Source organism: Acidovorax sp. HDW3 (assembly GCF_011303755.1).
In the GTDB taxonomy this organism is placed as follows: domain Bacteria; phylum Pseudomonadota; class Gammaproteobacteria; order Burkholderiales; family Burkholderiaceae_C; genus Paenacidovorax.
Map to the genome: position 1 here is coordinate 150001 of NZ_CP049885.1, position 112098 is coordinate 262098.

General features: G+C 67.0%; 97 protein-coding genes, 2 rRNA genes and 1 pseudogene (1 of these 100 only partly in view). 59 read left to right on the forward strand and 41 right to left on the reverse strand.

What is annotated here, in order from left to right; translation table 11 throughout:
• From G7045_RS00650 to G7045_RS00680, 7 genes are all read left to right on the forward strand, one after another.
• Positions 1-1512 (forward strand): 23S ribosomal RNA (locus G7045_RS00650) (it extends 1364 nt beyond the left edge of the window).
• Between the two features lie 112 nt (positions 1513-1624).
• Positions 1625-1737: ribosomal RNA gene (rrf, locus tag G7045_RS00655) — 5S ribosomal RNA — on the forward strand.
• 115 nt (positions 1738-1852) lie between these two features.
• Positions 1853-2245: a MerR family DNA-binding transcriptional regulator gene (locus G7045_RS00660; RefSeq protein WP_166155874.1), complete on the forward strand. Its 393-nt coding sequence runs from the start codon at positions 1853-1855 to the stop codon at positions 2243-2245.
• 73 nt (positions 2246-2318) lie between these two features.
• Positions 2319-3506, forward strand: coding sequence for an isovaleryl-CoA dehydrogenase (locus G7045_RS00665; protein ID WP_166155876.1), 1188 nt, complete (start codon positions 2319-2321; stop codon positions 3504-3506).
• 29 nt (positions 3507-3535) lie between these two features.
• Positions 3536-4198 (forward strand): carbonate dehydratase, encoded by a 663-nt coding sequence (gene can, locus G7045_RS00670; protein ID WP_166155879.1) that lies wholly within the window; start codon positions 3536-3538, stop codon positions 4196-4198.
• A gap of 16 nt (positions 4199-4214) precedes the next feature.
• On the forward strand, positions 4215-6017 hold the full coding sequence (gene aceK, locus G7045_RS00675) for a bifunctional isocitrate dehydrogenase kinase/phosphatase (RefSeq protein WP_166155882.1): 1803 nt from the start codon (positions 4215-4217) through the stop codon (positions 6015-6017).
• Positions 6018-6029: 12 nt separating this feature from the next.
• Positions 6030-7220, forward strand: coding sequence for an acetyl-CoA C-acyltransferase (locus tag G7045_RS00680; RefSeq protein ID WP_166155885.1), 1191 nt, complete (start codon positions 6030-6032; stop codon positions 7218-7220).
• A gap of 47 nt (positions 7221-7267) precedes the next feature.
• On the opposite strand, the gene G7045_RS00685 is transcribed toward G7045_RS00680, so the two are convergent.
• The 4 genes from G7045_RS00685 to G7045_RS00700 form a co-directional block, all read right to left on the reverse strand.
• A complete protein-coding gene (locus G7045_RS00685) occupies positions 7268-9178 on the reverse strand; it encodes a methyl-accepting chemotaxis protein (protein ID WP_166155888.1) in 1911 nt (636 codons plus the stop codon).
• 283 nt (positions 9179-9461) lie between these two features.
• The gene (locus tag G7045_RS00690) at positions 9462-10505 is read right to left on the reverse strand and encodes a hypothetical protein (RefSeq protein ID WP_166155891.1); all 1044 of its coding nucleotides are present in this window, start codon (positions 10503-10505) and stop codon (positions 9462-9464) included.
• Entirely contained in the window at positions 10502-12373 is a 1872-nt protein-coding gene (locus tag G7045_RS00695; RefSeq protein ID WP_166155894.1) for an SLC13 family permease, read from the reverse strand. The genes G7045_RS00690 and G7045_RS00695 overlap by 4 nt, the downstream gene beginning before the upstream one ends.
• Positions 12374-12422: 49 nt before the next feature.
• Positions 12423-12947 carry an ImmA/IrrE family metallo-endopeptidase gene (locus tag G7045_RS00700; protein ID WP_166155897.1) on the reverse strand — a complete coding sequence of 175 codons (525 nt, stop codon included), beginning with the start codon at positions 12945-12947 and terminating at the stop codon, positions 12423-12425.
• A gap of 102 nt (positions 12948-13049) precedes the next feature.
• On the opposite strand from G7045_RS00700, the gene ppk2 reads away from it, so the two are divergent.
• The 3 genes from ppk2 to G7045_RS00715 are packed head-to-tail and all read left to right on the forward strand — an operon-like array spanning position 13050 to position 15303.
• Positions 13050-14177: a polyphosphate kinase 2 gene (gene ppk2 / locus G7045_RS00705; protein WP_166155900.1), complete on the forward strand. Its 1128-nt coding sequence runs from the start codon at positions 13050-13052 to the stop codon at positions 14175-14177.
• Between the two features lie 17 nt (positions 14178-14194).
• The gene (locus G7045_RS00710; RefSeq protein WP_166155903.1) at positions 14195-14902 is read left to right on the forward strand and encodes a DUF4197 domain-containing protein; all 708 of its coding nucleotides are present in this window, start codon (positions 14195-14197) and stop codon (positions 14900-14902) included.
• Positions 14899-15303 (forward strand): YchJ family protein, encoded by a 405-nt coding sequence (locus G7045_RS00715; RefSeq protein ID WP_166155906.1) that lies wholly within the window; start codon positions 14899-14901, stop codon positions 15301-15303. The genes G7045_RS00710 and G7045_RS00715 overlap by 4 nt, the downstream gene beginning before the upstream one ends.
• Before the next feature lie 59 nt (positions 15304-15362).
• Here the strand turns inward: G7045_RS00715 and G7045_RS00720 are convergent, their stop codons facing one another.
• Entirely contained in the window at positions 15363-16880 is a 1518-nt protein-coding gene (locus G7045_RS00720; RefSeq protein ID WP_166155909.1) for an ABC transporter substrate-binding protein, read from the reverse strand.
• Between the two features lie 84 nt (positions 16881-16964).
• Between G7045_RS00720 and G7045_RS00725 the strand changes: the two genes are divergently transcribed.
• Genes G7045_RS00725 through G7045_RS00735 form a run of 3 tightly spaced genes read left to right on the forward strand, consistent with a single transcriptional unit; the run spans position 16965 to position 21086 of the window.
• Positions 16965-19010 (forward strand): diguanylate cyclase, encoded by a 2046-nt coding sequence (locus G7045_RS00725; protein WP_166155912.1) that lies wholly within the window; start codon positions 16965-16967, stop codon positions 19008-19010.
• Complete coding sequence (locus G7045_RS00730; RefSeq protein WP_166155915.1) at positions 19000-19680, forward strand: HAD family phosphatase; 681 nt, start codon at positions 19000-19002, stop codon at positions 19678-19680. The genes G7045_RS00725 and G7045_RS00730 overlap by 11 nt, the downstream gene beginning before the upstream one ends.
• Positions 19668-21086, forward strand: a complete 1419-nt coding sequence (locus G7045_RS00735; protein ID WP_166155918.1) for a patatin-like phospholipase family protein — start codon at positions 19668-19670, stop codon at positions 21084-21086. Before G7045_RS00730 ends, G7045_RS00735 begins: the two co-directional genes overlap by 13 nt.
• A gap of 13 nt (positions 21087-21099) precedes the next feature.
• Here G7045_RS00735 and G7045_RS00740 read toward each other — a convergent pair whose 3' ends face one another.
• Complete coding sequence (locus tag G7045_RS00740; protein ID WP_240919245.1) at positions 21100-22161, reverse strand: AraC family transcriptional regulator; 1062 nt, start codon at positions 22159-22161, stop codon at positions 21100-21102.
• 84 nt (positions 22162-22245) lie between these two features.
• Between G7045_RS00740 and G7045_RS00745 the strand changes: the two genes are divergently transcribed.
• From G7045_RS00745 to G7045_RS00790, 10 genes are all read left to right on the forward strand, one after another.
• Entirely contained in the window at positions 22246-23850 is a 1605-nt protein-coding gene (locus tag G7045_RS00745) for a carboxyl transferase domain-containing protein (protein WP_166155921.1), read from the forward strand.
• Positions 23851-23860: 10 nt separating this feature from the next.
• Positions 23861-24640 (forward strand): enoyl-CoA hydratase/isomerase family protein, encoded by a 780-nt coding sequence (locus G7045_RS00750; protein ID WP_166155924.1) that lies wholly within the window; start codon positions 23861-23863, stop codon positions 24638-24640.
• Between the two features lie 11 nt (positions 24641-24651).
• Positions 24652-25371, forward strand: a complete 720-nt coding sequence (locus G7045_RS00755) for a DUF4126 domain-containing protein (RefSeq protein ID WP_166155927.1) — start codon at positions 24652-24654, stop codon at positions 25369-25371.
• A complete protein-coding gene (locus G7045_RS00760; RefSeq protein WP_166155930.1) occupies positions 25372-27390 on the forward strand; it encodes an acetyl/propionyl/methylcrotonyl-CoA carboxylase subunit alpha in 2019 nt (672 codons plus the stop codon).
• Between the two features lie 537 nt (positions 27391-27927).
• Positions 27928-29514 carry a sulfatase-like hydrolase/transferase gene (locus G7045_RS00765; protein WP_166155933.1) on the forward strand — a complete coding sequence of 529 codons (1587 nt, stop codon included), beginning with the start codon at positions 27928-27930 and terminating at the stop codon, positions 29512-29514.
• Positions 29515-29516: 2 nt separating this feature from the next.
• A complete protein-coding gene (locus G7045_RS00770) occupies positions 29517-30425 on the forward strand; it encodes a hydroxymethylglutaryl-CoA lyase (protein ID WP_166155936.1) in 909 nt (302 codons plus the stop codon).
• A gap of 5 nt (positions 30426-30430) precedes the next feature.
• The gene (locus G7045_RS00775; RefSeq protein WP_166155939.1) at positions 30431-30691 is read left to right on the forward strand and encodes a DUF1289 domain-containing protein; all 261 of its coding nucleotides are present in this window, start codon (positions 30431-30433) and stop codon (positions 30689-30691) included.
• Positions 30688-31308, forward strand: a complete 621-nt coding sequence (locus tag G7045_RS00780; RefSeq protein WP_166155943.1) for a 2-hydroxychromene-2-carboxylate isomerase — start codon at positions 30688-30690, stop codon at positions 31306-31308. The genes G7045_RS00775 and G7045_RS00780 overlap by 4 nt, the downstream gene beginning before the upstream one ends.
• A gap of 10 nt (positions 31309-31318) precedes the next feature.
• On the forward strand, positions 31319-33142 hold the full coding sequence (locus tag G7045_RS00785) for a DUF294 nucleotidyltransferase-like domain-containing protein (RefSeq protein ID WP_166155946.1): 1824 nt from the start codon (positions 31319-31321) through the stop codon (positions 33140-33142).
• Complete coding sequence (locus G7045_RS00790) at positions 33139-33810, forward strand: 3'-5' exonuclease (RefSeq protein WP_166155949.1); 672 nt, start codon at positions 33139-33141, stop codon at positions 33808-33810. The genes G7045_RS00785 and G7045_RS00790 overlap by 4 nt, the downstream gene beginning before the upstream one ends.
• Here G7045_RS00790 and G7045_RS14815 read toward each other — a convergent pair.
• Positions 33789-35468: a methyl-accepting chemotaxis protein gene (locus G7045_RS14815; RefSeq protein WP_304503235.1), complete on the reverse strand. Its 1680-nt coding sequence runs from the start codon at positions 35466-35468 to the stop codon at positions 33789-33791. The genes G7045_RS00790 and G7045_RS14815 overlap by 22 nt on opposite strands.
• A 416-nt stretch (positions 35469-35884) precedes the next feature.
• Here G7045_RS14815 and G7045_RS00800 point away from each other — a divergent pair, with 416 nt between their 5' ends.
• On the forward strand, positions 35885-38674 hold the full coding sequence (locus G7045_RS00800) for an EAL domain-containing protein (RefSeq protein WP_166155952.1): 2790 nt from the start codon (positions 35885-35887) through the stop codon (positions 38672-38674).
• Here G7045_RS00800 and G7045_RS00805 read toward each other — a convergent pair.
• The 8 genes from G7045_RS00805 to G7045_RS00840 form a co-directional block, all read right to left on the reverse strand.
• Entirely contained in the window at positions 38665-39912 is a 1248-nt protein-coding gene (locus tag G7045_RS00805) for a phenylacetate--CoA ligase family protein (RefSeq protein WP_166155955.1), read from the reverse strand. The genes G7045_RS00800 and G7045_RS00805 overlap by 10 nt on opposite strands.
• 85 nt (positions 39913-39997) lie before the next feature.
• The gene (locus G7045_RS00810; RefSeq protein ID WP_166155958.1) at positions 39998-40807 is read right to left on the reverse strand and encodes an ABC transporter ATP-binding protein; all 810 of its coding nucleotides are present in this window, start codon (positions 40805-40807) and stop codon (positions 39998-40000) included.
• A gap of 79 nt (positions 40808-40886) precedes the next feature.
• Entirely contained in the window at positions 40887-42212 is a 1326-nt protein-coding gene (locus tag G7045_RS00815; RefSeq protein WP_166155961.1) for an ABC transporter substrate-binding protein, read from the reverse strand.
• A 41-nt stretch (positions 42213-42253) separates the two neighbouring features.
• A complete protein-coding gene (locus G7045_RS00820; RefSeq protein ID WP_166155964.1) occupies positions 42254-43330 on the reverse strand; it encodes a branched-chain amino acid ABC transporter permease in 1077 nt (358 codons plus the stop codon).
• 14 nt (positions 43331-43344) lie between these two features.
• Positions 43345-44274 carry a branched-chain amino acid ABC transporter permease gene (locus G7045_RS00825; protein WP_166155967.1) on the reverse strand — a complete coding sequence of 310 codons (930 nt, stop codon included), beginning with the start codon at positions 44272-44274 and terminating at the stop codon, positions 43345-43347.
• 12 nt (positions 44275-44286) lie between these two features.
• Positions 44287-45072 carry an ABC transporter ATP-binding protein gene (locus G7045_RS00830; protein WP_166155970.1) on the reverse strand — a complete coding sequence of 262 codons (786 nt, stop codon included), beginning with the start codon at positions 45070-45072 and terminating at the stop codon, positions 44287-44289.
• A gap of 14 nt (positions 45073-45086) precedes the next feature.
• Positions 45087-47012 (reverse strand): long-chain fatty acid--CoA ligase, encoded by a 1926-nt coding sequence (locus tag G7045_RS00835; protein WP_166155973.1) that lies wholly within the window; start codon positions 47010-47012, stop codon positions 45087-45089.
• 190 nt (positions 47013-47202) lie between these two features.
• Positions 47203-48357: an ABC transporter substrate-binding protein gene (locus G7045_RS00840; RefSeq protein WP_166155975.1), complete on the reverse strand. Its 1155-nt coding sequence runs from the start codon at positions 48355-48357 to the stop codon at positions 47203-47205.
• Between the two features lie 174 nt (positions 48358-48531).
• Between G7045_RS00840 and G7045_RS00845 the strand changes: the two genes are divergently transcribed.
• Positions 48532-49248: a Crp/Fnr family transcriptional regulator gene (locus G7045_RS00845; RefSeq protein WP_166155977.1), complete on the forward strand. Its 717-nt coding sequence runs from the start codon at positions 48532-48534 to the stop codon at positions 49246-49248.
• 5 nt (positions 49249-49253) lie between these two features.
• Here the strand turns inward: G7045_RS00845 and G7045_RS00850 are convergent, their stop codons facing one another.
• Together G7045_RS00850 and rsmI are read right to left on the reverse strand one after the other, a co-directional pair.
• Positions 49254-50789 carry a YifB family Mg chelatase-like AAA ATPase gene (locus tag G7045_RS00850; RefSeq protein ID WP_166155979.1) on the reverse strand — a complete coding sequence of 512 codons (1536 nt, stop codon included), beginning with the start codon at positions 50787-50789 and terminating at the stop codon, positions 49254-49256.
• 18 nt (positions 50790-50807) lie between these two features.
• A complete protein-coding gene (gene rsmI / locus G7045_RS00855; RefSeq protein WP_166155981.1) occupies positions 50808-51740 on the reverse strand; it encodes a 16S rRNA (cytidine(1402)-2'-O)-methyltransferase in 933 nt (310 codons plus the stop codon).
• On the opposite strand from rsmI, the gene G7045_RS00860 reads away from it, so the two are divergent.
• Genes G7045_RS00860 through G7045_RS00870 form a run of 3 tightly spaced genes read left to right on the forward strand, consistent with a single transcriptional unit; the run spans position 51740 to position 53496 of the window.
• On the forward strand, positions 51740-52135 hold the full coding sequence (locus G7045_RS00860; protein ID WP_166155983.1) for a YraN family protein: 396 nt from the start codon (positions 51740-51742) through the stop codon (positions 52133-52135). The two genes, rsmI and G7045_RS00860, sit on opposite strands and share 1 nt — an antisense overlap.
• Before the next feature lie 51 nt (positions 52136-52186).
• A complete protein-coding gene (locus tag G7045_RS00865; RefSeq protein ID WP_166155985.1) occupies positions 52187-52783 on the forward strand; it encodes an SIS domain-containing protein in 597 nt (198 codons plus the stop codon).
• Positions 52783-53496: a BON domain-containing protein gene (locus G7045_RS00870; RefSeq protein ID WP_166155987.1), complete on the forward strand. Its 714-nt coding sequence runs from the start codon at positions 52783-52785 to the stop codon at positions 53494-53496. Before G7045_RS00865 ends, G7045_RS00870 begins: the two co-directional genes overlap by 1 nt.
• Positions 53497-53520: 24 nt before the next feature.
• On the opposite strand, the gene G7045_RS00875 is transcribed toward G7045_RS00870, so the two are convergent.
• The 4 genes from G7045_RS00875 to G7045_RS00890 are packed head-to-tail and all read right to left on the reverse strand — an operon-like array spanning position 53521 to position 57316.
• Positions 53521-54429 (reverse strand): NAD(P)-dependent oxidoreductase, encoded by a 909-nt coding sequence (locus G7045_RS00875; protein ID WP_166155989.1) that lies wholly within the window; start codon positions 54427-54429, stop codon positions 53521-53523.
• A gap of 2 nt (positions 54430-54431) precedes the next feature.
• Positions 54432-55568 (reverse strand): PilT/PilU family type 4a pilus ATPase, encoded by a 1137-nt coding sequence (locus tag G7045_RS00880; RefSeq protein WP_166155991.1) that lies wholly within the window; start codon positions 55566-55568, stop codon positions 54432-54434.
• Positions 55569-55613: 45 nt separating this feature from the next.
• Positions 55614-56252, reverse strand: coding sequence for a cyclic nucleotide-binding domain-containing protein (locus tag G7045_RS00885; protein WP_166155993.1), 639 nt, complete (start codon positions 56250-56252; stop codon positions 55614-55616).
• A 20-nt stretch (positions 56253-56272) separates the two neighbouring features.
• Entirely contained in the window at positions 56273-57316 is a 1044-nt protein-coding gene (locus G7045_RS00890) for a type IV pilus twitching motility protein PilT (protein WP_166155995.1), read from the reverse strand.
• A gap of 94 nt (positions 57317-57410) precedes the next feature.
• On the opposite strand from G7045_RS00890, the gene G7045_RS00895 reads away from it, so the two are divergent.
• From G7045_RS00895 to G7045_RS00910, 5 genes and pseudogenes are all read left to right on the forward strand, one after another.
• Entirely contained in the window at positions 57411-58136 is a 726-nt protein-coding gene (locus tag G7045_RS00895) for a YggS family pyridoxal phosphate-dependent enzyme (RefSeq protein WP_166155997.1), read from the forward strand.
• Positions 58137-58282: 146 nt separating this feature from the next.
• A pseudogene (locus tag G7045_RS14865) lies at positions 58283-58345 on the forward strand (zinc-ribbon domain-containing protein); the annotation flags it as partial.
• 189 nt (positions 58346-58534) lie between these two features.
• The gene (locus tag G7045_RS00900) at positions 58535-58966 is read left to right on the forward strand and encodes a hypothetical protein (protein WP_166155999.1); all 432 of its coding nucleotides are present in this window, start codon (positions 58535-58537) and stop codon (positions 58964-58966) included.
• A 45-nt stretch (positions 58967-59011) separates the two neighbouring features.
• Positions 59012-59782, forward strand: coding sequence for a zinc ribbon domain-containing protein (locus G7045_RS00905; protein ID WP_166156001.1), 771 nt, complete (start codon positions 59012-59014; stop codon positions 59780-59782).
• 76 nt (positions 59783-59858) lie between these two features.
• Positions 59859-60992, forward strand: a complete 1134-nt coding sequence (locus G7045_RS00910) for an aminotransferase class V-fold PLP-dependent enzyme (RefSeq protein ID WP_166156003.1) — start codon at positions 59859-59861, stop codon at positions 60990-60992.
• Between the two features lie 24 nt (positions 60993-61016).
• Here the strand turns inward: G7045_RS00910 and G7045_RS00915 are convergent, their stop codons facing one another.
• The gene (locus G7045_RS00915) at positions 61017-61442 is read right to left on the reverse strand and encodes an XRE family transcriptional regulator (RefSeq protein WP_166156005.1); all 426 of its coding nucleotides are present in this window, start codon (positions 61440-61442) and stop codon (positions 61017-61019) included.
• Between the two features lie 218 nt (positions 61443-61660).
• Here G7045_RS00915 and G7045_RS00920 point away from each other — a divergent pair, with 218 nt between their 5' ends.
• Positions 61661-61807 (forward strand): hypothetical protein, encoded by a 147-nt coding sequence (locus tag G7045_RS00920; RefSeq protein ID WP_166156007.1) that lies wholly within the window; start codon positions 61661-61663, stop codon positions 61805-61807.
• 16 nt (positions 61808-61823) lie between these two features.
• On the opposite strand, the gene G7045_RS00925 is transcribed toward G7045_RS00920, so the two are convergent.
• Positions 61824-63311, reverse strand: a complete 1488-nt coding sequence (locus G7045_RS00925; RefSeq protein WP_166156009.1) for an FAD-linked oxidase C-terminal domain-containing protein — start codon at positions 63309-63311, stop codon at positions 61824-61826.
• A gap of 10 nt (positions 63312-63321) precedes the next feature.
• Positions 63322-64170: a formyltetrahydrofolate deformylase gene (gene purU / locus G7045_RS00930; RefSeq protein ID WP_166156011.1), complete on the reverse strand. Its 849-nt coding sequence runs from the start codon at positions 64168-64170 to the stop codon at positions 63322-63324.
• On the opposite strand from purU, the gene G7045_RS00935 reads away from it, so the two are divergent.
• Positions 64169-66913, forward strand: a complete 2745-nt coding sequence (locus G7045_RS00935) for an EAL domain-containing protein (protein ID WP_370521678.1) — start codon at positions 64169-64171, stop codon at positions 66911-66913. The two genes, purU and G7045_RS00935, sit on opposite strands and share 2 nt — an antisense overlap.
• Here G7045_RS00935 and G7045_RS00940 read toward each other — a convergent pair.
• Positions 66879-67766, reverse strand: coding sequence for a ChaN family lipoprotein (locus G7045_RS00940; protein ID WP_166156013.1), 888 nt, complete (start codon positions 67764-67766; stop codon positions 66879-66881). The two genes, G7045_RS00935 and G7045_RS00940, sit on opposite strands and share 35 nt — an antisense overlap.
• A 38-nt stretch (positions 67767-67804) precedes the next feature.
• Between G7045_RS00940 and G7045_RS00945 the strand changes: the two genes are divergently transcribed.
• From G7045_RS00945 to G7045_RS00955, 3 genes are all read left to right on the forward strand, one after another.
• Positions 67805-69688, forward strand: a complete 1884-nt coding sequence (locus G7045_RS00945; protein WP_166156015.1) for a type IV pili methyl-accepting chemotaxis transducer N-terminal domain-containing protein — start codon at positions 67805-67807, stop codon at positions 69686-69688.
• On the forward strand, positions 69685-70377 hold the full coding sequence (locus G7045_RS00950; RefSeq protein WP_166156017.1) for a response regulator: 693 nt from the start codon (positions 69685-69687) through the stop codon (positions 70375-70377). Before G7045_RS00945 ends, G7045_RS00950 begins: the two co-directional genes overlap by 4 nt.
• Before the next feature lie 104 nt (positions 70378-70481).
• The gene (locus G7045_RS00955) at positions 70482-71360 is read left to right on the forward strand and encodes a delta-class carbonic anhydrase (RefSeq protein WP_166156019.1); all 879 of its coding nucleotides are present in this window, start codon (positions 70482-70484) and stop codon (positions 71358-71360) included.
• A 16-nt stretch (positions 71361-71376) separates the two neighbouring features.
• Here the strand turns inward: G7045_RS00955 and G7045_RS00960 are convergent, their stop codons facing one another.
• Positions 71377-72582: an alpha/beta hydrolase gene (locus tag G7045_RS00960; RefSeq protein WP_166156021.1), complete on the reverse strand. Its 1206-nt coding sequence runs from the start codon at positions 72580-72582 to the stop codon at positions 71377-71379.
• Positions 72583-72827: 245 nt separating this feature from the next.
• On the opposite strand from G7045_RS00960, the gene G7045_RS00965 reads away from it, so the two are divergent.
• The 12 genes from G7045_RS00965 to G7045_RS01020 all read left to right on the forward strand — a co-directional run bounded on the left by G7045_RS00965 (position 72828) and on the right by G7045_RS01020 (position 88455).
• Positions 72828-74114, forward strand: coding sequence for a nitrate/nitrite transporter (locus G7045_RS00965; protein ID WP_166156023.1), 1287 nt, complete (start codon positions 72828-72830; stop codon positions 74112-74114).
• Between the two features lie 31 nt (positions 74115-74145).
• A complete protein-coding gene (locus tag G7045_RS00970; protein WP_166156026.1) occupies positions 74146-75591 on the forward strand; it encodes an MFS transporter in 1446 nt (481 codons plus the stop codon).
• Between the two features lie 42 nt (positions 75592-75633).
• Positions 75634-79428 (forward strand): nitrate reductase subunit alpha, encoded by a 3795-nt coding sequence (locus G7045_RS00975; RefSeq protein ID WP_166156029.1) that lies wholly within the window; start codon positions 75634-75636, stop codon positions 79426-79428.
• Positions 79429-79446: 18 nt separating this feature from the next.
• Entirely contained in the window at positions 79447-80970 is a 1524-nt protein-coding gene (gene narH, locus G7045_RS00980; protein WP_166156032.1) for a nitrate reductase subunit beta, read from the forward strand.
• 18 nt (positions 80971-80988) lie between these two features.
• Positions 80989-81690, forward strand: a complete 702-nt coding sequence (narJ, locus tag G7045_RS00985) for a nitrate reductase molybdenum cofactor assembly chaperone (protein WP_166156035.1) — start codon at positions 80989-80991, stop codon at positions 81688-81690.
• Positions 81687-82415 carry a respiratory nitrate reductase subunit gamma gene (gene narI / locus G7045_RS00990; RefSeq protein ID WP_166156038.1) on the forward strand — a complete coding sequence of 243 codons (729 nt, stop codon included), beginning with the start codon at positions 81687-81689 and terminating at the stop codon, positions 82413-82415. Before narJ ends, narI begins: the two co-directional genes overlap by 4 nt.
• 98 nt (positions 82416-82513) lie before the next feature.
• On the forward strand, positions 82514-83329 hold the full coding sequence (locus G7045_RS00995; protein ID WP_166156041.1) for a peptidylprolyl isomerase: 816 nt from the start codon (positions 82514-82516) through the stop codon (positions 83327-83329).
• A gap of 27 nt (positions 83330-83356) precedes the next feature.
• A complete protein-coding gene (locus G7045_RS01000) occupies positions 83357-84040 on the forward strand; it encodes a carbonic anhydrase (protein ID WP_166156044.1) in 684 nt (227 codons plus the stop codon).
• A 323-nt stretch (positions 84041-84363) separates the two neighbouring features.
• The gene (locus tag G7045_RS01005) at positions 84364-86820 is read left to right on the forward strand and encodes an adenosylcobalamin-dependent ribonucleoside-diphosphate reductase (RefSeq protein ID WP_166156047.1); all 2457 of its coding nucleotides are present in this window, start codon (positions 84364-84366) and stop codon (positions 86818-86820) included.
• Positions 86821-86876: 56 nt separating this feature from the next.
• Positions 86877-87488: a nitroreductase family protein gene (locus G7045_RS01010; RefSeq protein ID WP_166156050.1), complete on the forward strand. Its 612-nt coding sequence runs from the start codon at positions 86877-86879 to the stop codon at positions 87486-87488.
• A 2-nt stretch (positions 87489-87490) separates the two neighbouring features.
• The gene (locus G7045_RS01015; protein WP_166156052.1) at positions 87491-87904 is read left to right on the forward strand and encodes a ribonucleotide reductase subunit alpha; all 414 of its coding nucleotides are present in this window, start codon (positions 87491-87493) and stop codon (positions 87902-87904) included.
• 5 nt (positions 87905-87909) lie between these two features.
• On the forward strand, positions 87910-88455 hold the full coding sequence (locus tag G7045_RS01020; RefSeq protein ID WP_166156055.1) for a hemerythrin domain-containing protein: 546 nt from the start codon (positions 87910-87912) through the stop codon (positions 88453-88455).
• Between the two features lie 178 nt (positions 88456-88633).
• On the opposite strand, the gene G7045_RS01025 is transcribed toward G7045_RS01020, so the two are convergent.
• The gene (locus G7045_RS01025) at positions 88634-88930 is read right to left on the reverse strand and encodes a DUF3567 domain-containing protein (RefSeq protein ID WP_166156058.1); all 297 of its coding nucleotides are present in this window, start codon (positions 88928-88930) and stop codon (positions 88634-88636) included.
• A gap of 116 nt (positions 88931-89046) precedes the next feature.
• On the reverse strand, positions 89047-90225 hold the full coding sequence (locus tag G7045_RS01030; protein WP_166156061.1) for a DUF3108 domain-containing protein: 1179 nt from the start codon (positions 90223-90225) through the stop codon (positions 89047-89049).
• Between the two features lie 89 nt (positions 90226-90314).
• On the opposite strand from G7045_RS01030, the gene G7045_RS01035 reads away from it, so the two are divergent.
• Entirely contained in the window at positions 90315-91310 is a 996-nt protein-coding gene (locus tag G7045_RS01035) for a fumarylacetoacetate hydrolase family protein (RefSeq protein ID WP_166156064.1), read from the forward strand.
• Between the two features lie 45 nt (positions 91311-91355).
• On the forward strand, positions 91356-92522 hold the full coding sequence (locus G7045_RS01040) for an iron-containing alcohol dehydrogenase (protein ID WP_166156067.1): 1167 nt from the start codon (positions 91356-91358) through the stop codon (positions 92520-92522).
• 3 nt (positions 92523-92525) lie between these two features.
• On the opposite strand, the gene G7045_RS01045 is transcribed toward G7045_RS01040, so the two are convergent.
• The 5 genes from G7045_RS01045 to G7045_RS01065 form a co-directional block, all read right to left on the reverse strand.
• On the reverse strand, positions 92526-93167 hold the full coding sequence (locus tag G7045_RS01045) for a cytochrome b/b6 domain-containing protein (protein WP_166156070.1): 642 nt from the start codon (positions 93165-93167) through the stop codon (positions 92526-92528).
• Positions 93167-93619: a cytochrome c gene (locus tag G7045_RS01050; RefSeq protein WP_166156073.1), complete on the reverse strand. Its 453-nt coding sequence runs from the start codon at positions 93617-93619 to the stop codon at positions 93167-93169. Before G7045_RS01050 ends, G7045_RS01045 begins: the two co-directional genes overlap by 1 nt.
• A gap of 35 nt (positions 93620-93654) precedes the next feature.
• Positions 93655-94827 (reverse strand): ferredoxin--NADP reductase, encoded by a 1173-nt coding sequence (locus tag G7045_RS01055; RefSeq protein ID WP_166156076.1) that lies wholly within the window; start codon positions 94825-94827, stop codon positions 93655-93657.
• 73 nt (positions 94828-94900) lie between these two features.
• Positions 94901-95353, reverse strand: coding sequence for a MarR family winged helix-turn-helix transcriptional regulator (locus tag G7045_RS01060; RefSeq protein ID WP_166156079.1), 453 nt, complete (start codon positions 95351-95353; stop codon positions 94901-94903).
• A gap of 298 nt (positions 95354-95651) precedes the next feature.
• Positions 95652-97739, reverse strand: coding sequence for a molybdopterin-dependent oxidoreductase (locus G7045_RS01065; RefSeq protein WP_205737197.1), 2088 nt, complete (start codon positions 97737-97739; stop codon positions 95652-95654).
• 112 nt (positions 97740-97851) lie between these two features.
• Here G7045_RS01065 and G7045_RS01070 point away from each other — a divergent pair, with 112 nt between their 5' ends.
• Positions 97852-99006: an ABC transporter substrate-binding protein gene (locus G7045_RS01070; protein ID WP_166156085.1), complete on the forward strand. Its 1155-nt coding sequence runs from the start codon at positions 97852-97854 to the stop codon at positions 99004-99006.
• A gap of 13 nt (positions 99007-99019) precedes the next feature.
• Positions 99020-100216: a M20 aminoacylase family protein gene (locus G7045_RS01075; RefSeq protein WP_166156088.1), complete on the forward strand. Its 1197-nt coding sequence runs from the start codon at positions 99020-99022 to the stop codon at positions 100214-100216.
• Positions 100217-100259: 43 nt separating this feature from the next.
• On the opposite strand, the gene G7045_RS01080 is transcribed toward G7045_RS01075, so the two are convergent.
• Positions 100260-101735 (reverse strand): wax ester/triacylglycerol synthase family O-acyltransferase, encoded by a 1476-nt coding sequence (locus G7045_RS01080; RefSeq protein ID WP_370521750.1) that lies wholly within the window; start codon positions 101733-101735, stop codon positions 100260-100262.
• A gap of 285 nt (positions 101736-102020) precedes the next feature.
• Here G7045_RS01080 and G7045_RS01085 point away from each other — a divergent pair, with 285 nt between their 5' ends.
• Positions 102021-102275, forward strand: coding sequence for an acyl-CoA-binding protein (locus G7045_RS01085; protein WP_166156094.1), 255 nt, complete (start codon positions 102021-102023; stop codon positions 102273-102275).
• A 57-nt stretch (positions 102276-102332) separates the two neighbouring features.
• Here G7045_RS01085 and G7045_RS01090 read toward each other — a convergent pair whose 3' ends face one another.
• Positions 102333-102623 (reverse strand): polyhydroxyalkanoic acid system family protein, encoded by a 291-nt coding sequence (locus G7045_RS01090; RefSeq protein ID WP_166156097.1) that lies wholly within the window; start codon positions 102621-102623, stop codon positions 102333-102335.
• Positions 102624-102742: 119 nt separating this feature from the next.
• Here G7045_RS01090 and G7045_RS01095 point away from each other — a divergent pair, with 119 nt between their 5' ends.
• Together G7045_RS01095 and G7045_RS01100 are read left to right on the forward strand one after the other, a co-directional pair.
• Positions 102743-103357, forward strand: a complete 615-nt coding sequence (locus tag G7045_RS01095) for a hypothetical protein (RefSeq protein WP_166156100.1) — start codon at positions 102743-102745, stop codon at positions 103355-103357.
• Positions 103358-103373: 16 nt separating this feature from the next.
• Positions 103374-103688, forward strand: coding sequence for a DUF1840 domain-containing protein (locus tag G7045_RS01100; RefSeq protein WP_166156103.1), 315 nt, complete (start codon positions 103374-103376; stop codon positions 103686-103688).
• A 25-nt stretch (positions 103689-103713) separates the two neighbouring features.
• Here the strand turns inward: G7045_RS01100 and G7045_RS01105 are convergent, their stop codons facing one another.
• The 3 genes from G7045_RS01105 to G7045_RS01115 all read right to left on the reverse strand — a co-directional run bounded on the left by G7045_RS01105 (position 103714) and on the right by G7045_RS01115 (position 107165).
• Positions 103714-104643, reverse strand: a complete 930-nt coding sequence (locus G7045_RS01105; RefSeq protein ID WP_166156106.1) for an MBL fold metallo-hydrolase — start codon at positions 104641-104643, stop codon at positions 103714-103716.
• Between the two features lie 21 nt (positions 104644-104664).
• A complete protein-coding gene (locus G7045_RS01110; RefSeq protein WP_166156109.1) occupies positions 104665-106350 on the reverse strand; it encodes an AMP-binding protein in 1686 nt (561 codons plus the stop codon).
• Between the two features lie 80 nt (positions 106351-106430).
• Entirely contained in the window at positions 106431-107165 is a 735-nt protein-coding gene (locus G7045_RS01115; protein ID WP_166156112.1) for a hypothetical protein, read from the reverse strand.
• 41 nt (positions 107166-107206) lie between these two features.
• Here G7045_RS01115 and G7045_RS01120 point away from each other — a divergent pair, with 41 nt between their 5' ends.
• Positions 107207-108097 (forward strand): triacylglycerol lipase, encoded by an 891-nt coding sequence (locus tag G7045_RS01120; RefSeq protein ID WP_166156115.1) that lies wholly within the window; start codon positions 107207-107209, stop codon positions 108095-108097.
• On the opposite strand, the gene phhA is transcribed toward G7045_RS01120, so the two are convergent.
• The 3 genes from phhA to G7045_RS01135 all read right to left on the reverse strand — a co-directional run bounded on the left by phhA (position 108098) and on the right by G7045_RS01135 (position 111143).
• Positions 108098-108931, reverse strand: a complete 834-nt coding sequence (gene phhA / locus G7045_RS01125) for a phenylalanine 4-monooxygenase (protein ID WP_166156118.1) — start codon at positions 108929-108931, stop codon at positions 108098-108100. It lies immediately after the preceding gene.
• Between the two features lie 16 nt (positions 108932-108947).
• Entirely contained in the window at positions 108948-110075 is a 1128-nt protein-coding gene (gene hppD, locus G7045_RS01130; protein ID WP_166156121.1) for a 4-hydroxyphenylpyruvate dioxygenase, read from the reverse strand.
• 132 nt (positions 110076-110207) lie between these two features.
• Positions 110208-111143: a triacylglycerol lipase gene (locus G7045_RS01135; RefSeq protein WP_166156124.1), complete on the reverse strand. Its 936-nt coding sequence runs from the start codon at positions 111141-111143 to the stop codon at positions 110208-110210.
• Between the two features lie 219 nt (positions 111144-111362).
• Here G7045_RS01135 and G7045_RS01140 point away from each other — a divergent pair, with 219 nt between their 5' ends.
• Positions 111363-112094, forward strand: coding sequence for a GNAT family N-acetyltransferase (locus tag G7045_RS01140; protein ID WP_166160309.1), 732 nt, complete (start codon positions 111363-111365; stop codon positions 112092-112094).
• Positions 112095-112098: the final 4 nt, after the last annotated feature.

Below are 112098 nucleotides of genomic sequence, written 5' to 3' on the forward strand. Positions count from 1 at the left end.
ATGGGAAACAGGTCAATATTCCTGTACCGATCAATAGTGCGATGTGGGGACGGAGAAGGTTAGCTCAGCCAACTGTTGGAATAGTTGGTTCAAGCCTGTAGTCGTGCCTGGTAGGCAAATCCGCCGGGCTTAGATGAGGGGTGATAACGAGTCTGCTTGCAGACGAAGTGAGTGATACCCTGCTTCCAGGAAAAGCCACTAAGCTTCAGCTATTGACGACCGTACCGCAAACCGACACTGGTGCGCGAGATGAGTATTCTAAGGCGCTTGAGAGAACTGCGGAGAAGGAACTCGGCAAATTGATACCGTAACTTCGGGAGAAGGTATGCCCTAAGTAAGTGAAGTTGAACAAACGGAGCTGAACAGGGTTGCAAAAAATCGGTGGCTGCGACTGTTTAATAAAAACACAGCACTCTGCAAACACGAAAGTGGACGTATAGGGTGTGACGCCTGCCCGGTGCTGGAAGATTAATTGATGGGGTGCAAGCTCTTGATCGAAGTCCCAGTAAACGGCGGCCGTAACTATAACGGTCCTAAGGTAGCGAAATTCCTTGTCGGGTAAGTTCCGACCTGCACGAATGGCGTAACGATGGCCACACTGTCTCCTCCGCAGACTCAGCGAAGTTGAAATGTTTGTGATGATGCAATCTCCCCGCGGAAAGACGGAAAGACCCCATGAACCTTTACTGTAGCTTTGTATTGGACTTTGAACGGATCTGTGTAGGATAGGTGGGAGGCTTTGAAGAGTGGATGCTAGTTCACTTGGAGCCGACGTTGAAATACCACCCTGGTGCGTTTGAGGTTCTAACCCAGGTCCATTAGCTGGATCGGGGACAGTGCATGGTAGGCAGTTTGACTGGGGCGGTCTCCTCCCAAAGCGTAACGGAGGAGTTCGAAGGTACGCTAGTTACGGTCGGACATCGTGACGATAGTGCAATGGCATAAGCGTGCTTAACTGCGAGACTGACAAGTCGAGCAGATGCGAAAGCAGGACATAGTGATCCGGTGGTTCTGTATGGAAGGGCCATCGCTCAACGGATAAAAGGTACTCTGGGGATAACAGGCTGATACCGCCCAAGAGTTCATATCGACGGCGGTGTTTGGCACCTCGATGTCGGCTCATCTCATCCTGGGGCTGTAGTCGGTCCCAAGGGTATGGCTGTTCGCCATTTAAAGAGGTACGTGAGCTGGGTTTAAAACGTCGTGAGACAGTTTTGTCCCTATCTTCCGTGGGCGCTGCAGATTTGAGGAAGCCTGCTCCTAGTACGAGAGGACCGGAGTGGACACACCTCTGGTGTACCTGTTGTCACGCCAGTGGCATCGCAGGGTAGCTAAGTGTGGAAGAGATAACCGCTGAAAGCATCTAAGCGGGAAACTCGTTTCAAGATGAGATCTGCCGGGGCCCCGAGCCCCCTAAAGAGTCGTTCTAGACCAGGACGTTGATAGGCTGGGTGTGGAAGCGCAGTAATGCGTTAAGCTAACCAGTACTAATTGCTCGTGCGGCTTGACCCTATAACTTTGACGTCCATGTCAAGGTTGTTATGCCAAGTGACGCAATCAAATACCGATTCGATTCTATGAATTCGCTGTCTTGATAAACTATCAAGATGGCTCAAAGTTTAAGCCTGATGACCATAGCAAGTTGGAACCACTCCTTCCCATCCCGAACAGGACAGTGAAACGACTTCGCGCCGATGATAGTGCGGATTCCCGTGTGAAAGTAGGTCATCGTCAGGCTATTAATAGCAAACTAACCCCTTCATTCGAAAGAATGAAGGGGTTTTGTTTTTTGGGGCCATCACCACACTTTGTGATGCGCTAGGATTGACGTTCACGTCAACGTCGTCTCGATATGGCCATTACCTACAGCATCAGCGATCTCGCCAAAGAGTTCGACCTCACCACCCGCGCCATGCGGTTCTATGAAGACATGGGCCTGCTGCAGCCCGAGCGTAGCGGCCCAGGCGGGCGCAACCGCGTCTACAGTGCCCGCGACCGCACCCGTTTGCGCCTGACCTTGCGTGCCAAGCGGCTGGGCCTGTCGCTGTCCGAGGCCAAGGAAATCATCGACCTGTACGACAGCCCGCGTGATACTGGCGTGCAGCTGCAAAAATTTCTCCAGGTGCTGGCGCAGCACCGCAAGCAGCTCGAAGAACAAATGGCCGATTTGCAGGCCAATCTGGACGAAGTTCGCGAGCATGAGCAAGAGGCCCGTAGCCTGCTCGCAAAAATCGCGCATAATTGACGTTTACGTAAACGTAATAAGCGGCCTGCCGACAGAGCAGCACCCGAGTCGCCGACCTTCCAGGAGACTTTCCATGAGCCTTGCCCCCCTGCCCGGCCTGAACTTCCAACTGGGCGACGACATTGACGCGCTGCGCGATGCCGTGCGCGACTTTGCCCAGGCCGAGATCGCGCCGCGTGCCGCTGAAATCGACCGCAGTGACCAATTCCCCATGGATGTCTGGCGCAAGCTTGGCGACCTGGGCGTGCTCGGCATCACCGTGCCGGAGGAATACGGCGGCGCCGCCATGGGCTACCTGGCGCACATGGTGGCGATGGAGGAAATCTCGCGCGCCAGCGCCTCGGTCGGCCTGTCCTACGGTGCGCACTCCAACCTGTGCGTGAACCAGATCAACCGCAACGGCACGGTGGCGCAAAAGGCCAAATACCTGCCCAAGCTGATCAGCGGTGAGCATGTGGGCGCGCTGGCCATGAGCGAGCCGGGCGCCGGCTCCGACGTCATCAGCATGAAGCTCAAGGCCGAGGACAAGGGCGGCTACTACCTGCTCAACGGCAACAAGATGTGGATCACCAACGGCCCGGATGCCGACACCCTGGTGGTTTACGCCAAGAGCGAGCCCGAGCTGGGCGCGCGCGGTGTCACGGCGTTCCTGATCGAGAAGGGAATGCCTGGTTTTTCGATTGCGCAAAAGCTCGACAAACTCGGGATGCGCGGCAGCCACACCGGCGAGCTGGTGTTCCAGAACGTGGAAGTACCGGCAGAGAACGTGCTGGGCCAGGTCAACGGTGGCGCCAAGGTGCTGATGAGCGGGCTCGACTACGAGCGCGCGGTGCTCACCGGCGGGCCGCTCGGGATCATGCAGGCGGTGATGGACAATGTCGTGCCCTACATCCACGACCGGCGGCAGTTCGGGCAAAGCATCGGCGAATTCCAGCTCATTCAGGGCAAGGTCGCCGACATGTACACCGTGCTGCAGGCCGGGCGCAGTTTTGCCTACACCGTGGCCAAGAACCTCGACATGCTCGGCAGCGAGCATGTGCGCCAGGTGCGCAAAGATTGCGCCAGCGTGATTCTGTGGTGCGCCGAGAAAGCGACGTGGATGGCGGGCGAAGGTGTGCAGATTTTTGGTGGCAACGGCTACATCAACGAATACCCGCTGGGGCGTTTGTGGCGCGACGCCAAGCTGTACGAAATCGGCGCGGGCACGAGCGAGATCCGCCGTATGTTGATTGGTCGCGAGCTGTTTGCCGAAACCTGTTGACCCCGCACCCCGCAAAGCAAAGGAAAGCCATGACGACCAGTTCCATCACCGATCTTTTTGAGCACAACCGCCAGTGGGCGGCGCAGATGGAGCGGGAAAAGCCAGGGTTTTTCACCGGCCTGATGGCGCAGCAAAAGCCGCGCTACATGTGGATTGGTTGCTCCGACAGCCGCGTGCCGGCCAACCAGATCACGGGGCTGGAGCCGGGCGAGGTGTTCGTGCACCGCAACATCGCCAACGTGGTCGTGCCGACCGACCTCAACTGCCTGTCCACCATCCAGTACGCAGTCGATCAGCTCAAGGTCGAACACCTCATGGTTGTCGGCCACTACGGCTGCGGCGGCGTGCTGGCGGCGCTGCAGGATGCACGCATTGGCCTGGCCGACAACTGGATCCGCCATGTGAAGGACGTGCGCGACAAGCACGCCGCCCTGCTCGCCGCCGTGCCCCTGCCCAAGCGCCACGATGCGCTGTGCGAGTTGAACGCCATCGAACAGGTGATGAACATCGCCCACTCCACCGTCATGCAAGACGCCTGGGCACGCGGCCAGAAGGTGCAGCTGCACGGCTGGTGCTACAGCCTGCAAAACGGCCTCATCACCAACCTGCAAATGAGCGTGCCCGACGTTGCGGGGCTGGCCGAGGTGCACCGCCAGGCCGTGGCCCAGGTGGCCGAGCGCGCCCAGGCCTGAGCAGCAGAGGGCGGCCATGGACGCAGCCCCGCACCTGGATGCGCCGCAGGCGCTGGCCATTGCCCGTGCCATGCTCGATGGCTTCAACCGCCACTACCGCCTGTTTCGCAGCGAATCGGCGCGCGCCAAGCACCGCTTTGAGACGGCCGACTGGCATGGCCAGCAGCGCGCGCAGCGCGAGCGCATCGAGTTCTACGACCTGCGCGTGCGCGAATGCGTGCGTCGGCTGGACAAAGAGTTTGCCGCCGGGGCGCAAAGCATGGCCCTGTGGCAGCAGGTCAAGCTGCACTACATCGGCCTGCTGGTCAACCACAGCCAGCCCGAGCTGGCCGAGACGTTCTTCAACTCGGTGACGACCAAAATCCTGCACCGCACGCATTTTCACAACGACTTCATCTTTGTGCGCCCGGCCGTCAGTACCGATTACATCGAGGGCTGCGAGCCGCGCCCGAGCTACCGCGCCTACTACCCAGCGCCTGGCAGCCTGGCGCACACCCTGGGCACGCTGCTGCGCGACTTTGACCTGCAGCGCCCCTTTCAAAACCTTGAGCGTGACGTGGGCTATGTGCTCGCCGCATTGCAGCCGCGCATTGCCCAGCTCACGCTGCGCGCCAACTTTCAAATCCAGGTGCTCACGGGCCTGTTCTACCGCAACAAAGGCGCGTACGTGGTGGGCCGGGTCATCAACGGCTTTTCCTCCATGCCGTTTGCCCTGCCCATTCTGCACGGCGACGATGGGCAGCTGTACATCGACGCGGCCTTGTTTGGTGAAGACGACCTGCTGGCCCTGTTCAGCTTTGCGCGGGCGTACTTCATGGTGGACATGGAAGTGCCCAGCGCCTACGTGCAGTTCCTCGCCAACCTCATGCCGCGCAAACCCCTGGCCGAGATTTACAGTGCCCTGGGCCTGGCCAAGCAGGGCAAGACCTTGTTTTACCGTGAATTTTTGTGGCATCTGCGGCATTCGAGCGACCGCCTGCGCATCGCCCCCGGCATCAAAGGCATGGTCATGCTGGTGTTTGACCTGCCGAGTTTTCCTTACGTCTTCAAACTCATACGCGACGCGTTTGCGCCACCCAAAGACACCACGCGCGCCCAGGTCGAGGCCAAGTACCAGCTCGTCAAACACCACGACCGCGTCGGGCGCATGGCCGACACGCTCGAATACAGCCTGGTGGCGCTGCCCCTGGCGCGCTTTGAGCCTGAGCTGCTCGCTGAGCTGCAGCAGCACTGCGCCAGCCAGGTGGAGATCAGCGACCGCGACGGCGACGGCCAGCAAGAGGTCATCATCAGCCACCTCTACATCGAGCGGCGCATGGTGCCGCTGAACATGTACCTGCAAGAAGCCTTTGACACCGGCCTCGATGACCCGCAGGCACGCGCGCGCCTGGAGCGCAGCGTCATCGACTACGGCAACGCCATCAAAGACCTGGTGGCCGCCAACATCTTCCCGGGCGACATGCTGTGGAAGAACTTTGGCGTCACGCGCGGCGGCAAGGTGGTGTTCTACGACTACGACGAGATCGAATACCTCACCGATTGCCACTTTCGCGCCGTGCCGCCGCCGCGCTGCGAGGAAGACGAACTCTCGGGCGAAGTCTGGTGGCCGGTGGGCCCGCACGACGTCTTTCCCGAAACCTTTGGCCCCTTTTTGCTCGGCCACCCCGTGGTGCGCGAAATTTTCATGCGCCACCACGCCGACCTGCTCACCCCCGCCTACTGGCAGGCGCACCAGGAGCGCATCCGCGCCGGCCATGTGTACGACGTCTTCCCCTACCCGGGGCAGCGGCGTTTTCCCCCTTCCCACCCACCCGCTTGAAGGAGTTTTGCCATGACCCATCCCCTTGACCCCATCGTCATCGTCGGCGCCGCGCGCACGCCCATGGGCGCGCTTCAGGGCTGCTTTGCCGACCTCGCGGCGCACGACCTGGGCGGCGCGGCCATCCGCGCGGCCGTGGCACGCGCCGGCGTAGCGCCGGAAAAGGTCGATGAAGTGCTCTTTGGCAACTGCCTCATGGCCGGCCAGGGCCAGGCGCCGGCGCGCCAGGCGGCGCACAAAGGCGGCCTGCCGCGCAGCACCGGCGCCGTGACCCTGTCCAAAATGTGCGGCGCCGGCATGGAGGCCACCTTGCTCGCGCACGACCAGCTCGTCGCCGGCAGCCGCGACGTCATGGTCGCCGGCGGCATGGAGAGCATGACCGGTGCCCCCTACCTGCTCAAAAAAGGCCGGGGCGGCTACCGCATGGGCCACGACAAAATTTTTGACCACATGATGCTCGACGGCCTCGAAGACGCCTACGAGGCCGGGCGCTCCATGGGCACCTTTGGCGAAGACTGCGCGGCCAAATACCAATTCACCCGCGCGCAACAAGACCAATTCGCCATGGCCAGCGTCCAGCGTGCGCAAGAAGCTATCAATTCAGGAGCATTCGAGGCTGAAATCACCCCCGTGACCTTCAGCACCCGCAAGGGCGAGGTGACGGTGACGCAAGACGAAGGCCCGCCCAAAATCAACGTGGACAAAATCCCCGGCCTCAAGCCCGCGTTCAAAAAGGACGGCACCATCACCGCCGCTGCCAGCTCCAGCATCAACGACGGCGCCGCCGCCCTGGTGCTGATGCGCCAATCGACCGCGCAGCAGCTCGGCTGCACGCCGCTGGCCAAAATCGTCGCCCACGCCACGCACGCGCAAGAGCCCGACTGGTTCACCACCGCCCCTATCGGCGCGACCGAAAAGGCGCTGAAAAAAGCTGGCTGGACGGTCAGTGACGTCGATCTGTGGGAAATCAACGAAGCCTTCGCCGTCGTCCCCATGGCGCTGATGCACGACCTGAAAGTGCCGCACGACAAGGTCAACGTGCACGGTGGCGCCTGCGCCCTGGGCCACCCCATCGGCGCCAGCGGCGCGCGCATCCTCGTCACCTTGCTCTACGCGCTGCAGACCAAGGGGCTGAAAAAAGGCCTGGCCACGCTGTGCATCGGCGGCGGCGAAGCCACGGCCATGGCGATCGAGGTGCTGTAAAGCAAAAAGGGCGCCGCTGCCGGCGCCCTGCACGGGGGAGCGGTGGCTCAGAGACGGAAGCTCTTGACCACGCCTTCGAGCTGCTGCACCTGGCTCTCCATCGACTGGGCGGCAGCGGCCACCTCCTCGACCAGCGCGGCGTTTTGCTGCGTGGTGATGTCGATCTGGCCGATGGCCGTGTTGGCCGCTTCGATGCCGGTAATTTGCTCGCGGCTGGCGGTCATGATCTCGCCCATCAGCGTGGTGACGTTGGCGATGCCTTGCGCCAGCTCGTCCATGGTGCTGCCCGCCTGGCGCACCAGCGCGCTGCCCTCGTGGGCGTGGGTGATGGAGTCCTCGATCAGGCCCTTGATCTCGCGTGCCGAGTTGGCCGAGCGCTGCGCCAGGTTGCGCACCTCAGAGGCCACCACGGCAAAGCCGCGCCCTTGCTCGCCGGCGCGGGCCGCTTCCACGGCGGCGTTGAGCGCCAGGATGTTGGTCTGAAAAGCAATGCCGTCGATGATGGCGATGATGCTTTGCATCTTGCTCGCCGAATCGTTGATCTGCCCCATGGTCTGCACCACCTGCTGCACCACCTGCGTGCCCTGCTGCGCCACGGTGCTGGCCTGGCCGGCGAGCTCGCTGGCGCGCCCGGCGTTGTCGGCGTTTTGGCGCACGGTGCTGGTCATCTCCTCCATCGAGGCCGCCGTCTGCACGATGGAAGACGACTGCTGCTCGGTGCGCGAAGCCAGGTCCATATTGCCGCTGGCGATTTCGCGCGAGGCGTTGCCGATGGACTCCGTGCTCTGCCCCACCTGCTGCATCAGCTCGTGCAAATGGGCGATGAAGCGGTTAAAGCTCTCGGCCACGGCGTTGAACTCGGGCGTGGTGCTCGCGGGCAGGCGCTGCGTCAAATCAGCGCCGCTGCCCGAGAGCTTGTCTATGCTCTGGCGCAAGCCCTGCAGGCTGACCATGATGCGGCGCACCAGCAGCAGCACCACGGCCAGCAGCAGCGCGGCCAGGGGAATTTGCACCAGGGCCAGGCGCGTGAGAATGGCGTCGGACTGGCGCGAGAGCAGGGCGCTGGGCACGTCGCTGGCCACCAGCCAGGGGCTGCCGGCAATGGGCTGCAGGAACAGGGTGTGCGCGCCATCGGCGCCCTGGTACTGGGATTGCGTTTTTTTCTTGCCGTCACCCGCTTGTGCGAGCAAGGCGCTCAGCGGTGCGGCCATGGGTGTTTGCAGGTCTTTGAGGTACTGCAGCTTGGGGCTGGCGCCGACCAGGGCGGCGTTGCCCACCACCTTGCCGTCGGCCTCGACGATCAGTACCTGGCCCTCCACGGCCTGCCCCATGCGCTGCGCCAGCTGGTTGAAAAAGCCCAGCGTGACGTCGATGGTGGCCACGCCCCAGGCTTTGCCGTTGCGGTAAATGCCCATGGCGCAGTTGGTGCGCGGCTCGGGGCTGGCCTCGTCCTGGTAGGCCTTGGCCCAGATGCATTGGCCCTTGGGGGCGGACATGCCATCCTTGTGCCAGGGTTGCTCCCAGTAGTTGGCCTGCTGCGGCTGGTTCCAGACGGTGTTGACCTCCAGCTCCCCCTGCGCATTGCGGGCAAAGAAGGTGCTGAACTTGTCGCGCCCCGCTTCGCGCTGGCCTGGCAGCGGCCAGATGCCGCCGCCGAACACGTTGCGGTCGCCGTATTGGTTGACCCAGTGCGGCACCAGCGCGTCGATTTGCGCGCTCGGCAGCGCCGCCGTCAGCTCTGTGATGCTGCGCTGCTGCGCCTGCACGCGGTTCATCTGCGCCGTAATCTCTTGTGCCTGCAGGTCGATGGCGTTGCGCAGCAGCTCGGATTCGTTTTGCACCAGCTCGGGCGTGATGAACCACTGGATGACGGCCACCGTAATGCCCAGCACCAGAATGAAAAAAGCCAGCAGCAGGGCCGTAAAACGGGCCTGGGTGGACTGCAACCAGGAAGGCATAGCACAACACTCCAGAAAAACCGAGAAAACTGAGAAAAACCGTTGTTCATGCTAAAGGGGTTTGCGGCACGCCGGGGGGCTCTGGCCATGGGGGAAATCACCCATGAGTACTATCAAAAACGTAGCTGCTTGCGCTTGCTACATAAGGTTTTGAATGTGTTTTATGTGTGATGTTGGCGCCCATAAAGCGTGAGCAGCTATATTTTTTAGAGCGTCAGCGGTGGCCCGTGAGATAAAACGCGGCCCAGTAAAACGGGTGGGGCTGGCTTTGGTGCCGATGATTTCAGGGTTTATCCGCAGGCGTGGTGTACAGCTGCTGCGCCGCCCTGGCGGCCTGGGTGTAGATGGCGGGCAGGTGCAGGCCGCGTGCGGCCAGGGCGTCGGGGCGCAGGGCCATGATGAAGTCCTGGCTGTCCTGCGGCGCGGGCAAGGCGGTGCCGGGCCCGGCGAGCGCCTGCAGGGCCAGGGTGGCGGCCTGCTCGCCCAGGCCGTCGGGGGCGGGGGCCAGGGCGATGGCGCCGCCGTCGGCCACAAAGCCCTCGCGCAGCCCGACCACCAGGGGCTGGGCCTGCGCCTGGGTCCACTGCGCCAGGGCGCGGGTGTCGGCCACGGCGGCCTGGCCGCTCTGGCGGGGCAGGCCCGCCAGGCTCAGGATCAGCAGCACGTCGGTGTCGGCGGCGGCGCTTTGCACGGTCTGCTGCCAGTGGGGCAGGTCGTTGGCCAAGGTGGTGCCCTGCCAGTGGTGGGGGCCCCAGTCAAAGGCTTGCAGCTGCGCGGCTTCGGCGTGCCCGGTGGCGTCGGCCACGCCCAGGGCGCGCAGGCGCAGCGGGCCCGGGCGCAGCTGCGCCAGCAGCTCGGTCAGGGGCTGCAGGGGCAGGCGCTCGCGCACGCCGCTGACGTTGGCGGCGCCGGGGTAGCCAAAGCGCTCTGGCTCCTCGCCGCTGGCGTAGATGATGCGCGGCCGGGGGGCGCCGGCGTAGTGCCGGGCGACGAAGTCTTGCGCTTCTTCGCCCACGGCCAGCACCACCTCGGGTTGCCAGCGGTCGATGACGCTGCGCGCGCGCTGGCCGCTGGCGGCCCATTCGGCGGCGTTGGGGTGGTCGTCGTCGGCAAAGGTCATGTAGTGCCAGCGCAGTGCCAGGGGGTGGCGGTTGTGCGCCAGGGCGCGCTGCACGCCCCGGTTGAACTGGCCTTCCCAGCGCCCGCTTTCGGCGTAGCTGTGCAGCACCAGCAGGCGCGGCTTTTGGTGGTTGAAGGCGACCAGGGCGGTGAGCAGCAGCAGGCAGAAGGCGCAGGCGAGCAGCCAGCGCAGGCGGGTGGCGTTCATGCGTCCAACCCCAGCCATTGCCAATAGGGAATGCTGGCGTAGGCCAGCAGCACGCGCACGGCGTTGAGCCCCCATTGGTAGCGCATGAACAGGGCCAAATCGCCACGCTGGCGCAGGCCGGCGCCGAGCGCTTGTTGGTAGGTGGAGTTCTGGTGCGGCAGAAACCAGATGTCGGAAAACAGCGAGGTCAGGAAGACCACGATCCAGGGGTGGATGCCCAGCTCTATGCCCAGCGGCAGCAGCAGCGTGGCCGCCAGCACCATGCCGGCGGTCAGGGGCAGCACCAGGCGCAGCAGCACCGTGACCAGCAGCGCCAGCGCGGTGAACCAGCCCAGGCTGCCATCCATCCACTGCAGGCCGGTGCCCAGCTGTGCCAGCAGCAGCTTGTCCAGGCCGAGGTAGCCCAGCGCCTGCGTCAGGCCGTCGAGCGAGAGCAAAAAGAAAATCATGGGCCAGTCGATCTTGCTCTGAAACGCCGGCTTGTCGAGCAGGCCCAGCACCAGCAAAGCGCCCAGCAGCAGCCCGACGAGCCAGGCGGCCTGTGACTGGTGCCACTGCGGCCACAGCGAGCCCAGCACGAACAGGGTAAAGCCCAGCGCCGCCGCCCATTCCCCCCGGCGCAGCGGCCCCAGGGTGTGCAGCTGCGCCTGCAGGCGGGCCTGCGGCAGGGGGGCGGGCACGGCGGGCAGCCAGGCGCGGCGCATGGTGCCCAGGTGCCACAGCAGCAGGCCCAGGGCGACCACTGCCGCGCCGACGAGCCAGGCGGCGCCTTCAAATTCCCGGCGCACCTGGGGCGGCAGCATGGAAAAGGCGGCCAGGTTGGAGGACTTGGCTGTGAGCAAGAGGGGCGCAAACAAGGTGGCGCCGGTGAAGGTGGCCACCATCAGGGCCGTGGCCTCGGGGCTGCGGGCGGGGGCGTTCAGGCTGGCGTCCATTTCTTGGTACAGCGGCAGCAGCAGCGACATGCGCGCATTCGACGACGGCATGACGATGGAGAGCACAAAGCCAAACGCCGTCAGGGCAAAGCGGTGCCAGGCGGGCCGGTCGGGCAGGCGCAGCAGCACCCACAGCATGAGGCGGTAGGCCAGGCCGGAGCTGACCATGAGCGCCGACAGCCCGTACACCCCCAGCAGCAGCAAAAACGCCCGCGAGTAAAAGCCGTGCAGCGCCACCTGCGCCGGCACCAGCTCGATGAACAGCATGGCGGCGACGGCGATCAGGGGCGGGATGAACTCATCGACCAGGTTGAACAGCCACAGCAGCGCCGTCATGCAAAACAGCCCGAGATAGACCGCGCTGTGCGCCGGCAGCGCCGCGCGGCTGGCCAGCCACCAGGCCAGCAGCGGCAGCACCAGGGTGGCGCCCCAGCCCAGCCAGGTGCGGCGCGGCAAGCCCAGCGGTGGGAGGGGGTGGGGGGCCGGTGTCTGCGCCTGCGCCGGGGGCGCTGTCGCCAGGGCGCCCAGGCGCTGCGCCAGCGCCAGCAGGGCCTGGCTGCGCAGCGGCGCGTGGCCTGCCAGCAGGGTTTGCAAGGCGGCGCGTTCGATGTGCAGGGCGCTCACGGCGCTGTCGGCGCGCAGGTCGGCCAGGTAGCGCACCTGGGCCGGGGGGCCGTCGGCCAAAGCCTCGTGGCCAAAGGCGGCGCCGCTGCACAGGGGCTGGGGCGTGGGCGTGCACAGCGTGGCCTGGCCTTGCACGATCCAGCCGTAATGCGTGGCCTGGGCGCCCGCCTGGGTCAGCAGCTCGCCCGCCGGCACGTGGCGCACCTGGGTGCCGGCGAGCAGGCGCGCGCGCTCCAGGGCGCTGCAACCGGCAAACAGCGGGTGGGCGGCCAGGGCGGCGCTCAAGTCGGTGGCGGAGGGGGCTTCCATTACTCTGTTTTTTATAGCTGCTAGCGCTTGTTGGGTAAGGGCTGGATGCCTATTCTTCCCAAATATTGGGGTCGGCGCCCTGGCGCGCCAGGGGCTGCGGCAGGCGCAGGCCTAAGTCGGCCAGGCGCTGCTTGATGAGGATGGGCGGTACCTCAAACAGGTGCGCCAATTCTTCCACGTTGCCGGCGTGGCCGTCTTGGAGGGTGAACTGCAGCACCTCGGTGGGCACGAGCAGGCGCAGGGCGAAGTCGTTGGCCTCGCTGTCCATGCGCTGGTGGTAGTCCACGTGGTAGCTGTCGCTGACCACGATCTCGCGCCGCATTCCCGGGCGCAGGTGGTGCAGCGCCAGGTGCCCCAGGGCGTGGGCCACGCCGTAGCGCTGGTGCATGAAGGGGTGGCTGGCGTCGATGGTGATGCGCGCCTTGTTCTCGCGCGAAATCTCCAGCAGCGCGCAGGCCGCGCCGGTGCTGCCCAGCGCCATGGCCACGCCCATGCCCCGGGCGATGTGCGCCAGGTTCACGGGCACGGACTGGTCCCAGTGGGTTTTCAAAATGCCTTCGGCGAGCAAACTCATACGGGAATTATCGGCAGGCCGTGGCGTGGGGTTGACAGGCCGGTGCTGGGGCAAAACCCTGGTGCCACAATGGCATCGTCCCTTGGCTTGCATCTTGTCACCATGACCGACTCCACCACCTCTGCGCCCCTGCCCACCCCGGCCCCCGTGGCCGCCCCGCGCCGTCGCCCCCGGGCGCGCGCTGCCAGCGCGGGCGATACCCTGCCCGTCCTGACGCCCAAGGCCGTGCCGCGCCAGGCGGCGGCCAAGTCCCTGCGTGCTGCCCAAGGCCGCAAACTCGCTGCGGTGCACGACCTGCTCGAACGCACGCCCCAGCCTGATGCCGAGCGTGCAGCGGCGCTGCGCGCGCTCATCGACGGCGCCAGCGAGGACGACCGCGCCATGCTGCGCGCGGCCCTGCTCGACCAGGGCAGCCCGGTGCTGCAAGGTGGCCACCCCGACGACGAGCTGGCCGACGACTGGCGCGAAGGCGGCTACCCCTACAAGCACCTCATGCGCCGCGCCACCTACGAGGCGCAGAAGTACCAGCTGCAGGTGGAGCTGCTCAAGCTGCAGGCTTGGGTCAAAGAGACGGGCCAGCGCGTCGTCATCCTGTTCGAGGGCCGCGACGCTGCTGGCAAGGGCGGCACCATCAAGCGCTTCATGGAGCATCTGAACCCGCGCGGCGCGCGCGTCGTGGCGCTGGAAAAGCCCAGCGAGGTCGAGCGCGGCCAGTGGTACTTTCAGCGCTACATCCAGCACCTGCCGACGGCCGGCGAGATCGTGCTCTTTGACCGCAGCTGGTACAACCGCGCCGGCGTCGAGCGCGTGATGGGTTTTTGCTCCGAGCAGGAGTACCACGAGTTCATGCACCAGGCGCCCGAGTTCGAGCGCCACCTGGTGCGCAGCGGCATCCACGTCGTCAAGTTCTGGTTTTCCGTCACCCGCGCCGAGCAGCGCCGGCGCTTCAAGGAGCGCGAGGTGCACCCGCTCAAGCAGTGGAAGCTCAGCCCCGTGGACCTGGCCTCGCTCGACAAATGGGACGACTACACCCGCGCCAAAGAAGCCATGTTTTTTGACACCGACACCGCCGATTCGCCCTGGACGGTGGTCAAGAGCGACTGCAAAAAGCGCGCGCGCCTGAACGCCATGCGCTACGTGCTGCACAAGCTGCCCTACGCCAACAAATCGCTCAAAGCCATCGGCAAGATCGACACCCTGATCGTTGGTCGGACCCAGAGCGGTTATTGAAGTAAAGGAATATGACCATGACGCTTTCCCGCCGCCTGCTCCTGGCCCACGGTGTGGGCACCCTGGCGCTGCTGTGCGCCGCGCAGCAGCGCGCCCTGGCGCTGTCGCTCGACCAGCTGAGCAACGCCGACGCCGCCAGCGGCGTCAAGGCCGCGCTCACCAAGGGGGCCGAGGTGGCCGTCGATCTGCTCGGGCGCCCCGACGGCTTTCTGGGCAACCCGCAGGTACGCATCGGCCTGCCCGGCCAGCTCGAAGAGGCCGCCGGGCTGCTGCGCCGCTTTGGCCAGGGCGCGCGCATCGACGAGCTCATCACCAACATCAACCGCGCCGCCGAGGCCGCCGTGCCCATGGGGCGCGATCTGCTCATCGGTGCGGTGCAGAAAATGACCGTCACCGACGCCAAAAACATCCTCAGCGGCGGCGACACGGCGGTGACGCAGTTCTTTGCCGACAAAACCCGCGCCCCGCTGGGCCAGCGCTTCCTGCCCGTGGTCAGCCAGGCGACGGAAAAAGTCGGCCTGACCCAGCAGTACAACGCCATCGCCGGCAAGGCCGCCAGCTTTGGCCTGGTCAAGGCCGAGGACGCCAACTTGCAGCAGTACGTCACCGGCAAGACGCTCGACGGCCTGTACTTCATGATTGGCGAGCAAGAGCGCAAGATCCGCAGCAACCCCGCCGAAGCCGGCAGCGCCCTGCTGCAAAAAGTCTTCGGCGCCAGCCGGTGAAGCGCCGCCCTGCCGCCCCCGCGCCCTGCCCCTGCGGCAGCGGAGGCGCCCTGGCCGATTGCTGCGCGCGCTACCTCGATCACTGGTCCGATGGCCCCGCCCCCAGCGCCGAGGCCCTGATGCGCTCGCGCTACAGCGCCTTCGTGCTGCAGCGCCCCGACTACCTGCAGGCCACCTGGCACGCCAGCACGCGCCCGGCCACGCTCGACTGCGACCCGGGCCAGCGCTGGCTTGGCCTGCAGGTGCGCGCCGCGCGCAGCACCGGCGCCGACCAGGCCGAGGTCGAATTCATCGCCCGCTGGCGCGAGGCCGGGGGCCGCGCGCAGCGCCTGCACGAGCGCAGCCGCTTCGTGCGCGAGGGCGGGCGCTGGTACTACGTGGACGGCGATTTTTTGGATTAAATCGGCCTCTAGCGCGCTCTGGATAAGCGCGAGCAGCTATCAAAACAGGAGTGAATGCCTCACTCCCACCACATCGCGGCAATGTCGTGGGCGTACACCGGGTAATGCAGCCACACCCCGCGCAGGCCCTTGCGCAGCACCGAGCTGAGCTGCGGTGCAAACAGCCAGGCGTTGACCGCATCCTCGGCCAGGTGGCGCTGCAGCTGCGCCCACAGCTGCTGGCGCTGGCGCGGCTGCACGCTGGCGTGGTACTGCGCCACGCGTTGGCGAAACGCCGGGCTGTCGTAGCCGAAGTAGTACTGAGGGTCGGTGTAGATCGGGTAGTCCAGCGGCTCGACGTGGTTGATCAGCGTCATGTCGAAATCGCCCTTGAACGGCCCGGCCAGCCACTGCGGCCAGCTCAGCAGCTGCGGCTGCAGCGTGATGCCCACGCGCGCCAGGTCGGCGGTGATGAGTGGCGCGCCGCTGCGTGCGTACATCAAGGGCGGCAGCGCCAGCCCCAGGCGCAGGCCCGGCGCCACGCCCGCCTCGCGCAGCAGGGCGCGGGCGCGCTCGGGGTCGTAAGGGTACTGGTGCGCGAGGTTGACGTAGCCCGGATCGACGGGCGAAAAATGGCTGCCGATGGCGCTGCCGCGCCCGTCGAGCACCTGGCGGATGAAGGCCTCGCGGTCAATCGCGTGCGTGATGGCGCGGCGCACGCGCACGTCGCCCAGTGGCGTGCGGCGGTGGTTGAGCGCCAGCAGGCCCTTGCCGCTGGAGTTGCCAAACAGCACCTGGTAGCGGTCGTCGGTCAGCAGCGTCTGCAGGGTGTTGACGGCGTAGTGAAAGTACAGGTCGATCTCGCCGCGCGCGAGCACCTCGGGTTTTTGGTCCAGATCGGTGACGAACAGCAGCCGGGCGCTGTCCATGCGCACCTGCGCCGGCGGGTGCCAGCTGGGCGCGCGCACCAGGTCGATGGGCTGACCCCGGCGCCACGGCCCGGCCAGCCGGTACGGGCCGGTGCCCACCGGGGCGCTGGCCGCCTGCGCGGCACTCGCCGGGTGCAGGATCACGGCCGGGCTCTCGCCCAGGCGAAACAGCAGCTGCGCGTCGGGGTGTTGCAGCTGCAGCACCACGGTCAGCGGGTCGGGCGTCTCGACGCTGGCCAGGTTGTCAAACAGCGCCTTGCGCGCCTTGTTCGTCGAGCCCGGCGCCACGGCGCGCGCAAAGCTAAAGCGCACGCAATCGGCATTGAACGCCTGGCCATCGTGAAAGCGCACCCCCGGGCGCAGGCGCAGGGTGTAGCGGCGCTGGCTGGCATCGACCTGCCAGGACTGCGCCAGCAGCGGGCTGACGCGCCCGTCCTCGCCGATGCGCGTCAGGCCCTCAAAAATATTCAGGTGCACCACCTCGCCAACGGCAGCGGCAGCGGCCATGGTGGGGTCCAGGCTGTCGGGTTCGAGCGTGAGGTTGAGCGTGACGTGGCGCCGCCCGCTGGGCGCTGCCGCCAGCGCCGGCGCAGCGGCCAGGGCCAGCGACTGCGCCAGACAGGCGCGGCGTGTCAGTGGGGGCAGAAGGGGCGGGAAGGCGCGGGGCATAAGACGGGCGCAATAGAGCGAAATTGCAGCAAAGTGTGACATAGTTACCCGATATTCCTACTTGCAGGTCATTTGGGTCGGCCCATGTCTGGTGCGCTTCTCGCTTTTGTTTCGCCGCTGGCCCGCCGCTGGGCGTGGCCGGTGCTGGGCCTGCTGGCGCTGGGCGCTGTGCTCGTCGCCGGCTGGGGCGCGCAGCGGCTGTACCAGCAGCGTGAGGCGCAGTTTCGGCACCAGGCCGAGGCGACGGTGCAAACCATCAACCAGCTGCAGGCGCGCAACCTGGCCGTTTGGCGCCGGCGCCAGCTGGCCGACGCGGCCCAGCTCAGCGAAGACCCGCTGCTGGCGCAGGCCGCGCAGCAGTGGCTGGCGCACCCGGCGGCGCGCAAGGCGCAGCCGCTGCAGGAGCGCCTGCGCAGCCTGCTCGAACGCGGTGGCTACAGCAGCGCGGTGCTGCTGGACCTGCAGGGGCAGCAGCGCCTGACGGCGCAGGGGCCGCAGGCGCAGCCCTTGCCGCCGCAGGTGCAGCAGTCCCTGGCGCAATCTCTGGCGCAGGCCGAGCCGGTGTGCGTCGAGCTGCACCAGCCCAGCCCGGATGCGGCCCCGGTCATGGGGCTGATCGCGCCGCTGTTCGACGGCCTCGCTCCGGTGGCCGCGCTGTGGCTGCAGATCGATGTGCGCGCCAACCTCTACCCGCAGCTGCGCAGCTGGCCCATCACCAGCCCCTCGGCCGAATCGCTGCTGCTGCAGGGCACGCCGCCACAGCAGTACCTGAGCCCGTTGCGCCTGGGGCCGACAGAGCGGGCGCTGCAGCCGGCGCAGGGGGGTGACCAGGTCGCCCAGCGGGCTTTGCAGGGCCAGCAGGGCAGCTACTACGGCCAGGACTACCGGGGCCAGGCGGTGCTGGCCGCTGCCAGCAGCGTGCCGGGCACGCCGTGGGTGTTGCTGTCGAAGATGGATGAGAGGGACGCGCTCGCCAGCACGCAGCGCAACCAGTGGCTGCTGTGGGCGCTGCTGTGCAGCCTGGGGTTGCTGCTCGCTGGCGTGGTGGCGGCGCTGTGGCAGTGGCGTGCCCGCCAGCGCGTGGCCGAACTGCAGCGCGAGTTGCAGCGCTCCATGCGTTGGCTGGAGACGGCGCAAAAGGCCGCCAGCATGGGCTACTTCTCCTACGACATGCTGCAGCAACAGTTTTTCATGTCGAGCATGGCCAACAGCATCTTCGGCCTGGCGCCGCAAGACCACATGACGCTGCGCCAATGGAGCGCCATGCTGCTGCCCGAGGAGCGTAAACATGTGCTGCAGGTGCACGCCCAGGCCATGCAGGCGCGCGGCGCCTTGCGCCTGCAGTACCGCATTCGCCGCGCCAGCGACGGCCAGCAGCGCTGGGTGCAGGTGTGGGGCGAATACGGCACCAACGAAGAAGCTCAGCTGCAGCGCATGAGCGGCACGGTGCAGGACATCACCGAGCGCAAGCAGGCCGAGGAGCAGCTCGACCACTACCGCCTGAGCCTGGAGGAGCAGGTGCGCCTCGATGCCCTGACCCAGCTCGCCAACCGCCTGGCGCTCGACGAGGCCGTGCGCCAGGAATGGGAGCGCGCGCAGCTGCGCGGTATGCCGCTGACGGTGCTGATGATCGACGTCGATCACTTCAAAGCCTACAACGACCGCTACGGCCACGTCGCCGGCGACCTGTGCCTGCAGCGCGTGGCGCGCGCCCTGGCCGGGGCGGCGCAGCGCGCGGGCGAGCTGGTGGCGCGCTATGGCGGCGAGGAGTTTGCCGTGCTGCTGCCCGATTGCGACGAGCTGCAGGCCCTGGCCGTGGCGCAGCGCCTGTGCACGGCGGTGCGCGAGCTCGGCCTGGAGCACCTGGGCAGCGCGGTGGCGTCGGTGGTCACCGTCAGCATCGGCCTGGCCTGCCTGCGCGGGGGCGAGGCGGCGCTCGCCGGAGCGCAGGGCGTGCGCCAGCTGTTCGAGCGCGCCGACGCCGCGCTCTACCAGGCCAAGCAGGCCGGGCGCGACCGGGTGGCGCTCGCCGGTGCACAATCGCTCGCTCCGCTGCCCGCGCTGGGCAGCCTGCCCCCGCCAGCACCGCCCGCAGCGGCGCCTGCACCCCCTGCGATTTATGACATTTGATGCCCTTTTGTTCGACTGCGACGGCGTGCTGGTGGACAGCGAAGCCATCACCAACGGCGTGCTCTGCACCATGCTCAACGAGGCCGGCTGGGCGCTGACGTCGGCCGACTGCCTGCAGCTGTTCATCGGCAAGACCGTGCGCAGCGAGGCTGCGCGCATCGAGGCGCACACCGGCCAGCCACTGACCGACGCCTGGATGGCCGCGTTCTACGCCCGGCGCGACGCCCGCCTGCGGGCCGAGCTCCAGCCCATCGACGGCGCGCTGCAGACGGTGCGCGCCGTGCACCAGCGCCTGCAGGGGCGCATTGCCTGCGCCTCGGGCGCGGACCGGAAAAAAGTCGAAATGCAGCTGCAGATGACGGGCCTGGCGCCGTACTTTGCCGGCCGCGTCTTCAGCGGCCACGAAATGCCGCGCAGCAAACCCGCGCCCGATGTCTATCTGGCGGCGGCGCAGGCACTGGGCGTGGCGCCGGCGTGCTGCCTGGTGCTCGAAGACACCGTCACCGGCGTGCAGGCCGGCTGCGCCGCCGGCGCCACGGTGCTGGGCTTTTGCCCGCCCGGCATAGGCCACGCCAGCGCCGAGGATTTACGCGCCGCCGGTGCCGTACAGGTGCTGCAGGCGCTGCACGAATTGCCCGCGTGGCTGGAGGGTGCACCATGCCGCTGCTGAATCTGACGGCCGCCTGGCTGCGCCGTGCGGCGGCGCTGACGGCGCTGCTGCTGCTGTCGGCCTGCTCCTCGCTCAAACCCTGGATCAACGAACCACTGACGGGCGATGGCCCACCCGCCATGCGCCTGGATGCGCAGCGCGACCCGAGCTTGCTCATGGCCGTCACGCTCTCGGGCGGTGGCGCGCGCGCGGCCGCCTTTGGCTACGGCGTGCTCAGTGAGCTGCGCGATACGCCCATCGTCTGGGCGGGGCAGCGCCAGAGTCTGCTTGACGCCACCGACGTCATCAGCGGTGTCTCGGGCGGCAGCATCATTGCCACTTATTACGCCGCCTACGGCGCAGAAGGGTTGGCGAGCTTTGAGGACAATTTTTTGCGCGTGGATTTTCAGCAAAGCCTGATCGACATGGCGCTGCTGCCGGCGAACATGATCGAGCTGTCCTCGCCCTGGTTTGGCCGCACCCATTTGCTGGCGCGGCGCCTGGAGGGGTTGTACGGCGGCATGACCTTTGGTGATTTGGCCAAGCGTCCGCATCACCCGCAGCTCATCGTCACCGCCACCGACCTCTCGCGCGGCGGCGGCTTTGAGTTCACCTGGGACCAGTTCACGCAGATTTGCTCGGACCTGCGCAGCGTGCCGCTGTCGTTTGCCGTCGCCGCCTCGTCGGCTGTGCCGCTGCTGCTCAGCCCCGTCACGCTCAACAACTACGCTGCGCAATGCCCGCCGCGTGCGCTGGCGGCACCACCCGTTGAGGCCCAGGCGGCGATGGACCCCTACACCAGCTACCGCGCCCGTATGTTCCGCGCCCATGCGCGCAGCTACAAGGATGCCGACAAGCGCCCTTTCATCCACCTGGTCGATGGTGGCCTGTCGGACAACCTGGGGGTGCAGCGCCTGCTTGACCGCACCCTGGCCGACGGCGGCCTGCGTGCGAGTATGCAGGAGCTGGGATTGGCGTCCGGTACGGTGCGCAAGATGGTGCTCATCGTCGTCAACTCCGAGCGCGACCCCGAGGAGGACATCGACCACCAGGACACCGTGCCCACCACCTGGCAGGTGGTCGATCAGCTGCTCTTTGGCGCCGGCGCCCGCGCCACGCTGGAGACGCAGGAGTTCCTCAAGGACGTGACGCGCCAGTGGCGCAGCGAACTCGCGCGCGCCGGCCACGGCGGCGGCGATGCGTTTGCGCCCGATGCCGAGATCCACGTCATTCAGGTGAATTTGCGTGACGTACCAGACCATGGCCTGCGCCGCCAGCTGCTGCGCGTGCCCACGGCCTTCACCATCGCCCCCGGCGACGTCTCGGACTTGACCGCTGCCGGACGCCAGGTGCTGCGCCAGTCGCCGGACTACCAGGCGTTGCTGCGCTCGCTCGGGGCGCAGCTGCCTGCGCTGCCGCAGCGCTGATCAGGGGCGGTGCTCAGGCAGTAGAGCGCGCCGCGCGCCGAAACTGCGCCGGCGCGCTGCCCGTCCAGCTGCGAAAGGCGCGGCTGAAGCTTTTCTCGCTGGCAAAGCCGCAGGACTGGGCAATCTGCTTGAGCGGGCGCTCGGTGCGCTGCAGCAGCTCGGTGGCGCGCGCCAGGCGCGCCTCGTCCTTGAGCGCTTGCAGCGAGCTGCCTTCTTGCTGCAGCTGGCGGTGCAGGCTGCGCGGTGACAGGTGCAGGCGCGTTGCCAGCAGCTGCGCATCTTGCAGCTGCGCCAGCTCGTGCGCCAGCAACTGGCGCACGCGCGCTGCCAGGCGCTGCTCGCGCCGGTAGGGGCGCACCTGCAGCGGCAAGGCGCGCTGCAGCATGTGCGACAGCGCCGCCTCGTCGCGCACCAGGGGCAGGGCCAGCACCTGGGCGTCGAACACCAGCTGCGACTGCGGCGCCGCAAACTGCACCGGGCCCGGAAAGAGCAGCGCATAAACGCTGGCGTGCGCCGGCGCCGCAAAGGCAAACTGCGCCTGCTGCAGCGGCAGCCGCGCATCGACCCACCAGCAGGCCAGGCCCAGCACATTGCGCAGCACCGACACATGGCAGAACTCGCGCAGCCGGCCATCGCCGCCGGGCGGGCGCAGCTCTTGCAGCGTGATGCGCGCCTGCGCGCCGTCGTGCTGGCAATGCAAGGCGATGCTCTCGGTCAGCAGGCCGTGCTGGCGGCACCAGCGCGCCAGCGCCAGGCCCAGGGTGGGGGCGCCGCTGCTGGCACGCGCCAGCAGGCCGTAGCTGCCCCAGGGCAGGCGGCGCTCGAACCAGCCCAGGGCCTCGTCGTCGAGCTCGCGCATGGCGCTGTGGCACAGCAGCTCCATTTGCGCGGCGGTGATGCGCTGGCTGGGGTCGGTGATCGCATCTGGCGCAATTTGTGCCTTTTGCAAGGCGCTGGCAGCACTCAGGCCGCGTGCAGCGTAGGCGGCTACCACGGCTTGCACGAAAGCCATGGGGGTTTCGGCACGCGGCGCGCGCCGGTCAGTGCTCAGGGTGGGCAGGGCGGGGGTGTACATGGCTGGCAATTATTGCAACCTTGCTGGCGCCCTGTGCCGCCGCTGCCCGCGTATGCTGGCGCTTGCTGTTCGTTCGGAGCGACCATGATTTTGCAAACCCAGCTCAACCCCCGTGCCGCCGACTTCCAGGCCAACGCCGCCGCCATGCGGGCGCTGGTCGAGGACTTGCGCGCCCAGGCGGACAAAGTGGCCCAAGGCGGCGGTGAGGCCGCGCGCGCCAAGCATGTGGCACGCGGCAAGCTGCTGCCGCGCGAGCGCGTGGCGCAGCTGCTCGACCCGGGCACGCCGTTTCTTGAAATTGCACCGCTGGCGGCGCTGCACATGTATGGCGACGCCGCCCCCGGCGCGGGCGTGATCGCCGGCATTGGCCGCGTCAGCGGGGTCGATTGCATGGTGGTGTGCAACGACGCCACCGTGAAGGGCGGCACCTACTACCCGATGACGGTGAAGAAGCACCTGCGCGCGCAGGAGATTGCGCAGCAAAACCGCCTGCCTTGCATCTACCTGGTCGATTCCGGCGGCGCCAACCTGCCGAACCAGGACGAGGTCTTTCCCGACCGCGAGCACTTTGGCCGCATCTTCTTCAACCAGGCGAACATGAGCGCGCAGGGCATTGCGCAGATCGCCGTCGTCATGGGCAGCTGCACGGCGGGCGGCGCCTACGTGCCGGCGATGAGCGACGAATCCATCATCGTCAAGAACCAGGGCACGATCTTTCTGGGCGGCCCGCCGCTGGTCAAGGCCGCCACCGGCGAGGAGGTGAGCGCCGAAGACCTGGGCGGCGGCGACGTGCACACGCGCCTCTCGGGCGTGGTCGATCATCTGGCCATCAACGACCCCCACGCCCTGGCCCTGGCGCGCCAGGCCGTTGCCAATTTGAATAAAAACAAGGCTCCAGGGCAGGCAGATCAAGCGTCAGTAGCTCCTCTTTTTGTAGCGGATGAGCTGTATGGCGTGATCCCCACCGACGCGCGCAAGCCGTTTGACGTGCGCGAGATCATTGCCCGCATCGTCGATGGCAGCGTGTTTGACGAGTTCAAGGCGCGCTTTGGCGCCACCTTGGTGTGCGGCTTTGCGCGCATCGAGGGCATGGCCGTGGGCCTCATCGCCAACAACGGCATTTTGTTCAGCGAATCGGCGCAAAAGGGCGCGCACTTCATCGAGCTGTGCTGCCAGCGCAAGATACCGCTGGTGTTTTTGCAGAACATCACCGGCTTCATGGTCGGGCGCAAGTACGAGAACGAGGGCATCGCGCGCCACGGCGCCAAGCTGGTGACGGCGGTGGCGACGGCCAGTGTGCCCAAGTTCACCGTCATCATCGGCGGCAGCTTTGGCGCCGGCAACTACGGCATGTGCGGGCGCGCCTTCAACCCGCGCTTTCTGTGGATGTGGCCGAACGCGCGCATTTCCGTGATGGGCGGTGAGCAGGCCGCCTCGGTGCTGGCCACCGTCAAGCGCGACGGCATCGCGGCCAAGGGTGGGCAGTGGAGCGCGCAGGAGGAGGAAGCCTTCAAGGCCCCCATCCGCCAGCAATACGAGCACCAGGGCCACCCCTACTACGCCACGGCGCGCCTGTGGGACGACGGCATCATCGACCCCGCCGACACGCGCCGCGTGCTGGCGCTGGGCCTGTCGGCCACGCGCAACGCGCCCATCGAGGACACGCGCTTTGGCGTGTTCCGCATGTGAGGGCTGCTGCATGAACGCTCTGAACATTCGCTACGAGGGCGCACGCGCCACCATCACCCTCACCCAGCCCGAGGTGCGCAACGCCTTCAGCGACGCCGTCATCGCCGAGATCACCGCCGCCTTCACCGAGGTCGGCGCGCGCCCCGACGTGCGCGCCGTGGTGCTCGCTGCTGAAGGCCCGGCTTTTTGCGCCGGCGCCAACCTGAACTGGATGCGCCGCATGGCCGACTACACGCGCAGCGAGAACCTGGCAGACGCCGCCAAGCTCGCCCAGATGCTGCGCGTGATCCACGAATGCCCCCAGCCCACCATCGCCCGCGTGCAGGGCGATGTGTACGCCGGCGGCATGGGCCTGGTGGCCGCCTGCGACATGGCCGTCTGCGTGGATACGGCGGGTTTTTGCCTGAGTGAGGTCAAGCTCGGGCTCATCCCCGCCACCATCAGCCCCTACGTCATTCGCGCCATGGGCGCGCGCGCGGCGCAGCGCTATTTTTTAACGGCGGAGCGCTTTGACGCCTTTGAAGCACTGCGCATCGGCTTTGTGCATGAAGTGGTGGCCGCCGACCAGCTCGACGCGCGGGTCGATGTGCTGCTCAAGGCCTTGACAGCCGCCAGCCCCCACGCCGTGCGCGCCTGCAAAAAGCTGGTGCACGACGTGGCCGAGCGCGAGATCGACGCCGGCCTGATCGCCGCCACCGTCGAGGCCATTGCCGACATCCGCGCCAGCGACGAAGGGCGCGAGGGCGTGCAGTCCTTCCTGCAAAAACGCAAGCCCGCCTGGCTGGGATGAACGGCAGCGCCATGGACGCCCTTTGGCTGCAATGCGTGCAATGGCTCCACCGCCTGGGCCTGCACCTGGACGCCGATACGGCCCAATCCGTGGCCGAGGGCGCGGCGCGTGCCACGCAGCAGCTCGACATGCCCAGCCTGCTGGCGCTGGCCGCCGCCCTGGGCTGGGCCAGCGGCGTGCGGCTGTACGCCGTGGTGTTCCTGGTCGGCGCCATGGGGGCGCTGGGCTGGCTGCCGCTGCCAGCGGGCCTGGCCGTGCTGCAGCACCCGGCGGTGCTGCTGGCCAGCGGCTTCATGCTGTGCGTGGAGTTTTTTGCCGACAAGCTGCCCTGGCTCGATTCGCTGTGGGATGGCCTGCACGCCTTCATCCGCGTGCCCGCCGGTGTGGCATTGGCAGCGGGCGTGTTCAGCGCCGACCACGCCAGCATGGCCGTGGTCGCGGGCCTCTTGGGCGGCACGCTCTCGGCCACGGCGCTGGCCACCAAGATGACGGCACGCGCAGCGGCCAACACCTCGCCCGAGCCGTTTTCCAACTGGGGCCTGTCCTTGCTGGAAGACGGCCTGGTGCTCGGCGCCGTCTGGCTGGCCACGCAGCACCCTCTGCTGTTTGGCGTGGCGCTGGTGCTCACGCTGGCGCTGTCGGTGCTGCTCTTGATCGTGCTTTTCAAGTTTCTGCGCGCCGTGCTGCGGCGCGTCGCTTCTGTGTTTTCCGCTTCTGCCAAGGTGGTTTGAATGTTTACCAAAATCCTGATTGCTAACAGGGGCGAGATCGCCTGCCGCGTCGCTGCCACCGCGCGCCGCCTGGGCGTGAAGACCGTCGCCGTGTATTCCGACGCCGACGCCCAGGCCAAGCATGTGGCAGCTTGCGACGAGGCCATCCACATTGGCGGCAGCGCGCCCAAGGACAGCTATCTGCGCTGGGAGCGCATCATCGAAGCGGCCAAGCAGACGGGCGCCCAGGCCATCCACCCCGGTTATGGTTTTTTGAGTGAAAACGAGGACTTTGCCCAGGCCTGCGCTGCGGCTGGGTTGGTGTTCATCGGCCCGCCGGCCAGTGCCATCCAGGCCATGGGCCTCAAGGCCGAGTCCAAGCGCCTGATGGCCAAGGCCGGCGTGCCGCTGGTGCCCGGCTACCAGGGCGAGGACCAGGACCCCGCCCTGCTGCAGCGCGAGGCCGACGCCATTGGCTACCCCGTGCTCATCAAGGCCAGCGCGGGCGGCGGTGGCAAGGGGATGCGGCGGGTGGAGAGAAGCGAAGACTTTGCCGCCGCGCTCGCATCCTGCCAGCGCGAGGCCATCAACAGCTTCGGCAACGACGCCGTGCTGGTCGAAAAATACGTGCTGCGCCCGCGCCACATTGAAATTCAGGTGTTTGGCGACAGCCTAGGCCACTGCGTGTACCTGTTCGAGCGCGACTGCTCCGTGCAGCGGCGCCACCAGAAGGTGCTGGAAGAAGCCCCCGCCCCCGGCATGACCGAAGCCCTGCGCCAAAGAATGGGCGAGGCGGCAGTGGCGGCGGCACAGGCCGTGGGCTATGTCGGCGCGGGCACGGTGGAGTTCATCGTCGAGCAGCCGGGCGGCTACGAGGCGCCCGAGCAGATGAAGTTCTACTTTATGGAGATGAACACGCGCTTGCAGGTGGAGCACCCCGTCACCGAGGCCATCACCGGCCAAGACCTGGTGGAGTGGCAGCTGCGCGTGGCCAGCGGCGAGCCGCTTCCGAAGCGCCAGGACGAACTCCAAATCATCGGCCACGCCATCGAGGCGCGCATCTGCGCCGAGAACCCGGACAACCAGTTTCTGCCCGCCACCGGCCGCCTGGCCGTCTACCGCAAGCCTGCCTGCACCAGCTTTGAACGCGGCGCGGTGCGCTTTGACGACGGCGTGCGCGAGGGCGACGCCATCAGCCCCTTCTACGACAGCATGATCGCCAAGCTCATCGTGCATGGCGAAGACCGTGCGCAGGCGCTGGCGCGGCTCGATGCGGCGCTGGCGCAGACGCACATCGTCGGCCTGGCCAACAACGTGCAGTTTCTGCGCCATGTGGTGCAAAGCCCCTCGTTTGGTAAGGCGCAGCTCGATACGGCGCTGATCGAGCGCGAGCGCGCCGTGCTGTTTGACCAGGACAGGCTGGGCCTGGCGCTGACGGCGGCAGCGGCCATTGCGCAGCAGCTGCAGGCCGAGCGGGCGCAAGAGGGGGCCGACCCCTTCAGCCGCCGCGACGGCTGGCAGTCGCACGGCCTGATGCAGCGGCGCTTTGCCCTGGACTGGGGCGGGCAGCCTTGGCAGGCGCAGCTGCAGTACGGGCGTGCCGGGGCGCTGCAGCTGGCGCTGGCGGACGCCGCAGGTGCGCCCGTGGCCGGTGGGCTGCTCACGGTGCAGGCGCAGGGCGCTGCGCTGCTGCTGACCTTTGCCGGCCAGCGCTGCCTGGTGCAGGTGGACGTGGAGGGCGAGCGCCGCCATGTGTTCACGCCCCAGGGGGCGGGCAGCATAGGGTTGCGCGATCCGCTGGCGCACGCGGGCGAGGCCACCGCCGCCGCCGGCGGCCTGAACGCGCCCATGCCGGGCAAGCTGCTGTCTTTTGCCGTCGAAGTGGGCCAGCATGTGCGCCCCGGCCAGGTGCTGGCGGTGATGGAGGCCATGAAAATGGAGCACAGCATTTGCGCGCCGCAAGAGGGCGTGGTCGCCGAGCTGCTCTACGCCCCGGGCGAGCAGGTGACCGAGGGCGCGCCGCTGCTGCGGCTGGAGTGACCCTCAATCCGGCAGTTGATCGCTTGCAACCTTCAATAACACCTTATGCGCTTTGACATTTTTGGCTCCGGCAGGCTTCACCTATCGGGTGCTTATGTATGCACACATCTTTTGATGGCTCCCATCCGCCTGGTCAAAGGGCGGTTTTTGCTCCCCTCCCCCCTCGCGGGGGAGGGGCTGGGGGAGAGGGGGCGCTGGCAGCACCTTGCCTATTCACCCCTCTCCCCAACCCTCTCCCGCAAGGGGAGAGGGAGTGCAAACCAGCGCCAAACAAGCGTTGTGCGCTATCAAAAAAAGATGTGTGCATACACAAGCCTATCGGGTGAGAGCGCTATGCACCCGCCAGCACCGTGCTGGCCGCGCCATGCTGCGTTGCTCGTCCTTGCGCACAGGAGTGCGCGGCGTCCTCTCGTCTTGCCTGGCACACCCATCACCGCACTGACGGGTGCATCCAACTGCCGGATTTAGGGTGACCGGCCCGCGCACACGCGCTGCGCTGCGGGCGGCACAATCGCTGCTCTTGCGAAAGTCTGTGTGATGTCCCTGTCTTTTCTTCGTCCCCGGCAGGGGGCGGTGCCGCTGTGGCAGCTGGCGCTGGTCTGGTGGTTTTTGTGCAGCCCCGTGCTGTGGATGTGGCCTGGCGGGCGCAGCTTGCTCGATACCGTGGTCTCGGCCCTGCTGCTGGCGCCGGTGTTTTTGTGGCGCCGCGCCGTGCCTTGGGTGGCGGCGCTGCTGGTGCTCATCGGCGCGGCCTACCTGGGGTATTTTTTTGCCGTGCGCAGCGCGCCGGACGAATTTTTCTGGTTCACCTTGCTGGGCTCGAACCCGCAGGAAGCGCTGGAATACGCTGGCTCCTACCGCTGGCAGGCGCTCCTGCAGCTGCTGGCCTGGGCCCTGCCGGCGCTGTGGCTGGTGGGCTGGCTCGCGCGGCGCACGCCCGCGCTGCAGCGGCGCTGGGCGCGGGCGCTGCTCATGGTGCTGGCGCTGCTGTGGCCGCTGTGGGCCGCGGTGGCCGTGACCAAGGGCTACAGCGTGGAGGAGGCGCTGCGCAAGGCCAACCGCATCTATCCCCTGGCCCTGTTTGAAACCCTGGCGCGCCAGCAGACGGCAGCGGCCCAGGTCTTCAAGGTGCCGCCCGTGGCGCCGCCCACGGCGCCGGCGCGCGCCGACCTGATCGTGCTCGTGATTGGCGAGAGCGCCAGCGCCCAGCGCTGGTCGCTGCTGGGCTACGGCGGGCATGACACCAACGCCGCGCTGCGCCCGCTGCCCGGGCTGCAGGTGCTGCCGGTGCTCAGCAATGGCAACAACACCGCGCAAACCGTGCCCCTGCTGCTCAGCGGCCAGGCGCTGGCGCAGCTGCCGGCGCAGGGCCTGGTGACCTACCTCGACTGGGCGCGGGCGGCGGGCTTTCACACCGTCACCCTGAGCAACCAAACCACCTCGGGCACGGCCGAGACGTTCTTCCACGCCGCCTACCGCCAGCGCTCCGCGCAGTACCTGGCGCTGCCTGCCGGCTCTTTTGACGAGGCGCTGACGGCGCCGCTGGCGCAGGCGCTGGCGCAGCACGCGCAGGCGCCGCTGCTGGTCACCGTGCACACCTACGGCAGCCACCCGCGCGTGGCCGGGCGCACGCCGCCAGCGCGCGCGCACTGGGACGACCCCTACGACAACAGCCAGGCCTACACCAGCGAGCTGCTGGCCGAGTGGATCGGCCTGCTGCAGCAGCAGGCGCCAGGGCGGCGATCGCTGCTGCTGTACATCTCCGACCACGGCCTGAACCTGACCGACTGCGGCGGCCAGTACACCCACGGCAGCGCCCCCAGCGCCTACGAAGTGCCGCTGCTGCTGTGGGCCAACCCGGCGTTTGCGCAGGCGCAGCCAGAGTGGATGGCGGCGCTGGCCGCGCACGCCCAGGCCAGCGCCGACGGCCTGCCGCGCTACGACAACCGCGTCTTTCCCGCCACCGTGGCCGATCTGCTGGGCTACCACCTGCCCTACCCGTCGCTGGGGGCGGGGCAACAACCGCCCGAGCCGCAGTTTGCCGGCCAGCCCTACCGCCAGCTGCGCCAGCAGCCCAGCTGCGATCTCTCTATCGTTCCTACTGTTTCTACCGTGAGGCCCTAGCCATGAACCTTCCTGCGCGTGTTCGCATCATTGACGTTGGTCCGCGTGACGGCCTGCAAAACGAAAAACAGCCCGTGCCGACCGAGGTCAAGATCGGCCTGGTGCAGCGCCTGCAAGACGCGGGCCTGGCCGAGATCGAGGCCACCAGCTACGTCAGCCCCAAGTGGGTGCCGCAGATGGCCGACAACCATGCCGTCATGGCCGGCATCGTGCGCCAGCCGGGCGTGCGCTACAGCGTGCTCACGCCCAACCTCCAGGGCTGGGAGGCGGCGGTGCAGGACCGGCCCGACGAGATCGTGGTGTTTGGCGCCGCCAGCGAGGCTTTCAGCCAGAAGAACATCAACTGCAGCATTGCCGAGAGCATCGAGCGCTTTGCCCCCGTGGTGGCGGCGGCGCGCGCCGCTGGCGTGGCCGTGCGCGGCGCCATGAGCTGCACCGTGGGCTGCCCCTACGAGGGCGACATTGCCCCGCAGCAGGTGGCCTACCTGGCGGGCTTGATGAAGGGCATTGGCGTTGAGCGCGTGGACGTGGCCGACACCATCGGCGTGGGCACGCCGCGCAAGGTGCAGCGCGCCCTGGAGGCGGCACTCACGCACTACGGCATCGACCAGGTCAGCGGCCATTTCCACGACACCTACGGCCAGGCCCTGACCAACACCCTGGCGGCGCTGCAGCTGGGGGTGTGGAACTTTCAGGCCAGCGTCGCCGGCCTGGGCGGCTGCCCCTACGCCAAGGGCGCGACGGGCAACGTGGCGACCGAGGACGTGGTCTTCATGCTGCACGGCATGGGCATAGACACCGGCATCTCTCTCGACCGGCTGGTGGACGCGGGGGCGTACATCAGCGACTTCCTGGGCCGCCCGGTGCAGTCGCGCGCGGGCCTGGCGCTGCTGCGCAAACGGGCGGGGTGAGCGCCATGGACGCTATTGAAATGCTAGCTGCTCGCGCTTGCCAGATAAGCGCTGCAGGCCAATTTGACCCCAAAGACGGCAGCGCTGTGCCCTCGCCCTGCATTGATATTTGTCGCCTGGCCCCGGACCGCAGCCACTGCGAGGGCTGCCTGCGCAGCCTCGACGACATCCGCGCCTGGGGCCAGGCCGACGCCGAGCAGCGCCGCGCCATCTGGCGCCGGCTGCTGCAGCGCGCCGGCATCGCCACGCCGCAGGGGCTGGCATGAAAACCATCACCTGCTACCTCGACTTCGTCTCGCCCTACGCCTGGCTGGCGTTTGCGCAGCTGCCCGAGCAGCTCGCTGGCCTGAGCTACCGCGTGCAGTACCGCCCGGTGCTGCTGGGCGCGCTGCTGAACGCGCACGCCAACCCCGGCCCCGCCGGCATCGCCCCCAAGCGCGACTGGACGTACCGCCACGTGCGCTGGCTCGGCCAGTACCTGGGCTGCGGCCTGGAGATGCCGGCTGCGCACCCCTTCGACCCGCTGCCGCTGTTGCGCCTGGCGCTCGAATGCAGCGCAGACGGCAGCATCAACCGCTTCACCGCCGACGCTGTGCTGCGCCACGTCTGGCACGGCGGCGCCGACGCCCTGGCGCCCGAGCGCCTGGCGCAGCTGCGCCAGCAGCTGCAGGCGCAGCTGCGCAGCGATGCGGCGCAGGCCAAGGTGCTGCTGCGCAGCAACACCGAGGCGGCGCAGCAGCGCGGCGTTTTTGGCGTGCCCACCTTCGAGGTCGATGGGCAATTGTTCTGGGGCCTGGACAGCCTGCCCATGCTGCGCGCCTATCTCGTTGGCGACAGCCCGGCGCCATCGCCTGCAAGCGTGGCGCAAGCCGCGCCGGGTTGAATGCCCGCCCATGCCCAACGCCTTTAATTTCTCTGCCTCGCCCTTCGATTGCCTGGACGCCGAGGAGCAGGCGCTGGTGCGCGCCAGCGTTGACATTGCCTACTACCCCGAGGGCGCGGTGGTGCTCGACGTGGGCGACGCGCCGGCGCACCTGTTCGTCATCATCAAGGGCTACGTCACGCAGACCGAGGGCGAGGACATGCTCGCCACCTACGGCCCGGACGATTGTTTTGATGGCCGGGGGCTGGTCGCCGGGCGCGTGAGCAGCCGCTTTACGGTGGCCGAGGAGCTGGTGACCTACCAGCTCGCGCGCGCCACGGTGCAGGAGCTGATCGCGCGCAACCGCAACTTTGGCGCGCTGCTGTTTGCCGACCTGGGGCACAAGCTCAGCACCCTGGCGCAGCGCGCCGAGCAGCACGAGATGCAGTCGCTTTTGATGGCGCGCGTCGATCAGGCCTACCTGCGCCCGGCGCACCGCGTGCACGCGGCGGCCGACATCGTCTCGGTGGCGCGGCTGTTTCAGCAAGAGCGCACTACCAGCGTGCTGGTCGAGGGCCTGCCTGGCGCCGAGGGTGGGCTGGGGATTTTTACCGCCACCTCGTTGCAGCGCGCCATCCTCGATGGGCGTTCGCTCTCGACCCTGGCCGTGGGCGAGCTCGCCAGCCACCCGGTCGTCACCGTGCGCGCCAGCGCCACCATGGGCGATGCCATGGCGCTGCTCTTGCGCGCGCGCGTGCACCGCCTGGTGGTGCTGGACGACGCCGGGCGCGTGCTCGGGCTGCTGCGCGCGCTCGACCTGTTCAGCTTCGTTGCCAACCAGTCGCATTTGATCTCGGTGCAGATCGAGCAGGCGCGCGACCTGGACATGCTGGCGCAGGCGGCGGCGCAGGTCACGCGCCTGGTGGGTGTGCTGCACCGGGGCGGCACGCGCATTGCCCTCATGGCGCAGCTGGTGCAGCAGCTCAACGCGCGCCTGTTCGAGCGCGCCTGGCAGATGATCGCGCCGCCCGAGCTGCAGGCGCACAGTTGCCTGTTCGTCATGGGCAGCGAGGGGCGCGGCGAGCAGCTTTTGAAAACCGACCAGGACAACGGCCTGCTGCTGCGCGACGGCTACACCCCGCCGTCTGACCTGCAGGCCATCTGCGAGCGCTTTTCTGACGCCCTGGCGCGCTTTGGCTACCCCGAGTGCAAGGGCGGCATCATGCTGCGCAACCCCGAGTGGCGCGGCAGCGTCAGCGACTGGAGCGAGCGCGTGCGCGACTGGTTCCTGCAGCCCCAGGGCGACAGCTTGATGCACCTGGCCATCTTTTTGGATGCCCATGCCGTCGCCGGCGATGCGCGCCTGCTGGCCGAGGTGCGCCAGCGCCTGCTGCAGCTCGCCGGCGACAGCGACGCCCTGGTGGCGCGCTTTGCCCTGGCGATCGACGCCTTCGGCAGCCCCGCGCCCTGGTGGAACCGCCTGCTGGGCCTGGGCGGCGAGGGGCCCATGAACCTGAAGAAGGCCGGCATCTTCCCCATCGTGCACGGCGTGCGCAGCCTGGCACTGGCGCGGCGCGTGCGCGCCACCGGCACGGCCGAGCGCATCAGCGCCCTGGTGGCCGACAGTCAGCTCGACGAAAACCTGGGCCAGGAGCTGCTGCAGGGGCTGCACTTTTTGATGGGCCTGCGCCTGCAGGCCGGGCTGGCGGAGCTGCAGCTCGGGCGTGAGGTGACGGGCAACGTCGATCCGGCGCGGCTGTCGAGCCTGGAGCGCGATTTGCTCAAAGACGCCTTGCAGGCCGTCAAACGCTTCAAGGCCTACCTGCACCAGCGCCTGCGGCTGGACGCGGTATGAGCCGCCGCGCCACGCGCCCCCTGCCGCCGTGGTGGCAGCAGCTGCGCCGCTGGTGGTTGCTGTACCACCTGGGCGAGCCGGAGTTCGCCTTCATGTTCGAGCCGCCGCCGCCGGGCGAATGGGTGGCGCTCGATTGTGAAACCACGGGCCTGAACCCGCGCAGCGACGAGATCATCTCCATCGGCGCGGTGCGCATCGTGGGCGAGCGCATTCTGACCAGCGAGCGCCTGGAGCTGCTCATTCGCCCCGAGCGCAGCGTGTCTGCCGAGAGCGTGCGCATCCACCGCCTGCGCAGCAAAGACCTCGAAGGCGGCCTGCCGCGCGACGAGGCCATGCGCCGGCTGATGCACTTCATTGGCAGCCGCCCGCTGGTGGGCTACTACCTGGAGTTTGACCTGGCGATGATCAACCGCGCTGTCTGGCCGCTGCTGGGCATGGGCCTGCCGCAGCCGCGCATCGAGGTGTCGGCGCTGTACCACGACCTGCAGTTCCAGCGCCTGCCGCCGTACCAGCAGCAGGGCAATGCCGACATCGACCTGCGCTTTGACACCATCATGCGCACCCTGGGCCTGCCCCAGCGCGATGCGCATGACGCGCTCAACGACGCCGTCATGGCGGCCATGGCCTTCATCAAGCTGCGCCGCCTTCAGTCGGGCAGCGCCAGGTAAGCCGGCCCCCCGAGCGGCGCAGCGCTGGCGTGGCACCCCTGCGGTGCGCGCGTGCCAGCCGCGCTACCCTGGGCGCGGCCGTGCTGCGCTGCATGGGGCGCTGTGCCCGTGAGGTGGAACACAGCCACGGCTTGGACCAAATCGCGCGCCTGTTGGCTCAGACTGCCCGCAGCGGCAGCCATTTCTTCGACCAGGGCCGCGTTTTGCTGCGTGGCCTGGTCCATCTGCGTCACGGCCTCGCCCACCTGGGCCACGCCCGCGCTTTGCTCGCGGCTGGCAGCGCTGATCTCGCCCATGATGTCCGTCACGCGGCGGATGCTGGCTACTACCTCGTCCATGGTGCTGCCGGCGTTATCGACGAGCTGCGTGCCCTGCTGCACCTGGGCGCTGCTGTCGTGGATCAGCAGCTTGATCTCCTTGGCCGCTTCGGCGCTGCGCTGCGCCAGCTGGCGCACCTCGCTGGCCACCACGGCAAAGCCCCGGCCTTGCTCACCGGCGCGGGCGGCTTCGACGGCGGCGTTGAGCGCCAGGATGTTGGTCTGAAAGGCAATGCCGTCGATGACGCCGATGATGTCGGCAATGCGCTGGCTGGCGCTGCTGATGCCGCGCATGGTGTCCACCACCTGCGCCACCACCGCGCCGCCCTGGGTGGCCACCTGGCTGGCGCTTTGCGCCAGGGCGTTGGCCTGCTGGGCGTTGTCGGCGTTGTGGCGCACGGTGGAGCTGAGCTGCTCCATCGACGCAGCAGTTTCTTCCAGTGCGCTCGCCTGGCTCTCGGTGCGGGCCGACAAGTCGTGATTGCCCTGGGCGATTTGTCCGCTGGCGCTGGCCACGGCCTCGCTGCTGCCGCGCACGCTGGCGACCACCTGCGCCAGCGCGTCGCGCATGGCACGCATCTGCGCCAGCAGGCTGTGCCCGTCGCCGGCGGCGGTCTGGATGGTGACCGCCAGGTTGCCCGCCGCAATCTCGGCGGCGATGTGGCTGGCGTAGGCCGGCTCGCCGCCCAAGGCACGGGTGATGGAGCGGGTAATCAGCCAGGTCGTTCCCACCCCCAGCACGAGCACGACAAAGGCCAGCACCAGCATCAGCGTGCCGGTGCGTGCGGCCTGTTCCTGCGCCTGTTGCGTGGCCAGCGCCATGACGCGTTTTTGCAGCGCAATCAAGCTGTCCAGGGTTTGGAAGTACTCGGCCATGACGATGCGGGTTTCGCCAAACAGCACCTTGGCGGCGGCCTCATCCTCGTTGCGCAGGCCCAAGGCGGCGGCCTTGTCCACCGATTCGGCATAGCGCTGGCGCAATCCGTGGATTTTGTCGAGCAGCTGGCGGTTTTCGGGGTGCTGCAGCAGCTTGTCGAGCGACTGCATCACGGTGGCGTTGCGCTCGCGGGCGCTGGTGATGCGCTGCATCTGCTCTTGCATCTCGGCTGCGTCGTGCAACAGCAGCACGTTGCGCACGCTGCGCGCCACTTCGTTGAGGTTGTCCTTGACCTGGCTGGCGAGCTCGACCTTGACCATCTCTTGCTCGCTCAGCTGCTGCAGCTGGCGGCCAATGGTCTGCAATTCCAGGCGCCCCAGGATGGCGACGACCAGGCCGAGCACGATGACCAGCGCAAAACCCAGCCCAAGACGGGTGGCCACCTTCATGGCTGAAAAGTTCATGATAGGCACTCCTGCAGCGAAGGATGGCGGCCCAGCGTCGGTGTGCATGGGTGGGCCGCTGTGGTGTGTGAACCAACGTGCAACCCTTGTGGGTGCAGCGCCAGAGGGCCTGCGGGCCATGCAGCGCAAAGGCGCTGCGCTGCCCCCAGCCGGGGGCGGTAGTGTGTGGTGTGCGGCGCGCACTGCACGCTGCTGCCGTTGCCAGCCGGGGGCGCAGGTTGCAGGGGGGCCGCCGTGCGATCTGGGCAAGTGCTGCGCCACGATAGCGGGAAGATGCCGTGCGGCGAAAGCGGGGATGAATCCTCTATTCAAGCGCAAAAAAATCACCCATGATGCGGGTGTTACATGCCGCCACAGTTTTGTGGGCTTGAGCATCCGCCATCGGCCGGCTCTGACACACTGCAATGGCCTGCACCATGACCCCTCTTTCGCGCACGCGCTCTTTGCATTGGCTGCTGTGGCAGGCCATTGCCCTGGCCTGCCTGCCGATTTTGTTGCTGACGTTTCTTGACTACCGGGAGCAGCGCCAGGAGGCCTTGCGTGCGCTCGATGGGGAGGTGGGCAGCACCTTGCTGGCGGCCCGCCTTGGGCAGGAGGCATCGCTGCGCAGCTTGCAGCAAACCTTTGAAATCATGGCGCGCTCGGACAATCTGCGCAACCTCGATCCGCAGGACTGCTCGGGCCTGGCGCAGCGCCTGCTGCGCTCCATGCCCGATTTTTCCGATCTTGGTGCTGCCCGCCCGGACGGCCGTCTGTGGTGTAGCGCCCAAGAGGCTGGCCCCGATGCCGATGGGCCGCCCACGGTGAATGTGCAGGGCTGGTTTCGCGATGCCCTCAGCGGTAGCGGCATGACGGCCGGTGAAGTCATTACCGACAGCGTGCGCGGCCCGCAGCTGGTGTTTGGCTACCCGGTGCGCAGCCGCACGGGCCAGTTGCAGGCTGTGCTGTACGCCGCCATGGCGCCGTCGCGTTTTGCGCAGCTGATGGTGCGTTTGGAGCTGCCTGCGGGCTGGAATGCTTTTTTGCTCGGCGCCGACGCAAAGATGCTGTCGTACTGGCCCGAAGGCAGCGCCCCCGCACAGCCGGATGCAGCCACCGTGGCGGCCTTCCAGGCGGCGCTGGCGCAGGGGCGCAGCACGGTGGAGTTGCGCGGTTTTGATGGCCACCTGCGTATGTACGGTGTGAGCCGGACCGGTTCGAGCAAAACGCCGCTGCTGGTGGCCGTGGGCGCTCCGCTGACGCGCACCATAGAGCGCATCGAGCAGGCTTTTGTGCTGCGCGTGGCGGTGCTGCTGGCGCTGGCCTTGCTGTCCATGCTGGCTGCCAGGTACTGGGTGTATGGCTTGGTCGATGCCTGGGCCCGGCGTGCCACACAGACGCTGCAGGCGCTCGCTGGTGGGGAGTTGGCCGCGCGCATGAGCGCCGCATCGCCCGTGCGTGAACTGGCCATGGTGGAGGAGGGCATCAACACCATGGCGGCGCAGCTGCAGCAGCGCCGGCGTGAGTTGCTGCAGCTCTCCAGCGCCGTGCAGCAAAGCCCGGTGGCCATGCTCATCACCGATGCCCAGGAGCGCATCGAGTACGTGAACCCGGCGTTTGAGCGCCTCACGGGCTACACCCATGCCGAGGTGCTGGGGCGGCACCCGGACTTGCTCAACGCCGGCACCACCGCCCCCGAGGTCTATGTGCAGATGCAGGCGCAACTGCGCAATGGTCAGCCCTGGAGTGGCGAGTTCCAGAGCCGGCGCAAAGATGGCCAGCTGTACCAAGAGAAGGTGACGATTGCGCCGCTGCGCGCCGAGGGGGCGGCGGTGACGCATTACACCGCCGTGATCGAAGACGTTACCGCCCAGCGCCAGGTCGAGGCCCAAATCGAGCGCCTGGCGTACTACGACGCCTTGACCGGCCTGCACAACCGGGCCTGGATGCACCAGCACATGGGCCAGCTCCTGCAACCGCCGCCGGCGCAGTGCACGGCGGCGCTGCTGCTGTTCGACGTCGATCGCTTCAAGCAGGTGAACGACACCTGGGGCCACGCTGCCGGCGACGCCTTGCTGCGCTGTCTGGCGCAGCGGCTCCAAGGCCTGGCCAGCGCCCAGGCGGGTTTGGCGCGCATGGGCAGCAACACGTTTGCTTTGCTCGAACCGCAACTGGGCGCAGACCCCGTCAGTACCGCAGCGGCGGCGCAGCGCCTGGCAACCGAGGTGGTTCAGTCGCTGGTGCAGCCGGTGACGCTTGACGAGGAGCAGCAGCTTTACGTCAGCGTCAGCGGCGGCGCAACGCTGCTGTGTGGCACGGCGCGCACGGCGGCGCAGTTGCTTAAACAAGCCGAGGTGGCGCTGTACCGCGCCGAGGCTGCTGGCGGTGGTATGGCGCTGCTGTTTGATGCCGCCATGCAGGCCCAGGTCGATGAGCGCGCCACGCTGGAGATGGGTTTGCGCCAGGCGCTCGATCAGCAAAGCCTGGTGCTGCACTACCAGGCCCAGGTCGATGCGCAAGGCGGTATCAAGGGCGCTGAGGTGCTGCTGCGCTGGCCGCAAGGGCCGCAGGGCCAGCCGGTGTCGCCGGCGCAGTTCATACCGCTGGCCGAGGATACGGGGCTGATCGTGCCCCTGGGTCTGTGGGTGCTCGACGGCGCTTGCGCCCAGCTCGCGCGCTGGCAGGCGCAGCCGCAGACGGCGCAGCTGACCCTGTCGGTGAACGTGAGTGCGCGCCAGTTTCACCAGAGCGATTTTGCGGCCCAGGTGGCCGCCGCCCTGGCGCGCCACCAGGTGCAGCCCAGCGGCCTGGTGCTGGAGCTGACGGAAAGCGCCATCCTCGGTGGCTTGGAGGCAACGGCAGCGCGTATGCACGCGCTGCGCGCTCTGGGCCTGCGTTTTGCGCTTGATGATTTCGGTACCGGCTATTCATCGCTGTCGTACCTGCAGCAGCTGCCGTTCGATGAGCTCAAAATCGATCAGTCGTTTACCCGCGCCATGCTGCAAGACCCGGCCAGCAGCGCCATCGTGCGCGCCATTTTGATGATGTGTCGTGCCCTGGGGCTGACGGTGGTGGCCGAGGGGGTGGAGACGGCGGCGCACCATGAATTTTTGCTGCGCCACGACTGCCACGGTTATCAGGGCTACTGGTTTGGCCGCCCGCTGGCGCTGCCTGACTGGGAGCGCCAGCATTTGGCGGCCTCACAGGCCGTGGGCGCTCAGGCGTAGCTGCGCGCGTCCTCGATCACTTTGCCGTCGTTGGGCAGGCAGCCGGGGGGCAGCATTTCGACCTCGGCGCGCAGGCCGGTGATGTCGCGCACGGCTTCTTGCAGCAAGGCAGCCAGGCCGGCGGCAGTCTCGCGCGTTTCCACCTGCAGCAGCAGCTGGTCGCTGGCCATGGCGCCACTGACCACCAGGCGCGCGCGCTGCACCTGCGGAAAGCGCTGCACCAGCGCCGCCACCTGCGCCGGCTGCACAAACATGCCGCGCACCTTGGTGGTCTGGTCGGCGCGGCCCATCCAGCCCTGGATGCGGGTGTTGCTGCGCCCGGTGGGGCAGGGGCCGGGCAGCGTGGCCGAGAGGTCGCCGGTGCCAAAGCGAATGAGCGGGTAGGCGGGGTTGAAGCTGGTGACCACGACCTCGCCGACCTCGCCCTCGGCCACGGGCTCACCGCTGCCCGGGCGCACGATCTCGACCAGGATGTCCTCGGCCAGCACCAGGCCGGCGCGGGCGCTGGTTTCGTAGGCGATCAGGCCCAGGTCGGCGCTGGCGTAGCACTGGTAGGCGGTGATGCCGCGCTCGGCCAGCCAGTCGCGCAGCGAGGGCGGGAAGGCTTCGGCCGAGAGCAGGGCCTTGCGCAGGCTGGGCAGGGCCAAGCCCATGTCCTGCGCCTTTTCGATGATGATTTTGAGAAAGCTCGGCGTGCCGATGTAGCCCGCCGGCTGCAGCTGCGCCATGGCCTGCACCTGCTGCTCGGTCTGGCCTGTGCCGCCGGGGAACACGGTGCAGCCCAGGGCCTGGGCGCCCGCCTCCATCATGGCGCCGGCGGGCACGAAGTGGTAGGAAAAGCAGTTGTGCGCCAGCTCGCCGGTGCGAAAGCCGGCGGCGTAGAGCGCGCGCGCCATGCGCCAGTGGTCGGCGCCGCAGCCCTGGGGCTCGTAGATCGGGCCGGGGCTGGAGAAGACGCGCGGCATGTCCGGTCCCCAGCGGCGGGTGGCAAAGCCGCCCAGCGGGTCTTGCGCGCGCAGCGCCTGCTGGCGCTCGAGCAGCTCGTGCTTGCGCGTGACCGGTAGCTGCGCCAGCGCGGCGCGGCTGGTGATGCTGCGCGCATCGACCCCGGCCAGGATGTGGGCAAAGGCGCTGCTGGCCTGCTGCGCCTGGGCGATGTGGCCGGGCAGTGCGGCCAGCAGAGCGGCCTCGCGTTCGGCGGCGGGGCGGGTTTCCAGCGCGTCGTAGTACATGCTCATGCCAGGGGCTCCTTTGCGGGTTTTGTATGAAATATGGCTCTAGCGCTTGTATAGCAAGCGCGAGAAGCTATTAATTTGATAGTAATCAAGCCAGCCAGCGTTTGCGCCGTTTGTAGCTTTTGACGTCCTTGAAGCTCTTTCTCTCGCCGCTGCCCATGCCGAGGTAGAACTCCTTCACGTCCTCGTTGCTGGCCAGCTCCTGCGCGGCGCCGTCCATGACGATGCGCCCGCTTTCCATGATGTAGCCGTAGTCGGCGTACTTGAGCGCCATGTGGGTGTTTTGCTCGGCCAGGATGAAGGTGGTTTTTTCCTTCTGGTTCAGGTCTTGCACGATGTTGAAGACTTCTTCGACGATCTGCGGCGCCAGGCCCATGGAGGGTTCGTCGAGCAGCACGATGCTGGGGTTGCACATGAGCGCGCGGCCAATGGCGCACATCTGCTGCTCGCCGCCCGAGGTGTAGGCCGCCTGGCTGGTGCGGCGCGTTTTCAGGCGCGGGAAGTAGCTGTAGACCTTCTCCAGGTTGGCGGCGATCTCGCCCTTGTCGCGCCGGGTGTAGCTGCCGGTCATGAGGTTTTCTTCGATGGTCAGGTGGGCAAAGCAGTGGCGCCCTTCCATCACCTGCACCACGCCGCGCTGCACCAGATCGGCGGGCGAGAGGTTTTCGATGCGCTCGCCGCGCAGCGCGATGCTGCCCTTGGTGACGGCGCCGCGCTCGGCCTTGAGCAGGTTGGAGATGGCGCGCAGCGTGGTCGTCTTGCCGGCGCCGTTGCCGCCGAGCAGGGCGACGATGCGGCCCTCGGGCACGTTCAGCGAGACGCCTTTGAGCACCAGGATGACGTGGTTGTAGATGACCTCGATGCCGTTGACGTTGAGAACGATGGGCGGGCTGTCCATGGCGGGCCTTTGGGTGCAAGAGGGTGGGGGAACGGGGAGGGGCGCCGGGGTGCGGCCCCCTCCCGGGGGCGCTGGCGCTTTAGCTTTGGCAATCGGCCGCGTCGCGGCGCTGCATCTTCTTGTCGGCCAGGTATTTCTCGGCCCCGGACTTCACCAGGGGCTTGAGGATTTGCTCGTCGGCCTGGTACCAGTCACTGTCCATCTTCCAGTTCTTGCCGTCCCAGGTTTGCACGCGGGCCCAGGTGGAGCCCATGTGGTCGGTGCAGCTGGTCGAGATGGGGCGCATGACGTCGTTGAAGCCCAGGGCGTCGAGTTTTTTCTGGTCCAGCGCCAGGTTCTCCAGCCCCCAGCGCACCTGCTCGCCGGTCATGACCTTGCCCTTGCCAAAGCGCTCTTGCGCGCGGCGCACGGCCTCCACGCTCAGCATCTGGATGATGACGCCGCGCGTGTACAGCACCGAGCCGACTTCGTCCTTGGTACCCGTGCCCTGGCCCTTGTCGTGCACGAGCTTGAGGATGTCCTGCATCACCTTGGACTGCGTGCCGTGGCCGTTGAGCGCCAGGGCGTGGTAGCCCTTGGCGCCGTCGCCGACGTCGCGCACGTCCGGCTCGGCGCCGGCCCACCAGACGCCGTACATCTTCTCGCGCGGGTAGCCCGTGGCCTGGGCTTCCTTCAGGGCGGTGGAGTTCATCACGCCCCAGCCCCACAGCATCACGTAGTCCGGACGGTCTTTGCGCACCTGCAGCCAGGTGGCTTTTTGCTCCACGCCGGGGGCCGTCACGGGCAGCAGTTGCAGCTCAAAGCCGTGCATCTTGGCGCGCTCTTGCAGGAGCGGGATGGGCTCCTTGCCAAAGGGGCTGTCGTGGTAGACCAGGGTGATTTTCTTGCCCTTGAGTTTGTCCAGGCCGCCGGCGCTCTTGCCAATGTGCTGGATCAGGATGTCGGCGCCCGTCCAGTAGCTGCCCATGAGCGGGAAGTTCCACTTGAAGGCCATGCCGTCCTGCGAAATCGACAGGCCGTAGCCCAGGGTCATGAGCGGGATTTTGTCTACAGGGGCTTTTTCCGTCAGGGCGAAGGTGATGCCGGTCGATTGCGGGTCGAACAGCGCCACGCCCGGGCGGCTCTTGAGGCGTTCGTAGCACTCCACGCCGCGATCGGTGAGGTAGCCCGTCTCGCACTCCTCGAACGTGAGCTTGACGCCGTTCACGCCGCCGTCGCGGGCGTTGATCATCTTGATGTAGTCCTGCTTGCCATTGGCCCAGGGCGTGCCGTTGGGGGCGTAGGGGCCGGTGCGGTAGGACAGCAGCGGGAAGAACTGCTCCTTGGCCTGCGCCAGGGCCTGGGTGGTCATGCCCGTACCCGCCAGGGCGAGGCTGGCGGCCAGCACGATCTTGGAAAGCTTCATGGTTGTCTCCTAGTGAAATTAGAGGGAAGCAGCAGGGGGAATCAATGCGGGAAGGGCCAGACGCGCAGCTTTTGCTTGCCCGTGGCCCAGAGCTTGGCCAGGCCGTGCGGCTCGACGATGAGGAACCAGACGATGAGCGCGCCGAAGATCATCAGCTCGGCGTGTGACAGGCCGGCGGTGGAAATCTCTACCCCGAACAGCCCCAGGAAAGCGGGCAGGAACAGGTTGAGGAAAATGGGCAGCACGACGATGAAGGCGGCGCCAAAAAAGCCCCCCATGATCGAGCCCAGGCCGCCGATGATGACCATGAACAGCAGCTTGAACGAGATCTCGACCGAGAACGCTGCCGGCTCCCAGGCCCCCAGGTGCACAAAGGCCCACAGTGCCCCGGCCATGCCGACGATGAAGCTGCTGACGGCAAAGGCCGAGAGCTTGGCGTACATCGGGCGGATGCCGATGACGGCGGCGGCCACGTCCATGTCGCGGATGGCCATCCACTCGCGGCCGACGGCGCCGCGCACCAGATTTTTGGCCAGCAGCGCCACCACCACCAGCAGGCCCAGGCAGAACAGGTATTTGCTCATGGCGCTCTCGATCGGCAGGCCCAGCAGCTGCAGGCCGTTGACCGAGACGGAGCCGGAGTCGGAGTTGTTGGTGAACCACTTGATGCGCAGGAACATCCAGTCGGAGAAAAACTGCGCCGCCAGCGTCGCCACCGCCAGGTACAGGCCCTTGACGCGCAGGCTCGGCAGGCCGAACAGGATGCCGAAGAAGGTGGCGCACAGCCCGCCCAGGATGAGCGCTGGAATGAGCGGCATACCCGGAAAGCGCACGAAGAAGTTGAACGCGCCGTAGGCCCCCACGGCCATGAAGGCGCCCGAGCCGAGCGAGATCTGGCCGCAGTAGCCCACCAGGATGTTCACGCCCAGGGCCGCCATGGACATGATGACCAGCGGGATCAGAATGGCGCGGTACAGGTAGTCGGATGCCAGCAGCGGCACGCCGATGAAGGCCACGGCCAGCAGCACCAGCATGGCGATGCGATCCTGGGCGATGGGGAAGATTTGCTGGTCGGCGCGGTAGGTGGTCTTGAACTGGCCGTTTTCTCTGTAGAACATGGTCGGTTCCTCTCTTACACGCGATCAATGATCTTCTCTCCGAACAGCCCTTGGGGCCGGAAGAGAAGGAAGACAAGCGCCAGCACGTAGGCAAACCAGATTTCGATGCCGCCGCCGACGAACGGACCCAGGTACACCTCGGAGAGCTTTTCGCCCACGCCGATGATGAGGCCGCCGATGATGGCGCCGGGCACCGACGTGAGGCCGCCGAGGATGACCACCGGCAGCGCGCGCAGCGCCACCGTGGTGAGCGAGAACTGCACGCCCAGCTTGGAGCCCCAGATCATGCCGGCCACCAGGGCGACGACGCCGGCAACGCACCAGACGATGACCCAGATGCGGTTGAGCGGGATGCCGATGGATTGCGCCGCCTGGTGGTCGTCGGCGACGGCGCGCAGCGCCCGGCCGGTGCCGGTTTTTTGGAAAAACAGGCTCAGCAGCAGCACCAGCGCAGCGGCAATGGCGGCGGCAATCACGTCTTCCTTGTTCACCAGCACGCCGCCCTCGAACAGGGATTCGAACAGGAACATCGGGTCTTTGGGCATACCGATGTCGATCTTGTAGATGTCGCTGCCAAACAGCGTCTGGCCCAAGCCTTCGAGGAAGTAGGTGATGCCCAGCGTGGCCATGAGCAGCGTGGCGCCTTCCTGGTTGACGAGGTGGCGCAGCACCAGACGCTCGATCAACCAGGCGCAGACGAACATGATGGCGCCGGCAATGGCAAAAGCAGCCAGGTTGATGAGCACCATGTTGTCTATGCCCGTCCACTGCGGCAGCCATTCGGCAAAGCGCGCCATGGCCAGGGCGGCGAACAGCACCATGGCACCTTGCGCAAAGTTGAACACGCCCGAGGCTTTGAAGATCAGCACAAAGCCCAGGGCCACGAGCGAATACAACATGCCGGCCATGAGGCCGCCGATGAGGGTTTCAAGAAAAAATGCCATGGCGGTGTGCTTTCAGTGGCTGGTGCCGAGGTAGGCACGGATCACGTCTTCGTTGGCGTGGACTTCGGCTGGCGCGCCGTCGCCAATTTTTTTGCCGTAGTCGAGCACGACCACGCGGTCGGAGATGTCCATGACCACGCCCATGTCGTGCTCGATGAGCACGATGGTGGTGCCGAACTCGTCGTTCACGTCGAGGATGAAGCGGCACATGTCCTGCTTTTCCTCGACGTTCATGCCGGCCATGGGCTCGTCGAGCAGCAGCACCTGTGGCTCCATGGCGAGCGCCCGGCCCAGATCGACGCGCTTTTGCAGGCCGTAGGGCAGCTGGCCCACCGGGGTCTTGCGGTACGCCTGGATTTCCAGGAAATCGATGATGTGCTCGACCTTCTCGCGGTGCTGGATTTCTTCGCGCTCGGCTGGGCCCAGGCGCAGCGCCTGCCAGAACAGGTTGCTCTTGATCTTCAGGTTGCGCCCGGTCATGAGGTTGTCGATCACGCTCATGCCCTTGAACAGCGCCAGGTTCTGGAAGGTGCGCGCCACGCCCATCTCGGCCACCTGGCGGCTGTTCATGTGGGCAAAGGTCTGGCCCCGGAAGGTGATCGAGCCCTCCGACGGGGTGTAGACGCCGTTGATGCAGTTGAGCATCGACGATTTGCCGGCGCCGTTGGGGCCGATGATGGAGCGGATCTCGTGCTCGCGCACGTTGAACGAGATGTCCGTCAGTGCCTTCACCCCGCCAAAGCGCAGGCTGATGTTTTGCACGTCCAGGATCACGTCGCCTATGGGTCTGGCTGCCATGGTGGGGCTGCTCCTTACGCGGTTGCCGGGTGGGTTTGGGCGTCGATGATGGCCAGCGTGGCGCTGACGCTGCCGCTGCGTCCGTCCTCGAACTTGACCTGGGTTTCGATGAACTGCTCGCGCTTGCCGCTGTACAGGGCATCGACCAGCACGTCGTACTTTTGGGCGATGAAGCCCCGGCGCACCTTGCGCGTGCGCGTGAGCTCGTCGTCGTCGGGGTCGAGCTCTTTGTGCAGCACCAGAAAGCGCGCGATCTGCGTCTGTTCCATGCCTTCTTCGCGCGCCAGGTCGGCGTTGACCTGGGCGACGCAGTCGGCGATCAGGTCGAGCACTTTTTGTTTCGACGCCAGATCCACGTAGCCGGCGTAGGGCAGGTTCTGGCGCTCGGCCCAGTTGCCCACGGCCTCGAAGTCGATGTTGACGAAGGCGCAGACGGAGTCCTTGTCGTGGCCAAAGCACACGGCTTCCTTGATGTGCGAGAAGAACTTGAGCTTGTTCTCGATGTAGTTGGGTGCAAACATGGCGCCGCTGGCGAGCTGGCCCACGTCTTTGGCGCGGTCGATGATGCGCAGCTGGCCCTGGGTGTCGATGACGCCGGCGTCGCCGGTGTGAAACCACCCTTCGGCGTCGATGACCTCGGCCGTGGCCTCGGGGCGCTGGTAGTACTCCTTGAGCACGGAGACGCCACGCACCAGCACCTCGCCATTGGGCGCGAGCTTGAGCTCTATGCCCGGCGCCGCCTGGCCGACGCTGGTGAGGTTGACCTGGCCGTCGCGCTGCAGGCAAACATAGGCGCAGGTTTCGGTCTGGCCGTAGAACTGCTTGAGGTTGATGCCGATGGAGCGGAAGAATTTGAACAAATCCGGCCCGATGGCCGCGCCGGCGGTGTAAGCCACGCGGATGCGCGACAGCCCCATGGCGTTGCGCAGCGGGCCGTAGATCAGCAGGTCGCCCAGGCGGTAGCGCAGCCTGTCCCACAGGCCCACGGGCTTGCCGTCGAGGATGTCGGCGCCGACGCGCCGCGCCAGTGTCATGCAGCGCTCGTACAGGCGGCGCTTGACGGGGGCGGCATCCTCCATGCGGATGGAGATCGAGGTCAACATGCCCTCGAATACGCGCGGCGGCGCGAAGTAGTAGGTCGGGCCGACCTCGCGCATGTCGATGGCGACGGTGCTCGCCGACTCCGGGCAGTGGATGGTGAAGCCCGCCACCAGCCACTGCGCGAGCGAGAACAGGTGGTCGCCCACCCAGGCTGGCGGCAGGTAGGACAGGATGCTGTCGTCCGGCCCCAGGCGATCGACCTCGATGGCGCCGCGTGCGGCGCCGATGAAGCTCTCGTGCGTCTGGCAAACCCCCTTGGGCTTGCCCGTGGTGCCCGAGGTGTAGAGGATGACGGAGACGTCCCCCGGCTGCACGGCAGCGAGCATGGCCTCCCAGGCGCCCGGGTGGGCCTTGTCCCAGGCGGCGCCGTCGGCCAGCAGCTGCGCCATGCTGTGCAGGCCGGGCTGGTCGTAATTGCGCAGGCCACGCGGGTCGTCGTAGATGATGTGGCTCAGGCCCGGCACGCTGTTGCGCACTTCGAGCAGTTTGTCTACCTGTTCCTGGTTTTCAGCCAGGGCGATGCGGATATGTGCGTCTTCGATCACAAAGCCCATCTCGGCGGCCACGGCGTCCTGGTACATCGGCACCGGAACGGCGCCCAGGGCCTGCGCAGCGACAAAGCCCAGATACAGGTGCGGGCGGTTGTCACCAATCAAGGCCAGGTTCTGGCCGCGCGCCAGACCCAGCGCGACCAGGCCGCAGGCCATGTGGCGCACGGTGTTGGCCGCTTCTTGCCAGCTGCGGGTTTGCCAGATGCCAAATTCTTTCTCGCGCAGCGCCGGCGCTTGCGGGCGGTGTGCGGCGTGCTGCAGCAGCAGGTGCGGAAAGGTGGTGCTCATGCGCGCTCGTCCTGTGAAGGGCCCCAGGCGTTGGGGAATGGGTGCCATGGTAGGAAGGACTTTGACGCTGGTATGTCCTCGTAACGACAATTTGCGGGAAACCCCCGGGAGGGGTTAACCAGAAAAAACGCCCTGCAGACAGCAGCCTGCAGGGCGTTGCGTGGCGGTTGTCGCCTTAGCGGTCGTTGCTTTAACGCATGAATTTGCCGTCGCGGCCAACCAGGGTCAGTTCGACAAAGCGCGAAGCGTTGTGCCCCGGCTCGGTGGCGTTGATCTCAAAGCCGCCCAGGTCCCATTTTTTGAACGTCCACAAGGCGTCGAGAAAGCTGCTGCGGGTGAGGGTTTTGCCGGTGCGCTGCAGGGCCTCGCAGAACACGCGGGCGTTGATATAGCCTTCGAGCGCCAGGTGCGAAGGCTCTGCCTTGGCGCCACTGGCTTTCCAAGCCTGCAAAAACTCGCGTGAAATAGGCACGGTCGGGCTGTTGGGCATGGGCACGACCTGGGTGATGTTGATGCCAGCAGCATCGGCGCCCAGGGCCGTTAACGTGGCGGGCGTGCCCATGACCGAGAGCGCATACAGCGCCGTGCCCCGACGCAGGGCGCGAAAGGCTTTGACGAATTCCAGCGTTGGCTTGCCGGCCAGGCCCAGGATCACGGCCTCGGGCTCGGCCTGGGCGATTTTTTGTGCAGCCGCTTTGGCGTCTTGGCCATCGTTGGCGACGGTGGCGTTGACGCCTTCTGGGAGTTGCAGCTTGCCCATGGCGCGCTGGACGTTGTTGTAGACCTCTTTGCCAAAGCTATTGGCTTGGTGGGCGACGGCAATGCGCTTGATGCCCAGGGTGACGAGATGCTGGATTTGTTTTTCAGCTTCATCGGCATAGCCTGCGCGGACGTTGAAGACGTTACGCGCTGCTATGCGTGCGGATTGCGCACCAGTGAAGGGAGAAAAAAATGGAATGCCTGACTCTTTCACGAGCGGTAGCATGGCCTCGACATGGGGTGTCCCCATACAGTTGAAAAGTGCAAAAGTATTGCTGTCGGCCAGCAACTGTTTGGCATTGGCCTCTGCCTTCTTGACGTCATAGGCGTCGTCCAGTGTGTTGAGTGTGATGGTGCGACCGTGGATGCCGCCGCGTGCGTTCACGGCGTTGAATACCAGCTGTGCGCCCTGGTGCATGGCCTGGCCCAGGTCGGCGAGCGGGCCGGAAAGATCGGTGCTTTGCCCCAGGACGATGGTGGCATCCTGGGCCTGTGCGGTGCCCATGCCCAGCCAGGGCAGGGCGGTGGCGGCGGCGCCAGTGAGCAGGGTGCGGCGAGACAGGGAGGGCGGGCGATGGTGGGGCATGGGTGTCTCTGAAGAGCAACAATCAAAACCCCGAATGATGCGGGGACGAGGCCGCCATGGGGTGGTTTGTGGTTCCGAAATCCCTCATGGTTTTCCACTAGATGCTTTGTGCACACAGCAATCTCGGGCATTCTCGCGCCATCCTTTTCTGTCCATCTTGCCCTTGCCCTTGCCATGAGCCAAGACCTATCGCTGCACCAGCGGCGCCGTTTGCCGACAGCGCAGGAGTTGGCCGGCATTCCCTGGCTGCCCTTGCTGCCAGGGGCCGAGCGCGAACGTGCGCAGGCGGCCTTGTTGGTGGGCGATGCCCATCCGGGCGATTACATCTGCCGCATTGGCCGGCCGGTGACTTACTGGTTTGGCGCCGTCGATGGGCTGCTCAAAATGCACACCGACAGCGCCGACGGCTCTGGCATGACTTTCGCCGGCCTGCCCCCTGGTGGCTGGTTTGGTGAGGGCACGGCCATCAAGCGTGAGCCCTACCGCTACAACGTGCAGGCGCTGCGCAGCAGTGTGGTGGCGGGGCTGCCGATAGAGAGCTTTCACTGGCTGCTCGATCACTCCATTGCTTTCAACCGCTTTGTCATGGACCAGCTCAACGAGCGTTTGGGCCAGTTCATTGCCGCCCGTGAGATTGACCGCCTGGCCCAACCCGATCTGCGCGTGGCGCGCAGCCTGGCGGCGCTGTTCAACCCGGTGCTGTACCCGGGGGTAGGGCAGGTGCTGCGTATTACGCAGCAAGAGCTGGCCTACCTGGTGGGGCTGTCACGCCAGCGGGTCAATGAGGCGCTGGCGGTGCTGCAGGCGCAGGGGCTCATTCGTGTGGAATATGGCGGGCTGCGGGTGCTTGATTTGCCAGCGCTGCGCTTGGTGGGGCGCGCTCAGGCGTGACGCGCTCAGGCGCCGCGCAGTACCCGCCGGTATTGCACTGCTTCGGCCACGTGCACCGTCTCGGTCGTGGGGCTGCCCGCCAGGTCGGCGATGGTGCGCGCCACGCGCAGGGTGCGGTGGGTGGCGCGCGCTGACCAACCCAGGCGGGTGGCGGCGGCTTGCAAAAAATGGCTGGCAGCAGGCGCCAGGGCCAGGTGGGTGTCCAGGCGCTGGCCCTGCAGCTGGTGGTTGGCGTGGCCCTGGCGTGCCAGGGCCCGTTCGCGCGCTTGCGCCACCCGGGCGCGCACCGTGCTGCTGCTTTCGCCGCCGCCGTGTTGCAGCAGTTCGGCGGCGGGGAGGGCCGGGACTTCGACGTGCAAGTCGATGCGGTCGAGCAGCGGGCCGCTCAATTTGCCTTGGTAGCGGGCAATTTGCTCGGGTGTGCAGCGGCAGGGGCGCTGTGGGCTGCCGGCAAAGCCGCAGGGGCAAGGGTTCATGGCGGCAATGAGTTGAAAGCGCGCCGGGAATTCGGCGCGCTGCGTGGCGCGGGCGATGGTGATGCGGCCCGTCTCCAGCGGTTCGCGCAGGGCTTCGAGGGCGCTGCGGGCAAACTCCGGAAATTCATCGAGGAACAGCACCCCTTCGTGGGCGATGGAAATTTCCCCCGGCCTGGGGGGCGAGCCACCGCCGACCAGGGCCACGGCACTGCTGGTGTGGTGGGGGTGGGCGGTGGGGCGCTGCATCCATTGCGCTGGCGTAAAGCGGCCAGCCAGGCTGGCAATGGCGGCGCTCTCGAGTGCCTGCTCCACGTCCATGGCTGGCAGCAGGCCGGCAAAGCGCTCGGCCAGCATGGATTTTCCAGCGCCTGGCGGCCCCACGAGCAACAAACCGTGGCCGCCCGCTGCCGCAATCTCCAGTGCCCGGCGTGCTGCGCCCTGGCCTTTGACGTCGGCCAGATCGGGGCCGGCGGGGGGCTCCTGGGGGGCGCTGGCGGGTACGCGTTGCCAGTGGTCGGTGGCGTCGGTGGGGGTGCTGGCATCGCTTGTCGGCAGCAGCTGGCGCACCACATCGAGCAGATGGCGGGCGCTATACACCTCGATGCCTGGCACCAGCGCGGCTTCTTCGGCGCTTTCTGGGGGCAATACCAGGCGCGCAGGTTCGCCTTGGCGGCGCAGTGCCAGGCTGGTGGCGAGGGCGCCGCGCACCGGGCGCAGCTGGCCCGAGAGCGAGAGCTCGCCGGCAAACTCCCAACCGGCCAGGCGTGCGGCCTCGATTTGTCCGCTGGCGGCGAGGATGCCCAGGGCGATGGGCAGGTCAAAGCGCCCTGAATCTTTGGGCAGATCGGCGGGCGCCAGGTTGACGGTGATTTTTTTGTTGTTCGGAAATTCCAGCCCGGCGTTTTGCAGCGCTGCGCGCACCCGCTCGCGCGCCTCCTTGACCTCAACCTCGGCCAGCCCCACCAGGGTAAAGCTGGGCAGGCCATTGGCCAGGTGCACTTCGACAGTGACGGCAGGCGCCGCCAATCCCAGCAGGGCGCGGCTTTGCACCAGGGCAAGACTCATGGGCGGCTCCTTGGGTTGTTAATCGTCAGTTGTTTCCTGTTTGAGCTGCAGCGCCTGTTCGTACAGCGCATTGCGCGCGGCGCCGGTGATGTCGGCGGCCAGGCGCACGGCGGTTTTGAGTGGCAGCTCGGCCAGCAGCAGGCGCAGCACGCGCAGCACGCGCAGGCTGGCGCCGTCGTCGGTGGACAGGGGCGTGGGGTGTAGCAGCACCACGAACTCACCGCGCTGGCGCTGGGGGTTCTCTGCCAGCCAGGGGGCGACGGCACTTGCTGGCAGGGTGGTGATTTCTTCGAATTGCTTGGTCAGCTCGCGTGCCAGGGTGATGCGGCGTGTGCCCAGTACGGCCAGGGCCTGGGCCAGGTCGGTGATGCGGTGCGGGGCTTCGAGCAGGAGCACGCAGCGCGGCTCTGGCTGCAGGGCGGCAATGGCGCAGGCACGCTCGGCGGTTTTGCTCGGCAGGAAGCCGGCAAAGACAAAACCGTTGCTTTCGGGGGTGGTGGCTACGGCGCCGGCCACGCTCAGGGCGCTGGTGATGCTGCTGGCGCCGGGCAGCGGCAGGGCGCGCAGGCCGGCCGCCTGCACGCAGGCCACCAGGCGGGCGCCGGGGTCGCTCACGCCGGGGGTTCCGGCGTCGCTCACATAGGCCACGCGCTGACCGGCTTGCAGGCGCGTGAGTACGGCCTGGGCGGCTTCTTGTTCGTTGTGCTGGTGCAGGGCGAGCAGCTGCGCGCCGGGGCGCTCTATGCCGTAGCTGCGCAGCAGTGCCTGGGTGTGGCGCGTGTCTTCGCAAGCGATGGCATCGACGAGTTGCAGCACGTGCAGGGCGCGCAGCGTGATGTCGGCCAGGTTGCCGATGGGCGTGGCGACGACGTAGAGCGCGCCCTGCGGATAATGCTGGGCGGCGGCGGCCTCGTGGGCGGCGGTCAGGGCAGAGGCAAAGGAGGCGCTCAATGGGGTTCCTTGAAAAATGGCGGCAGGGCGGGGTCAGTACGCGGGTGCTGGGCGCCGCCGCTGAAGACCGGGCCTTGGCGCATTTGCAGCAGGCCGGGCTACGGCTGGTGCAGCGCAATTATCGAACGCCCGGGCGCGGCGGTGGTGAGATTGATTTGATCCTGCACGCACCCGATGGCACGCTGGTGTTCGTCGAGGTGCGCAGCCGTGCCAGTGCCGCCTACGGGGGCGCGGGCGCCAGCATTGGTGCGGCCAAGCAGCGGCGCATTGTGTTCGCGGCGCAGCATTACCTGCTGCGCTACGCCAGCACCCCGCCGTGCCGTTTCGACGCCGTACTGGTGCATGGCGAGCAGGTGCAGTGGCTGCCCGGTGCCTTCGATTTGGGTGCGGGCTGACAACTTTTTGCTACAAACCCTGTAGCGTCTGCGCCGCTATCATTGCGGCCCATGCTCGAACAACGCATCCAACAGCATTTCATCGACAGTGCCGATCTGAAGTACCAGTCGGCCCAAGCCTTGAGCCAACCCATTGCCGCCGCCGTGCAGGCGCTGCTGGTGTGCATCACCAGTGGTGCCAAGCTGCTCGCCTGTGGCAGCGGGGCCTCGGCGGCGCAGGCGCGCCAGCTGGCGGCCCTGTGTGTGGCCGGCTTTGAGCGCGAACGCCCTGAGCTGGCGGTGCTGGCGTTGAGCGAGGAGTCGGCACTGCAGACGTCGGCATCGGGCCTGGTGGATGCCAGCTTGGGGCTGGCGCGCCAGGTGCGGGCCTTGGGGCAGGCGGGTGATGTGTTGCTGCTGCTGTCCGTCGGCGGCAGCGAGGCGGCGATTTTGGCGGCCGTGGCGGCGGCGCATGAGCGCGATATGAGCGTCATCGCCCTCACGGGCCGCACGGGCGGAGAGCTGGCGGCGCTGCTGCGCGAGACGGACGTTTGGATTGCCGTGCCGCATGAGCGTGCGGCGCGGGTGCGTGAGGTCCACAGCCTGGTGTTGCACTGCCTGTGCGACGGGGTGGACGCGCAATTGTTGGGTGAACCGGAGATACCGTGATGACAAAGCAAAGCAATCGGTGGGTGTGTACGCTGCTCGTGGCGGCAGCCTTGGGTGCGGGCCTGAGCGCTTGCGTGCCTTTGGTGGTGGGCGGCGCGGCGGTGGGGGCGATGGTGGCGGTCGATCGCCGCACCTCGGGCGCGCAGCTCGACGACGAAGGCATCGAGCTGCGGGCGGGCAACCAGATTTTTGGCATGTACGGCGACCGCGCCCATGTCAACGTCACCAGCTGGAACCGCCAGGTGCTGCTGACTGGCGAGGTGCCGACGCAGGAGGATGGCCAGAAGGTGGCGCAGATGGTGCGTGGTCTGCAAAACGTGCAGTCCGTGGTCAATGCGCTGGTGGTGGCGCCGCCGTCGTCGCTGTCGCAGCGCTCGAACGACACCTTGCTCACGGGCAAGGTCAAGGCCAGCTTCGTCGATGCCAAGGACGTGATGAGCAGCGCCTTCAAGGTCGTGACCGAGCGTGGCGTGGTGTACCTGATGGGCCGCGTCACCCAGCGCGAAGCGCAGCGCGCCTCGGACATTGCGCGTGGCGTCAGTGGCGTGACCAAGGTGGTGCGGGTGTTTGAGCTCATTTCTGAGCAGGAACTGGCCAATACCCAGCCCAAACCCGCACCTGCACCCGCGCACGATGCCGTTCCAGCCTCGGCCCCGGCACCCGCCCCGGTGCAGGGGCAAGTGCAGGTCCAGCCCCTGCCGCCGGTGCAGTAAGGCACGGTAAAAAAATAGAAACGGTTAGCGCAGGCGGGTGATGAGGCTGGAGGTATCCCAGCGCCGCCCGCCTTGCTGCTGCACGTCGGCGTAGAACTGATCGACCAGGGCCGTGACGGGCAGGCGGGCGCCGTTTTTTTGTGCCTCGGCCAGCACCAGGCCCAGGTCTTTGCGCATCCAATCGACGGCAAAGCCGAAATCAAAACGGCCCTCGGCCATGCTGCGGCCCCGGTTGTCCATTTGCCAGCTTTGCGCTGCGCCCTTGCCGATGACGTCGAGCACACGGGGCAGGTCCAGCCCGGCACGCTGGCCGAAAGCGATGGCCTCGGACAGCCCCTGCAGCAGGCCGGCAATCGCAATCTGGTTCACCATCTTCGTCAGCTGCCCGGCGCCGCTGGCGCCCATCAGGGTGCAGGCGCGGGCGTAGGCCATGATGACCGGCTCGGCGCGGGCAAAGGCAGCGTCGTCGCCGCCGCACATCACCGTCAGCTGGCCGTTCTCGGCCCCGGCCTGACCGCCGGAGACGGGGGCATCGAGGAACTCCAGCCCCAGGCTGCGCGCCTGGGCGTAGAGCGCGCGCGCGACCTCGGCGGAGGCGGTGGTGTGATCGACGAACAGGGCGCCAGCGCCCATGCCGGCAAAGGCGCCTTCTGGCCCCAGGGTCACGGCGCGCAGGTCGGCGTCGTTGCCGACGCAGCACAGCACGAGTTGTGCGCCCTGCGCCGCCGCTGCCGGTGTTGCGGCATGTTTTACGGCGCCAGCGCTTGTGTGCTGCGCGCACCATGCTATCGCTTTGCTAGCAGTGCGGTTGTACACCGTGACCTGGTGCCCGGCGCGCGCCAGGTGGCCGGCCATGGGCGCGCCCATGACCCCCAGGCCAAGGAAGGCGATGCGTTGCGGTGCGATGGGGGCGTAGGAGCGGGGGGCGTTCATGGTTAGACGATGGCGAAGTTTTCCGTGCCGGAAGCCAGGTCAGAGCTTTTGGCGCGCTGGCTTGAGAGCTTGATCTGCAGGCGCAGGTCGTTGAGCGAGTCGGCGTTGCGCAGCGCATCTTCGTAGGTGATGACGTTGGCCTCGAACAGGTCGAACAGCGCCTGGTCGAAGGTCTGCATCCCGAGGTTGCGGCTTTTTTTCATGATCTCTTTGATCTCCGAGACTTCGCCCTTGAAGATCAGGTCAGAAATGAGCGGCGTGTTCAGCATCACTTCGACGGCGGCGGCGCGGCCCTTGCCGTCCTGCTTGGGCAGGAGGCGCTGCGAGACCATGGCGCGCAGGTTCAGCGACAAGTCCATCAGCAGCTGCGCGCGGCGCTCCTCAGGGAAGAAGTTGATGACGCGGTCGAGTGCCTGGTTGGCGCTGTTGGCGTGCAGCGTGGCCAGGCACAGGTGGCCGGTTTCGGCAAACGCCACCGCGTGCTCCATGGTCTCGCGGTCGCGGATCTCGCCCATCAAGATGACGTCGGGTGCCTGGCGCAGGGTGTTTTTCAGCGCCGCTTCCCAGCTGTCGGTGTCGAGCCCGACCTCGCGCTGCGTGACGACGCAGTTCTTGTGCGGGTGCACGAACTCGACCGGATCTTCCACGGTGATGATGTGGCCGAACGAGTTTTCGTTGCGCCAATCGACCATGGCGGCGAGCGTCGTCGATTTGCCCGAGCCGGTGGCGCCAACCATGATGCACAGGCCACGCTTGGTCATGGCCACTTCCTTGAGCACCTGGGGCACGCCCAGGCCGTCGATGGTCGGCAGCGTCAGTGGGATGGTACGCAGCACCAGGCCCACGCGCCCCTGTTGGATGAAGGCGTTGACGCGAAAGCGCCCGATACCGGCGGGCGAGATGGCGAAGTTGCACTCCTTGGAGCGCTCGAAATCGGCCACCTGCTTGTCGCTCATGATGGAGCGCGCCAGCGTCAGGGTGTGCGCAGGCGTGAGCGGCTGCGGCGAGACTTTGGTGACCTTGCCGTCGATCTTGATGGCGGGCGGGAATTCGGCCGTCAAGAACAGGTCGCTGCCGCCCCGGCTGACCATGAGCTTGAGCAGGTCGTTGATGAATTTACTGGCCTGATCGCGTTCCATCAGCGCTCCTCCGGAGCCAGCCTGGTGGGCCGGCGGTGTGTGGGTTTATTGGTTGTGGCTTTCGCTCAAACGGGCGCTGACGACGCGCAGGCGCAGCGAGAGCTTGCGCGCCAGCAGAGCGATCAGGCTGGCGGCGAGTTGCGGGTCTTTGGCCATCATCTCGTCCATGCCTTCGGCGCTGAGGATGGCGATCTCGCACTCGGTGAGCGTGGTGCAGGCCGAGAAGCGGATGCCGCTGTCGAGCAGCGACATCTCGCCCAGAATGTCGCCCGGGCGCGTCTCGGCCAGGCGCAGGTGCTCGCCCCAGGGCTGCACGCGATCGACGGCGATGGTGCCGGTGAGCAGCACGACCATGAAGTTGCCGTACTCGTCCTGGCGGATGACGTCGCGGCTGGGCGGGATGGCGGCGAATTCAAAGAAGCGCTCCATGCGCTCGACCGCATCCTGGTCCAGGTGCGCCATGTATTTGTCTTTGGCCCACAGGCCCTGCAGCAGCTTGCCGCCCCGGCTGGTGGGCAGGCGCTTGGCGCCGACCTCGACGGCCCGCGCCTCCCAGGGCACGAGCAGCGACTCATCGACGCCCTGGCCGGCAAAGGCGGTGGTGAAGAAAACTGAATCGCCGCTTTCCTCGGCCGGCTTGTGGCCCAGGGTCTTGCCACGCAACAGGCTCAAAATACCTTTCATACAGTGCTCCTGTGGTCGGCTTAGCCGGGGAAGTTCTCGGGAATCTTGGCCTTGCTGCGCGCTTCGGCCGGGCTGATGATGTTGCGCCGCACCAGGTCGGTGAGGTTCTGGTCGAGCGTTTGCATACCAACGCTGTTGCCAGTCTGGATGGTGGAGTACATCTGCGCCACCTTGGCCTCGCGGATCAGGTTGCGGATGGCGCTGGTGCCCAGCATGATTTCGTGCGCGGCAACGCGGCCTGAACCGTCCTTGAGCTTGCACAGCGTTTGCGAGATCACGGCCTGCAGCGATTCGGACAGCATGGCGCGCACCATCTCTTTTTCTTCCGCTGGGAAGACGTCGATGATGCGGTCGATGGTTTTGGCGGCGCTGCTGGTGTGCAAGGTGCCAAACACCAAGTGGCCGGTTTCCGCCGCCGTCATGGCCAGGCGGATGGTTTCCAGGTCACGCAGTTCGCCCACCAAAATGGCGTCCGGGTCTTCGCGCAGCGCGGACTTGAGGGCGGCGGCGAACGACAGCGTCATCGGCCCGACTTCGCGCTGGTTGATCAGGGATTTTTTCGACTCGTGCACGAATTCGATCGGATCCTCGATGGTGAGGATGTGGCCGTACTCGGTTTCGTTGAGGTGGTTGACCATGCCTGCGAGCGTGGTCGATTTGCCCGAACCCGTGGGCCCCGTCACCAGCACCAGGCCGCGCGGCTTGAGTGCCAGGTCGGCAAAAATTTTCGGTGCATTGAGCTGTTCGAGCGTCAGGATTTTGCTTGGAATCGTTCGCAAGACGGCGGCGGCGCCCCGGTTCTGGTTGAAGGCGTTGACGCGAAAGCGCGCCAGGCCCTCGATCTCGAAAGAAAAGTCCACCTCCAGGAATTCTTCGTACATCTTGCGCTGCGAGTCGCTCATGATGTCGTACACCATGGCGTGCACCGTCTTGTGGTCGAGTGGATCGACGTTCAGGCGGCGCACGTCGCCGTGCACGCGGATCATGGGTGGCAGGCCCGCCGACAGGTGCAAGTCGGAAGCCTTGTTCTTGACGCTGAACGCCAGCAGTTGGGTGATGTCCACGGTGGTGCCCTCGGCTCGAATGATGGGAGTGGGGGGCGGTGCGGCGGCGGCACAATCGGCTGCTATCCCTGCCCCTCGTTTTTCGACAAGCATTATGACTACGATTGCCAGCGCGCTTCAACTTGTACACCAGCGTATTGAACGCGCTTGTAACGCGGCAGCGCGGCCTGCTGCGGGGGTGCAGTTACTCGCTGTTTCCAAGACCTTTGGCGCCGACGCCGTCATAGCCGCAGCCGAGGCCGGGCAGCGCGCATTTGGCGAAAACTACATCCAGGAAGCCGTCGCCAAAATCGCCGCCGTGCAGGCGCATGTGCCGCAGCTTGCGCGGCAGCTGCAGTGGCATTGCATTGGCCCGGTTCAAAGTAACAAGACGCGCCTGGTGGCGGTGCATTTCGATTGGGTACACACCGTCGATCGGCTCAAAACTGCCGAACGCCTGTCGGCGCAACGCCCGGATGGTTTGCCGCCGCTGCAGGTGTGCCTGCAGGTCAACGTCGATGGTGGCGCCACCAAATCCGGCGTTGCCCCCGACGCCGCCCTGGCCCTGGCGCAGGCCGTGGCGCAGCTGCCGCGCCTGCAGCTGCGCGGGCTCATGGGAATTCCCGATCCGGTCGAAGACTTTGCCGCCCAGTGCGCCGTGCACCAGCGCGCGCGCGCCTTGTTCGACGCCATCGCAGCCGCCGGCGGGTCGGGGCTGGAGCGTTTTGACACCCTGTCGCTGGGCATGACCGCCGACCTGGAGGCCGCCATTGCCGCCGGCAGCACCCTGGTGCGCGTGGGCAGCGGCATCTTTGGTGCTCGCAGCTATGCTGCCAGTTAATATTTGCTATACAAATAATAGCTACTCGCGCTTGCTGGTAAAGGGCTAGTGCTGATTTTTCTCCTTGATGGAGTGCCCTACGTGTTGCTACGTAGCGGCTGTGGCTAGAATGCGCCGCAGCCATCAACTTGTGAGGGGGGAGAAAAATGTTCTGTGCCCAATGCGGCCACGCCTTGGCGCCCGATGCGCGCTTTTGCCGCCAATGCGGCCATGCCGCGCCGCCACCGTTGACGTTGGAGTCTGTGTCAGAGCCGTTGGACATCAGCTTTGCGACCGAGCTTGAGCTTGAGCCTGCGTCCGCTTCGCCACCTTCGCCGGCCACTGTCTCGGCCTTGGCGGTTTCGTCTCCTCCTCCTCCACCACCACCTCCTCCTCCTCCTCCTGCCGCTAGCCCGGCGTTGCCGCCGCCCGTCAACGGTGCGCCCTGGGGGCTGTGGTTGGTGGCCTTGGCTGTGGCTCTGGTGCTGGGCCTGTTGGCTTGGTGGGGGCTGCGCCATTGGCTGGCGCCGGTACCGCTGACGCCACCTGCCGTGGTCGCTCCGGCGCTGGAGCCCCCGCCTGCGCGTGCCCCCGCGCCTGTGCTGCAACCCGAGCCTGAACCCGAACCCGAGCCAGCGCCCGCACCGCCGGCGCCTATCCCAGCACCTGCACCGCCGCCGCCCCCCACGCCGCAGCAGCAGGTGCAGGCCCGTGCCCGTGAGGCCCAGGCGCAGGTGCAACGCCAGCAACAGCGGCAGGACGCCATCCGGCGCGAGGCGAACCGGTCGTTTGACGAATACGAGCGCCAGCAGCGCGAGCAGGAACGGCGCGAACGCCGCTATTCGCAGTAACGACGGTCTTCCAACCCCTGAAAGAAGAAAGAGAGAGAGCACACCATGGCCTTGGTCATCAAATCCTGGAGCATCAAATCCCAGCCCGCGCCGGGCGAGCCGCACGTGCGCGTGGTGGCGCGCGAGAGCGGCTTCTGGTCCTTCATCCTGTCGCTGCTGGGCATAGATGCCACCACCACGATGGAGGTCAGCAGCACGCGCATCGAGTTCGAGCATGGCTCGCTCTCGGGCTTCATCCGCCGCATGACGCCGTTCGGCCATGTCTCGTCCACCTTCTATGGCCGCCACAAGCCCTGGAAGACGGCGCTGTTCATCCTCGCCGTGTGTTTCTCCATCGGCTCGGCCATCGGCAAGGCCTGGGCGCTGCTGGCATTTTTGCTGCTGGGGTTGATCGGCGCTGGCCTGTACTACTTCCTCAACCGCGAGCTGACTTTCGGCTTCATCGAGGACAGCGGCTTTGCCGGTGCCATCACCTTCAAGCGCTCGGTGATCGAGGGCCAGGAGATCAATGAGGAGCAGCTGCGCAAGATGATTGCCGTCATCGAGCACCAGATCAAATGCCAGAGCGCGCCGCTGGAGGGCATCGACATTGGTGGCCAGCCCGGCAACGAACGCTTTGCCGTGCCGGCGCCGACCTCGCTCAAAGAAGTGTTTGGTGGCGTGGCGCCGCCCCCTGCGCCCGCCACCCCCAAGGCCCCGCCACCGGCTGCGCCGCAGGCCCCCGCCCAGGCCGCGCCGCGCAGCCACTGCCCCCAGTGCAACCAGCCTTGCACGGCGGCCGATCGCTTTTGCGGCCACTGCGGGCACACGCTCTGACGCTGGCGCAGCCAGCCAGGCCCCGGGCTGCGTGCCACAATCGTCCGGTCATTGTTGGATGAATGGGAACCCCGCCATGCCCGGACTTTTGCCCGAAATCGACCCTGAGGGCCTGCTTGAATTTTCCGTGGTCTATACCGACCGCGCGCTCAACCACATGTCCCAGCGCTTTGTGCGCGCCATGCAGGACATTGTTGGCACCCTCAAGGAGGTGTACCACGCGCACAGCGTGGCCCTGGTGCCCGGCAGCGGCACTTTCGGCATGGAGGCGGTGGCGCGCCAGTTCGCCAACCAGCAAAAAGTGTTGATCGTGCGCAACGGCTGGTTCAGCTACCGCTGGAGCCAGATTTTTGACGCCGACCGGGGCCTTGGTGGCGGCGCTGTGGTGTGCAAAGCGCGCCCGCAAGGCAGCGGCGCGCAGGCGCCCTGGGCGCCCTGCCCGGTGCAGGAAGTGGTGGCCACCATTCGTGCTGAAAAGCCAGCCCTGGTGTTTGCCCCGCATGTCGAGACGGCCAGCGGCATCATGCTCAGCGACGACTACATCCGCAGCCTGGCTGCGGCGGCGCACGAAGTGGGCGCGCTCCTGGTGCTCGACTGCATCGCCTCGGGTGCGGTCTGGGTCGATATGCAGGCCACGGGTGTTGATGTGCTGATCTGCGCGCCGCAAAAGGGCTGGAGCAGCACGCCCTGCTGCGCCATGGTCATGCTCAGCGAGCTGGCGCGCCAGGCCATCGAAGACACACAAAGTTCGAGCTTTGCCTGCGACCTGAAAAAGTGGCTGCTGATTGCCGAAGGCTACGAAAAAGGCCAGCACGCCTACCACACCACCATGCCCACCGACGCCCTGGTGCAGCTGCGCGACGCCATGCAGGAAGCGCGCTCCTACGGCTTTGAGCGCGTGCGCGCCGAGCAGATGGCGCTGGGGCGGCAGGTGCGCGCGCTGCTGCAGGCACGCGGCTTTGCGAGCGTGGCCGCCGAGGGCTGGCAGGCGCCGGGCGTGGTCGTGAGCTACACCACCGACCCGGACATTCAAAACGGCAAAAAATTCCTGCAAGTGGGCCTGCAAACCGCCGCCGGCGTGCCGCTGCAGTGCGACGAGGGGCCGGACTTCAAAACCTTCCGCCTGGGCCTGTTTGGCCTGGACAAGTGGCACGACACGGCCCGCACCGTGGGCCATTTGCGCACGGCGCTCGATCAAATCGGAGCCTGAGCGCTCGCCCATCTGCCCATCCAATTAATGGGCGGCTTCCCGCTCGGCCTCTTCCGCCGCGTGGGCACGGGCAATTGCCAGGATCACGTCGCGCACCAGGCGCCGCTTGGGCACGGGCAGGCGCAGATAGGTCTCGAACAGTTCCCGATCCTGGTAGCCCAGGCCGATGTGCCCCGGTCCGGGGCGCTGCGGTTCGCGCTCACGGTGCAAGGCTTCGCCATAGCCCAGCGCCTGCACCGGCACGCGCAGCCATTCGGCGAGGGTGGTGAGCTTCTTGTGGTTAGGAATGGTTTCGCCCTGCAGCCAGCGGCGCACGCCATGCAGGGTCATGGGCTTGCCCCAGTGGCGGGTATTGAATTCGCGCTCCAGCACGGAGGGCTTGGGCTCGTAGCCTGCCGCCTCCATGGCCTGGCGTAACCGCTGCGCAAATTGGGCTTTTGCTTCCTGCATCCAGCCACCGTAGGGGGACGGTAGCGGACAAGATTGATTTTCGCGAGTAGTTACATAGAATAGTTGATTCTTTGTTACGCAACCGTTGGAATGTCCCCGGGGCCTGGCGTGCGGCGCCGCCGCACCGGGCAGCCTTTGATTGGCGCGGATCTAGGAACCGGAACATGTCCCAGAATTCTTCCTTCTCGTCTCCAGAATCAGAACCGACCCCGCCCCGGGTGGAAGATCGGCCGTTGCCGCGCCTGGACATCAAGCCGCCAACGCGTGCGCAGCGCGATGCGATGCTGGCCAATATCCGGCGCTTGCGCGAGCTCGACGAGCGCGACCGCCTGGCCCGCGAGCGTCAGCAGGTGGGCAAGGCGTAGCCGGTGCCGCCCGCGCTCAAAAGCGCGGCAAATCCGGGTGCGCCAGGCGGCCGCCGCGCACCAGCATCTGGCCGTAGTCGGCGCAGCGGTTGAGCGTGGGCACGGCCTTGCCGGGGTTGAGCAGGCCGGCGGGGTCAAAAGCTGCTTTGAGGGCGTGCATCTGCGCCAGCTCCTCGGGCGTGAACTGCACGCACATGGAGTTGAGCTTCTCCACGCCCACGCCGTGCTCGCCCGTGACGGTGCCGCCCATGGCGACGCTGGTCTCCAGGATGTCGGCGCCGAACTGCTCGCAGCGGCGCAGCTGCTCGGGGTCGTTGGCGTCGAACAGGATCAAGGGGTGCAGGTTGCCGTCGCCGGCGTGGAACACGTTGCAGCAGCGCAGGCCGTATTTTTTCTCCATCTCGGCAATCGCCAGCAGGATGTCGGCCAGGCGTTTTCTGGGAATGGTCGAGTCCATGCACATGTAATCGGGGCTGATGCGGCCGCTCGCCGGGAAGGCGTTTTTGCGCCCGCTCCAAAAGCGCAGGCGCTCGGCCTCGTCGCGGCTGACGGCAATGGCGGTGGCGCCGGCGCGGCGCAGCACGGCGCTCATGCGCTCGATTTCTTCGGCCACCTCCTCGGGCGTGCCGTCGCTCTCGCACAGCAAGATGGCGGCTGCGTCCAGGTCGTAGCCGGCGTGCACAAAGGCTTCGACGGCGGCGGTCATGGGCTTGTCCATCATCTCCAGCCCGGCGGGGATGATGCCGGCGGCAATGACGGCGGCCACCGCATCGCCCGCCTGGCGCACGTCGCCAAAGCTGGCCATGATGCAGCGCGCGAGCGGCGGCTTGGGGATGAGTTTGACGGTCACCTCCAGCGCCACGGCCAACATGCCCTCGCTGCCGATGACGGCGGCGAGCAAATCCGGCCCCGGCGTATCGAGTGCGTGGCTGCCCAGCTCCAGCGCCTCGCCCTCGGCGCTGAAGCCGCGCACGCGCAGCACGTTGTGCAGCGTCAGGCCGTATTTCAGGCAGTGCACGCCGCCCGCGTTCTCGGCCACGTTGCCGCCGATGGTGCAGGCGATCTGGCTGCTCGGGTCGGGTGCGTAGTACAGGCCGTGGGCGGCGGCGGCTTCGCTGATCGCCAGGTTGCGCACGCCGCACTGCACGGTGGCGCTGCGCGCTTTGGGGTCGATGTGGAGGATGCGGTTAAAGCGCGCGAGCGAGAGCGTCACCCCCATGGCGTGCGGCATGGCGCCGCCCGAGAGCCCCGTGCCGGCGCCGCGCGCCACCACCGGCACCTGCAGCTGGTGGCAGGTGCGCAGCACGGCCTGCACCTGCGCCTCGGTCTCGGGTAGGCATACCACCAGCGGGCGCTGCCGGTAGGCGGTGAGGCCATCGCACTCGTAGGGCGTGGTGTCCTCGGCCTGCCACAGCAGGGTGTGCGCTGGTACGCAGCGGGACAGGGCCGCCACCACGGTGCGTTGGCGGGCGGTGCGTTCGGCGGTGGGGGCGGCGGTGTTCATGGGTGGGGTATCAGCGGAAGACGACGGTCTTGTGGCCGTTGAGGAGCACGCGGTGCTCGCTGTGCCACTTCACGGCGCGCGCCAGCACCTGGCTTTCAGTGTCTCTGCCGCGCGCGGTCAGGTCTTCGACGGTGTCGGTGTGGTCGGCGCGGGCCACGTCCTGCTCGATGATCGGGCCCTCGTCGAGGTCGGCGGTAACGTAGTGCGCGGTGGCGCCTATGAGTTTGACGCCGCGCTCGTGCGCCTGGTAGTAGGGCTTGGCGCCCTTGAAGCTGGGCAGGAAGCTGTGGTGGATGTTGATCGCGCGCCCGGCCAGGCGGGTGCACAGGTCGTTGGAGAGCACCTGCATGTAGCGCGCCAGCACCACCAGTTCGGCGCCTTCGGCTTCGATGATCTCGTACTGGCGCTGCTCGGCCTGGGCCTTGGTGGCGGCGCTGACCGGGATGTGGTGAAACGGTATGTTGTAGCTGGCTGCGAGCTGGTAGAAGTCGCGGTGGTTGCTGATGATGGCGCGCACGTCGATGGGCAGCAGGCCGCTCTTGACGCGAAACAGCAGGTCGTTGAGGCAATGGCCTTCGCGGCTGACCATGAGCACCGTCGGCATGGGCGCGCTTTGCGCGTGCAGGCGCGCATCCATCTGGTAGCTGGCGGCAAAAGGTGCCAGCGCGGCCTTGAGCGCGGCCAGGTCATGCTCGGCGCCGGCAAATTGCACGCGCATGAAGAACAGGCCGGTGGCGTGGTCGTTGTACTGCGCGGCTTCTTCGATGTTGGCGCCGTGGTCGAGCAAAAAACCAGAGACGGCATGTACCAATCCCCGGCGATCGAGGCAGGACAGGGTGAGAATATAGGTCGGGGTCATGGCCGCGATTGTCGCAGCCGGTGCACCCCATTTTTGTGGGCCCGACCTGGGCGAGAACATGGACAAGAACAACCCCCGGCCAGCGTTCCTCGGTGCCTGCGTGCGGCCGTGGCAGGCTGTGTTTTTGTATTTGCTGCTGGGGGCTGTGTGGGTGCTGGGGGGCGACGCGCTGCTCGAGCATGGGCTTGCGCCCGATTGGCCGTGGCGCCCGCTGGCCTTCACCCTCAAGGGCTGGGGCTACGTGCTGCTGACGGCAGCCCTCACCGGCTGGCTGCTGGCGCGTGCCGCGCGCAGCGAGCAGCAGCGCAGTGCGCTGGCCCAGGAGATGGCGCATGTGGCCGAGCACGCGCCGGCGGGCATGGCGCGTGTCGATCCGGTCAGCCTGCGCATGTGGTGGGTCAACGCCCGCCTGGCCGATTGGCTGGGCCTGGCGCCCGAGGAGGCGCTGGGCCGGCATTTTCGTGAATGGATCATGCCTGGCGACCCGGCCTGGGCGCAGGGCCAGCTGCAGCAGCTGCTCGACGGGCGCATCAACTACTACCAAAGCGAGCGCCTGTGCCGCCGCGCCGATGGCCGGGCGCCGCTGCCAGTGCTGTGCACCGTCAGCCGCGTACCGGCGCGCGCGGGTGTGCCGGCGCACCTGGTGTGCGTGTTGCTCGACATGAGCGAGGTGGGCGCCACGCGCGCGGCGCTGGTGCGCAGCGAAACCATCTTGCGCCTGGCGCTCGACGGCAGCGGCAACGGCATGTGGGACTGGGATCTGCGCCAGCGGCGCTCAACCTACTCGCAGGGCATGGTGCGCCTGCTGCGCTACCAGGGCAGCGAACTGCCTGTGGGCCTGCACTTGCTGCGCCTTTTGCACCCGCAAGACCGCCAACGCGTGCGCCAGGCGGTGCAGCGCACGATCGACAGCGGCGTGCCGTTCGACGAGACGGCGCGCATCCAGCGCTACGACGGCAGCTACTGCTGGGTGCAGGCGCGTGGCCAGCGTCACCTTGACGCCGAGGGCCAGGCCGAGCGCTTTTCCGGCATCTTGACCGACCTCACCGACCAGCGCCTGGCGGCGGAGCGCGAGCGCCTGGCCGCCACCGTGGTGGACAACACCGCCGAGGGCGTGCTGGTGACCGATGCCCAGGCGCGCATCGTCTCCGTCAACGCCGCCGTGACGCGGATGCTGGGCTACAGCGAGGACGAGCTGCTGGGCCTGACGCCGCGTGTTTTCAAATCTGGGCGCCATGACGACGCTTTTTACGCCGCCCTGTGGGCCAGCGTGGCGCAAACCGGCCACTGGCAAGGCGAGATCTGGAACCGGCGCAAGAGTGGCGAAGTCTTTCCCGAGCACATGTCGCTGTCGGCAGTGCGCGACCCGGACGGGCAGGTGACGCACTACGTCTGCATGTTCACCGACATTTCGGCGGAAAAGGCGCAGCGCCAGCAGCTTGAATTCCTGGCCCACTTTGACCCGCTCACCGGCCTGTCCAACCGCCTGTGGTTTGGTCAGCAGCTGGCCACGGCGGTGCAGCAGGCACAGCGCGATGGCGAGATCCTGGCCGTGCTGCTGCTCAACCTCGACCGCTTCAAGGACGTGAACGACAGCTACGGCCACCAGGTGGGCGACGAGGTGCTCAAGCACATCGCGCGCCAGGTGCGCGCGGCGCTGCGCCCGGGCGACCTGGTGGGGCGCATGGCGGGCGACGAGCTGGCGGTGCTGGTGCGCCAGCTGCGCCATGCCGACGGCGCCGCCGCCGTGGCGCGCGGACTGATCGCTGCCGTGGCCCAGCCCTGGGTGTCGCCGCAGGGGGTGGAGATCGTCGTTGGCGTGAGTGTGGGTATTTGCATGTGCCCCGGCCATGCCGATACGGCGCAGGCGCTGCTGCAGGGTGCGCACGCGGCGGTGTACGGCGCCAAGGCGCGCGGGCGCGGCGCCTGGTGCTTCTTTCACGAGGAAATGACGCAGGCCGCACGCGAGCGCCTGGAGCTGGAGGCGCGTCTGCGCGTGGCGCTGGCGCAGGGGCACTTGCAGCTGTACTACCAGCCGCAGATCGACATTGCCAGCGGCCGCATCATCGGCGCCGAGGCGCTGCTGCGCTGGCTTGACCCCGAGGAGGGGCTGATCTCGCCCGCGCGCTTCATCCCGGTGGCGGAAAGTTCTGGCCTGATCGGGCCGCTGGGGCAGTGGGTGCTGCGCCAGGCTTGCGCCCAGGGCCAGCAATGGCGCGCCGCCGGCCTGGCGGCGATCACGCTGGCGGTCAACGTCTCGCCGCGCCAGTTTCACCTCACCGACGTTGCCAGTGACTGCGCGCAGGCGCTGGCGGCATCGGGCTTTGCGCCGGCGCAGCTGGAGCTGGAGCTGACCGAATCGGCCCTGGCCGAGCGCCCCGAGGAAGCGCGCCAGGTGCTGCTGCGCCTGCGCGCGCTGGGCGTGCGCATGGCGGTGGACGACTTTGGCACCGGCTACTCGTCGCTGGCGCACCTCAAGCGCTTTGCGCTCGACGTGCTCAAGATCGACCAGGGCTTCATCCGCGACCTGCCCGACAGCAGCGACGACCTGGCGATCAGCAGCGCCATCATCGCCCTGGGCCACAGCCTGGGCCTGGCGGTGCTGGCCGAAGGCGTGGAGACGGCGGCGCAGCTCGAATGCCTGCGCCAGCGCGGCTGCGACGCCTACCAGGGCTACCTGTTCTCGCGCCCGCTGCCGGTGGCCGAGTTCACGGCGCTGCTGCAGGCCCAGGCCCCGGCGTAGCCAGGGGCGTGGCGCGCGGCGGTGCGCCCCAGCTCTGGCGCAGCTCGGCGCAGTGATCGCGCGGCGCCAGGGCCGGGGTCAGTACGATCCAGTCTGCTTCTGTTTTGATAGCTGCTTGCGCTTGCCCAGCTTGCGCTATAGCCACTTTTGACTCGTATTTTTGCCCCCACCAGGTGGGAATGCCCAGGTGGCGCTGCACATGCTGCAGGCCGGCGATCAGCAATACCGTGCGCCCGGGCTGCAGCAGCGCCTGCCCGGTCTGCGCCAGGCTGCGGTCGCGCGCGAGCTGGATGCGTGCCATGGGCAGGATTTGCGCTGGCGGCAGCAGGTCGCAGTGGCCTGCGCGCACGGCGTCTTGCTGGCGCTGCCAGGCGGGGGCGCTCAGGTGGGTGTCGAGGGCGCTGTCTTGCTGCGCCGCCTTCATCTGCGCCCTGGGCAGGTTGCCACCGTACACCGGCACGCCAGCGCGCACGGCGGCGAGCACGGCCGGGCCGTAGTGCGCCCAGGGCCAGGCGCTGTCGTTCCAGGCCAGGGCCTGGCGCACGGCGGCGGCGTCGGCCTGCGCGGGCAGGCCCTGGGTGCTGTGGCCGGCCTCGGCCATCTCCAGCACCAGGGCGGCGAGCTGACCGCGCGCGGCCAGCCACTGCACGCTGTGCGCTTGCCATTGCTGGTGCGCGGCGGCGTCGTGCTGCTCGCCCAGCAGCAAGAGGGCGGGGGGGGCGGTACTAGCGAGCGGCGCGGGCCAGTCGGCCAGGGGCAGTTCGGGGACCAGGGGGGGCGGGGCCAGGCTGGCGCAGCCCGCCAGCCACAGGCTGAGGGCGGCCAGGGGCCAGAGGGGACGCAAGGTTTTCATGCGGCGATGGTACGGGGTGCGCTTCTACACTTGGGGCCATGCGCACAAAACCGTCTCTCTCCACCAAGCTGCTGGGCTTGGGCGTGGCCTTTTTACTCATCGCCCTGGGCTCCATCGGGCTGACGCTGTGGGTCACCTGGCAGCTCGAAGGCGGCGCCGCCGCCGTGAACGAGGCCGGGCGCCTGCGCATGAACCTGCTGCGCATGGTGATTGCGCAGCAAAACGAGTCGCCCGAGCGCGTGGCGGCGCTCGAACGCCAGTTCGACGCCAGCCTGGAGCTGCTGCGCACGGGCGATCCGGCGCGTCCCCTGTTCGTGCCACGCGCCGAGGAGACGCGCGAGCGCTTTGAGCGCGTACGCAGCGAGTGGACGGAGCTGCGCGCGCAGTGGAACGAGGTCATGCCCGGCGAGGCGATCGAGCGCGCCGACGGCTTTGTCTTTCACATCAATGCCTTTGTGCAGTCCATAGAGCACCAGATTGCACGCTGGACGGCGGTGCTGCACCTGTTCCAGCTCTTGATGGTGGCGCTGGCGATTGCCGCAGCCGTGACCTTCATGGCGGTGAGTTATCTGCTCATCCTGCACCCGGTGACGCGCTTGCAGCAGGCCATCGAACGGCTGCGCCAGGGCGACCTGGGCACGCGCATGTCGGTCGATACGCAAGACGAATTTGGTCAGCTGTCGGCCGGCTTCAACCTGATGGCGCACGCGCTGCAGGAGTCGCACGACGACCTCGAACGCAAGGTGCGCGAGAAAACCGCCAGCGTTGCCGAGCAGAACCAGCGCCTGGCGGCGCTCTACGCCGTCAGCGCCCTGGGCGCCGAGGCCGGCAGCCTGGAGGCGCTGGCGCAGGGCTTTGCGCGCCAGGTGCGGCAGGTGGCCGGGGCCGACGCCGCCGCCGTGCGCTGGAGCGATGAGGCAAACGAGCGCTACGTGCTGCTGGCTGCCGACGGCTTGCCCAAAGAGCTGGCCGAGCGCGAGCATTGCCTGGCGCCAGGCAGCTGCGAGTGCGGCCAGGTGCCGGAGACGGCGCGGATGCGCGTCATCCCCATCACCCCGGTGTCGGGCCAGCAGCTGCCGCACTGCCGCGAGGCCGGTTTTGAAACGGTGGTCAGCATCCCCGTGCGGCTGCAGCAGCGCCTGCTGGGCGAGGTGTCGCTGTTCTTTCGCCACGCCCGCGCCTTGCCCGAGGAGACGCGCAGCCTGCTCGCCACCTTGGTGCAGCACCTGGCCAGCGCCATGGAGAGCCTGCGCGCGAGCGCCCTGGAGCGCGAGGCGGCGGTGGCACACGAGCGCAGCCTGATTGCGCGCGAGCTGCACGACTCGATCGCGCAGTCGCTGGCGTTTCTCAAAATCCAGACCAAGCTGCTGCGCGACGCCATCGCCAAGGACAACCACGAGGTGCGCGAGCGCAGCCTGGCCGAGCTGGAGGAGGGTGTGCGCGAGTGCTATGCCGACGTGCGCGAGCTGCTGGTGCACTTTCGCACCCGCACCAACGACGAAGACATTGAGACGGCACTGCGCGCCACGCTCTCCAAGTTCGAGCACCAGACCGGCATCGCCACGCAGCTGCACATGGCCGGCCATGGCCTGCCGCTGGACGCCGACGTGCAAATCCAGGTGCTGCACATGGTGCAGGAGGCGCTGTCGAACGTGCGCAAACACGCCGGCGCCAGTTGCGTGCAGCTGCGCGTGCAGCGCCACCCCTGGCAGTTCGAGGTGATTGACGACGGCTGCGGCTTCGATCCGGCGCGCGTCGCCCCGGACTCGGTGCACGTCGGCCTGGGCATCATGCAAGAGCGCGCGCAGCGCGTGGGCGCACAGGTGCGCGTAGACTCCGCGCCCGGCGCTGGCGGCACCCGGGTGTGCATTGCCCTGCCGGTGGCCGTCCCCCTGGTCCATGAAGAGAGTACCCACGCATGAGCGAGCCGATTTCTGTTTTTGTCGTCGATGACCACACCCTGTTTCGGCGCGGCCTGGTGGCCCTGCTCGGGCTCGACGAGGGCCTGCGCGTGGTGGGCGAGGCCGGCGACGCGGGCCAGGCGCTGCGCCTGGTGGGTAGCCTGCAGCCGCAGGTTATCTTGCTCGACAACCACCTGCCGGGCGTGCTCGGGGTCGATGCCATTGCCGGCCTGCGCGAGGCCGCGCCGGCGAGCCACGTCGTCATGCTGACGGTGAGCGAGGACGGGCAAGACCTGGCGGCGGCGCTGCGCCACGGCGCCCAGGGCTATCTGCTCAAGACCATCGACGGCGATCTGCTCTCCGAGGCCATTCGCCGCGCCGCACGCGGCGAGCCCGTGGTCAGCCCGGAGATGATGGGCAAGCTCGTCGCCGCCTTCCAAAGCCAGGGTGTGCCCGCCCCGGCGCCGGCGCCGCTGGCACCGGAGGAGGAGGCATCGCCGCTGTCGCCGCGCGAGGAGGATGTGCTGCGCGAGATCGCCCGGGGCGCGAGCAACAAGGAAATCGCCCGTGCCCTGGACATTGCCGAAACCACGGTCAAGATTCATGTGCAGCACATCTTGCGCAAACTCGGCCTGACCTCGCGCGTGCAGGCGGCGGTTTATGCCTCCGATCGCCAGCGTGCCGAGGCATCTGATTTGCTATCAAAATAGTAGCTGGTTGCGCTTGTCTGGCAATGTTTTAAGGCCGAAATTGCCATAAAAATTGCCATAAATCATTCCATCCATTTCCCCACCACCCTGCAGGAGGCAATGCAATGCAAGTACACAGGTTCGGACAATGGTTGACGGCCAGCACGGCGCTGGCCCTGGCGGGCTGCGCTGCCACGGGCACGCCGCCCCTTGCAGCGGGCGCTGGCGTGCCCGATGCGGTGCTGGCGCGCCAGCAGCAGCAACTGGCCGCCCAGACGGCGGGCCAGGGCTATGGCCCGCAGGCCCCGCGTGACCTGGCGGTGGCGGCGGGCAGCAACCCCATCACCTTTGCCAAGGCCCCGGCGCACACGGCCATGAACCTGTGCAACATCCACCTGCACCAGAACGCCGAGCACAAGGGCGGCGAATTTACCCAGTACGCAGGCAACGGCGATGGCGCGGGCTTTGGCACGGGCTACCGCTACAGCGGTGCGCTCACGCCCGCTGAATTGGCCCCACTGGGGGCGGGCGTTTGCCCCAGCGCCCACGGCAGCTTGCAGTCGGGCGACACCATCGAGCTGCACTACGTTCACAGCAGCGCGCAGGTGCAGCCCGGCCCCACCTTGGGCGCCTGCCTGAACGCGGGCACGCAAAACCCGCAGTTGCGGGTGCTGGCGCAGGTGCTGGTGTTGGTCAACGACCCGGGCGCACACGACTTTCGCCACCTCACGCGCCACGGCATGGTGCAGGGCTATGCCCAGGCGTTGGGCCTGCTGCAGAACACGGGCGTGCCGCTCGAATACCTGGGTTCGACCACCGGCCCGGCGTACAACGAAAAAGGCTCGCCCCTGCAGGTGACCTGGCGCGTGTACCCGCAGGTGGCCAAGGTCAATATCGCGTCGCTCGGGGCCTGGTGCCAGGGCAATGTGTACCAGGAAGAGCACGCCCACGGCGTGCGCAACCTGGTGACGCTGCCGCAGTTGCTGGCCCCCATGGTCCCTTGATGGCGGCGGGCTGCCGTCAGGCCAGCCACTGCGCCAGCTTGTGCGCCACGCCGGGGTCGGACAGCAGTTGCAAATGCCCCACCTGGTAGGCGATGTGCTGCCGCGCCGGGGCAAAGGCCAGGCGCCGTGCGGGCTCACGGTGGCGGCCCAGGGCGCTGGCCAGGGGCACCAGGCCGTCGCCCAGCAGGCGCTCGGCCAGGCAGGAGCGGCGCGTGGCCAAGGTGGCGGCGATGGTGTAGCAGGCGATGCCCTCGGGCAGCGGCAGCGGCGCGTTGCCCTCGGCGCGCACCTGGCCGTGGCGCAGGTCGGTAATGCCGGCGCTGCGCAGCAGCCCCAGGCGGGCGAAGGGGCGGCTGTAGGGCGTGCTGCCCAGCAGCAGATCGACGCCGTGGCCGGCACGTTCGAGCGGTGCGCCCTGGTGCGGCGAGCCCACAAACACCAGGCGGCGCAGTTGCGCCGGCCAGTCCATGCCGGCCTCGGTGGCCGCTTGCACGGCGGCGCGCAGCACCAGGCCGCCCATGCTGTGGCCGATGGCGGCAAAGTCTGTCAGCGCAGTCGGCCAGGTGGCCAGCAGGGCCTGGAGCTGCTGCGCCAGCAGGCGGCCATTTTCGGCAATCGGCAGGCCGCTGTTGTAGCGCAGGTAGAGGGGCGTGTAGCCGTGCGCCTGCGCCAGGTAGGCGCCGTGGTCGTGCCCGCTTTGCTGCCACTGCAGGTCGTTCATGCACAGGCCGTGCACCAGCAGCAGCAGCTTGCCTCCGCCGGGCGGGGTGGCCAGGTCCAGCGGCTGGCCGCCCTGGCGCAATTGCATGGGCAGGGCCAGGGGGCTGGCGTCGGCCGCCAGGCGGTCGCCGAGCACGCCGTTGAGGGCCGAGAGCAGGGCCTCGCGCTCGGCGTCCACGCCCGCAGTGGGGTCTGCCAGGCTGCGTTCGAGCCAGGGTTCGAGGCGCAGCAGCGCCGCCTGCAGGCCGCGATCGACCCAGCGCGTGCTGCCCTCGATGCTGCGGTACACCAGGCCGGTGATGCCGCTGGTGCTGCCCGCACGCGCACCGCCGGGCAGGCCGACGGTGGCGCGCACCGACTGGTGTACGCCCTCGACGATCTGCACCACGCCTACGGTGGCCTGGGTCGCCAGGCGGGCGGCGGCGCGCAGGTCGCTGGCGCGCAATTGCTGCCAGGTGCGGCGCTGGGCCGGGCGGGGGGGGGTCTTGCTCGTACGGGGCATGATGCTCCTTAATTAATAGCTGCTTGCGCTTGACTGGCAGGCGCTAGAGGCATTTTTTGCCTTCAATTTGGTTGGCTGTCAGCGCCTGTGCAGTGTGGCACGGCGGGTGGTAGTAGTTCTTTGGAACTAGGGCGCATGGCGCTCCCATCGTTCTTTTGCTGTGGCCCCGGCCTCCCAGCGAAGGATGGGCAGGGCAGCGGGTTTACGCGAGCATGGCGGGGCATTAGGCATACAAGGAAAACCCTATGGCTTCCCCGTCGCACCCTGCGGCTGAAGATCCCCGCCGCACCCGCCAGGCTTGGTCTGTACTTATCGTCAGCACCCTGGCGTTTACCGTGTGTTTCATGGTCTGGATGATGTTCGGCATCATCGGCATCCCCATCAAGAAGATGCTCGATCTGAACTCGACCCAGTTCGGCCTGCTCACCGCCATGCCGGTGCTCACGGGCTCGCTGGTGCGGGTGCCGCTGGGCATCTGGACGGACAAGTACGGCGGGCGCATCGTGCTCGCCTGCCTCATGGCAGTGACGGTGCCGGCCATCTGGTTGATGGGCTACGCCACTCAGTATTGGCACTTTCTGACCATCGGCCTGTTCGTCGGCCTCGCTGGTGGTGCGTTCTCGGTCGGCACGCCCTATGTGGCGCGCTGGTTTCCCAAAAACCGCCAGGGCACGGCCATGGGCGTGTACGGCGCCGGCAACTCGGGCGCGGCGGTGAACAAGTTCGTCGCGCCGGTGATTTTGGTGGCCTTTGGCTGGGCCATGGTGCCGCAGGTGTACGCCGCCATCATGCTGGGCACGTTGGTGCTGTTCTGGCTGTTCAGCCACAGCGACCCCAGCCACCTGGTTTCCAGCAACGTGAAGTTCACCGAGCAGCTCAAGGCGCTCAAAGACCCCAAGGTGCTCAAGTACTGCCAGTACTACAGCATCGTCTTTGGCGGCTACGTCGCGCTGGCGCTGTGGATGGTGCAGTACTACGTGGGCGAGTACGGCCTCGATATCCGCGTTGCGGCGCTGCTGGCGGCCTGCTTCTCTCTGCCCGGCGGTGTGCTGCGCGCCATTGGCGGCGTGCTGTCGGACAAGTACGGCGCGCACAGCGTGACCTGGTGGGTGATGTGGGTGAGTTGGATTTGCCTGTTTTTGCTGAGCTACCCGCAGACGGATTTCACCATCCAGACGGTCAACGGCCCGAGCACCTTCCACATCGGCCTGAACGTCTATGCCTTCACCGCCATCATGGCCGTGCTCGGCGTGGCCTGGGCCTTTGGCAAGGCCAGCGTGTTCAAGTACATCAGCGACGACTACCCCGGCAACATCGGCGCCATCAGCGGCATCGTCGGCTTGGCTGGCGGCATGGGCGGCTTCATCCTGCCGATCATGTTCGGCGCGCTCATGGACTGGACGGGCATCCGCTCCAGCGCCTTCATGCTGATGTATGGCGTGGTCTGGGTCTCGCTCATCTGGATGTACTGGACCGAGGTGCGCCGCACCGACGTCATGACCGGCGAGGGCGCTGCGCCCGCTGCCCGTTGATCCCCTTTTCACCACGATTGGAAACCACACCATGGCGAGCAATGCTGTAACGCAAGACGGCGCGCACAAAGGCCGGACGCTGCATATCTGGACGCCCGAGGACAAGGCTTTTTGGGAGCGCGAGGGCGAGGCCGTGGCCAAGCTCAACCTCTGGATTTCGGTGCCGGCGCTGTTCCTGGCCTTCGCCATCTGGCAGGTCTGGAGCGTGGTCGCCGTGAACCTGCCGGCGCTGGGCTTCAAGTACTCGACCAACCAGCTGTTCTGGCTGGCAGCGGCGCCGGCGCTCTCGGGCGCGACGCTGCGCATCTTCTACTCCTTCATGGTGCCGGTGTTTGGCGGGCGGCGCTGGACGGCGCTGTCCACCGCCTCGCTCCTGATCCCGGCGCTGGGCATTGGCTTTGCCGTGCAGGACAACACCACGGCCTACCCGACCATGCTCATGCTGGCGCTCTTGTGCGGCCTGGGCGGGGGCAACTTCAGCTCCAGCATGGCCAACATCAGCTTCTTCTTTCCCAAGGAGCGCAAGGGCTCGGCGCTGGGCGTGAACGCCGGCCTGGGCAACCTGGGCGTGTCGGTGGTGCAGTTTCTGAGCCCGCTGGTCATCACCCTGGGCATCTTCGGCATCTTCGGCGGCGACGCGCAAGTGATGATGCGCAACGGCGAGCAGCAACACGTGTGGGCGCAAAACGCCGCCTTCATCTGGGTGCCATGGATTGCCATCGTCTCCATCGCCGCCTGGTTCGGGATGCACGACATTGCCGACGCCAAGGCCAGCTTTGCCGCCCAGGCCGCCATCTTCAAGGCCAAGCACAACTGGATCATGTGCGTGCTCTACCTGGGCACTTTCGGTTCCTTCATTGGCTTTGCTGCCGGTTTTCCGCTGCTCATCAAGGCGCTGTTCCCCAGCGTCAACCCGCTGGCCTACGCCTGGATGGGGCCGCTCTTGGGTGCGGTGATTCGTCCGTTTGGCGGCTGGCTGGCCGACAAGGTGGGCGGCGGCGTCGTCACCTTCTGGAACTTCCTGGTCATGGCCCTGGCGGTGATCGGCGTGCTGTATTTCCTGCCCAAGGGCAGCGGCGGCTATGTGCTGCCGTTTGGCCCGGCCGAGGGCAGCTTCACCGGCTTCTTCCTCATGTTCCTGGTGCTGTTTTGCACCACCGGCATCGGCAACGGCTCGACGTTCCGCATGATTCCGGTGATCTTCCTGACCCAAAAAATGCGTGAACTGCGTGGCAACGACGAAGCCGCCCGCGCCCAGGCCCTCAAGGACGGCAACACCGAAGGCGCTGCGGCCGTCGGCTTTGCCGGTGCCCTGGGTGCTTACGGTGGCTTCTTCATTCCCAAGAGCTACGGCAGTTCCATCGCCGCCACCGGCGGCCCCGAGTTTGCGCTGTGGATGTTCGCCCTGTTCTACGGCCTTTGTGTCGTCATTACCTGGTGGTATTACTCGCGCAAAAACGCTGAGATGCCTTGCTAAAGCGTCCTCGACCCTGACCCCCTCAAAACAAGGAGTCCCACGATGAGTCATTTTCTCGACCGTCTCTCTTATTTCGCGCAGCCGCGCGAAGAATTCTCGGATGGCCACGGCCAGACCAATGGCGAAGACCGCACCTGGGAAGACGCCTACCGCAACCGCTGGGCGCACGACAAGATCGTGCGCTCGACCCACGGTGTGAACTGCACGGGCTCTTGCTCGTGGAAGATTTACGTCAAGGGCGGCATCGTCACCTGGGAAACCCAGCAGACCGACTACCCGCGCACCCGCGCCGACCTGCCCAACCACGAGCCGCGCGGCTGCGCACGCGGCGCCTCGTACTCCTGGTACCTGTACAGCGCCAACCGCGTCAAATACCCCATGGTGCGCGGGCGCCTGCTCAAGCACTGGCGTGCCGCCATGGCCGTGGCCAAGAGCCCGGTCGATGCCTGGGCCGCCATCGTCGAAAACGAGCCAGCGCGCCGTGAATGGCAAAAGCAGCGCGGCCTGGGTGGCTTTGTGCGTTCCACCTGGGACGAAGTCAACCAGATGATTGCGGCGGCGAACGTCTACACCATCAAAAAACACGGGCCCGATCGCATCATCGGCTTCTCGCCCATCCCGGCAATGTCGATGATTTCGTATGCCGCCGGCTCGCGTTACCTGAACCTGATCGGCGGCGTGCCGATGAGCTTCTACGACTGGTACTGCGACCTGCCGCCCTCCTCGCCGCAGGTGTGGGGCGAACAGACCGACGTGCCCGAATCGGCCGACTGGTACAACTCCAACTTCATCATCGCCTGGGGCTCGAACGTGCCGCAGACGCGCACCCCCGACGCCCACTTCTTCACCGAGGTGCGCTACAAGGGCGCCAAGGTCGTGGCCGTGACGCCCGACTACTCCGAAGTCGCCAAGCTGGCCGACCTGTGGCTGCACCCCAAGCAGGGCACCGACGCCGCCGTGGCCATGGCCATGGGCCACGTCATCCTCAAAGAGTTCTACTTCGACAAGCGCAGCAGCTACTTCGACGACTACGCGCGCCGCTACACCGACCTGCCGCTGCTGGTTGTTTTGGAAGACAAAAAGCTGCCCGATGGCCGCACCGTCAAGGTGCCTGGCCGCTACGTGCGCGCCAGCGACTTTGAAGGCAACCTGGGCCAGGCCAACCACCCCGACTGGAAGACCGTGGCCTACGGCGCCGACGGCAAGGTGGCGCTGCCCAACGGCTCCATCGGTTTTCGCTGGGGCAAGGAAGGCCGTCCGGACGAAGGCCTGTGGAACCTCGAAGCCAAGGAAGCGCAGGGCGGCAACGACGTCAAGCTCAAGCTCTCGGTGCTCGAAGACGGCGCCCAGGCGCACGAGGTGACCGACGTCGCCTTCCCGTACTTTGGTGGCATTGCCACGCCCAACTTCAACGCCAACGACCAGGGCGGCGACGTCACGGTGCGCCGCGTGCCCGTGAGCTACCTTGACTTGAACGGCGACGGCGTCTCGGGCCGCGTGGCCGTGGCCACGGTGTTCGACCTGCAGGTGGCCAACTACGGCGTGCATCGCGGCCTCGAAGGCGAAGGCGCGGACGGCGGCTACGACGCCAACCAGCCCTACACCCCTGCCTGGCAAGAGAGCATCACCGGCGTGCCGCGCGATCAAGTCATCGCCATCGCGCGCCAGTTCGCCGACAACGCCGACAAGACGCACGGCAAGTCCATGGTCATCATCGGTGCCGCCATGAACCACTGGTACCACTGCGACATGAACTACCGGGGCATCATCAACATGCTGATGATGTGCGGCTGTATCGGCCAATCGGGCGGCGGCTGGTCGCACTACGTGGGCCAGGAAAAGCTGCGTCCGCAAACCGGCTGGACGGCGCTGGCGTTTGCGCTCGACTGGATCCGCCCGCCGCGCCAGCAAAACTCGACCAGCTTCTTCTACGCCCACACCGACCAGTGGCGCTACGAAAAGCTGGGCGTGGAAGAAGTGCTCTCGCCCCTGGCCGACAAGAGCGCCTACCAGGGCAGCATGATCGACTTCAACGTGCGCTCCGAGCGCATGGGCTGGCTGCCGAGCGCGCCGCAGCTGCAGACCAACCCGCTGCAGGTCGTCAAGGACGCGCAGGCCAAGGGCCTGGACGCCAAGGACTACACCGTGCAGTCCTTGAAGAACGGCAGCCTCAAGCTCAGCTGTGAAGACCCGGACAACCCGCTGAACTGGCCGCGCAACATGTTCGTGTGGCGCTCCAACATCCTGGGTTCGTCGGGCAAGGGCCACGAGTATTTCTTGAAGCACCTCTTGGGCACCACCCACGGCGTGCAGGGCAAGGACCTGGGCGCGCAAGACGCCAAGCCGCAAGAAGTGAAGTGGCACGCCAACGCGCCCGAAGGCAAGCTCGACCTGCTGGTGACGCTGGACTTCCGCATGAGCACCACCTGCCTGTACTCCGACATCGTTCTGCCCACGGCCACCTGGTACGAGAAGAACGACCTGAACACCTCGGATATGCACCCCTTCATCCACCCGCTGTCGGCGGCGGTGGACCCGGCCTGGCAGGCCCGCAGCGACTGGGAAATCTACAAGGGTTTTGCCAAGGCGTTCAGCGAAGTGTGCGTCGGCCACCTGGGCGTGGAAAAAGAAGTCGTGATGACCCCCATCATGCACGACACGGCGGGCGAGTTGGCCCAGCCGTATGACGTCAAAGACTGGAAGAAGGGCGAGATCGACCTGATCCCGGGCGTGACCGCACCGCAGATCACCATCGTCGAGCGCGACTATCCGAACACCTACAAGCGCTTCACGGCCCTGGGGCCATTGATGGACAAGCTGGGCAACGGCGGCAAGGGCATTGGCTGGAATACCCAGACCGAAGTCGAGCAGCTCGGTGACTTGAATGGCCGCGTGCGCGAAGAAGGCGTCTCGCAAGGCCGCCCGAAGATCGTCTCCGACATCGACGCCACCGAAGTGGTGATGATGCTGGCCCCCGAGACCAACGGCCACGTCGCCTGCAAGGCCTGGGAAGCCCTGGGCAAGCAGACCGGGCGCGACCACGTGCACCTGGCGCTGCACCGCGAGGACGAGAAAATCCGCTACCGCGACATCCAGGCGCAGCCGCGCAAGATCATCTCCTCGCCCACCTGGTCGGGCCTGGAGAGCGAGAAGGTCAGCTACAACGCCGGCTACACCAACGTGCATGAGCTGATCCCATGGCGCACCCTCACCGGCCGCCAGCAGTTCTACCAGGACCACCCCTGGATGCGCGACTTCGGCGAGGGCTTCTGCTCCTACCGTCCGCCCGTGCACCTGAAGGCGCTGCACGAAGTCGAAGGCAAGATGCCCAACGGCAACCCCGAGATTGCGCTCAACTTCATCACGCCGCACCAGAAATGGGGCATCCACAGCACGTACAGCGACAACCTGCACATGCTGACCTTGAACCGTGGCGGCCCGGTGATCTGGCTCTCGGAGGACGACGCCAAGCGCGGCGGCATTGTCGATAACGACTGGGTCGAGCTGTTCAACGCCAACGGCGCGATTGCTGCGCGCGCGGTGGTCAGCCAGCGCGTGAACAACGGCATGGTGCTGATGTACCACGCGCAGGAAAAAATCGTGAACACCCCGGGCTCGGAAATCACCGGCACGCGCGGCGGCATCCACAACTCCGTCACGCGCGTGGTCTTGAAGCCCACGCACATGATCGGCGGCTACGCCCAGTACAGCTACGGCTTCAACTACTACGGCACCATCGGCACCAACCGCGACGAGTTCGTGCTGGTGCGCAAGATGCGCCATGTGGACTGGATGGACGAAGAAGCCGGCGCCCCCGCTGCCGGGGCCCATGCCTGAGGAAGAAGGAGAACTACGATGAAAATTCGCGCCCAAATTGGCATGGTGCTGAACCTGGACAAGTGCATTGGCTGCCACACCTGTTCCGTCACCTGCAAAAACGTCTGGACCAGCCGTCCCGGCGTCGAGTACGCCTGGTTCAACAACGTTGAAACCAAGCCCGGCATCGGCTACCCCAAGGAATGGGAGAACCAGGACAAGTGGAACGGCGGCTGGAGCCGCCTGGCCGACGGCTCCATCGTCCCACGCCAGGGTGGCAAGTGGAAGATGCTGATGAAGATCTTCGCCAACCCCAACCTGCCGCAGATCGACGACTACTACGAGCCCTTCACCTTCGACTACGACCACCTGCAGTCGGCGCCCGAGATGAAGGCCGCGCCCACCGCGCGCCCGCGCAGCCTGATCACGGGCCAGCGCATGGAAAAAATCGAGTGGGGCCCGAACTGGGAGGAAATCCTCGGCGGCGAGTTCTCCAAGCGCAGCGCCGACGTGAACTTCGAGCAGGTGCAGAAGGACATGTACGGCCAGTTCGAGAACACCTTCATGATGTACCTGCCGCGCCTGTGCGAGCACTGCCTGAACCCGGCGTGCGTGGCATCGTGCCCCAGCGGCTCGATCTACAAGCGCGAGGAAGACGGCATCGTGCTGATCGACCAGGACAAGTGCCGGGGCTGGCGCATGTGCGTCTCGGGCTGCCCGTACAAGAAGATTTACTACAACTGGCAAACCGGCAAGGCCGAGAAGTGCATCTTCTGCTACCCGCGCATCGAAGCGGGCCAGCCGACGGTGTGCTCCGAGACCTGCGTCGGCCGCATCCGCTATCTGGGCGTGCTGCTGTACGACGCCGACCGCATCCAGGAAGCAGCCAGCGTGGAGCGCGACCGTGACCTGTACCAGGCGCAGCTCGACATCTTCCTTGACCCCAACGACCCGGCCGTCATCGCCCAGGCCAAGATCGACGGCATTCCCGACAACTGGATGGAAGCGGCGCGCAACAGCCCGGTGTACAAGATGGCCGTCGATTGGAAGATCGCCCTGCCGCTGCACCCCGAGTACCGCACCCTGCCCATGGTCTGGTACGTGCCGCCGCTCTCGCCCATCCAGTCGGCGGCCAATGCCGGCCACCTGGGCGTGAACGGCGAAATCCCCGACGTCTCGCAGCTGCGCATTCCCGTACAGTACCTGGCCAACCTGCTCACCGCCGGTGACACCGGCCCGGTGGTGCGCGCCCTGGAGCGGATGCTGGCCATGCGCGCCTACCAGCGCGGCGTGCACGTCGATCAGGTGGAAAAGCTCGACCTGCTCAAGCAAGTGGGCCTGTCCAAGCACGACGTCGAGGACATGTACAAGGTCATGGCGATTGCCAACTACGAAGACCGCTTCGTCATCCCGTCCACGCACCGCGAATACGCCGAAAGTGCGTTTGACGTGCGCGGCGGCTGCGGCTTCTCGTTTGGCAACGGCTGCTCCGACGGCGCCAGCGAGACCAGCATGTTCGGCGCCAAAAAGCGCCGCACCATCCCCATCAAGGCGACGGTGTAAGCGCAGCAGGGAACCGCTATGTTCAAAAAATCACAGCAATCCCTGCGGCTGACGCTGCGGGCCCTGGCCCATTTGCTGGGCTACCCCCACGCCGAGCTGCGTGCGCACATGCCCGCGCTCCTGGACGCATTGCGCCTGGAGCAGGTGCTGCCCGAGGCGCGCATGGCCGAGATCGAGGCCCTGTGCCGCCAGCTGTGCGCACTCGACCCGATGGAGGCCGAGGCACGCTACGTCGATACCTTCGACCGGGGCCGCCAGACCTCGCTGCACCTGTTCGAGCATGTGCACGGTGACTCGCGCGAGCGTGGCCCGGCGCTCATCGACCTGATGCAGACCTACGAGAAGGCTGGCCTGTACTTCGACGCCGATGAGCTGCCCGACCACCTGGGCGCGGTGCTGGAGTTCGCCTCCACCCAGCCGAGCGCCGTGGCGCGCGAGTTCCTGGGCGAGATGGCGCACATCCTGAACGCGCTGTTCACCGCCTTGGCGAACAAGGGCAATCCCTACGCCTGCGTCATCGCGGCCGTGCTCGAAGTGGCCGGCCAGCGCGTGCAGGCCGTGGCCATCACGCCCGAGCCCGACATGGACGAGGCCTGGGCCGAGCCCGAAGCCTTCGACGGCTGCGCCACCAAGGGCCAGAACCGCCCCGGCCAGCCCCAGCCCCTGCATTTCGTGCGCAACGCCGCATCCACCTCTTCTTCCCAAGGAGTCGCACCATGACCGCCTGGATCGACCACTTTCTGTTCGGCCTGTATCCCTACATCTGCCTGGCCGTGTTCTTCATCGGCAGCTGGGCGCGCTTTGACCGCGACCAGTACACCTGGAAGAGCGACTCGTCGCAGCTTCTGCGCCGGGGCAGCCTGCGCTGGGGCAGCAACCTGTTCCACGTCGGGGTGCTGTTCCTGTTCTTTGGCCACAGCGCCGGTATGTTGACACCGCACTTCGTGTACGAGCACTTTCTGAGCGCTGGCAACAAGCAGATCATGGCCATGGTCAGCGGCGGCATTGCCGGCACGATGGCCTTCATCGGCGTCTCCATGCTGCTGCACCGCCGCCTGTCGGACGACCGCATCCGCGCCACCAGCAAAACCAGCGACATCCTGTTGCTGTGGGTGTTGTGGGTGCAGCTGGCCCTGGGCCTGGCCACCATCCCGCTGTCGGCGCAGCACCTGGACGGCTCGGTCATGATGCAGCTCGCCGGCTGGGCGCAGTCCATCGTCACCTTCCAGAGCAACGCCGTCGAGGTACTGGGCCAGGTTGGCTGGGTCTTCAAGGCGCACATGGTGCTGGGCATGACGGTGTTCCTGATCTTCCCGTTCACCCGCCTGGTGCACGTGTGGAGCGGCTTTGGCACCCTGGCCTACATCGTGCGCCCCTACCAGCTGGTGCGCGCGCGCCGCATGAACTTGCCGGCGGGCCACAACCAGCCCAACCGTACGCTCTGAAAATGAGAGCGCCTCACGCTTGCCTGGCAAGCGTGAGGGCCGGTTTTTATTCTTAAAGCCGCCCCGCCTGGGGCGGCGCATCAGACAGGAATTTCCCCATGAGCTCCACCTGTGGCACCTCCTCTTGCGGCTGCGCCTCCGAGGCCGCCGCTGCGCCGGTGGCGCGCGTTAACGGCGTGGCCCTGCACGCCAGCGGCGTCCAGCTGCCGGCCGAACACCTGCGCCAGCGCGCCTGCACCGAGCTGCTGCGCCAAGAAGCGCAGCGCCAGGGCCTGCTCGCCGCCGACGACGCCCCTGATTTGGAAGGCGCCACCAGCGCCGCCGCCAGCGCCGCGATTGAACAACTGCTTGAAACCGCCCTGAGCGTGCCCGAGCCGACCGAAGAGGCCTGCCGCCGCTACCACGCGGCCCACCCCACGCTCGGCGGCCAGGGCGAGCGCGTGCAGCTGCGCCACGTGCTGTTTGCCGTCACCCCCGGGGTCGATGTGCAACTGCTGCGCCAGCGCGCCGAGAGCGTGCTGCTCGACGTGCGCTGCGCCGACGATGGCGGCGCGCGCTTTGCCCAGGCCGCGCGCCAATGGTCGAACTGCCCCAGCGGCCAGGAGGGCGGCGAATTGGGCTGGCTGCGCCAGGAAGACTGCGCGCCCGAGTTTGCGCGCGACGTGTTCGGTACGCAGGAAATCGGCGTGCTCTCGCGCCTGGTGCACAGCCGCTTTGGTCTGCACGTGGTCGAAGTCTGCGCGCGCGAGCCCGGCCAGGAGCTGCCGTTCGAGCAGGTGCGCGCCAGTGTCGCCCTGGTGCTGCGCCAGCAGACCTGGGTCAACGCCCTGCGCCAGTACCTGCAGCTGCTCGCCGGCCAGGCCGAGATTGAAGGCGTGCAGCTCGACGCCGCCGACAGCCCCCTGGTGCAATAGCGCCGCATGATGGAGGAAAGCACCCAGATGCCCGACGACGAACTGCTGCAACGCCTGCGCCGCTTCCATCTGGATGCCTACCCCCAGTACCGCGAACGCTTTCAGGAACTGGTCGATGGCGGCCAGCACCCGACGACGCTGTTCATCGGCTGCTCCGACTCGCGCCTCGTGCCCTATCTGCTGACCGGGGCGCAGCCCGGTGAGCTGTTTCTGGTGCGCAACGTCGGCGCCTTCGTGCCGCCCTACGACGGCTCGCACGGCCACCACGGCACGACGGCGGCCATCGAGTACGCCGTGCTCACGCTGCGGGTGCAGCGCATCGTCGTCTGCGGCCACAGCCACTGCGGCGCCATCAATGCCCTGTATGGCGACATCGGCCCCGAGGCGCCCAACCTGCAGCGCTGGCTCGACCTCGGGCGCGAGGCCGTGCTGCCCATGCAGCCCTGCCCCGAGGTGCTGCACCGCACCGAGCAGCGCGCCATCGTGCTGCAGCTCGAACGCCTGATGGACTACCCCATGGTGCGTGCCGGCGTCGAGGCCGGGCGCATCGCCCTGCACGGCTGGCACTACGTCATCGAGGAGGGCGAGGTCTATGTGTTCGACGTTGCCACGGGCAGCTTCGTCGCCGCCTCGCACAGCGCCGGGCCGCCGCCGAGCGATATGCCCTACGTCGAACACGATGGCCAGGTGCTGGGCGACTGGGTGCTTTGACCAGGGCCGGCTTGCGGGTTTTCGGCCCGATATGGCGGCATTTTTTCAAGGCAAAAAATGGCCTCCAGCGCTTTATGAATAAGCGCTCATAGCTATATTTTTAATAGTAATCGGCTGGTGCTTGAGTCTGTGCCGTGCTGGGGCTGGCGTTAAAATCCGCGCCCTTATCTCGTCCTGCCGTGCGTGCTGCCTCTGGCCCATGCTGGCCCTGTTGCAGGGGCGCGCCGGCCTTCAGGACACCTCTTTCCCCGTCCCATTTTTCTGCGTGCACCGCCCTTGGTGCGCGCCCCGTCGATAGCGCTATCGCAAAGGAATTGACCGCCATGAAACGCAAGCCCCAGGCTGCCCCGCAAGACAGCATCACCGAGCAACCCATCAGCCTGGACGTTTTGCGAGAGAAATACCTCAAGGCCGGCGAAACGGATGCCCAGCAGCTCTACGCCCGCGTTGCGCGCGCCCTGGCCTCGGCCGAGAAAGCGGAGCAGCGCCAGGCGTGGGAGGAAAAATTCCTCGCCAACCTGCGCGCCGGCGCCATCGGCGCGGGCCGCATCATGAGCGCCGCCGGCACCGACATCCAGGCCACCCTCATCAACTGCTTCGTGCAGCCCGTGGGCGACTGCATTCAGGGCGTGGACGACGCCGGCTACCCCGGCATCTATGAAGCCCTGCGCGAAGCCGCCGAGACCATGCGCCGGGGCGGCGGTGTGGGCTACGATTTTTCGCGCATCCGCCCGCGCGGCGCGCGCGTGCGCGCCACCGGCTCGCTGGCCTCCGGGCCGTGCAGCTACATCAATGTCTTTGACCAGTCCTGCGCCACGGTCGAGAGCGCCGGCGCGCGCCGGGGTGCGCAGATGGGCGTGCTGCGCATCGACCACCCGGACGTGCTCGACTTCATCACCGCCAAGCGCACCCCTGGGCGCTGGAACAACTTCAACGTCTCCGTCGGCGTGAGCGACGAATTCATGCAGGCCGTGGTCGATGACGCCGACTGGGCGCTGGTGCACCACGCCGAGCCCGGCGCCGAACTGATCGCCGCCGGCGCCAGCCAGCGCGCCGATGGCCAGTGGATTTACGAGCGCGTGCCGGCGCGCAAGCTCTGGGACACCATCATGCAGTCGGCCTACGACTTTGCCGAGCCCGGCATCTTGTTCCTGGGCCGCATCAACGCCGACAACAACCTGCACTACTGCGAAACCATCAGCGCCACCAACCCCTGCGGCGAGCAGCCGCTGCCGCCCTACGGCTGCTGCGACCTCGGGCCCATCATCCTGACGAATTTCGTGCGCCAGCCCTTTGGCCTGGCGGGTGCGCCGGCGTTTGATTTCGACGCCTTCGAGCAGGTCGTGGCGACGCAGGTGCGCGCGCTCGACAATGTGCTCGACGTGACGTACTGGCCGCTGCAGCAGCAGCGCGACGAATCGGCCGCCAAGCGCCGCATCGGCGTCGGCTTTACCGGCATGGGCAACGCCCTGGCCATGCTCTGCCTGCGCTACGACGCGCCCGAAGGCCGCGCCATGGCGGCGCAGATCGCCGAGCGGATGCGCAACGCCGCCTACCGCGCCTCGGTCGCGCTGGCGCAGGAAAAGGGCGTGTTCCCCAAGTTCGACGCCGATGGTTACCTGGCGCCGGGCACCTTCGCCAGCCGCCTGCCCCAAGACATCCAGGACGCCATCCGCCAGCACGGCATTCGCAACAGCCACCTGCTGTCGGTCGCGCCCACGGGCACCGTCAGCCTGGCCTTTGCCGACAACGCCTCCAACGGCATCGAGCCGCCGTTCTCCTGGACCTACACGCGCCGCAAGCGCGAGGCCGACGGCAGCAAGAGCGAGTACCAGGTCGAAGACCACGCCTGGCGCCTGTACCGCCAGCTCGGCGGCGACGTGAACCAGCTGCCCGACTACTTCGTCTGCGCGCTGCAGATGTCGGCGGCCGACCACGTCGCCATGATGGAGGCGGTGCAGCCCTTTGTGGACACCTCGATCTCCAAGACCGTGAACGTGCCCGCCGACTACCCCTACGAGGACTTCAAAAACCTCTACCTGCAAGCCTGGCAGGCGCGCCTCAAGGGCTTGGCCACCTACCGCCCGAACAGCATCCTGGGCGCCGTGCTCGAAGCCACGCCTGCGCCGGCTGCCGCGCCAGCGTCCGCCGCAGCGGCGGAGCCGGTTCCCGTCGTTGAGGCCCCCATCGACCCCATGCGCGTGGTGATTGAAAGCCGCCCCAAGGGTGGCCTGGATGCTGTGGCCGAGAAGATCGAATACTGGACGCAGGACGGCCTGCAGCGCCTGTACCTCATCGTCTCCTTCCTGCCTGTGCCCACCGGCGTGGGCGCGCACACGGTGGACCGCGCCATCGAGTTCTTCATGCCCGTGGGCCAGAACAACGAGTCGCAGCAGTGGATCACGTCGAGTATGCGGCTCTTGTCGCTGGCCGCGCGCGGCGGCTTTCTGGAGCGTGCCCTGTCGGACATGCGCAAAGTTGCCTGGGACCGGGGCCCGGTGCGCCTGGGCACCTACGAAAAACCCGACGGCACGCGCGTGCCGCTGTGGCACGACTCGGAAGTCGCCGCCGTGGCCTACGCCATCCAGGCCATCCTGGCGCGCCGCCAGCAAGACCCGGTGCAGCAAAGCCTGCCCCTGGGCGAGCCCGAGCAGGACGCAGGCGACAACCCCCCGCCCATGGCCGGCAAAAAATGCCCCGAATGCGGTGCCTACGCCATGATCCGCAAGGACGGCTGCGACTACTGCACGCAGTGCGGCCACATGGGCTCGTGCGGCTGATTTTGAGCAAAATATGCTGCTGGCGCTTGCTGAATAAGCGCGAGTAGCTATTAAAAATGGAGCAAAAACACCTCGCCACCCTGCTCGCTGCGCGCCAGACCATCCTGCCCAAGCGCCTGGTGGCGCCGGGGCCGGATGCGCAGCAGCTCGCCGCCTTGCTCGGCGCTGCCGCGCACGCGCCCGACCACGGCTGCCTGCTGCCCTGGCGCCTGGTGCGGGTGCCGCCTGCGGCGCGCGCCGCCCTGGGCGCGGCCTTTGCCCAGGCGCTGGCCGAGCGCGATCCAGGGGCCACGCCGGAGCAGCGGGCGCAGGCGCGCGAGAAGGCCGAGCGCGCGCCGCTGCTGCTGTTGCTGGTGGTCGATGGCGCCTGCGGCGACCCCGCCATTCCCTGGGATGAACGCGTACTCTCTGCCGGCTGCGCGGTGCAAAACATTCTGCTCACCGCCACGGCGCAGGGCTTTGGCTCGGCCCTCACCAGCGGCAAGGCGCTGCAGTCGGCGCCGCTGCGCACGCTGCTGGGTCTGGCGCCGGGCCAGCAGGCGCTGTGCTGCATCAGCATCGGCACGGTGCAGTCGCGCAAGGCCGCGCGCCTGCGCCCGGCGGCGGCGGATTATGTGGTCACCCTGGTTCCCGGCAAGGGTATGCAGCCCGGGTGGGACAATGCGTGACCATGGAAATTCAGCACTTTGACGATCTGCTCGCCGCCGCGCGAGCGCAAGCACAACCGCAGCGCCTGTTGATGGTGTTTGTCGCCACCGAACTGCCCGAGGACGCCAGCGCCGAACAGCGCGCGCGCTTTGCCCAGGGCGAGGGCGGGGCGCTGGTGCCGCTGATGTGCGTTGATAAAACCCCCGAAGAGCTCGACTCGTTTGCCACCTTGCTGGCCGAGTCGCAGCAGTTCGAGCTGCCCTACCAGCCCTGGCGCCTGGTGTTCACCGCCGCCCTGTCGGGCAGCAACGGCCAGGCGCCGACGAGCGAAGACGCCGAGTCGCCGCTCGAACGCATGGTCGAGTCGGTCAAGCTCGGCATGTTTGGCAACCTGCTGCCCTTTGACCGCCAGGGCCAGCCGGTGCACTTTGGCTGAACGCCATGACGGGTAAAGCCTCTCTGCCCGGCCTGCACAGCCCCGGCGCCAGCTTCGAGGCGCCGTTCGAGATGCTCGAAGCCTGCCACGAGCGGGTCGAGCGGATGCTCGATTTGCTCACCCGCCTGCGCCAGTACCTGCAGGCCAAGCCTTGCGACGAGGTGGCGCGCCAGGCGGCGCGCGACGTGCTGCGCTACTTCGACCTGGCGGCGCCGCTGCACCACCAGGACGAGGAGCTGCACGTCTTCCCGCTGCTGCTGGCCCAGGGCAGCAGCGCCCTGACCGAACTGGTGCGCCAGCTGCAGGCCGACCACCGAGCCATGGAAGCCGACTGGGCCCAGGCGCGGCTGGCTCTGCTGGCCCTGGCCGAGGGCCAGGCGCAGGGCTTTACCCCTGGCCAAGAGGCGTTGTTTGACTGTTTTGCCAGCCGCTACGCCGGCCATATCCGGCAAGAGGAAGGCAGCGTTTACCCCGCCGCCCAGGCCCTGTTGGGCCAGGCTGCGCAGCAGGGTATGGGCCAGGAAATGGCGCGCCGGCGCGGCGCGCGTTAAGGGCGGCGGCGCCTTGGGGCGACGCTGCAGACGTTCCCGCGATGCGATGCGCCCTGGTTTGGGATGAGATGCAAGACGCAAAGCGCAGCAATAGCCATCGCTATTGCGAGCATTTGCAACGCCGCAGATCGCCCAAACCGGGGATGGGGCGCGCGCGAGGGGCTTCTTCAGCGTTGCCTTAGTGCACCAGCACCGGGTTTTGCGCCAGCCCGGTGTAGCCGTCGAGGGTGTCCTCGACCTCCTCCTGGGTCGGCGTCTCGCGCTGCCAGGCCAGGATTTGTTGCTGGAACATCTCGGCCCAGGAACCGTCGAGGTAGACCTCTTTGCCCGAGCGCTTGTCCACGATCTCAAAGCCGTGGCGCGCCAGCTGCGGCCTGGGGTCGGCGCTGCTGCTGGCAGGGCTGTCGGCTTGCACGAAAGCGTCCGGCAGGATGTGCACCACCACAAAAGAATCCGAGTCATAAAGCATTTGCATGGCGTTCCTCCTTTCCGCTGGATGGCCTCTGATGATCTTGTATCGTCAGATGGCGCCGCCGGCTTGAAGTTCAAGCCAACGCTGCCCGCCAGTATTTCACGAAAAATCACCCCTTGTCAGGGCGGGCTGCTGTCCTTGAGCTGCAGCTCGACAAAATCGCCATTGCTTTGCGTGATGCGCAGGCGCACCGGCAGGTAGTGCAAGCTGGGCGCGAGCCACAGGTCGGCCTGCTGGTCGTACTCGGCCTGCGGCACGCGTTCGAGCTTGAGCGCCTCGATGCTGCCCGCCGGCAGCTGCAGCAGCTCGGGGCCGACGACGCGAAACACCCAGCGATTGACGGCGCGCGCGCTCGCCGTGGTCAGTGCCAGCTGCGTGCCGCTGGGGTAGTTCTCGGGCGCGGCGGCGATCAGGCTGGCAAGCTCGATGAACACGCTCAGGCGATCCTGCGCCCCCGGCACGATGGGCGCCGCAGGCGTGTTGGCGCTGAAGGTGACGCGCCCGGCGTCAAAGTCGAAATGCGCCGCCTGCTCGCTGCGCACGCGGTCGCCAAAGCGCTGCGGCTGCAGGCCCCAGGCGCCGAGCTGGCCGACGCTGGTCTGTGCGCGCGAGCCGATCAAAAAGGCGCGGATCTCCTGCTTGGCCTGGTACTGCTGGCCGTCGTGCTGCCACAGCAGCTCGGCGCTGGCGCTGTAGCGAAAACGCTTGACCTCGCCGTGCACCTCGAACGCCAGCCGCGTGGGCGGTGGCACGCGCACGGCCGGCGCATTGTCGCGCCCCAGGCTGCGCGCCTGGCCATCGGCCGCAGTGATTTGCAGGCCGGGGTCTTGCGGCTCGGCCGGGGGCGCGGGCGGCAATTCGGGTGCGGGCGGGGCGGCGGCAGTCTCGGCGGCGGTTTCGGTGGCGGTTTCGGTCGTGGCTGCGGGCGCTGATTCTGCCGTGGGTTCGGGTGCCGGCGCGGGTTCTGGGGCGGGCTCGGGCTCAGGCGCAGGGATGAATTCCGGGACGGGCTCGGGGATGGGCTCGGGCGCTGGTGCGGGGCGCGGCTTTGGTTTTGGTTTGGGCTTGGGTTTGGGCTTGGGTGGGGGGCGCGGTGCGGGCTCGGGCGCCGGCGGCGCGGGCGCGGCGATGCTGCGTGTTTGCATGGCGGCCTGCGGTGGTGTGGCTGTGGTGGTGGGCAGCTGCGGCCAGCCCCACAGGGCCAGCAGGTGCAGCGCCAGCACGAGCAGCACCGTCCGCAGCAGCTGCCTATGCGCTAAGCCCACTTCTACCGATTGGATACCTGCACGCTGTGGCATCTGCACTAGAATTTTTTGCTTCCGTTAAGGCAAATCGGTTGACTGTAACGTAATCAATACACAGGCAATCCATACACAGGAGAGCAGCGATGAAGTTGGCCACCTACAAGGATGGTTCGCGTGACGGGCAGCTGGTGGTAGTCGCCCGCGACCTGGGGCTGGCGCACTATGCGAGCGACATCTGCAGCCGGATGCAGCAGCTGCTCGACGACTGGAGTTTTCTGGCGCCGCAGCTGCAAGACCTGTACGAGCAACTCAACGCCGGGCGTGCGCGCCACGCTTTCCCGTTCGATCCGCGCCAGTGCATGGCGCCGCTGCCGCGCGCCTACCAGTGGGCCGATGGCTCGGCCTACCTCAACCACGTCGAGCTGGTGCGCAAGGCGCGCGGCGCCGAGGTGCCGGCGAGCTTTTATACCGACCCGCTGATGTACCAGGGCGGCAGCGACGATTTTCTCGGCCCCTGCGACGACGTGGCGCTGCCGAGCGCGGCCATGGGCATAGACTTCGAGGCCGAAATTGCCGTCATCACTGGCGACGTGAAGATGGGCACGGCGCCCGAGCCCGCGCTCGACGCCGTGCGCCTGCTGCTGCTGGCCAATGATTGGTCGCTGCGCAACCTCATTCCCGCCGAGCTGGCCAAGGGCTTTGGCTTTTTCCAGAGCAAGCCGGCGACGGCCTTCAGCCCCGTGGCCGTCACACCCGACGAGCTGGGCGCCGCCTGGCAGGGCGGGCGCGTGCACCTGCCGCTGCAGTCCACCTGGAATGGCCGGCGCGTGGGCCGCTGCGACGCGGGGCCGGAGATGACCTTCCACTTCGGTCAGCTCATTGCCCACATCGCCAAGACGCGCAACGTGCGCGCCGGCAGCGTGGTCGGCAGCGGCACGGTGAGCAACAAAGACTGGAGCCGGGGCTACAGCTGCATCGCCGAGAAGCGCTGCATCGAAACCATCGAGAGCGGTGCGCCGCAGACCGAGTTCATGCAGTTTGGCGACACCATCCGCATCGAGATGCTGGGCGCGGACGGCAAAAGCGTGTTCGGCGCCATCGACCAGCAGCTTGTATCTTTGGATGAAATAGGCCGCTAGCGCTTGCTGAATAAGCGCGAGCAGCTATCAAAACAGGAGTATTTGGTGCGCAATTTCGATTTTTACAACCCCACCCGCATCGTCTTCGGCCAGGGCCGCATGGCCGAGATCGACCGCCTGGTGCCGGCAGCGGCGCGCGTGCTCATCCTGGTGGGCGGTGCCAGCGCCGAAAAGCACGGCACGCTCGCCGCCGTGCGCCAGGCCCTGGGCGCGCGCGTGCACGCCACCTTTGCCGGCATCGAGCCCAACCCGCACTACGAAACCGCGCTGCAGGCCGTGGCGCAGATCCGCGCCGGCGGCTTTGACTACCTGCTGGCGCTGGGCGGCGGCTCGGTGATTGACGCCGCCAAGTTCATCGCCGCCGCTGCGCTCTACGACGGCGCCGAGCCCTGGGAGCTGGTGCGCCAGCGCGGGCGCAGCATCACGCGCGCGCTGCCGCTGGGCGCGGTGCTGACGCTGCCGGCCACCGGCTCGGAGATGAACGACGGCGGCGTGCTCACGCACCACGCGCGCGGGCACAAGCTGTCGTTTTCCAGCCCGCATTGCTTTCCGCAATGGTCGCTGCTCGACCCCAGCCTGACCTACACCCTGCCGCCGCGCCAGCTGGCCAACGGCGTCGTCGATGCCTTCGTGCACACCACCGAGCAGTACCTGACCTACCCCGTCGGCGGTGGTCTGCAAGACCGTTTTGCCGAGGGCCTGCTGCTGGAGCTGATCGACATCGGCCCGCGCATCCTGGCCGCGCCAGCGCAGCCCGACTACGCCGACCGCGCCAACCTGATGTGGGCGGCGAGCTGGGCGCTCAATGGCCTCATCGGCGCCGGCGTGCCGCAGGACTGGGCCACCCACGTCATCGGTCACGAATTCACCGCGCTCTACGGCATCGACCATGGCCGCAGCCTCGCCCTGGTGCTGCCGGCGCTGCTGCACGAGCGGCGTGCGCCCAAGCGCGCCAAGCTGCTGCAGTACGCGCAGCGCGTGTGGGGGCTGACGGCGGGCGACGAGGAGGCGCGTATCGACGCCGCCATCGCCCGCACGCGCGATTTTTTCGAGGGCCTGGGCGTGCCCACCCGGCTCTCGGCCTACGGCCTGGGCGCCGAAGCCGTGGACGCCGTGGTTGCCAACCTGCAGGCGCACGGCATGGTGCAGCTCGGCGAGCAGCGCGAGATCACGCCCGAGGTGGTGCGGCGCATTCTGCTGGCGGCGCTGTAGCGGCTAGATCACCACCACCAGCACCGCAACCAACGCCACGGTGGCAAGGGCCAAGGCGCTGCTGGCAAAAAGCGGCTGCACAGTGTTCCGGGGAACCCATTTTTTCCCCGAGAACATGGGGACGATCAGATTTTCGCGGTGTCGTATCCAGTGCCACAAAATCGCCATGACATGCACGGCAATGAGGCCCGCCATCACATAAGCCGTGATGACATGAAAGCCTGCCGCCAAGTCCGAAGTGACGCTGCTGACCGAGCGCGCAAGCGGGCCGCTGAAGCCAAGCCCATCACTGGAGAACATGCCGGACACGGCCTGGACCAGTACCACCACCAGCATCGCCACGACCATCAGTGCGCCGAGCGGGTTGTGCCCCACGGTCTCCAGCCTTCCGTTGGCAAGGTAGGCGCGGATGCCACCCAGCCCTTTCACGAAATCACTGAACCTGGATGTCTGGCTGCCGATGAAGCCCCAAAGCAGTCGGAACACGGCGAGGACAAGTACCACGCGGCCAATGGCTCCATGCGCCTGCATCTGGCCTGCGTAGGCACTCAGAAACAGCATGGCCATCAGCAGCACCAAGGCCCAATGGAACAGCCGGACGGGAAGATCCCACACCCGAATTTTCTGCCGCGCAGGGGTTTTCATCAGCGGCCACGTTTGTAGCTGTCATGACAGGACGAGCAGCTGTTTTGCACCTGCCGCAACCGCTGGGACAATAGCGCCGCATCCGCCTGGGACGCCGCTGCTTGCTCCAGTTGCCGCGAACTGTTTTGGAACGCCTCGGCCTTCGCCACGAAATCCGGAAAGTTCTGCCAGATGCTTCCCTTTGCCTTCGAGAAAAAACCACCTTTCGCGTCTGGCGGATAGAGGTCAGGAATCTTGTCGGCAAAGCTGGCGAGCAGGCGTGCCTGTTCCGCAATAGCCTGTTTGTCGTCCTTGGCGATGGCATCCTCGATCGTCGCCACCGAATGCTTGCTCGCCTTGAAGCCATCGATGCGTTCGCGCACAGGGTCAGCTGCGCTCGCCAGAGGCGTCAATGCCAGGGCCGCGATGGCCAGAAGTAGTGCGTTGATGGTTGGTGTTTTGGGGTTGTTCATGGTTTGCCCTTTCGATATTCCTGAATACATGCCTGTCAGCAGCCGGCGAACTTCTCGGCATGGACGTTTTTTTGCTCGACACCGGCGCGCTGGAGCACTCCTTCCATTGCCGACACCATCGCTGGCGGCCCGGCCACATAGAAGATGGGCGCGGCAAGATCACCCACATGCTTGGCGAGCATTTCAGCGGTGATATGGCCATGCTCCACGGCGTTTCCTGGCGGGACGGCCTTGCCATCGGTGAACGTCGCGATCAGCTTGAACTGCGGGTTCTCTTTTTCGAGCTCCCGCAACTCGGTGAGATAGGCAGCATCCTCGGGCTTGCGGCTGCTGTAGAACAGAAACAGGCGATGCGGCAACCCTTGGCTCACGGCATCCACAACCATGCTGCGAAACGGCGTGATGCCGATGCCTCCTGCCAGAAACACCGCTGGGCGCTTCGCATCGTCGTGCAGCACCAGATCGCCATAGGGGCCTTCGACCTGGATGGCGGAGCCGATGTCTGCAGCAGTAAGGTGGCGCTTGAAGCGCGTCTCGGTCAGCCGGGTTGCAATTTCCAGTTCGGAGTCCTCTGGATCGCTGGCGATAGAGAATGTTCGGACTTGCCCGTGGGCATCCGCGCCTTTCAGACCAGGGAAGGACACGTACACCGCTTGCCCGGGTACAAACTTGAAGCCCTCGGGCTTGCTCAAGCGCAGCGCCAATGTGCCGTTGGCGATTTCTTTCTTGCCCGTTATCTGGGCGGTGAAGGTGGCGGCGGGCCGAAGAAAGCTCTTGCGCTTCCACTGCGTCAGGGCCATGCCATCACGCATACTGAGGCCCAGCAAGGTGATGTTGATCGCGCCCGCAACCAACTCCAGCGCCTGCACGGTGTAGAAGGTCGCATCGAACTCGCCAGCCCGGGCCTTGGCGGCGAGGAACAGCGCCGACGGAATCAGCACCAGCAGACCGTTCGCACCGATGAAGGGCATGCGCTTGAGCTTTGCACCGACCAGCCCCTTGCGCTGCCCCTGCGACAGGAAGAAGCCGGAACCGCCCGTGGCGGCCAGGGCCGGCACCAGCAGGAAGAAGCCCCAGGGGATGGCGGTCTTGACCGCAATCACGGCGGCCTCGGATGCGAACAGTTCGGAAATGGCGGTCGAGAGCCAGAAGGTCGCGATGGTGAGAGTGGCGACCAGACCGGCGAGCGGATGAATGATTCTTGGCATGGTGGTGGTTTCCTTTTCGTGCGGAGCAGATGCCAGCTACGGCGACCTCCCCCTGGAGACAGGGCAAACGTGCTCAGATTGAAGGCTCGTTTTCATGAAGCTGCGACATCACCGCGAGGACCCGAAGTACCGCATCCAGATCGACAGCGGTGAACCCGGTTGCCATCTTTTGCACATGCTGGTTCCAACAATCGTCTATGGCGCCATAGGTGGTCTGGCCGATCTCGGTGAGCGCATACAGCGGTGACCGCTTGTGCGCGGGATTGGGTAAAGGCTGCAGCAGCCCCTCGTCAACCAGCAGGTTGATCTGCTTGAGAACGCCTTGCCGGGTGACTCCCATCGCTGCGGCGATTTGCGGGATGGTGGGCGGTTGCGGTGCCATGGCGATGGCCCCGAGCACCTGCCAGCGTGCGCTGGTCAAGCCATGGGGCTGGCAAAAGTGATTGCCCCACTCGACGAGCTGGCCGTTCAGCCTGAAAACGGATAGCGCGATGGCGGTTAGTTTGTCTGCTTTGGTTGGATTCATGATCGCCTTCAAATTGACAGCCAGTTTACAACATGGGTTACTGGTTGTCGATTTTTTGCCGACTGGAGAACGCCTCCCGGACGGTTGCAGAGAAAAAAATGCGCTCCACTGCCCATGGCTCGCGCCCGGGCCTGGACAGGCGACCCAGCACAGGCTTCCCGAACCAACGGCATGGCCGAGGGCGGGATGGGCCGCATTGCCGATGTCTTGGGCATCCACCGGTTCAGCCGCAGTGAGGATTTGGTGCAGGTACGCCAGGCGCCTATGCGGGCCATGACGGCGTGGTGTCGGGAGCGCCCTAATCTGTTGGGCAAACCACCATATGCCCATCCTGGGTGTGATGTGCCGCCGCCAGTGCCACCTCCACCAGGCAGTCGTAGAACGTTGGCCCTGCGCCCAGGTCGGTCAGCGCCTGGCTGGTGAGGTGGTTCATGTTGCCGCCGCCGGGGCTGAGCTTGTGCCACCAGATGCCCAGGGCGTTGACCACGCCCGGACGTGCGCGCTGGCCCACCTGGGCGTGGCACAGGTAGCTGCCCCGGTCGTTGAACAGGCGCACCAGGGCACCGTCGGCAATGCCGCGTGCGGCGGCGTCCTGCGGGTGGATCTCGACCAGCGGGCGCTGCTCCTGCGCCTGCAGGCTGGCGACGTTGGCAAAGCTTGAATTGAGAAAGTTGCGCGCCGGCGGCGAGATCATGGCCAGCGGGTAGCGCGTGCAGCTGCCCGGCACTTCGTGGTTGGGCACGTAGCCTGGCAGCGGGTCGTGGCCGACGTCCTGCAGGCGCTGGCTGAAAAACTCGCACTTGCCCGATGGTGTGGCAAAGCCGCCCTCGGCAAACGGCGCCTCGGGTACGGCCAGCGGCGCAAAGCCCTGCGCCAGCAGCAGGTCAAAGTCCACGGCCTCGCCATAGGCCTGGCGGCACAGCTGCGCGTCGCTGTCGGTAAAGCAGGGCTCGGTGTAGCCCATGTGCACCGCCAGGTCGCGAAAAATTTGCGCATTGCTGCGCGCCTGGCCCAGCGGCGCAATGGCGGGGCGGTTGAGCAGCACGTCGGTGTGGCCGTAGGCCAGGTGCACGTCCCATTGTTCGAGCTGCGTGGTCGCGGGCAGGAGGTAGTCGGCCCAGTCGGCGGTGTCGGTCTGGAACAGTTCGAGCACCACGGTGAACAAGTCCTCGCGCGCCAGGCCGTGCAGCACCTTGCCTGCGTCCGGCGCGACGGCGGCGGGGTTGCTGTTGTAAATCACCAGGGCCTCGACCTGGGGGCCAAAGTCGGCGCTGCCCGGGTGCAGCAGGTCGTCGCCCAGCGTCACCATGTTGAGCGTGCGCGGCTGGCGCCCGGCGAGCAGGTCGGGGCGCTGCAGGGCGGCTTTTTGCACCGGAAATTCCCCCGAACTCGACAGCAGCAGCCCGCCCGCGCGCTGGCGCCAGGCGCCCACCAGCGCCGGCAGGCAGGCGATGGCGCGCACCGCGTTGGCGCCGCCGTGCACGCGCTGCACGCCGTAGTTCAGGCGGATGGCGGCGGGGCGGGTGCTGCCGTAGTCGCGCGCCAGGCGGCGGATTTGCTCTGCCGGCAGGCCGCAGACGGCGGCGGCGCGCTCGGGCGGCCACTGCAGGGCGCGCTCACGCAGCTGCTCCCAGCCCAGGGTGTGGCGGGCGATGTAGTCGTGGTCAAGCCAGTCGTTCTCGATCAGCTCGTGCATCAGTGCCAGCGCCAGTGCGGCGTCGGTGCCGGGCAGCAGCTGGATGTGCTCGTGGCATTTGTCGGCGGTTTCGCTGCGCCGGGGGTCGATGCACACCAGGCGTGCGCCGCCTCTCTTGGCCTCTTGCGCGTAGCGCCAGAAATGCAGGTTGCTGGTGATGGAGTTGCTGCCCCAGATGAGGATGAGCTGCGCCTGGCTGAAATGCTCAACCTTCATGCCGCGCTTGGCGCCCAGGGTGTGCAGCAGGCCCTCGCCGCCGGCGCTGGCGCAGATGCTGCGGTGCAGCTGCGAGGCGCCCAGGCGGTGGAAGAAGCGCCGGTCCATGCTCTCGCCCTGCACCAGGCCCATGGTGCCGGCGTAGCTGTAGGGCAGGATGGCCTCGGGGTTGCGCGCGGCAATGGCCTGCAGGCGGGCGGCGATGTCGGCCAGGGCCTCATCCCAGGAGACGGGGGTGAACTGCCCGCTGCCCTTGGGGCCGCTGCGCTTCATGGGCGTGAGCAGGCGCTCGGGGTGGTAGGTGCGTTCGGGGTATTTGCTGACCTTGGCGCAGAGCACGCCGGCGGTGTGCGTGTGCGCCGGGTTGCCCTGCACGCGCGTGGCGCGGCCGTTTTCCACGGTGGTGAGCAGGGCGCAGGTGTCGGGGCAATCATGCGGGCAGGCGCCGCGCACGGTGATGGGGGAGGAGGGCATAGGGCAATCGCGCAATGGGCTGGCGGGAGGGCAGGGGGCTGGCTACACTCGATCGCATAGGACGCCAGCGCAGCTGGTGGGGTGTGCAGCCATTGTCGAGAAGGATAGTGCCATGACGCAGCAAGCATGTAATCGGCGGCAATTTTCACTGGCTTCACTGGCATTGGGGGCCATGGCGTGGGCCGGTGGGCCCGCTGCCCGGGCGCAGGGCGAGGGGCGTATCGTCATCGGCCAGTCGGCTGCGCTCTCGGGGGCGGCGGCGCAGCTGGGGCAGCAGTTTCAGGCCGGGGCGCAGCTGGCGTTTGCCCAGGTCAACGCCCAAGGCGGCATTGGCCGGCGCCAGATCGAGCTGCGCAGCCTCGACGACGGCTACGAACCCGAGCGCTGCGCCGAGAACACGCGCCGTTTCGTCTCCGACGAGGTGCTGGCCCTGTTTGGCTACATTGGCACGCCCACCAGCCTGGCTGCGCTGCCGCTGGTGACGCAGGCGGGCCTGCCTTTTATTGCGCCCTTTTCGGGGGCCATGGCGCTGCGCAAGCCGTTTCGGCGCCAGGTGTTTCATGTGCGTGCGTCGTACAACGACGAGACGGAGCTCATCGTCAATCAGCTCACCCACCTGGGGCAGACCAAGATTGGCGTGTTCCACCAGAACGACAGCTACGGCCAGGCCGGGCTCGATGGCGTGACCAAGGCCCTGGCCGCGCGCAAGCTCGCCCCGGTGGCCACCAGCACCGTGGAGCGCAACTCTGACAAGGTGGCCGACGCCGTGGCCAAACTGCTGGCGGCCAAGCCCGAGGCGATTGTGCAAATCGGCGCCTACGGTGCTTGCGCGGCCTTCATTCGCGCGGCGCGCAAGGCCGGTTATGGCGGCGGTTTTTACAACGTGTCTTTTGTGGGTACCGAAGCCTTGGCGCAGGCGCTGGGGCCGCAGGCGGCGGGGGTGGTGGTGTCGCAGGTCATGCCCTCGCCCTACCTGACGCAGCGCCCGGCCACGCGGGAATTTTTGGAGGCCATCAAGAAGGGCGGCGACAAGGTGCAGCCCAACTACGTGAGTATTGAGGGCTATATTGCCGCCCGCACCTTGATCGAGGGCCTGCGCCTGGCGCACAGCGGCGGCAAGCTCACGCGCGAGTCGCTGGTCACGGCGCTGGAGGGCATCAACAGCAACGTGGCCGGCTTTCCCCTGCGCTTTACGGACTACAGCCATGAGGGCTCGGGTTTTGTTGAAATGTCCATGCTCACCGGCGATGGCCGGGTGCGCATTTGAGAGAGAAAAAAACATGCATTTGATCGACGCCATCGTGGCCCAGGCCGATGCCATGGCCACCCTGCGCCGTGACATCCACGCCCACCCCGAGCTGAGCTTTCAAGAGTGGCGCACCGCCGACCTGGTGGCGGCGCAGCTGAGCGCCTGGGGCATTCCCATCCACCGGGGCCTGGGGCAGACGGGGGTGGTGGGCATAGTGCACGGGCGCGACGGCGGCGCCTGTGGCCGCGCCCTGGGCCTGCGCGCGGACATGGATGCGCTGCCCATGCAGGAGAAAAACACCTTCGCCCACGCCAGCCGCCACCCCGGCAAGATGCACGGCTGCGGCCACGACGGCCACACGGCCATGCTGCTGGCGGCGGCGCAGCACCTGGCGCAGCAGCGCGACTTTGACGGCACGGTGTACCTCATCTTCCAGCCCGCCGAGGAGGGCGGCGGCGGCGCCAAGGTGATGATGGACGACGGCCTGTTCGAGCGCTTTCCGATGCAGGCTGTGTTCGGAATGCACAACTGGCCAGGAATGCCCGCCGGCAGCATGGCCGTGAGCCCCGGGCCGGTGATGGCCGCGACCAGCGAGTTCAAGATCACCGTGCACGGCAAGGGCTGCCACGCGGCCATGCCGCACCTGGGCGTGGACTCGGTGCTGGTGGCCTGCCAGCTGGTGCAATCGCTGCAAAGCATCATCAGCCGCAACAAGAAGCCGCTCGATACGGCGGTGATCTCGGTCACCATGATCCACGGCGGCGAGGCCAGCAACGTCGTCCCCGGCCACTGCGAATTGCAGGGCACGGTGCGCACCTTCACGCCCGAGGTGCTCGACTTGGTGGAGCAGCGGATGCGCCAGATGGCCGAACATGTCTGCAGCGCCCACGGCGCGCGCTGCGATTTCGTCTTTGAGCGCAACTACCCAGCCACCGTCAACAGCCCGGAAGAGGCGGCGCTGGCGCGCGCGGTGATGCTCGACATTCTGGGCCCCGAGCAGGTGCTGGAGCAGGAGCCCACCCTGGGCGGCGAGGACTTTGCCTACATGCTGCAGGCCAAGCCCGGGGCCTATTGTTTTATCGCCAACGGCGAGGGCGAGCACCGCCACCTTGGCCACGGCGGCGGGCCGTGCACGCTGCACAACCCGAGCTACGACTTCAACGACGCCCTGATCCCGCTGGGCGCCACCTACTGGGTGCGACTGGCGCAGCGCTGGTTGGCGGGCTAATTGCCTTCCAGCGCTTGTGTGGCAAGCGCGAGTAGCTATTAAATTAGTAGCATTTGGCGTTTTCCTCATCGCCCCAGGGCAGCATCAGGGTGAGCAGCGCGAGCTGCTCGAACTCGGGCGTGAAGGCGTCGATGATGGCCTGCGGCTCGGGGCACAGCGCGGTGTCGCTCATGACGCCAAACTGCACGCCGCCGCCGTAGCTCAGAATCGACACGCCCAGGCCGATGTCGCCCGACTGCGGCACCCAGAACATGCACTGCGTGACGCGTGCGCCGCACAGCGTCAGCGCCTCTTGCGGCCCAGGCACGTTGGTCATGACGGCGGTGGTCTTGCGGCCAAAGAGGTTGATGAGCGCATCCTGCGCCGGCTTCACCAGCATCCCGGCCATGGACAGCATGGCAAAGGCCAGCAGCGGCTGGGTGCTGCCCTTCAAGGCATTCATGCGCCGGCGCACCTCGTACAGGCGCTCGATGGGGTTGGCGATGCCGATGGGCAGCACCAGCGGCACCAGGCCAAAGCGGTTGCCCAGCTTCCAGGCTTCTTCCAGCGGGCGCAGGTTGATGGGAATCATGGCGCGAATTTCCTGGCCGCTGGGGTCGTCACCCTGGGCGCGCAGGTAGTTGCCGATGGCGCCGGCAACGCAGGACATGAGCACGTCGTTGATCGAGCAGTTGAGCGCCCGGCCCACGTTTTTGACTGCGTCCAGCGGCACCGGCGGGCACCAGGCGACGCGCTTGACCTCGCCGGGCTGGCCTTTGAGGCGCGTGTGCGAGTCGTCGGGCATGAGCGCGAGTGCAGCGGCGTCGCTCACCAGCTGGTAGGCCAGGCGTGCGGCATCGACGGAGCTGGCCAGGCCGTGTTCGAGCAGCTTTTCGGGCTCGCGCAGCAGGTGCAGCGATTGCGCCGCGCCGTCGCCCGCCATGTCCAGCGCTTTGACGGCCATGTCGGTGATGGGCTTGATGAGGGCGTCGGCCAGCCACTCCTCGGGGCTGTGGTGCGGCTCGGGCTTGGCGCGCCGCTGCGGCGGTGCGCTGCCGCCATCGACCAGCGACATGGTGACCGAGATCAGGGCAATGCCGTCGGCAATGCAGTGGTGGATGCGCACGATGAGGGCGCTGCCGGCCACGCCGTCGTCGCCCGTGAAGTTTTCAATCAGGTGGATTTGCCACAGCGGGCGCCGACCATCGAGCGACTGCATCGCCAGCTCGCCCACGCGCTCTTGCAACGCTTGCTGCTGCGACTGGCCTTTGCGGTGCGGGAGCTTCTCGCGCACCACGTGCGCGGCAATGTCGAAATGGTCGTCATCGACCCAGGTGGCGCCGGCGGCATCTTGCACCACACGCTGGCGAAAGCGTGGGTACTTGAGCAGGCGCTCTTGCACACGTTCGCACAGGGCTTGCCAGGTAATGCCTGGGGCGAGCGTCCACACGCCGTTGATCATCATGCGGTTGTGGTCGCAGTCCATGCGCAGCCAGGCAGTATCGACCTTGCTCATGCGCTGGCCCGACAGGCCCAGCATTCCGCTGGCGGCGCGCTGTACGTTTTTGCGCACGATTTTGGCGGCACGGGCAGCGGGCTCGGGCAGAGACAGGAGATGGTGGGGGGCAATGGCGGCGCGGCGGGAGTCCATGGGCTGCTTGTCCTGTGCAGTGCGGGTGGCAAAAAAGCGGGATTTTGGGGCGAGGCTCTAGGGAGCGCACCCTATGGCGGCGCCCTTGGATCGGTAAGATACACCGGCTGAACCGGCGCACCGCCTGTGGCGCCCCCCCGGTTAACCCTTTGATTCTTCCAGGAGCATTCGCCCATGTCCGATCTGAACGCCACTTTTGAAGCCGCCGTGGCCAATTCCAAGAACCTCAGCGAGCGTCCCGACAACGCCACGCTGCTCAAAATCTACGCCCTCTACAAGCAGGCCACCGCCGGTGACAACGGCGAGAAAAAGCCCAGCTTCTCCGACATGGTCGGCCGCGCCAAGTGGGACGCCTGGGAAAAGCTCAAGGGCACGGGCGCGGACGAGGCCAAGCAGCAGTACATCGACCTCATCACTTCGCTGAGCTGAGCACGCTGCACCCCCGCACTGGCCCCGCAAGGGGCCATTGTCGTTTGTGGGGGGCGCTCAGGCGCCCAGCAATTCATCGAACTGCGCGTTGAGCTCGCTTTCGATCTTGTGCTTGAAGGCGCTGACAAGAAAGCCCAGGTGCATGTCAAGCTCGAAGCGGTCGGCGTACACCTGCAATTGGCCGCTGACGCCGCTGCGTTCAAAGCTGACGGTGTCTTGGTCCTCGCCCTCGGCATAGGTGCATTTGAGGTGGAATTTTTCCTCTGCCTTTTCCGCCCAGGCAAAGGCGGCTTGGCGGGCGGCGGCAAGGCCGAGTTGGTGGGGGCGTTGGATATGGATATTCGACACAAAAAGGCTCCGGCAGGCTCGGGGCGATCATAAAACCGGCGCACGGCCTTTGCGTTGACAAGCGCAAAACTTGTGCAGCTGCAGCCTACACTTGCTGCATTCAACCAGGGGCGCCACGGATGGAACTCTTTTCGCTGTTATTGCTGCTGTTCATTGGTGTGCACCTGCTGCGTGGGCGCGAGCGCGCGGCGCGCGTGGCGCTGCTGGGCAGCTACCTGAGCCGCTACCAAATTGAAAAGCTCATGGAGGCCCTGACCGACGGCTACCTGCGCGCCCTGGGCGAAGCCGACGCCGAACGCCGCCAGCAAATCTGGGGCCTGCTGGCAACGACGGAGAAAAACCTGGTGCTGCAGTTCGAGTCGTTTGCCGAGGACTTTGCCCGGGTCGCCGAGCAGGATGCGCGTGTGAGCCGCCTGCCGCTGGCCCTGCCCTATGCCAGCCGCTGGTGGCCGGCAGCCACCTTTGATATGCGCGCCCTGCTGCGGCTGCACGCACGCGGCATTGCCGAGGTCGCGGCCGACGTGGGCGACGGCTCGCCCGAGGCGCGCAAGGCGCAGGCCTTCACCATGACGGCCGAGCTGTACCTGATGCAGCACAGCTGCCACTGGTTTTGCCGCTCGGCGACCATGGCCTCGGTGCGCCTGGTGGCGCTGCACCAGACGGGGTACGAGCAGGTGCTTGCCAGCGTCTCGCGCCGCACGCGCGACGGCTACCGCCAGCTCACCGGCATCTGACCAGGGAGGGGCGCCCATGCTCTACAAGTTCAAGTCCCGCGCCACGGCGGACGTCATCATGCTCGAACCCAATGGCCGCCAGCTGGTGCAGCTCATGGGCAAGGAGCCGGGGGTGGCCGGCATCGTCACGCCCGAGCAGATTCCGGCGGCCATCGCCGCCATCGAGGCCGCCATCGCCGCCGAGGATGCCGCCCGCACCCAGGCGGCGCAGGAGAGCGCAGGCGACGGTGTTGTCGATCGCCCCGAGCCGGTGCACCTGCGCCAGCGCGCCGCGCCGCTGCTCGACATGCTGCGCCGCAGCGCGCAGGCCGGGCGCGAGGTGTGCTGGTAGCTCTGGCCAGCGCGGCGCCCGCGCCCTAATTGCTGACCATGCCGTCGCCCAGGCGCTGGGCGGCGCCGCTGCGCACCAGCGCCGTCACCAGGCTGTGCAGCCAGGTCTGCAGGCTGTGCTGGGGGAAGTGGCGGGCGCGCACGCTGTCCAGGTAGGGGGTGGCGGCGGCCCATTGCTGCAGCGCTGCTTCGCTCAGCTGCCCATGCTGCAGCAGCTTGAATTTGAGCAGCACCTTGGCGGCGTGCTCGGCGTGCTGCAGCGGGTCGTCGGTAAAGCGCTGCAGGCGCCGGTGCGCGCGCGCCAGGGCGCCGGGCAGGTCGCCAAACACCGGGCCGTGGCCGGGCAGCACGGTGCGTGGCGCCAGCTGTGCGATCAGCTCCAGCGTGGCGCCGACGGCGGCGAAGGCGTCCTCGCCTTCGAGCTCGGGAAAGACGACGCCAAAGCCATGCTCCCACAGCGCGTCGCCCGACAGCAGCAGCCCGTCGCGGGGCTCGAACAGCAGCACGGCGTGCGGGTCGTGCCCAGGGGCGGCGTGGACCTGCCAGCTGTGCCCGCCCAGGTCGATGGTGCTGCCCGGCACCAGCGTGGCGTCGTAGCCAAAGCGCGGGCAGTCCTGGCCGGTGGCGGCGTAGCTCAGGGCGGCCATGTCCCAGTCGGCCACGGCCTGCGCCTGGCCGGGCGGGATCAGCGTTTGCAGCTGTGGCCAGGCCGCTTGCAACACGGCATTGCCGCCGCAGTGGTCGCTGTGCAGGTGGGTGTTGAGCAGACGTGCCAGCGGCGCCCCGGCCAGGGCCGACTGCACCAGCACCAGGGTTTGCGCGCTGTGGCTGCAGTAGCCGCTATCGACCAGGGCGGCGCCGCCGCTGCCGCCGGTGAACAGGTAGTTGTTGGCCGACAGCCAGCCGCGTTCGATTACGATGATTTCTGGCGGTAGGGCAGGCGGGGTAAGCGTCATTAGCTATATAAATAATAGCAATCAGGCGCCAGGGCGCAGCTCGCGGCGCAGGATTTTGCCGACGTTGGTCTTGGGCAGCTCGTTCCTGAACTCGATGTACTTGGGCCGCTTGTAGCCGGTGAGCTGGTCGTGGCAAAAGCGCAGCACGGCGTCTTCGGTCAGGTCGGGGTTGCTCTTGGTGACGAAGACTTTGATGGCTTCGCCCGATTTTTCGTCCGGCACGCCGATGGCGGCGCACTCGACCACGCCCGGGCACAGGCCGATGACCTGCTCGATCTCGTTGGGAAAGACGTTGAAGCCCGAGACGATGATCATGTCCTTCTTGCGGTCGATGATGCGGGTGTAGCCGCGCGCGTCCATGACGCCGATGTCGCCGGTGCGCATGAAGCCGTCGGCGGTGAACGCCTTGGCGGTTTCCTCGGGCTGGTTGTAGTAGCCGCGCATCACGTTCGGGCCCCGGATGCAGATCTCGCCGCTCTCGCCCAGCGGCAGATCGGCGCCGGCGTCGTCCTTGATGGCGATGTCGATGCCCGGCAGCGGCAGGCCGATGCTGCCGGTGAACTCGGGGTTGTTCACCGGGTTGTTGGTGCCGACGGCGCAGGTCTCGCTCATGCCCCAGCCTTCGATCATGGTGCTGCCCGTGACCTGCTTCCACTGCCGCGCCGTGCCCTCGCTCGCGGCCATGCCACCGGCCTGCGAGACGCACAGGTGCGAGAAATCGACGGTTTTGAACTCGGGGTTCTGCAGCAGCGCGTTGAACAGGGTGTTGACCGCCGGCAGCATGTGGAACGGCCGTTTTTTCAGCACGGCGACGAACTTGGGAATGTCGCGCGGGTTGGGGATGAGCGTCAGGCAGGCGCCCTGGCGGATGGACAGCAGGCCCAGGGTAAGGGCGAAGATGTGGTACAGCGGCAGCGCTGCGATGTAGCGCGCCTTGGACAGATCGCCCACCCGCGCCAGCGCCGGCGCAAACCAGGCTTCGGCCTGCAGCGTGGCGGCGACGATGTTGCGGTGCGTGAGGATGGCGCCCTTGGACAGCCCGGTGGTGCCGCCGGTGTACTGCAAGAAGGCGATGGAGTCGAGCGTTGCCTGGCTCGGCTGCAGGCGCAGGGCGCGGCCGTGCTCCAGCGCTTTCTTGAACGGCGTCAGCTGGCGCCCGCCGGTCAGCGGCAGCTCGTAGGCCGGCACCATCTTGGCGAGGTGGCGCACGGCAAAGGTGATCCAGCAGCCGTAGGCCGCGCCCAGCAGGTCGCCCATGGCGGTGAGGCAGACGTGGCGGATGCCGGTCTTGGGCAGCACCTCGGCCAGGGTGTGGGCGAAGTTCTCCAGGATGATGATGGCGCTGGCGCCGCTGTCCTTGAGCTGGTGCTCCAGCTCGCGGGCGGTGTACAGAGGGTTGACGTTGACGCAGGTGTAGCCCGCGCGCAGCACGCCGGCCATGGCGACGCCGAACTGCGGAATATTGGGCAGCATGATGGCCACGCGGGCGTCTTTCTCCAGCCCCAGGCTTTGCAGCCAGGCGCCCAGGGCGGCGCTGTGCTGGTCGAGCTCGCCGTAGCGCATGGTGCGGTCCATGCAAATGGAAAAGGGGTTGCCCGCGTTTTTCTGGAACGATTCTTCCAGCAGATGGGCGACCGAGCGGTACTGCCCCGGATCAATATCGTGTGCAACGCCGGGGGGGTAGCTCTGGAGCCAGACTTTTTCCATGCCTCAAACCTCTCTTCTCTCTTGCAGCGGGTGGTAGATACGAACGCCGCTGCATTGTGGAAGGGGCATGGGGGGCGGGGCTAGCGGGCTTGTCCCAGGGTTTGGCGCAAAGTCGTCCCACAGGCGACAGCCGGGGCGTCAAACAGCTGCGCCATCAGCGCCGCCTCGCGCGCCTCGATGGTGGCCAGAAACTGATCGACCGCGCCGCGCTCGCGCACCAGTTGGCCGAAGGTGTCAAAACCTGCCTCCAGAAAGCGCTGCAGCTCGCCCAGGCCGGCAGCGCGCGCCGGGCCGCGCATCATGTGCAGCATGGTGCGCAGGCCGGGCTTGGCGGTCAGGCGCGCCAGGTCGCGGCCCATGGCGAGCACGCTGGCGAGTTGCCCCTGGCGGGCCTGGGGCTGGCCCACACCTTTCCAGGCGGCGACGTAGCGCGCCGGCGCGTCACCGCTGGCCTGTTGCCAGTGCTGGCCCATGGCGTGGTCGAGCGCCTCGGTGTGCTGGTGCAGCTCGGCCAGCGCCACCGCCATGGCCACCACCGGGCGCGGAAACAGCGTCTGCAGCGTGCCGGCGATGCGGCCAAACTGCGCATCGCGCGCGGCGTAGTCGCTGCTGCCGTACAGCTCGGCCAGAAAGAACTGCGCCGCCGGGGCGTAGGTGTCCGATTGCAGCAGGTCGGCGTAGCTGCCGCGAAAGCGTGTCGATTGCAGCTCCTTGACGGCCTGCACCGCCTGCCCCAGTGGCGGGTCGGCGCTGCGCTGCTGGCGCAGCAGGGTCACTTGGGCGATGCATTGGCGGATGGTGTCGGCGGCGTCCATGGTATTTTTTGCGGGTTTCATCCGATTACACCCCAGGGCCCATGAATGCACGTTGGCAACAAACTCTAGTTTTTCTGCAGCTGGCGCTGCTGCTGGCCTGGCTCGCCTGGGCCTGGCCGCAGTCGCCGCGCTGGGCGCTGGCGGGGCTGCTGCTGGCGTGGCTGTGGCAGTTGTTCAGCATGGGCCTGCCCTTTGTGCTGATGCAGGCGGTGAACCGCGCCGCCGCCGTGCCACCTGTGGGCCTGGCGCGGCTGCTGCGCGCCTGGTGGCGCGAGGTGGGCGCGGCGCGCCGGGTGTTTGGCTGGCTGCAGCCGTTTTGCCACCGGGCGCGGCCCGACTGCCTGGCGCCGACGCCGGGCCAGCGCGGTGTGCTGCTGCTGCACGGCTATCTGTGCAACCGGGGGCTGTGGCAGCCCTGGCTGCGCACCCTGCGCGCGCAGGGCCGGGCTTACCGGGCTTTGACGCTCGAACCCGCCTTCGGCACCATCGACGCCTACGCCAGCGCCATTGATGCGGCGGTGCGCGAGCTGCACGCCGCCACCGGCCTGGCGCCGCTGCTGGTGTGCCACAGCATGGGCGGGCTGGCCGCGCGTGCCTGGCTGCGTGCCTGCCCGGACGGGGCGCAGCGCGTGCACCACATCGTCACCCTGGGCACGCCGCACCAGGGCACCTGGGCGGCGCGCTTTGGCTACAGCACCAACGCGCGCCAGATGCGCCAGGGCAGTGCCTGGCTGCAGGCACTGGTGGCGGCCGAACCGCCGGCGCAGGCGGCGCTGTTCACCTGCTGGTATTCCGATTGCGACAACATCGTTTTCCCGGCCCTGACGGCGACCCTGGCGGGGGCCGAAAACCGCCTGCTGTCCGGGGCCGGCCACATGCAGCTGGCGCTGGCGCCGCAGGTGCAGGCCGATACCCTGGAGCGCTTTTTGTAGTCAGGCTGCGTCGGTCGCGTCGGCCGAGAACGCCGGCAGGCCGCGCAGCTGGGCGTACAGCGGCGTGAAGTCGGGCGCCGTCAGGGTAAACAGCTGTTCAAAGCTGTCGATGACGAAATACGTGCGCTGATAGCTATCAATTTGGTAGCGTGTGCGCATGGTGCGCGCCAGCTCCAGCGGGCGCCGCTGCGGCGCGGGGCTGCTGACGCTGTACTCCAGCTCGCCCGGGGAGCTGAGAATGCCGGCGCCGTAGGCGCGCAGCGCCCCGTCTTCGCGGATCAGGCCGAACTCGATGGTGTACCAGTACAGCCGCGCCAGCATCTCGCCCGCGCCCAGGCGCATGGCCTTGAGGCCGCCCTCGCCGTAGCGCTGCACGTAGTCGGCAAACACCGGGTGCAGCAGCAGCGGCACGTGGCCGAACAGGTCGTGGAACAGATCGGGCTCGACGATGTAGTCGAACTCCTCGGGCCGGCGCAGCCAATCCGTGACCGGGAATTTGCGCTGCGCCAGCAGGGCGAAGAAGGGCTCCTCCGGGATCAACCCCGGCACGCCGACGATCTGCCAGCCGGTGGCCGCCTGCAGGTGGGCGTTGATGTCGGCAAAACGCGGAATGCGCTCGCGCGCGCCCAGCTGCGCCAGCATGGTGATGAACTGCTGACTTGCACGGCCGGGCAGCAGGGCTTCCTGGCGGGCGTACAGGCGCTGGTAGAGCGCGTGCTCGGCCTCGGTGTAGGCAGCGTAGTTTTGCGTGCAGGTGTAGTCGGCGCCGGCGCGCGCGTAGTCGCCGCGCGGTGGGCGGCTGGACTGGCCGTAGATGACGGGGGGCTGGCCCATGGCGTGTGCGCGGTTTTTACAGCACGCCCCGGCGTATCTGGTCGAGCTCTATGCTCTCGAACAGCGCCTTGAAGTTGCCGTTGCCAAAGCCCTCGTCGCCCTTTCTTTGGATGAACTCGAAGAAGATGGGGCCAAGCTGGTTCTCGCTGAAGATTTGCAGCAGCAGCGCGTCTTTTTTGCCGTCAATGAGGATTTTTCGCGTCTGCAGGGCGTCCAGCGGTTCGCCGTGGCCGGGGATGCGTTGTTCGATCAGCTCGTAGTAGGTGTCGGGCGTGTCGAGCAAGCGCACGCCGCTGGCCTTGAGGCCATCGACCGTGGCGTACAGGTCGTCCGAGCCCATGGCGATGTGTTGTATGCCCTCGCCCTTGTACATGTCCAGGTATTCCTGGATCTGGCCGGGCTTGTCCTTGCCTTCTTCGTTGATGGGGATGCGGATCTTGCCGCAGGGGCTGGTCATGGCCTTGCTTTTCACGCCCGTGACCTGGCCCTCGATGTCGAAGTAGCGGATTTCGCGGAAGTTGAACAGGCGTTCGTAAAAATCGGCCCACTCGGCCATGCGGCCCCGGTGCACGTTGTGCGTGAGGTGGTCGATATAGGTCAGGCCATGGCCCTTGGGGGCGAGCATGTCCTCGGTGCCGATGCCGGGCAGGGGCACGAAATCGACATCGAAGAAGCCGATGTTGCCGATGTCGCCGGGCTGCGCGCCGCCCTTGCCGCGCCAGCGGTCCACCAGGTAGATCAGGCTGTCGCCAATGCCCTTGATGGCCGGAATGTTCAGCTCGCCCGGCCCGGCCTGGCCGGCAAAACCCCAGGCGCCCAGGGTGAGGGCGCGCTCGTAGGCGGCCTTGGCGTCGTGCACGCGAAAGGCGATGGCGCACACGCTGGGGCCGTGCAGGCGCGCAAAACGCTGCGCGAACGAATCGGGCTCGGCGTTGATGAGGAAGTTGATCTCGCCCTGGCGGTACAGCAGCACGTTCTTGTGCCGGTGCCGCGCCACGGCCTTGAAGCCCATGGCCTCGAAAGACCGGCCCATGGCGGCCGGGTCGGGGGCCGCGTATTCGATGAATTCAAAACCGTCGGTGCCCATGGGGTTGTCCCAGGTGGCAACCGACGGTGCGCTTGCTTGTGGCAAGGGTGCGGGCATGGTGTCTCCGTAGCGGTGGTGCAGGTGGTGCGCCGCAGTATGCGTGCGTGCGTGGAGCCTGCGCATCCGGAGGAACCTTAGTCAGAAACCTGCTGCCATTGCGGTAGCAGGCAGGGGCTTTTTCAGCGTTGCTTAAAGCCCCTGGGCTTGCAGGCGATGGGCTTGCTCGCGGAACAGGGTGACTGGGTTGGCAACAAACAGGTCGCGCAGGCCCAGCATCTGGTTGACTTCGTCGAGGTGGTTCTGGCCGTAGGTGCCAATCGTTTTGCCCAGGCGCGAGGAGCACACGGACACCAGGCCGTCGTTGGCCTCGCCAAAGACCAGCCCCGTCAGGGCCAGCGGCAGGTCGCTCGGGTCGAGCAAGTTGGTGATGGTTTTGTTGCCGGTCCAGGAGTAGTAGCGCACGCCGTTGACCAGCTCGGCACCGTCGCCGCAGCCGCTGGTGGGCACGCCGGCACCAAAGTTTTGGTTGAAGCGGGCGGAGCCTGCGGTGGTCAGGGAGTTGAGTGCAGCCACGGGCACTTGGGGCAGATTTTTACCGCCCGAGGTGAAGTTGATCAGATCGGCCAGGGCCTTGGCGGCGCCGGCGGCGATTTTTTCCGTCACGCTGCCGGCGGGGGCCACGCCGCGCACGACGTCGGCCACGCGCGAGCCCCGGTTCACGCCGGCCACCGACGTGACGGAGGCCACCAGCTCTGGTGCCACACCCGCCACATAGCGCGTGGTCGGGCCGCCGTGCGAGTGGCCAATCAGGTTGACCTTTTGCGCGCCGGTGAGGGCCAAAATGGTTTTGACCTGGGCCAGCAGCTGCTCGCCGCGCACCTCGGAGCTGTTGGCGGCCGAGACTTGGGCCACATAGACTTGGGCTCCACCTTGGCGCAGTGCCTGCGGAATGCCGTAGAAGTAATCAATCCCCAGCACAGAGTCAAAGCCAAACAGGCCATGCACCAGCACGATGGGGTAACGCGTCTGCGTGTAGTTGTTGGCAGCCTGGGCAGCAGGCCACAGCGCCAGGCAGGCAGCGGCCAGGGCCAGGCCACGCAGGGCGCGGCGAAGGAAAGCGGTCATCTTTGTCTCCTTGTGTGAATTGAATAAAAACGAACGACCGTGCATTTCTGCGGAGTAGATTGTGGCCAGGGCGGGGTTGAGCCAAATGTGGTGAAAACCCGCTGGCTTGGCCGGAGTTTGTGTGCGTGACTTCGGGCTTCGGCAATGCCCTTACGTGATATGTTGCATTGCAGCATTTAGTTTGGAGACTCTAGGGGAAAACCCTATAGTGCACCCATGATGATCGCTACCAAAGACTGGATTGAAGCCTCTTACAACGCTGGGCGCAGCTGGCTGCGCCCGCTGGAGGGCCTGCGCGCGCACCAGGAGCACCAGTCGCTGGTGCCGGTGATGGTGCCGATCCGCTCGCTGGGCGAGCACCACCGCCAGCGCATCGAAGACCACCTGATGCAGCTCGAACCGCAAGACCGCTATCTGCGCTTTGGCTACGCCGCCAACGACGACCAGGTGCGCCGCTACGCGCAGAACCTGAACTTCGTGCGCGATGAGATTTTTGGCATCTTCAACCGCCGCCTGGAGCTGGTGGCGATGGCGCACGTGGCCTATTCCGACCAGCCTGGCACCAACCAGTGCGCCGAGTTTGGCGTCTCGGTGCTGAAAAAAGCGCGTGGCCGGGGCTACGGCGCGCGCCTGTTCGATCGCGCGGTGATGCACGCACGCAACGAGGGCGTGAGCATGTTGTTCATCCACGCCCTGTCGGAGAACACCGCCATGCTCAAGATTGCGCGCAAGGCGGGCGCCACCGTCGAGCGCGACGGCTCGGAGTCCGAGGCACACCTGCAGCTGCCGCCCGCGAGCCTGGACTCGCGCATGGCGCAGCTGGTGGAGCAGCAGTTTGCCGAGATCGACTATTCGCTGAAAAAACAGGCCAAGCAGTTCTGGGACGTGCTCACGCAGGTGCAGCAGGTGCGCCAGAGCGTGCGCGACGGGCGCCACCAGGCGGCGGAGTAAGTTG

What these genes read in the sequence shown, in the direction of transcription:
- G7045_RS00700 (WP_166155897.1), bottom strand. Translation starts at nt 12,947, where the DNA reads ATGAGTTTGCTCGCCGAAGGCATTTTGAAAACCCACTGGGACCAGTCC.
- G7045_RS01030 (WP_166156061.1), bottom strand. Translation starts at nt 90,225, where the DNA reads ATGCCACAGCGTGCAGGTATCCAATCGGTAGAAGTGGGCTTAGCGCAT.
- G7045_RS00680 (WP_166155885.1), top strand. Translation starts at nt 6,030, where the DNA reads ATGACCCATCCCCTTGACCCCATCGTCATCGTCGGCGCCGCGCGCACG.
- G7045_RS01120 (WP_166156115.1), top strand. Translation starts at nt 107,207, where the DNA reads ATGAATGCACGTTGGCAACAAACTCTAGTTTTTCTGCAGCTGGCGCTG.
- G7045_RS00695 (WP_166155894.1), bottom strand. Translation starts at nt 12,373, where the DNA reads ATGGAAGCCCCCTCCGCCACCGACTTGAGCGCCGCCCTGGCCGCCCAC.
- can (WP_166155879.1), top strand. Translation starts at nt 3,536, where the DNA reads ATGACGACCAGTTCCATCACCGATCTTTTTGAGCACAACCGCCAGTGG.
- G7045_RS00745 (WP_166155921.1), top strand. Translation starts at nt 22,246, where the DNA reads ATGATTTTGCAAACCCAGCTCAACCCCCGTGCCGCCGACTTCCAGGCC.
- G7045_RS00830 (WP_166155970.1), bottom strand. Translation starts at nt 45,072, where the DNA reads ATGGCAGCCAGACCCATAGGCGACGTGATCCTGGACGTGCAAAACATC.
- G7045_RS00725 (WP_166155912.1), top strand. Translation starts at nt 16,965, where the DNA reads ATGTCTGGTGCGCTTCTCGCTTTTGTTTCGCCGCTGGCCCGCCGCTGG.
- G7045_RS01050 (WP_166156073.1), bottom strand. Translation starts at nt 93,619, where the DNA reads ATGAACAACCCCAAAACACCAACCATCAACGCACTACTTCTGGCCATC.
- G7045_RS14815 (WP_304503235.1), bottom strand. Translation starts at nt 35,468, where the DNA reads ATGAACTTTTCAGCCATGAAGGTGGCCACCCGTCTTGGGCTGGGTTTT.
- narJ (WP_166156035.1), top strand. Translation starts at nt 80,989, where the DNA reads ATGTTCAAAAAATCACAGCAATCCCTGCGGCTGACGCTGCGGGCCCTG.
- G7045_RS00685 (WP_166155888.1), bottom strand. Translation starts at nt 9,178, where the DNA reads ATGCCTTCCTGGTTGCAGTCCACCCAGGCCCGTTTTACGGCCCTGCTG.
- G7045_RS01010 (WP_166156050.1), top strand. Translation starts at nt 86,877, where the DNA reads ATGGAGCAAAAACACCTCGCCACCCTGCTCGCTGCGCGCCAGACCATC.
- G7045_RS00660 (WP_166155874.1), top strand. Translation starts at nt 1,853, where the DNA reads ATGGCCATTACCTACAGCATCAGCGATCTCGCCAAAGAGTTCGACCTC.
- G7045_RS00765 (WP_166155933.1), top strand. Translation starts at nt 27,928, where the DNA reads ATGTCCCTGTCTTTTCTTCGTCCCCGGCAGGGGGCGGTGCCGCTGTGG.
- G7045_RS00860 (WP_166155983.1), top strand. Translation starts at nt 51,740, where the DNA reads ATGGGGTTCCTTGAAAAATGGCGGCAGGGCGGGGTCAGTACGCGGGTG.
- G7045_RS00780 (WP_166155943.1), top strand. Translation starts at nt 30,688, where the DNA reads ATGAAAACCATCACCTGCTACCTCGACTTCGTCTCGCCCTACGCCTGG.
- G7045_RS01080 (WP_370521750.1), bottom strand. Translation starts at nt 101,735, where the DNA reads ATGCTGGGCCTGTCGGGCCAGCGCATGAGCAAGGTCGATACTGCCTGG.
- G7045_RS01045 (WP_166156070.1), bottom strand. Translation starts at nt 93,167, where the DNA reads ATGAAAACCCCTGCGCGGCAGAAAATTCGGGTGTGGGATCTTCCCGTC.
- G7045_RS01115 (WP_166156112.1), bottom strand. Translation starts at nt 107,165, where the DNA reads ATGGACGCCGCCGACACCATCCGCCAATGCATCGCCCAAGTGACCCTG.
- narI (WP_166156038.1), top strand. Translation starts at nt 81,687, where the DNA reads ATGACCGCCTGGATCGACCACTTTCTGTTCGGCCTGTATCCCTACATC.
- G7045_RS00730 (WP_166155915.1), top strand. Translation starts at nt 19,000, where the DNA reads ATGACATTTGATGCCCTTTTGTTCGACTGCGACGGCGTGCTGGTGGAC.
- G7045_RS00775 (WP_166155939.1), top strand. Translation starts at nt 30,431, where the DNA reads ATGGACGCTATTGAAATGCTAGCTGCTCGCGCTTGCCAGATAAGCGCT.
- G7045_RS00850 (WP_166155979.1), bottom strand. Translation starts at nt 50,789, where the DNA reads ATGAGTCTTGCCCTGGTGCAAAGCCGCGCCCTGCTGGGATTGGCGGCG.
- G7045_RS00995 (WP_166156041.1), top strand. Translation starts at nt 82,514, where the DNA reads ATGAGCTCCACCTGTGGCACCTCCTCTTGCGGCTGCGCCTCCGAGGCC.
- G7045_RS00735 (WP_166155918.1), top strand. Translation starts at nt 19,668, where the DNA reads ATGCCGCTGCTGAATCTGACGGCCGCCTGGCTGCGCCGTGCGGCGGCG.
- G7045_RS00790 (WP_166155949.1), top strand. Translation starts at nt 33,139, where the DNA reads ATGAGCCGCCGCGCCACGCGCCCCCTGCCGCCGTGGTGGCAGCAGCTG.
- G7045_RS00845 (WP_166155977.1), top strand. Translation starts at nt 48,532, where the DNA reads ATGAGCCAAGACCTATCGCTGCACCAGCGGCGCCGTTTGCCGACAGCG.
- G7045_RS01015 (WP_166156052.1), top strand. Translation starts at nt 87,491, where the DNA reads ATGGAAATTCAGCACTTTGACGATCTGCTCGCCGCCGCGCGAGCGCAA.
- G7045_RS01065 (WP_205737197.1), bottom strand. Translation starts at nt 97,739, where the DNA reads ATGCCCTCCTCCCCCATCACCGTGCGCGGCGCCTGCCCGCATGATTGC.
- phhA (WP_166156118.1), bottom strand. Translation starts at nt 108,931, where the DNA reads ATGGGCCAGCCCCCCGTCATCTACGGCCAGTCCAGCCGCCCACCGCGC.
- G7045_RS01100 (WP_166156103.1), top strand. Translation starts at nt 103,374, where the DNA reads ATGCTCTACAAGTTCAAGTCCCGCGCCACGGCGGACGTCATCATGCTC.
- G7045_RS00840 (WP_166155975.1), bottom strand. Translation starts at nt 48,357, where the DNA reads ATGCCCCACCATCGCCCGCCCTCCCTGTCTCGCCGCACCCTGCTCACT.
- G7045_RS01000 (WP_166156044.1), top strand. Translation starts at nt 83,357, where the DNA reads ATGCCCGACGACGAACTGCTGCAACGCCTGCGCCGCTTCCATCTGGAT.
- G7045_RS00665 (WP_166155876.1), top strand. Translation starts at nt 2,319, where the DNA reads ATGAGCCTTGCCCCCCTGCCCGGCCTGAACTTCCAACTGGGCGACGAC.
- G7045_RS00825 (WP_166155967.1), bottom strand. Translation starts at nt 44,274, where the DNA reads ATGGCATTTTTTCTTGAAACCCTCATCGGCGGCCTCATGGCCGGCATG.
- G7045_RS00935 (WP_370521678.1), top strand. Translation starts at nt 64,169, where the DNA reads ATGGCCGCGATTGTCGCAGCCGGTGCACCCCATTTTTGTGGGCCCGAC.
- G7045_RS00940 (WP_166156013.1), bottom strand. Translation starts at nt 67,766, where the DNA reads ATGAAAACCTTGCGTCCCCTCTGGCCCCTGGCCGCCCTCAGCCTGTGG.
- G7045_RS01055 (WP_166156076.1), bottom strand. Translation starts at nt 94,827, where the DNA reads ATGCCAAGAATCATTCATCCGCTCGCCGGTCTGGTCGCCACTCTCACC.
- G7045_RS00965 (WP_166156023.1), top strand. Translation starts at nt 72,828, where the DNA reads ATGGCTTCCCCGTCGCACCCTGCGGCTGAAGATCCCCGCCGCACCCGC.
- G7045_RS00690 (WP_166155891.1), bottom strand. Translation starts at nt 10,505, where the DNA reads ATGAACGCCACCCGCCTGCGCTGGCTGCTCGCCTGCGCCTTCTGCCTG.
- G7045_RS00740 (WP_240919245.1), bottom strand. Translation starts at nt 22,161, where the DNA reads ATGTACACCCCCGCCCTGCCCACCCTGAGCACTGACCGGCGCGCGCCG.
- G7045_RS00885 (WP_166155993.1), bottom strand. Translation starts at nt 56,252, where the DNA reads ATGAAAGGTATTTTGAGCCTGTTGCGTGGCAAGACCCTGGGCCACAAG.
- G7045_RS01110 (WP_166156109.1), bottom strand. Translation starts at nt 106,350, where the DNA reads ATGGAAAAAGTCTGGCTCCAGAGCTACCCCCCCGGCGTTGCACACGAT.
- G7045_RS00925 (WP_166156009.1), bottom strand. Translation starts at nt 63,311, where the DNA reads ATGAACACCGCCGCCCCCACCGCCGAACGCACCGCCCGCCAACGCACC.
- G7045_RS01020 (WP_166156055.1), top strand. Translation starts at nt 87,910, where the DNA reads ATGACGGGTAAAGCCTCTCTGCCCGGCCTGCACAGCCCCGGCGCCAGC.
- G7045_RS00805 (WP_166155955.1), bottom strand. Translation starts at nt 39,912, where the DNA reads ATGAGCATGTACTACGACGCGCTGGAAACCCGCCCCGCCGCCGAACGC.
- G7045_RS01140 (WP_166160309.1), top strand. Translation starts at nt 111,363, where the DNA reads ATGATCGCTACCAAAGACTGGATTGAAGCCTCTTACAACGCTGGGCGC.
- G7045_RS00880 (WP_166155991.1), bottom strand. Translation starts at nt 55,568, where the DNA reads ATGGAACGCGATCAGGCCAGTAAATTCATCAACGACCTGCTCAAGCTC.
- G7045_RS00760 (WP_166155930.1), top strand. Translation starts at nt 25,372, where the DNA reads ATGTTTACCAAAATCCTGATTGCTAACAGGGGCGAGATCGCCTGCCGC.
- G7045_RS01095 (WP_166156100.1), top strand. Translation starts at nt 102,743, where the DNA reads ATGGAACTCTTTTCGCTGTTATTGCTGCTGTTCATTGGTGTGCACCTG.
- G7045_RS00895 (WP_166155997.1), top strand. Translation starts at nt 57,411, where the DNA reads ATGACTACGATTGCCAGCGCGCTTCAACTTGTACACCAGCGTATTGAA.
- G7045_RS00865 (WP_166155985.1), top strand. Translation starts at nt 52,187, where the DNA reads ATGCTCGAACAACGCATCCAACAGCATTTCATCGACAGTGCCGATCTG.
- G7045_RS01105 (WP_166156106.1), bottom strand. Translation starts at nt 104,643, where the DNA reads ATGACGCTTACCCCGCCTGCCCTACCGCCAGAAATCATCGTAATCGAA.
- G7045_RS00720 (WP_166155909.1), bottom strand. Translation starts at nt 16,880, where the DNA reads ATGCCCCGCGCCTTCCCGCCCCTTCTGCCCCCACTGACACGCCGCGCC.
- G7045_RS00770 (WP_166155936.1), top strand. Translation starts at nt 29,517, where the DNA reads ATGAACCTTCCTGCGCGTGTTCGCATCATTGACGTTGGTCCGCGTGAC.
- G7045_RS01085 (WP_166156094.1), top strand. Translation starts at nt 102,021, where the DNA reads ATGTCCGATCTGAACGCCACTTTTGAAGCCGCCGTGGCCAATTCCAAG.
- G7045_RS00710 (WP_166155903.1), top strand. Translation starts at nt 14,195, where the DNA reads ATGACGCTTTCCCGCCGCCTGCTCCTGGCCCACGGTGTGGGCACCCTG.
- aceK (WP_166155882.1), top strand. Translation starts at nt 4,215, where the DNA reads ATGGACGCAGCCCCGCACCTGGATGCGCCGCAGGCGCTGGCCATTGCC.
- ppk2 (WP_166155900.1), top strand. Translation starts at nt 13,050, where the DNA reads ATGACCGACTCCACCACCTCTGCGCCCCTGCCCACCCCGGCCCCCGTG.
- G7045_RS00785 (WP_166155946.1), top strand. Translation starts at nt 31,319, where the DNA reads ATGCCCAACGCCTTTAATTTCTCTGCCTCGCCCTTCGATTGCCTGGAC.
- G7045_RS00905 (WP_166156001.1), top strand. Translation starts at nt 59,012, where the DNA reads ATGGCCTTGGTCATCAAATCCTGGAGCATCAAATCCCAGCCCGCGCCG.
- narH (WP_166156032.1), top strand. Translation starts at nt 79,447, where the DNA reads ATGAAAATTCGCGCCCAAATTGGCATGGTGCTGAACCTGGACAAGTGC.
- G7045_RS00835 (WP_166155973.1), bottom strand. Translation starts at nt 47,012, where the DNA reads ATGAGCACCACCTTTCCGCACCTGCTGCTGCAGCACGCCGCACACCGC.
- G7045_RS01025 (WP_166156058.1), bottom strand. Translation starts at nt 88,930, where the DNA reads ATGCAAATGCTTTATGACTCGGATTCTTTTGTGGTGGTGCACATCCTG.
- G7045_RS00755 (WP_166155927.1), top strand. Translation starts at nt 24,652, where the DNA reads ATGGACGCCCTTTGGCTGCAATGCGTGCAATGGCTCCACCGCCTGGGC.
- G7045_RS01075 (WP_166156088.1), top strand. Translation starts at nt 99,020, where the DNA reads ATGCATTTGATCGACGCCATCGTGGCCCAGGCCGATGCCATGGCCACC.
- G7045_RS01035 (WP_166156064.1), top strand. Translation starts at nt 90,315, where the DNA reads ATGAAGTTGGCCACCTACAAGGATGGTTCGCGTGACGGGCAGCTGGTG.
- G7045_RS00870 (WP_166155987.1), top strand. Translation starts at nt 52,783, where the DNA reads ATGACAAAGCAAAGCAATCGGTGGGTGTGTACGCTGCTCGTGGCGGCA.
- G7045_RS00750 (WP_166155924.1), top strand. Translation starts at nt 23,861, where the DNA reads ATGAACGCTCTGAACATTCGCTACGAGGGCGCACGCGCCACCATCACC.
- G7045_RS01135 (WP_166156124.1), bottom strand. Translation starts at nt 111,143, where the DNA reads ATGACCGCTTTCCTTCGCCGCGCCCTGCGTGGCCTGGCCCTGGCCGCT.
- G7045_RS00800 (WP_166155952.1), top strand. Translation starts at nt 35,885, where the DNA reads ATGACCCCTCTTTCGCGCACGCGCTCTTTGCATTGGCTGCTGTGGCAG.
- G7045_RS01070 (WP_166156085.1), top strand. Translation starts at nt 97,852, where the DNA reads ATGACGCAGCAAGCATGTAATCGGCGGCAATTTTCACTGGCTTCACTG.
- G7045_RS00810 (WP_166155958.1), bottom strand. Translation starts at nt 40,807, where the DNA reads ATGGACAGCCCGCCCATCGTTCTCAACGTCAACGGCATCGAGGTCATC.
- G7045_RS00945 (WP_166156015.1), top strand. Translation starts at nt 67,805, where the DNA reads ATGCGCACAAAACCGTCTCTCTCCACCAAGCTGCTGGGCTTGGGCGTG.
- purU (WP_166156011.1), bottom strand. Translation starts at nt 64,170, where the DNA reads ATGACCCCGACCTATATTCTCACCCTGTCCTGCCTCGATCGCCGGGGA.
- G7045_RS00820 (WP_166155964.1), bottom strand. Translation starts at nt 43,330, where the DNA reads ATGTTCTACAGAGAAAACGGCCAGTTCAAGACCACCTACCGCGCCGAC.
- G7045_RS00975 (WP_166156029.1), top strand. Translation starts at nt 75,634, where the DNA reads ATGAGTCATTTTCTCGACCGTCTCTCTTATTTCGCGCAGCCGCGCGAA.
- G7045_RS01060 (WP_166156079.1), bottom strand. Translation starts at nt 95,353, where the DNA reads ATGAATCCAACCAAAGCAGACAAACTAACCGCCATCGCGCTATCCGTT.
- G7045_RS00915 (WP_166156005.1), bottom strand. Translation starts at nt 61,442, where the DNA reads ATGCAGGAAGCAAAAGCCCAATTTGCGCAGCGGTTACGCCAGGCCATG.
- G7045_RS00875 (WP_166155989.1), bottom strand. Translation starts at nt 54,429, where the DNA reads ATGAACGCCCCCCGCTCCTACGCCCCCATCGCACCGCAACGCATCGCC.
- G7045_RS01005 (WP_166156047.1), top strand. Translation starts at nt 84,364, where the DNA reads ATGAAACGCAAGCCCCAGGCTGCCCCGCAAGACAGCATCACCGAGCAA.
- G7045_RS00950 (WP_166156017.1), top strand. Translation starts at nt 69,685, where the DNA reads ATGAGCGAGCCGATTTCTGTTTTTGTCGTCGATGACCACACCCTGTTT.
- G7045_RS00955 (WP_166156019.1), top strand. Translation starts at nt 70,482, where the DNA reads ATGCAAGTACACAGGTTCGGACAATGGTTGACGGCCAGCACGGCGCTG.
- G7045_RS00910 (WP_166156003.1), top strand. Translation starts at nt 59,859, where the DNA reads ATGCCCGGACTTTTGCCCGAAATCGACCCTGAGGGCCTGCTTGAATTT.
- G7045_RS00960 (WP_166156021.1), bottom strand. Translation starts at nt 72,582, where the DNA reads ATGCCCCGTACGAGCAAGACCCCCCCCCGCCCGGCCCAGCGCCGCACC.
- hppD (WP_166156121.1), bottom strand. Translation starts at nt 110,075, where the DNA reads ATGCCCGCACCCTTGCCACAAGCAAGCGCACCGTCGGTTGCCACCTGG.
- G7045_RS00970 (WP_166156026.1), top strand. Translation starts at nt 74,146, where the DNA reads ATGGCGAGCAATGCTGTAACGCAAGACGGCGCGCACAAAGGCCGGACG.
- G7045_RS00815 (WP_166155961.1), bottom strand. Translation starts at nt 42,212, where the DNA reads ATGAAGCTTTCCAAGATCGTGCTGGCCGCCAGCCTCGCCCTGGCGGGT.